The sequence below is a fragment of the Acinetobacter terrae genome (genome assembly GCF_013004375.1).
Classification (GTDB): Bacteria; Pseudomonadota; Gammaproteobacteria; order Pseudomonadales; family Moraxellaceae; genus Acinetobacter; species Acinetobacter terrae.
The window spans coordinates 1-115,343 of record NZ_JABERI010000007.1; the positions used below are offsets into that span (position 1 = coordinate 1).

The 115,343-nt window shown below is 39.4% G+C and carries 109 protein-coding genes and 4 tRNA genes (1 of these 113 running past the window's edge); 68 read left to right on the top strand and 45 right to left on the bottom strand.

Annotated elements, in window-relative coordinates; genetic code table 11:
* Together HLH14_RS03795 and crp are read right to left on the bottom strand one after the other, a co-directional pair.
* A partial coding sequence (locus HLH14_RS03795) for an aldo/keto reductase (protein ID WP_171532722.1) occupies positions 1–215 on the bottom strand: 215 nt, incomplete at its 3' end.
* A gap of 195 nt (positions 216–410) precedes the next feature.
* Entirely contained in the window at positions 411–1,118 is a 708-nt protein-coding gene (crp, locus tag HLH14_RS03800; protein ID WP_067723281.1) for a cAMP-activated global transcriptional regulator CRP, read from the bottom strand.
* Positions 1,119–1,264: 146 nt separating this feature from the next.
* Here crp and HLH14_RS03805 point away from each other — a divergent pair, with 146 nt between their 5' ends.
* The 7 genes from HLH14_RS03805 (at position 1,265) to HLH14_RS03835 (ending at position 10,533) form a co-directional block, all read left to right on the top strand.
* The gene (locus HLH14_RS03805; RefSeq protein WP_067723283.1) at positions 1,265–1,687 is read left to right on the top strand and encodes an OsmC family protein; all 423 of its coding nucleotides are present in this window, start codon (positions 1,265–1,267) and stop codon (positions 1,685–1,687) included.
* 496 nt (positions 1,688–2,183) lie between these two features.
* Entirely contained in the window at positions 2,184–4,766 is a 2,583-nt protein-coding gene (clpB, locus tag HLH14_RS03810) for an ATP-dependent chaperone ClpB (protein ID WP_067723285.1), read from the top strand.
* Between the two features lie 218 nt (positions 4,767–4,984).
* Entirely contained in the window at positions 4,985–5,812 is an 828-nt protein-coding gene (locus tag HLH14_RS03815) for a hypothetical protein (protein ID WP_067723287.1), read from the top strand.
* A gap of 2 nt (positions 5,813–5,814) precedes the next feature.
* A complete protein-coding gene (locus HLH14_RS03820; protein WP_067723289.1) occupies positions 5,815–7,359 on the top strand; it encodes a GH3 family acyl-acid amido synthetase in 1,545 nt (514 codons plus the stop codon).
* 20 nt (positions 7,360–7,379) lie between these two features.
* Complete coding sequence (locus tag HLH14_RS03825; RefSeq protein ID WP_067723291.1) at positions 7,380–8,549, top strand: GNAT family N-acetyltransferase; 1,170 nt, start codon at positions 7,380–7,382, stop codon at positions 8,547–8,549.
* Between the two features lie 124 nt (positions 8,550–8,673).
* Positions 8,674–9,951, top strand: a complete 1,278-nt coding sequence (locus HLH14_RS03830; protein ID WP_171532723.1) for a DUF945 family protein — start codon at positions 8,674–8,676, stop codon at positions 9,949–9,951.
* Positions 9,952–10,086: 135 nt separating this feature from the next.
* Positions 10,087–10,533 (top strand): hypothetical protein, encoded by a 447-nt coding sequence (locus HLH14_RS03835; RefSeq protein WP_067723295.1) that lies wholly within the window; start codon positions 10,087–10,089, stop codon positions 10,531–10,533.
* A gap of 41 nt (positions 10,534–10,574) precedes the next feature.
* Here the strand turns inward: HLH14_RS03835 and rlmKL are convergent, their stop codons facing one another.
* Entirely contained in the window at positions 10,575–12,779 is a 2,205-nt protein-coding gene (gene rlmKL / locus HLH14_RS03840) for a bifunctional 23S rRNA (guanine(2069)-N(7))-methyltransferase RlmK/23S rRNA (guanine(2445)-N(2))-methyltransferase RlmL (protein WP_067723298.1), read from the bottom strand.
* Positions 12,780–13,011: 232 nt separating this feature from the next.
* On the opposite strand from rlmKL, the gene HLH14_RS03845 reads away from it, so the two are divergent.
* The 6 genes from HLH14_RS03845 (at position 13,012) to HLH14_RS03870 (ending at position 19,170) form a co-directional block, all read left to right on the top strand.
* On the top strand, positions 13,012–13,356 hold the full coding sequence (locus tag HLH14_RS03845; protein ID WP_067723300.1) for a hypothetical protein: 345 nt from the start codon (positions 13,012–13,014) through the stop codon (positions 13,354–13,356).
* A gap of 232 nt (positions 13,357–13,588) precedes the next feature.
* A complete protein-coding gene (locus HLH14_RS03850) occupies positions 13,589–14,605 on the top strand; it encodes an aspartate carbamoyltransferase catalytic subunit (protein WP_067723302.1) in 1,017 nt (338 codons plus the stop codon).
* Positions 14,606–14,614: 9 nt separating this feature from the next.
* Positions 14,615–15,850, top strand: coding sequence for a dihydroorotase (locus HLH14_RS03855; RefSeq protein WP_067723304.1), 1,236 nt, complete (start codon positions 14,615–14,617; stop codon positions 15,848–15,850).
* A gap of 163 nt (positions 15,851–16,013) precedes the next feature.
* Positions 16,014–17,498 carry an OmpA family protein gene (locus HLH14_RS03860; protein WP_067723306.1) on the top strand — a complete coding sequence of 495 codons (1,485 nt, stop codon included), beginning with the start codon at positions 16,014–16,016 and terminating at the stop codon, positions 17,496–17,498.
* A gap of 163 nt (positions 17,499–17,661) precedes the next feature.
* On the top strand, positions 17,662–18,459 hold the full coding sequence (locus tag HLH14_RS03865; RefSeq protein WP_067723440.1) for a Rossmann-like and DUF2520 domain-containing protein: 798 nt from the start codon (positions 17,662–17,664) through the stop codon (positions 18,457–18,459).
* A gap of 36 nt (positions 18,460–18,495) precedes the next feature.
* Entirely contained in the window at positions 18,496–19,170 is a 675-nt protein-coding gene (locus tag HLH14_RS03870) for a class I SAM-dependent methyltransferase (RefSeq protein WP_067723308.1), read from the top strand.
* A 52-nt stretch (positions 19,171–19,222) separates the two neighbouring features.
* On the opposite strand, the gene trmB is transcribed toward HLH14_RS03870, so the two are convergent.
* The 3 genes from trmB to HLH14_RS03885 all read right to left on the bottom strand — a co-directional run bounded on the left by trmB (position 19,223) and on the right by HLH14_RS03885 (position 22,135).
* A complete protein-coding gene (trmB, locus tag HLH14_RS03875) occupies positions 19,223–19,939 on the bottom strand; it encodes a tRNA (guanosine(46)-N7)-methyltransferase TrmB (protein ID WP_067723310.1) in 717 nt (238 codons plus the stop codon).
* Between the two features lie 225 nt (positions 19,940–20,164).
* Positions 20,165–20,593, bottom strand: coding sequence for an EamA family transporter (locus HLH14_RS03880; RefSeq protein ID WP_067723312.1), 429 nt, complete (start codon positions 20,591–20,593; stop codon positions 20,165–20,167).
* A gap of 93 nt (positions 20,594–20,686) precedes the next feature.
* On the bottom strand, positions 20,687–22,135 hold the full coding sequence (locus HLH14_RS03885) for a SulP family inorganic anion transporter (protein WP_067723442.1): 1,449 nt from the start codon (positions 22,133–22,135) through the stop codon (positions 20,687–20,689).
* Positions 22,136–22,354: 219 nt separating this feature from the next.
* Between HLH14_RS03885 and HLH14_RS03890 the strand changes: the two genes are divergently transcribed.
* The 3 genes from HLH14_RS03890 to HLH14_RS03900 all read left to right on the top strand — a co-directional run bounded on the left by HLH14_RS03890 (position 22,355) and on the right by HLH14_RS03900 (position 24,083).
* Complete coding sequence (locus tag HLH14_RS03890; RefSeq protein ID WP_067723314.1) at positions 22,355–22,966, top strand: glutathione binding-like protein; 612 nt, start codon at positions 22,355–22,357, stop codon at positions 22,964–22,966.
* Between the two features lie 188 nt (positions 22,967–23,154).
* Positions 23,155–23,736: an NAD(P)H-dependent oxidoreductase gene (locus HLH14_RS03895; RefSeq protein WP_067723316.1), complete on the top strand. Its 582-nt coding sequence runs from the start codon at positions 23,155–23,157 to the stop codon at positions 23,734–23,736.
* A gap of 26 nt (positions 23,737–23,762) precedes the next feature.
* A complete protein-coding gene (locus HLH14_RS03900; protein WP_067723317.1) occupies positions 23,763–24,083 on the top strand; it encodes a putative quinol monooxygenase in 321 nt (106 codons plus the stop codon).
* A gap of 60 nt (positions 24,084–24,143) precedes the next feature.
* Here the strand turns inward: HLH14_RS03900 and HLH14_RS03905 are convergent, their stop codons facing one another.
* From HLH14_RS03905 to HLH14_RS03925, 5 genes are all read right to left on the bottom strand, one after another.
* Complete coding sequence (locus HLH14_RS03905) at positions 24,144–24,929, bottom strand: thiazole synthase (RefSeq protein WP_067723319.1); 786 nt, start codon at positions 24,927–24,929, stop codon at positions 24,144–24,146.
* Positions 24,930–24,941: 12 nt separating this feature from the next.
* A complete protein-coding gene (gene thiS / locus HLH14_RS03910; protein WP_067723444.1) occupies positions 24,942–25,139 on the bottom strand; it encodes a sulfur carrier protein ThiS in 198 nt (65 codons plus the stop codon).
* 25 nt (positions 25,140–25,164) lie between these two features.
* A complete protein-coding gene (locus tag HLH14_RS03915; protein ID WP_067723321.1) occupies positions 25,165–25,530 on the bottom strand; it encodes a DUF423 domain-containing protein in 366 nt (121 codons plus the stop codon).
* A 147-nt stretch (positions 25,531–25,677) separates the two neighbouring features.
* The gene (gene rpoH, locus HLH14_RS03920; protein ID WP_067723323.1) at positions 25,678–26,547 is read right to left on the bottom strand and encodes an RNA polymerase sigma factor RpoH; all 870 of its coding nucleotides are present in this window, start codon (positions 26,545–26,547) and stop codon (positions 25,678–25,680) included.
* A 136-nt stretch (positions 26,548–26,683) separates the two neighbouring features.
* Entirely contained in the window at positions 26,684–26,917 is a 234-nt protein-coding gene (locus tag HLH14_RS03925) for a sulfurtransferase TusA family protein (RefSeq protein WP_067723325.1), read from the bottom strand.
* Between the two features lie 382 nt (positions 26,918–27,299).
* Between HLH14_RS03925 and HLH14_RS03930 the strand changes: the two genes are divergently transcribed.
* Both HLH14_RS03930 and rhlB read left to right on the top strand, forming a co-directional pair.
* Positions 27,300–27,512 (top strand): cold-shock protein, encoded by a 213-nt coding sequence (locus HLH14_RS03930; protein WP_004648643.1) that lies wholly within the window; start codon positions 27,300–27,302, stop codon positions 27,510–27,512.
* A gap of 98 nt (positions 27,513–27,610) precedes the next feature.
* Complete coding sequence (rhlB, locus tag HLH14_RS03935; protein WP_067723327.1) at positions 27,611–28,762, top strand: ATP-dependent RNA helicase RhlB; 1,152 nt, start codon at positions 27,611–27,613, stop codon at positions 28,760–28,762.
* Between the two features lie 115 nt (positions 28,763–28,877).
* Here rhlB and HLH14_RS03940 read toward each other — a convergent pair whose 3' ends face one another.
* Positions 28,878–29,258, bottom strand: coding sequence for a hypothetical protein (locus tag HLH14_RS03940; RefSeq protein WP_171532724.1), 381 nt, complete (start codon positions 29,256–29,258; stop codon positions 28,878–28,880).
* Between the two features lie 227 nt (positions 29,259–29,485).
* On the opposite strand from HLH14_RS03940, the gene HLH14_RS03945 reads away from it, so the two are divergent.
* The 14 genes from HLH14_RS03945 to HLH14_RS04010 all read left to right on the top strand — a co-directional run bounded on the left by HLH14_RS03945 (position 29,486) and on the right by HLH14_RS04010 (position 42,729).
* Positions 29,486–30,061 carry a nitroreductase family protein gene (locus HLH14_RS03945; RefSeq protein ID WP_171532725.1) on the top strand — a complete coding sequence of 192 codons (576 nt, stop codon included), beginning with the start codon at positions 29,486–29,488 and terminating at the stop codon, positions 30,059–30,061.
* 48 nt (positions 30,062–30,109) lie between these two features.
* Positions 30,110–31,183 carry an NAD(P)H-dependent glycerol-3-phosphate dehydrogenase gene (locus HLH14_RS03950; RefSeq protein WP_171532726.1) on the top strand — a complete coding sequence of 358 codons (1,074 nt, stop codon included), beginning with the start codon at positions 30,110–30,112 and terminating at the stop codon, positions 31,181–31,183.
* Positions 31,184–31,261: 78 nt separating this feature from the next.
* Positions 31,262–31,717: a phosphohistidine phosphatase SixA gene (gene sixA / locus HLH14_RS03955; RefSeq protein ID WP_086194364.1), complete on the top strand. Its 456-nt coding sequence runs from the start codon at positions 31,262–31,264 to the stop codon at positions 31,715–31,717.
* 30 nt (positions 31,718–31,747) lie between these two features.
* Positions 31,748–32,887, top strand: a complete 1,140-nt coding sequence (gene gspL, locus HLH14_RS03960) for a type II secretion system protein GspL (RefSeq protein ID WP_171532727.1) — start codon at positions 31,748–31,750, stop codon at positions 32,885–32,887.
* Positions 32,887–33,366 (top strand): type II secretion system protein GspM, encoded by a 480-nt coding sequence (gene gspM, locus HLH14_RS03965; RefSeq protein ID WP_067723339.1) that lies wholly within the window; start codon positions 32,887–32,889, stop codon positions 33,364–33,366. Before gspL ends, gspM begins: the two co-directional genes overlap by 1 nt.
* Positions 33,367–33,456: 90 nt before the next feature.
* The gene (locus HLH14_RS03970; protein WP_067723341.1) at positions 33,457–34,467 is read left to right on the top strand and encodes a quinone-dependent dihydroorotate dehydrogenase; all 1,011 of its coding nucleotides are present in this window, start codon (positions 33,457–33,459) and stop codon (positions 34,465–34,467) included.
* Positions 34,464–35,051, top strand: a complete 588-nt coding sequence (locus HLH14_RS03975) for a CvpA family protein (RefSeq protein WP_067723343.1) — start codon at positions 34,464–34,466, stop codon at positions 35,049–35,051. The genes HLH14_RS03970 and HLH14_RS03975 overlap by 4 nt, the downstream gene beginning before the upstream one ends.
* A gap of 24 nt (positions 35,052–35,075) precedes the next feature.
* Positions 35,076–36,614, top strand: a complete 1,539-nt coding sequence (gene purF, locus HLH14_RS03980; protein WP_067723345.1) for an amidophosphoribosyltransferase — start codon at positions 35,076–35,078, stop codon at positions 36,612–36,614.
* Between the two features lie 130 nt (positions 36,615–36,744).
* Positions 36,745–38,595 (top strand): M48 family metalloprotease, encoded by a 1,851-nt coding sequence (locus HLH14_RS03985; protein WP_378321313.1) that lies wholly within the window; start codon positions 36,745–36,747, stop codon positions 38,593–38,595.
* A gap of 115 nt (positions 38,596–38,710) precedes the next feature.
* A complete protein-coding gene (locus tag HLH14_RS03990) occupies positions 38,711–39,379 on the top strand; it encodes a hypothetical protein (RefSeq protein WP_067723349.1) in 669 nt (222 codons plus the stop codon).
* A complete protein-coding gene (locus tag HLH14_RS03995; protein WP_067723351.1) occupies positions 39,376–40,344 on the top strand; it encodes a 2-hydroxyacid dehydrogenase in 969 nt (322 codons plus the stop codon). The genes HLH14_RS03990 and HLH14_RS03995 overlap by 4 nt, the downstream gene beginning before the upstream one ends.
* Positions 40,345–40,429: 85 nt before the next feature.
* Positions 40,430–41,869, top strand: a complete 1,440-nt coding sequence (locus tag HLH14_RS04000; RefSeq protein ID WP_067723353.1) for a M48 family metalloprotease — start codon at positions 40,430–40,432, stop codon at positions 41,867–41,869.
* Positions 41,870–41,916: 47 nt separating this feature from the next.
* The gene (locus HLH14_RS04005) at positions 41,917–42,285 is read left to right on the top strand and encodes a GFA family protein (protein WP_067723355.1); all 369 of its coding nucleotides are present in this window, start codon (positions 41,917–41,919) and stop codon (positions 42,283–42,285) included.
* Positions 42,286–42,366: 81 nt separating this feature from the next.
* Positions 42,367–42,729 (top strand): hypothetical protein, encoded by a 363-nt coding sequence (locus HLH14_RS04010; RefSeq protein ID WP_067723357.1) that lies wholly within the window; start codon positions 42,367–42,369, stop codon positions 42,727–42,729.
* A 73-nt stretch (positions 42,730–42,802) separates the two neighbouring features.
* Here the strand turns inward: HLH14_RS04010 and HLH14_RS04015 are convergent, their stop codons facing one another.
* Together HLH14_RS04015 and rpsU are read right to left on the bottom strand one after the other, a co-directional pair.
* On the bottom strand, positions 42,803–43,249 hold the full coding sequence (locus HLH14_RS04015) for a GatB/YqeY domain-containing protein (RefSeq protein ID WP_067723359.1): 447 nt from the start codon (positions 43,247–43,249) through the stop codon (positions 42,803–42,805).
* A 34-nt stretch (positions 43,250–43,283) separates the two neighbouring features.
* Entirely contained in the window at positions 43,284–43,499 is a 216-nt protein-coding gene (gene rpsU / locus HLH14_RS04020; protein WP_001136722.1) for a 30S ribosomal protein S21, read from the bottom strand.
* Positions 43,500–43,644: 145 nt separating this feature from the next.
* Here rpsU and tsaD point away from each other — a divergent pair, with 145 nt between their 5' ends.
* Positions 43,645–44,661, top strand: coding sequence for a tRNA (adenosine(37)-N6)-threonylcarbamoyltransferase complex transferase subunit TsaD (gene tsaD / locus HLH14_RS04025; RefSeq protein WP_067723361.1), 1,017 nt, complete (start codon positions 43,645–43,647; stop codon positions 44,659–44,661).
* A 346-nt stretch (positions 44,662–45,007) separates the two neighbouring features.
* Here the strand turns inward: tsaD and HLH14_RS04030 are convergent, their stop codons facing one another.
* Positions 45,008–45,574 carry a DUF4385 domain-containing protein gene (locus HLH14_RS04030; RefSeq protein WP_067723363.1) on the bottom strand — a complete coding sequence of 189 codons (567 nt, stop codon included), beginning with the start codon at positions 45,572–45,574 and terminating at the stop codon, positions 45,008–45,010.
* Between the two features lie 314 nt (positions 45,575–45,888).
* On the bottom strand, positions 45,889–46,761 hold the full coding sequence (locus tag HLH14_RS04035; RefSeq protein WP_067723365.1) for an ATP-binding protein: 873 nt from the start codon (positions 46,759–46,761) through the stop codon (positions 45,889–45,891).
* Positions 46,762–46,948: 187 nt separating this feature from the next.
* On the opposite strand from HLH14_RS04035, the gene HLH14_RS04040 reads away from it, so the two are divergent.
* The 5 genes from HLH14_RS04040 (at position 46,949) to HLH14_RS04060 (ending at position 49,700) form a co-directional block, all read left to right on the top strand.
* Positions 46,949–48,460, top strand: a complete 1,512-nt coding sequence (locus HLH14_RS04040; RefSeq protein WP_067723367.1) for a DUF3336 domain-containing protein — start codon at positions 46,949–46,951, stop codon at positions 48,458–48,460.
* Complete coding sequence (locus HLH14_RS04045; protein WP_228139714.1) at positions 48,450–49,277, top strand: protein kinase domain-containing protein; 828 nt, start codon at positions 48,450–48,452, stop codon at positions 49,275–49,277. Before HLH14_RS04040 ends, HLH14_RS04045 begins: the two co-directional genes overlap by 11 nt.
* Positions 49,278–49,384: 107 nt before the next feature.
* Positions 49,385–49,469, top strand: a tRNA-Leu gene (locus HLH14_RS04050).
* 33 nt (positions 49,470–49,502) lie between these two features.
* Positions 49,503–49,576 (top strand) — tRNA-Trp (locus HLH14_RS04055).
* 39 nt (positions 49,577–49,615) lie between these two features.
* A tRNA-Leu gene (locus HLH14_RS04060) sits at positions 49,616–49,700 on the top strand.
* Positions 49,701–49,870: 170 nt separating this feature from the next.
* Here HLH14_RS04060 and HLH14_RS04065 read toward each other — a convergent pair.
* Positions 49,871–50,074, bottom strand: a complete 204-nt coding sequence (locus HLH14_RS04065; protein WP_067723371.1) for a hypothetical protein — start codon at positions 50,072–50,074, stop codon at positions 49,871–49,873.
* 492 nt (positions 50,075–50,566) lie between these two features.
* On the opposite strand from HLH14_RS04065, the gene HLH14_RS04070 reads away from it, so the two are divergent.
* Positions 50,567–50,839 carry a hypothetical protein gene (locus tag HLH14_RS04070; protein ID WP_067723373.1) on the top strand — a complete coding sequence of 91 codons (273 nt, stop codon included), beginning with the start codon at positions 50,567–50,569 and terminating at the stop codon, positions 50,837–50,839.
* A gap of 21 nt (positions 50,840–50,860) precedes the next feature.
* Here the strand turns inward: HLH14_RS04070 and gloB are convergent, their stop codons facing one another.
* Positions 50,861–51,592: a hydroxyacylglutathione hydrolase gene (gene gloB, locus HLH14_RS04075; RefSeq protein WP_067723374.1), complete on the bottom strand. Its 732-nt coding sequence runs from the start codon at positions 51,590–51,592 to the stop codon at positions 50,861–50,863.
* A gap of 221 nt (positions 51,593–51,813) precedes the next feature.
* On the opposite strand from gloB, the gene HLH14_RS04080 reads away from it, so the two are divergent.
* Both HLH14_RS04080 and HLH14_RS04085 read left to right on the top strand, forming a co-directional pair.
* On the top strand, positions 51,814–52,635 hold the full coding sequence (locus tag HLH14_RS04080; protein WP_067723376.1) for a PhzF family phenazine biosynthesis protein: 822 nt from the start codon (positions 51,814–51,816) through the stop codon (positions 52,633–52,635).
* Between the two features lie 138 nt (positions 52,636–52,773).
* Complete coding sequence (locus HLH14_RS04085; protein WP_067723378.1) at positions 52,774–55,545, top strand: M16 family metallopeptidase; 2,772 nt, start codon at positions 52,774–52,776, stop codon at positions 55,543–55,545.
* Between the two features lie 130 nt (positions 55,546–55,675).
* Here the strand turns inward: HLH14_RS04085 and HLH14_RS04090 are convergent, their stop codons facing one another.
* Positions 55,676–56,740 carry an amidohydrolase family protein gene (locus HLH14_RS04090; protein WP_067723380.1) on the bottom strand — a complete coding sequence of 355 codons (1,065 nt, stop codon included), beginning with the start codon at positions 56,738–56,740 and terminating at the stop codon, positions 55,676–55,678.
* Between the two features lie 124 nt (positions 56,741–56,864).
* Positions 56,865–57,260, bottom strand: coding sequence for a DUF3144 domain-containing protein (locus HLH14_RS04095; RefSeq protein WP_067723382.1), 396 nt, complete (start codon positions 57,258–57,260; stop codon positions 56,865–56,867).
* 109 nt (positions 57,261–57,369) lie between these two features.
* On the opposite strand from HLH14_RS04095, the gene HLH14_RS04100 reads away from it, so the two are divergent.
* Complete coding sequence (locus tag HLH14_RS04100) at positions 57,370–58,002, top strand: hypothetical protein (RefSeq protein WP_067723384.1); 633 nt, start codon at positions 57,370–57,372, stop codon at positions 58,000–58,002.
* A 34-nt stretch (positions 58,003–58,036) separates the two neighbouring features.
* Here HLH14_RS04100 and HLH14_RS04105 read toward each other — a convergent pair whose 3' ends face one another.
* Together HLH14_RS04105 and HLH14_RS04110 are read right to left on the bottom strand one after the other, a co-directional pair.
* Positions 58,037–59,497: a CYTH and CHAD domain-containing protein gene (locus HLH14_RS04105; protein ID WP_171532728.1), complete on the bottom strand. Its 1,461-nt coding sequence runs from the start codon at positions 59,495–59,497 to the stop codon at positions 58,037–58,039.
* Between the two features lie 166 nt (positions 59,498–59,663).
* On the bottom strand, positions 59,664–61,124 hold the full coding sequence (locus HLH14_RS04110; RefSeq protein WP_067723388.1) for a CYTH domain-containing protein: 1,461 nt from the start codon (positions 61,122–61,124) through the stop codon (positions 59,664–59,666).
* Between the two features lie 271 nt (positions 61,125–61,395).
* Here HLH14_RS04110 and HLH14_RS04115 point away from each other — a divergent pair, with 271 nt between their 5' ends.
* From HLH14_RS04115 to HLH14_RS04160, 10 genes are all read left to right on the top strand, one after another.
* Positions 61,396–61,779 (top strand): Mpo1-like protein, encoded by a 384-nt coding sequence (locus HLH14_RS04115; RefSeq protein ID WP_067723390.1) that lies wholly within the window; start codon positions 61,396–61,398, stop codon positions 61,777–61,779.
* A gap of 588 nt (positions 61,780–62,367) precedes the next feature.
* Positions 62,368–62,988 carry a thiamine phosphate synthase gene (gene thiE, locus HLH14_RS04120; protein WP_067723392.1) on the top strand — a complete coding sequence of 207 codons (621 nt, stop codon included), beginning with the start codon at positions 62,368–62,370 and terminating at the stop codon, positions 62,986–62,988.
* A gap of 39 nt (positions 62,989–63,027) precedes the next feature.
* On the top strand, positions 63,028–64,329 hold the full coding sequence (hemL, locus tag HLH14_RS04125; RefSeq protein WP_171532729.1) for a glutamate-1-semialdehyde 2,1-aminomutase: 1,302 nt from the start codon (positions 63,028–63,030) through the stop codon (positions 64,327–64,329).
* Positions 64,330–64,406: 77 nt separating this feature from the next.
* On the top strand, positions 64,407–64,823 hold the full coding sequence (locus HLH14_RS04130; RefSeq protein WP_171532730.1) for a GlcG/HbpS family heme-binding protein: 417 nt from the start codon (positions 64,407–64,409) through the stop codon (positions 64,821–64,823).
* Positions 64,824–65,000: 177 nt separating this feature from the next.
* Positions 65,001–65,993 (top strand): DUF4238 domain-containing protein, encoded by a 993-nt coding sequence (locus tag HLH14_RS04135; protein ID WP_171532731.1) that lies wholly within the window; start codon positions 65,001–65,003, stop codon positions 65,991–65,993.
* A 142-nt stretch (positions 65,994–66,135) separates the two neighbouring features.
* Positions 66,136–66,846, top strand: coding sequence for a phosphopantetheine-binding protein (locus HLH14_RS04140; protein WP_171532732.1), 711 nt, complete (start codon positions 66,136–66,138; stop codon positions 66,844–66,846).
* Positions 66,847–66,975: 129 nt separating this feature from the next.
* Positions 66,976–67,620 carry an RluA family pseudouridine synthase gene (locus HLH14_RS04145; RefSeq protein ID WP_131271220.1) on the top strand — a complete coding sequence of 215 codons (645 nt, stop codon included), beginning with the start codon at positions 66,976–66,978 and terminating at the stop codon, positions 67,618–67,620.
* A gap of 144 nt (positions 67,621–67,764) precedes the next feature.
* Positions 67,765–70,602, top strand: coding sequence for an RNA polymerase-associated protein RapA (rapA, locus tag HLH14_RS04150; RefSeq protein ID WP_171532733.1), 2,838 nt, complete (start codon positions 67,765–67,767; stop codon positions 70,600–70,602).
* Between the two features lie 255 nt (positions 70,603–70,857).
* Positions 70,858–71,124 carry a PAAR domain-containing protein gene (locus HLH14_RS04155; RefSeq protein ID WP_171532734.1) on the top strand — a complete coding sequence of 89 codons (267 nt, stop codon included), beginning with the start codon at positions 70,858–70,860 and terminating at the stop codon, positions 71,122–71,124.
* A gap of 159 nt (positions 71,125–71,283) precedes the next feature.
* Positions 71,284–72,111, top strand: a complete 828-nt coding sequence (locus HLH14_RS04160) for an alpha/beta fold hydrolase (protein ID WP_171532735.1) — start codon at positions 71,284–71,286, stop codon at positions 72,109–72,111.
* Between the two features lie 52 nt (positions 72,112–72,163).
* On the opposite strand, the gene fabR is transcribed toward HLH14_RS04160, so the two are convergent.
* Complete coding sequence (gene fabR / locus HLH14_RS04165) at positions 72,164–72,859, bottom strand: HTH-type transcriptional repressor FabR (RefSeq protein ID WP_143222492.1); 696 nt, start codon at positions 72,857–72,859, stop codon at positions 72,164–72,166.
* A gap of 139 nt (positions 72,860–72,998) precedes the next feature.
* Here fabR and HLH14_RS04170 point away from each other — a divergent pair, with 139 nt between their 5' ends.
* From HLH14_RS04170 to HLH14_RS04200, 7 genes are all read left to right on the top strand, one after another.
* The gene (locus HLH14_RS04170) at positions 72,999–74,066 is read left to right on the top strand and encodes a ferredoxin reductase (protein WP_171532736.1); all 1,068 of its coding nucleotides are present in this window, start codon (positions 72,999–73,001) and stop codon (positions 74,064–74,066) included.
* Positions 74,067–74,080: 14 nt separating this feature from the next.
* Positions 74,081–75,175: a fatty acid desaturase family protein gene (locus HLH14_RS04175; protein WP_067723414.1), complete on the top strand. Its 1,095-nt coding sequence runs from the start codon at positions 74,081–74,083 to the stop codon at positions 75,173–75,175.
* A 555-nt stretch (positions 75,176–75,730) separates the two neighbouring features.
* A complete protein-coding gene (locus HLH14_RS15925; protein ID WP_131270719.1) occupies positions 75,731–76,192 on the top strand; it encodes a type IV pilin protein in 462 nt (153 codons plus the stop codon).
* Entirely contained in the window at positions 76,186–76,620 is a 435-nt protein-coding gene (locus HLH14_RS04185) for a prepilin-type N-terminal cleavage/methylation domain-containing protein (protein WP_131270720.1), read from the top strand. The genes HLH14_RS15925 and HLH14_RS04185 overlap by 7 nt, the downstream gene beginning before the upstream one ends.
* Positions 76,601–77,038 carry a PulJ/GspJ family protein gene (locus tag HLH14_RS04190; RefSeq protein ID WP_171532737.1) on the top strand — a complete coding sequence of 146 codons (438 nt, stop codon included), beginning with the start codon at positions 76,601–76,603 and terminating at the stop codon, positions 77,036–77,038. Before HLH14_RS04185 ends, HLH14_RS04190 begins: the two co-directional genes overlap by 20 nt.
* Positions 77,039–77,052: 14 nt before the next feature.
* Positions 77,053–77,730, top strand: a complete 678-nt coding sequence (locus HLH14_RS04195) for a hypothetical protein (RefSeq protein ID WP_131270722.1) — start codon at positions 77,053–77,055, stop codon at positions 77,728–77,730.
* 12 nt (positions 77,731–77,742) lie between these two features.
* Positions 77,743–79,215: a hypothetical protein gene (locus tag HLH14_RS04200; RefSeq protein WP_171532738.1), complete on the top strand. Its 1,473-nt coding sequence runs from the start codon at positions 77,743–77,745 to the stop codon at positions 79,213–79,215.
* Positions 79,216–79,276: 61 nt separating this feature from the next.
* Here HLH14_RS04200 and HLH14_RS04205 read toward each other — a convergent pair whose 3' ends face one another.
* Complete coding sequence (locus HLH14_RS04205; RefSeq protein ID WP_131270725.1) at positions 79,277–79,924, bottom strand: HAD-IB family hydrolase; 648 nt, start codon at positions 79,922–79,924, stop codon at positions 79,277–79,279.
* Positions 79,891–81,099 carry a DUF1615 family protein gene (locus HLH14_RS04210; RefSeq protein WP_067723430.1) on the bottom strand — a complete coding sequence of 403 codons (1,209 nt, stop codon included), beginning with the start codon at positions 81,097–81,099 and terminating at the stop codon, positions 79,891–79,893. The genes HLH14_RS04205 and HLH14_RS04210 overlap by 34 nt, the downstream gene beginning before the upstream one ends.
* Positions 81,100–81,181: 82 nt before the next feature.
* On the opposite strand from HLH14_RS04210, the gene dusB reads away from it, so the two are divergent.
* On the top strand, positions 81,182–82,207 hold the full coding sequence (gene dusB, locus HLH14_RS04215; protein ID WP_067723432.1) for a tRNA dihydrouridine synthase DusB: 1,026 nt from the start codon (positions 81,182–81,184) through the stop codon (positions 82,205–82,207).
* A gap of 84 nt (positions 82,208–82,291) precedes the next feature.
* Here the strand turns inward: dusB and HLH14_RS04220 are convergent, their stop codons facing one another.
* On the bottom strand, positions 82,292–83,335 hold the full coding sequence (locus HLH14_RS04220) for an NAD(P)H-dependent flavin oxidoreductase (RefSeq protein WP_067723434.1): 1,044 nt from the start codon (positions 83,333–83,335) through the stop codon (positions 82,292–82,294).
* A gap of 194 nt (positions 83,336–83,529) precedes the next feature.
* Between HLH14_RS04220 and HLH14_RS04225 the strand changes: the two genes are divergently transcribed.
* A complete protein-coding gene (locus tag HLH14_RS04225; protein WP_378321282.1) occupies positions 83,530–84,051 on the top strand; it encodes a hypothetical protein in 522 nt (173 codons plus the stop codon).
* Positions 84,052–84,118: 67 nt separating this feature from the next.
* Here HLH14_RS04225 and HLH14_RS04230 read toward each other — a convergent pair whose 3' ends face one another.
* The 6 genes from HLH14_RS04230 to HLH14_RS04255 form a co-directional block, all read right to left on the bottom strand.
* Positions 84,119–85,330 (bottom strand): YeeE/YedE family protein, encoded by a 1,212-nt coding sequence (locus HLH14_RS04230; protein ID WP_067723436.1) that lies wholly within the window; start codon positions 85,328–85,330, stop codon positions 84,119–84,121.
* Between the two features lie 651 nt (positions 85,331–85,981).
* Positions 85,982–86,326 carry a hypothetical protein gene (locus HLH14_RS04235; RefSeq protein WP_067723448.1) on the bottom strand — a complete coding sequence of 115 codons (345 nt, stop codon included), beginning with the start codon at positions 86,324–86,326 and terminating at the stop codon, positions 85,982–85,984.
* 202 nt (positions 86,327–86,528) lie between these two features.
* Positions 86,529–88,094, bottom strand: a complete 1,566-nt coding sequence (gene ahpF, locus HLH14_RS04240; RefSeq protein WP_171532739.1) for an alkyl hydroperoxide reductase subunit F — start codon at positions 88,092–88,094, stop codon at positions 86,529–86,531.
* Positions 88,095–88,319: 225 nt separating this feature from the next.
* Positions 88,320–89,240: a hypothetical protein gene (locus tag HLH14_RS04245; RefSeq protein ID WP_171532740.1), complete on the bottom strand. Its 921-nt coding sequence runs from the start codon at positions 89,238–89,240 to the stop codon at positions 88,320–88,322.
* A gap of 42 nt (positions 89,241–89,282) precedes the next feature.
* Complete coding sequence (locus HLH14_RS04250; RefSeq protein ID WP_131272257.1) at positions 89,283–90,416, bottom strand: toxic anion resistance protein; 1,134 nt, start codon at positions 90,414–90,416, stop codon at positions 89,283–89,285.
* A 19-nt stretch (positions 90,417–90,435) separates the two neighbouring features.
* Positions 90,436–91,224: a tellurium resistance protein gene (locus HLH14_RS04255; RefSeq protein ID WP_067725266.1), complete on the bottom strand. Its 789-nt coding sequence runs from the start codon at positions 91,222–91,224 to the stop codon at positions 90,436–90,438.
* Between the two features lie 610 nt (positions 91,225–91,834).
* On the opposite strand from HLH14_RS04255, the gene HLH14_RS04260 reads away from it, so the two are divergent.
* Positions 91,835–93,085, top strand: a complete 1,251-nt coding sequence (locus HLH14_RS04260) for a YncE family protein (RefSeq protein WP_131272256.1) — start codon at positions 91,835–91,837, stop codon at positions 93,083–93,085.
* 96 nt (positions 93,086–93,181) lie between these two features.
* On the top strand, positions 93,182–93,652 hold the full coding sequence (locus tag HLH14_RS04265) for a hypothetical protein (RefSeq protein WP_067725243.1): 471 nt from the start codon (positions 93,182–93,184) through the stop codon (positions 93,650–93,652).
* A 172-nt stretch (positions 93,653–93,824) separates the two neighbouring features.
* On the opposite strand, the gene HLH14_RS04270 is transcribed toward HLH14_RS04265, so the two are convergent.
* From HLH14_RS04270 to efp, 7 genes are all read right to left on the bottom strand, one after another.
* Positions 93,825–93,901: transfer RNA gene (locus tag HLH14_RS04270), tRNA-Val, on the bottom strand.
* Positions 93,902–93,932: 31 nt separating this feature from the next.
* Entirely contained in the window at positions 93,933–95,945 is a 2,013-nt protein-coding gene (locus HLH14_RS04275) for a transglutaminase TgpA family protein (protein ID WP_067725133.1), read from the bottom strand.
* 3 nt (positions 95,946–95,948) lie between these two features.
* Positions 95,949–96,854: a DUF58 domain-containing protein gene (locus tag HLH14_RS04280; RefSeq protein ID WP_067725131.1), complete on the bottom strand. Its 906-nt coding sequence runs from the start codon at positions 96,852–96,854 to the stop codon at positions 95,949–95,951.
* 12 nt (positions 96,855–96,866) lie between these two features.
* Complete coding sequence (locus HLH14_RS04285) at positions 96,867–97,772, bottom strand: AAA family ATPase (RefSeq protein ID WP_214645713.1); 906 nt, start codon at positions 97,770–97,772, stop codon at positions 96,867–96,869.
* 154 nt (positions 97,773–97,926) lie between these two features.
* Positions 97,927–98,229, bottom strand: a complete 303-nt coding sequence (locus HLH14_RS04290; RefSeq protein WP_067725129.1) for a YbdD/YjiX family protein — start codon at positions 98,227–98,229, stop codon at positions 97,927–97,929.
* Positions 98,226–100,319: a carbon starvation CstA family protein gene (locus HLH14_RS04295; protein WP_067725127.1), complete on the bottom strand. Its 2,094-nt coding sequence runs from the start codon at positions 100,317–100,319 to the stop codon at positions 98,226–98,228. Before HLH14_RS04295 ends, HLH14_RS04290 begins: the two co-directional genes overlap by 4 nt.
* A 172-nt stretch (positions 100,320–100,491) precedes the next feature.
* Complete coding sequence (efp, locus tag HLH14_RS04300) at positions 100,492–101,061, bottom strand: elongation factor P (protein ID WP_067725125.1); 570 nt, start codon at positions 101,059–101,061, stop codon at positions 100,492–100,494.
* A gap of 70 nt (positions 101,062–101,131) precedes the next feature.
* On the opposite strand from efp, the gene epmB reads away from it, so the two are divergent.
* Genes epmB through HLH14_RS04315 form a run of 3 tightly spaced genes read left to right on the top strand, consistent with a single transcriptional unit; the run spans position 101,132 to position 106,007 of the window.
* Positions 101,132–102,148 (top strand): EF-P beta-lysylation protein EpmB, encoded by a 1,017-nt coding sequence (gene epmB / locus HLH14_RS04305; protein ID WP_067725117.1) that lies wholly within the window; start codon positions 101,132–101,134, stop codon positions 102,146–102,148.
* A 14-nt stretch (positions 102,149–102,162) separates the two neighbouring features.
* On the top strand, positions 102,163–103,908 hold the full coding sequence (locus HLH14_RS04310; RefSeq protein WP_067725115.1) for a GTPase: 1,746 nt from the start codon (positions 102,163–102,165) through the stop codon (positions 103,906–103,908).
* On the top strand, positions 103,890–106,007 hold the full coding sequence (locus HLH14_RS04315; protein WP_067725113.1) for an EAL domain-containing protein: 2,118 nt from the start codon (positions 103,890–103,892) through the stop codon (positions 106,005–106,007). The genes HLH14_RS04310 and HLH14_RS04315 overlap by 19 nt, the downstream gene beginning before the upstream one ends.
* Positions 106,008–106,093: 86 nt before the next feature.
* On the opposite strand, the gene rpmE is transcribed toward HLH14_RS04315, so the two are convergent.
* The 4 genes from rpmE to HLH14_RS04335 all read right to left on the bottom strand — a co-directional run bounded on the left by rpmE (position 106,094) and on the right by HLH14_RS04335 (position 110,237).
* Complete coding sequence (gene rpmE / locus HLH14_RS04320) at positions 106,094–106,324, bottom strand: 50S ribosomal protein L31 (protein ID WP_067725111.1); 231 nt, start codon at positions 106,322–106,324, stop codon at positions 106,094–106,096.
* Positions 106,325–106,526: 202 nt separating this feature from the next.
* Complete coding sequence (locus HLH14_RS04325) at positions 106,527–107,525, bottom strand: bile acid:sodium symporter family protein (protein WP_067725109.1); 999 nt, start codon at positions 107,523–107,525, stop codon at positions 106,527–106,529.
* A 148-nt stretch (positions 107,526–107,673) separates the two neighbouring features.
* Positions 107,674–108,075, bottom strand: a complete 402-nt coding sequence (gene gloA / locus HLH14_RS04330) for a lactoylglutathione lyase (RefSeq protein ID WP_067725107.1) — start codon at positions 108,073–108,075, stop codon at positions 107,674–107,676.
* An 11-nt stretch (positions 108,076–108,086) separates the two neighbouring features.
* Positions 108,087–110,237 (bottom strand): AmpG family muropeptide MFS transporter, encoded by a 2,151-nt coding sequence (locus HLH14_RS04335; RefSeq protein ID WP_067725105.1) that lies wholly within the window; start codon positions 110,235–110,237, stop codon positions 108,087–108,089.
* A 205-nt stretch (positions 110,238–110,442) separates the two neighbouring features.
* On the opposite strand from HLH14_RS04335, the gene HLH14_RS04340 reads away from it, so the two are divergent.
* On the top strand, positions 110,443–113,058 hold the full coding sequence (locus HLH14_RS04340; RefSeq protein ID WP_214645714.1) for a Lon protease family protein: 2,616 nt from the start codon (positions 110,443–110,445) through the stop codon (positions 113,056–113,058).
* Positions 113,059–113,140: 82 nt separating this feature from the next.
* On the opposite strand, the gene grxD is transcribed toward HLH14_RS04340, so the two are convergent.
* Entirely contained in the window at positions 113,141–113,482 is a 342-nt protein-coding gene (gene grxD / locus HLH14_RS04345) for a Grx4 family monothiol glutaredoxin (protein WP_067725102.1), read from the bottom strand.
* A 162-nt stretch (positions 113,483–113,644) separates the two neighbouring features.
* Here grxD and HLH14_RS04350 point away from each other — a divergent pair, with 162 nt between their 5' ends.
* Positions 113,645–114,856, top strand: coding sequence for an aspartate aminotransferase family protein (locus HLH14_RS04350; RefSeq protein ID WP_171532741.1), 1,212 nt, complete (start codon positions 113,645–113,647; stop codon positions 114,854–114,856).
* Between the two features lie 62 nt (positions 114,857–114,918).
* On the opposite strand, the gene HLH14_RS04355 is transcribed toward HLH14_RS04350, so the two are convergent.
* Positions 114,919–115,343: the 3' portion of a LysR family transcriptional regulator gene (locus HLH14_RS04355; protein WP_086194490.1), read on the bottom strand. The gene runs 505 nt beyond the window's last position; the window shows 425 of its 930 coding nt (coding positions 506–930); its start codon lies beyond the right edge, outside the window; the stop codon is at positions 114,919–114,921.

The following is a 115,343-nucleotide window of genomic DNA, read 5'->3' on the forward strand; positions in this document are numbered from 1 at the left end:
AAAAAAACAAGGATGGTTTCGGTTGCACCTTGAGTTTCAGACTTCGGTGGCACGGGATACATTTCAGCCGTGTCCCAGAAAAACAGACCTTGATCTAAAGCATATTCAAGTTGTTGAAAAGCCTCTGCTTGCGTATTTTGTTCACCAAAAGTCATGGTGCCTAAACAAATTTCAGGCACCAGAATTCCTGTATTGGCTAAAGGTTTGAGTTGCATAGCGCTTAGTCCTTGAATTTTTATCATGAAATTTTAAAATAGCCCATAAGGCTAACCGATTTTTTTCTCAAGATGAAATCATGAATAGTTTTAAAGTTGTCATAAAATTTACAAAAGGAGGTGAGTAAAAATTTATGCATAAAAAAAAGCAAACCCTAAGATTTGCTTTTATCATGAGTGCTAAAGAATAAAAACTTATTCTGCGTCTGCAATCTCATCTACAGCTGCATTTGCATCTTCAGTTGAAACATCAAAAATAAGAATGGCTTTACCATCTGTTTCGATCATGCCTTGTTCTTCAAGCGTTTTTAAAACGCGACCCACCATTTCACGAGAACAACCGACGATACGGCCAATTTCTTGACGCGTGATACGGATTTGTCGGCCATTTGGTAAAATCATGGCTTCTGGTTGAGAAGAAAGGTCGATTAAGCAACGCGCAATACGACCAGATACATCAATAAATGCCAGGTCAGTCACTTTTCGTGTTGTATTTTTTAAGCGACGAACAAGTTGAGCAAATACAGCATAGCTAAGATCTGGATACTGCTTACTTAGCTCGTGGAAGTTATCATAGGTAATTTCAGCAATTTCACAGACATCACGTGTACGGACTTCCGCAGTACGTTGTGGATTTGCTTCAAAGAGACCCATTTCCCCAAAAAAATCTCCCGCATTCAAATACGCAACCACAATTTCACGGTCATCATCTTCACGTAAAATAATGGATACTGAACCTTTTAAAATTAAATAAAGTGATTTTGATTCAGTGCCTGCGTCGATAATTGCAGTACGTTTTGGATAGCGATTAATATATGCACGTTTTAATAATGCTTTGACTGACTCTGGTAATTGACCAGGAGAAAGTGCATCGGTGCTAAGTTGTGAAAAGCTTGCAGTCATGCTAACGGTTCCGAATATGGATAAGTAATAGATCGCACAGACCTAAAATGAACTTGTCACATAGAAGAGATGAAATTCCTTATCAACTCAATTTATGTTAGTGTACAGGTACTTCGTAAATTTATAGCTTTTTTCAGGTAGTTGCAATGCAAACAAGCGTACATTGGCTAGAGAATGTTGCTTTTGAAGCAAAATCAGAAAGTGGTCACCACATTGTCATGGATGGTGCTGAGGCCTATGGTGGTGAAAACCGTGGTCCACGTCCCATGGAGCTGATATTAATGGGACTTGGTGGCTGTGCTTCCTTTGATATTGTGACTATTTTAAAGAAATCACGCCAAGATGTGACCAGTGTAACATGTCAGTTAAAAGCGGATCGTGCTGATACGATTCCTGCTGTGTTTACCAAAATTCATTTACACTTTGTCGTGACGGGTAAAGCTGTGAAAGAAAAACAGGTGGCTAAAGCTGTTGAACTTTCTGCTGAAAAATACTGTTCAGCAAGCAAAATGTTATCCGATGGTGGTGTTGAAATTACCCACGATTTTGAAATTATTGAAGCTGTGTAATAAAAAAATTAATGGCAATTCACTTGGAATTGCCATTTTTCATGAACAATAAAACTTAAAATGATTCTATAAAATATAATCAGTACAATCTTAATGCAAAATTTTAAAAACCGATTTCATCACTTCCTGCTTTATTCAAATTCAATTTCCCAACTTAAACTAAAATCAAAACTTTGATCAATCAAATCAAATTCGTATATAAACTAAAAGCAAATATATATAGTTTTAAAATTTCACAGCCACATATGCTGAATAATCCATTATGTTAACCAAACATCATTATGAAATATATTTTGAATAGTATTTTATACACAAGATACTAAATTTAGCTTGAAAAAAGCCAAAGACATACCCATATTAGAATTAAGCTTTATGTTTTATTTTCGTTTCTTTAGTCTTTGAAATTTAAAATATTTTTTTTAAAAAATGTGTTGAAAAATATCAAAGCATTCCCATCTATTATCCAAATACAAAATTTGTTGTGAGGAAAATAAGAATGCGTTTTGAAAAATTTACAAATCGCTTGCAGCAAGCTTTATCAGATGCTCAATCTTTAGCAATGGGTAAAGACAATACCTCTATCGAAGGTATTCACATTTTATCGGTGCTCTTGCAGGAGCCTGCCAACATCAGCTTGTTACAACAAGCCGGGGCAAATCTACGAGATCTTCAGACTAAGCTACAACAAGCATTGAATGATGCAGCGACCATTGCCAATCCCACTGGAGATATTAATCTTAATCCTGAAGCGGTACGTGCTTTAAATTTGGCAGACAGCTATGCACAAAAAGCCGGGGATGAATTTTTATCCACCGATTGGGTATTGCTCGCTTTAGCGGAAACCGGTGCAACCAAAACTTTACTGAATAATGTAGGCGTGACATCTGCAGGCTTACGCAAAGCAATTGAAAATATTCGAGGTGGTGAAAAAGTCATGAGTAATACCCATGAAGATCAACGTGATTCACTCAATAAATACACCATTGATTTAACAGAACGTGCCATGTCAGGCAAACTGGATCCCGTGATTGGGCGTGATGAAGAAATTCGTCGCACCATTCAAGTTCTGTCACGTCGTACCAAAAATAATCCAGTACTGATTGGTGAACCAGGGGTAGGTAAAACTGCGATTGTAGAAGGTTTGGCACAACGGATTGTCAATGGAGAAGTGCCAGAAGGCCTAAAAAGTAAACGCGTTTTATCTTTAGACTTGGGTTCATTGCTGGCAGGTGCAAAATATCGTGGCGAATTTGAAGAGCGCTTAAAAGCAGTGCTTAAAGATCTGGCCAAACATGAAGGCGAAATCATTCTCTTTATTGATGAATTGCATACCCTTGTCGGTGCCGGTAAGGGTGAGGGTGCCATGGACGCAGGCAATATGCTGAAACCTGCATTGGCACGTGGTGAACTGCATTGCGTAGGTGCAACAACTCTAGATGAATATCGTCAATTCATCGAAAAAGATGCTGCCTTGGAACGCCGTTTCCAAAAAGTCTTGGTGGATGAACCGAGTGTTGAAGATACCATTGCGATTCTTCGTGGTTTGAAAGAGAAATATGCGACGCATCATGGTGTACAGATTTTAGATTCGGCCATTATTGCTGCTGCCAAAATGTCGCATCGTTATATTACCGATCGTCAATTACCGGATAAAGCCATTGATTTGATTGATGAAGCTGCTTCTCGTATCAAAATGGAAATTGACTCAAAACCTGAGCCACTTGACCGTTTAGACCGTCGTCTCATCCAGTTGAAAATGCAACTGGAAGCAGTGAAACAAGATGCCGATTCAGTCAGTAAAGCTGAAGTGACGCACTTGGAAAAACAAATCGAAGAAGTGCAGCGTGAATATAGCGATTTGGAAGAACAATGGATCGCTGAGAAAAGATTGGTTGAAGGTACAAGTCAGGCACAAGTGGAATTGGATAAAGCGCGTACTGCTTTTGAAAAAGCACAACGTGAAGGGGACTTGGCAGAAGCCAGCCGTTTGCAATATGGGGTGATTCCTGAATTACAAAAACGACTGGAAACTGAAGAAGTTGCTGAAGAAAGCAATGAAGAGCCAAAACTCATCCGTACCAAAGTGACTGAGAATGAAATTGCGGAAGTGGTCAGTGCGGCAACCGGTATTCCTGTGGCGAAAATGCTGCAAGGCGAACGTGAAAAACTGCTGCATATGGAAGATTTCTTACATAACCGTGTAGTTGGACAAGATGAAGCGGTGGTTGCCGTATCCAATGCAGTACGTCGTTCACGCGCAGGCTTATCTGATCCGAATCGTCCAAGTGGTTCATTCTTGTTCTTAGGTCCAACAGGTGTGGGTAAAACTGAATTGACTAAAGCCTTGGCAAACTTCTTGTTCGACAGTGACGATGCTATGGTTCGTATCGACATGAGTGAATTCATGGAGAAACATTCTGTCAGTCGTTTGGTAGGTGCACCTCCAGGATATGTGGGTTATGAAGAAGGCGGCGTATTAACCGAAGCTGTGCGTCGTAAACCTTATAGTGTGGTGTTGTTTGATGAAGTGGAAAAGGCACATCCAGATGTGTTTAACATCTTGCTGCAAGTTCTTGATGATGGACGTTTAACTGACTCTCAAGGGCGTGTGGTCGATTTTAAAAACACCGTTATAGTCATGACCTCTAACTTGGGTTCACAAGATGTACGCGAATTAGGTGACAATGCAACCGATGATGAAGTCCGTGCAGTGGTGATGAGTGCTGTTTCTCAACACTTCCGTCCAGAATTCATTAACCGTATTGATGAGTTGGTGGTGTTCCATTCACTGAAAAAAGCACAAATTCGTGGTATTGCAGATATTCAGTTGAATCGTTTACGTTCACGTTTAAGTGAAAAAGACATGCGTCTTTCTGTGGATGATACTGCCTTTGATCAATTGATTGATGCTGGTTTTGACCCTGTGTACGGTGCGCGACCATTGAAACGTGCAATTCAACAGCAAGTTGAAAATTCATTGGCTCAAAAAATCTTGAGCGGGGATTTTCTACCAGGTGATACGATTTTGATTAAAGCTGAAAATGGTCATCTTGAGTTTGAAAAAATGAAATTAAATTAATCACTTGATTAAATTAAAAGATAAAAAAACCCAGCCTCGGCTGGGTTTTTAATTTGTACGTTTGTCGTATTTATGGTTTAGATACGTAAAGCTAATTGCAATTTATCAATTCATAGTTCTACTATTGCATCTGAATCTACAACTTGGATGTGTAGATCAAGGCTTTATAAAAAAACAAAAAAATGCTCGCTGGATAGCAAGCGAAAGGGATAAAAACTATGATGGAATTTAAGCTTTTACGGCAATTGAGAAAGGAGCCGTATAGTCAGTATAAACATACCGGTAATGTGACAATACAAGAAATCAAGCGTATGTATGATATTTACCAAAAATATTATGCCAATACCCGTTATGAAATTTTTGAACGTGATTTTTTAGAAAAAACTGGTGTTTTCTTTATTATCGAACCTAAAAACAAACAAATCGTCGGCTTCTCCACGGTGATGGAGCGTGACTTCGTGGTCAATGGTAAAGCTCGCCATGCCTTTTTTAGCGGTGACACGATTATTGAGCAAGCTTATTGGGGGAATCGGGCTTTAACGCGTGCCATGTACCGTTATATTGTCAGCTTTAAAATGCGTTATCCACTGACGCCCGTATACTGGATCCTGATTTCTAAAGGCTTTAAAACCTATTTGTTGCTGGCAAATAATTACTATAGTTATTATCCGCACTATGGTGAAAAAAATTCGCATTTACAAGATTATGTCGATTCCTATTGCCGACAATATTTTGCTGAATATTATGATAAATCCTCTGGCCTACTGAATTTCGGTGAAGATTATCAGCCTTTAAAAGCAGATGTCGCACCGATTACCAAAGAATTGCGCGAGAAAAATACCAAGATTGCATTCTTTGAAGATAAAAATCCGACATGGGTAGAAGGGACAGAATTGCCATGTATCGGTGAATTACGTTGGAGTGATTTATATCGCTTTATTAGCCGCTTTATGACCAAAAATATGAGTGTTGGTAAAGTGGAAAGCCAAATGCAACAAAAGCGTCCATTACATATTGCTTCGGATTCTGATTCTAAGGTGGCGTAACTATGGGATTGCTGCTGTCAGCTTCACATCAAATACTGGAATTCGCCTGCCGAAAAGCATTTCAACGTTATCGGCAGCAAGCGAATGATTTAGAAGGGGTGCAACGTCAAAAGTTGGATCTGTTCTTAAAGCAGCATACTTCGCAAAGTCTGAGTTATGAACAGTTTGTAGAAAAATATCCACTCACCCATTATAGCCATTGGAAAGAAAAAATTGAACAGTCTCGCCAAAGTGGCAAAAACTGTTTAGGATCAGGGAAAATTATTCGCTTTCAACCCACCAGTGGTTCAAGTGAAGCACTGAAATTTATTCCCTATACGCCAAGTTTTTTAAATGAGTTAGATGAAGCTATTGGTTTATGGCTGACTAATTTATATCGTGAACATCCACAATTAAAAAATTCAACCCATTATTGGTCGGTGTCATGGTTGCCGGAAAGCCAACGTAAACTTTTAGAAAACAGTAATCTCAATGATGACAGTGCATTACTGAATGTTTCAAAACGTGTTTTAAGTAAAATTACTCAATCTGTCCCACCCGATATTGCCCTGGCTGAATCAGCAGAAGATGCGATGTTTGCGACCGCCGTGTTTTTGGTTGCAGATAAAAATCTAGGCATGATTTCAGTGTGGAGTCCGACTTTTGCACTGCAATTATTGGACGTGATTGAACAGAATCAAAATGAAATTGTGAAAGTGCTGAGAACGGGGCAGTGGAAACGTCACAGTCTGGATTATTTAAAAGCACCACAATCTTCAGAGCAAAGTTATAAATTACAACGTTTAGATTTAAAAGACCCAACTGCATGGAAAAACCTTTGGTCTAAATTGACATTGATTTCCAGTTGGGATACAGCAAGTGCTGAACGCTGGGCCAAAAATTTACAAGATCGTGTAGCGAATGTTGCTTTTGAGGGAAAAGGCTTATGGGCAACGGAAGGCGTAGTCACGATTCCTTTCAATAATCGTTATCCGCTCAGTTATCAGTCACACTTTTACGAATTTTTGAATTTAGAAAGTGGTCAAACCGTACCTTCATGGGGGCTTAAAGCAGGTGATATTGTGAGTCCTGTTATTACTACAGGTTCTGGATTGATTAGGTATGTGATTGATGATGAACTTGAAGTGACTGGTTTTTATGAGAAAGTCCCATGCTTTTTGTTTTTAGGGAGAAAAATGACGGTCGATTTGGTGGGGGAAAAAATTGATCAAATAACCGCACAAAAAGTATTAGCGACATTCCAGCATGAGGATTATGTTCCGGTAAGTTTGTTAGGGATTGAGTTTTGTGAGATTAAAAAGCCTCACTATATTTTATTAAGTGAAGGTGATTTATCGAAGCAACCTTCAGCAGCAGAATTAGATGAATTGTTAAAAGAAAATTTTCATTATGAATTGGCACGAAATTTAGGTCAGTTAGATGAACCTGAGGTGAAGCATGTAGATGATGCTTGGCATTACTATAAAACCTTAGCAATGCATAATGGAATGATCGAAGGGAATATTAAACCTGAACCTTTGAAAAAAATGAAAACAAAAATAATTTAAGTATATTTGAGTAAAACTATATGAGCTTAAACGTATTGTATGCACAAGATGACAATGATAACCAAATTTATCGATCGAAAAATGAACCGAATTTTCTGGTGCGTTCCGCCACTGCAGCAGATGATGAACAACTGGTGCAATTGATTGCGGAAACCATGCCAAGCAATGGTATGACTTGGGCTTTTGAGCGTTATCCAAGTTATCTCAGTGCCAGTCATGCCCAGTATAATCGTCCAGATATCAAGTTGGTGGTACTGGAAGAAAATCCGGCACAAGTAGTGGGTATGATGAATCTAGGTTGGCGCTATTGTTTTATCAATCGTCAAGCAGACCTATTACGTTATGTTGCGGATTTGCGCATGCATCCGATGCACCGCGGTAATAAAGTCCTACGTCTACTGATGGACTATGTCTATGACGAAATTCCATTGGATACTATTTTTGAAAGTGTGGTTTTAGAAGATAACACCGTCGCATGCAATATTTTGCACAATGAGCGTAAAGGCTTTCCCAAACCGTTTCATTATGACGATATTCGTACCTTTACGGTGTCACAAGCGAAAAAACCAGCACAATTTAAACAATATCGTTTTCAGCAAATGAATGCGAGCCATATAAGCGAAGCCAATACATTTATCTTGACGATGAAACAGCATTATAATTTTTTACCGAATTATGATTTTTCAGGTTTGGCGGAATCCAATCATCCCTTTTGGTTGGGCATGAACATCAATGATTTTTATCTCATGTATGACCAGAATAATCAAATTGTCGGTTTGTATGGTTTGTGGAATCAAAAATCTTTTAAACAAACCCGTGTTGTCGATTACTCTTTGCCCTTAAAAGTCATTAAGCCTTTTTATAATCTCTATGCTGGCATTCGAGGTGTTTTGTCGTTACCGAAAAAAAATGATGCCTTTGAATATTTGATGATTCATAGTGCTTTATGTCATCCCGAGCAACAAGAGGTTTTTGCCAGTCTGATTTTCCATGCTAAGCAACAGACTAAATTGCGTCGTAAACAAGCCTTTTGTATTACCTTGGCAAATAATGATCCACGTATTCATTGGATGAGCAATACTACGTCTCATGTGATTCAAGCCAAGCATTATTTCCATAGTTTTAAAGGTAATCCCTATACCACCTTTGATCGTAATAAAATTAGTTATTTTGAAGTGGGACGTATTTAATTAGTATTTGGTATGACCCAATCATGCAATGTGATTGGGAGTAGACAGTTGTTTGAAAAAATTATATTAATTTTCATTTTTAACTTATACTTGGTTGCAAAATAAGCAAGAAATGAGACATGGGATGTCAAAAATAATATGGGGTTTAGGTGGTTTTGTTGTATTGGCAACGGCTGCTATTGGGGGAAATTTGTATGCAGATAAAAGTTTAAATTCATATTATCAGCAAAATCAAAAAACCAATTTGGTTTCGATTCAATATAAAAATTTTAATATGGGAGCAATGCAGGGTTCTGCAGACTGGACCGCTCAATTGTCATTTGATCCGTGTAAACCTAAAGATGTTTTGATTCTCACAGGCACGGATGAAATTAAACGCAGTTGGAATGGTTATCATATTGAATCGAAAATTAATTTACAGCAAGGCAATGAAGTTTTTCAAAAAATACTCAAACAGCCTTTAACTGCTCAAACCAGGATCGATTGGTTAGGTGTGGTGCATTCATCATTAACGACACCAGTTTTTGAGAAAAATGATGCGGATATACAAACCCGAATTGATTCAATGACGTTTAAAATGGATGCAAAATCAAAAGGGAATCAATTAGAGATACTTAATGCGAAACTTCAAATACCCAATATGACCGTTAGCGATAAATTGGGTCATGTACAGATGCAAGAAGTAGAGTTTGAAACGACCCAAGGCTTAAATTCTACCTTTGATAAAGGGAAAACCCAATTGAATATTGCTTCGATTAAACGTACCGATCGAGATGTACAGCAATTTGGCAGTGGTGAATTTAAAGATTTTGTTTTGGTTATGAATACGGGTATTGATAAACAAACAGTAAATTTTGATACTCAACTGAATATTAAAGAAGTGGTCATGCATAAAATCCCGACTTTTCAAAAGTTGCAAATGAACTTTAATCTGAAAGCACTGAATAAGCAAAAAGTGCAGGATTTTTTTGATTTGCTGGAAAAAAATAGTGAAGTCTGTGTAGCTAAAGAAGAGTTGTCTCAAGAATTGGCTAATAGTCTTTTATCCATTGTGAATGAAGGTTTTACTTTTGAATCGCAAAATAATCAGATTAATTTGGGTGAAGGGTATGCTAAAGCAAGCTTGAGTGGCAAGGTGATGCCCGGTCATCAATCTTCATTTGCTAGCTTGGTTAAAATGGCACCCAGTTTAGTCGAGTATCAGGCGAATGTTGAATATGATAAACAAATCATGAAAACCCTGATGAGTAATTATTTACAGCAAGGCGGTAAAACACTGTCTGATCAAGAACTTGAACAAATGCTTAATGGCATGCAGCAAGCAATGCAAGCCAAACGAGATGGTGATGTGTTAAAGATAGGAATCGAATATAAATATGGCGAAAAGAAATTTTTAAATTAAGACCTGAGCTTAAAAAAGGCTGCCAGATGTGCAGTCTTTTTTAATTGCAAAATATCGGGAAATACCGAAAGCACATTGTTGTTATATATAAAAATTGCTAGCGTTCATGATGAATAATAAAAAGGAAACTCCATCATGAAGATGAATAATAAAAAAAGCTTTTATCGACAGTCTCGAAAAAAATTAGTTGCAATGAATATGCTGCTAATAATAAGTCCATGGTGTTATGCAGAAGTTCCTCTAACAGATCAAAAATTGTCAGAACAAACGAGTGATTCCAAACATCTTGATGCTGAGAGTATTCAGCGTGCTCAAAATAGTATGGCGCAACCGATTGAGCAGCAGAAAAAAGAAAGTAAAGCGTTAAGTGATCAGAACAATCAGGGGATTCAAAAGCAGAATATTGACGAAACGGCATTATCCGATTATCAGATGCAGAAGAAAAAGGCGGCTGAACAATTGATGTTGAATGAAAGGCAAGCCAGTACTGATTCAAACATTCGCTTCTTTGACACAGTGAACCAATCGGATAATTTGCGAATGAATTATTACGATGGTATTAGCATTGAGATGAAACGATAAATCGTTTCATCTCAATTTGTATTATTTAAAGCAAAGCATCATTAAATTGGATGATGTTTAATTTTCCATGCTTTATGGATTCTGGTATTGCGTTTGAAGTCTGGGCCAATGGTTTCACTGGTAATTTCTTGCACATCAAACATGGCTTGAACTTCTTCATCCATTTCGAAACCACGATAGTTATTCGAGAAGTACAAGGTGCCTTCGGTGGTTAAACGGTTCATGGCACGTTTAAGCAATGAATTGTGGTCACGTTGTACGTCAAAAGTACCGTAGAATTTTTTCGAATTTGAGAATGTTGGTGGGTCAATGAAGATCAGATCATATTGTTCATGACCTTCTTTTAACCATTCAAAACAGTCACTAGAGAAGAACTGATGCTGTTCATCCGCATGATCAACCGTCAAACCATTGAGTACAAAGTTTTCTTTAGACCAATTTAAATAGGTATTGGATAAATCGACACTTGTTGTACTTGCTGCACCACCTAAAGCTGCATGTAAACTTGCAGTAGAGGTATAGCTGTACAAGTTCAAGAAGTGTTTTCCTTTTGCTTCAGCCGCAATGCGTAAACGCATTTGACGATGATCGAGGAACAAACCAGTATCGAGATAGTCAGTTAAATTGACTAAAATTTTAGCTTTGCCTTCTTGCACGATAAAGCGTTTAGAAGCCGTACTTTGTTTTTCGTACTGAGTTTTACCTTCCTGACGGGCACGGGTCTTGATAAAGATCGCATCACGACCTAAACCGGTCACGGCACGAATAGAAGCTAAAGCAAGATTAAAGCGTTTTTTTGCTTTTTCAGGATCAATGGTTTTTGGTGGCGCATATTCTTGGACATGCAGACGATCACCATACAAATCCACCGCGACATTAAAGTCAGGTAAATCTGCATCGTATAAACGTAAGCAATAGATATTTTCTTTAACCGCCCATTTTTTCAAGGCTTGAATATTCTTTTGCAAACGGTTGGTAAAGTCCTCAGCACCTTCAATCGGCTCAAACTGTTGCGGTTGCCAAGTCGCCAGGAATGGCTGGCTCACAGCTACTGGTTTGATGGTACCGAAACGTACATAAATAGGAAGTTTACCATTCATCAAACGCAGAATTTGCGGATCGTTGAACGCAAGTACATCGGCTTGTTCAACTTGTGCAGCAATTACTGCAGCATATTGATTCGGGAAGTTCTTTTGTAAAAGAGCTGACAAGCCTAAGTACAAGGCACGGTTTGACGCTTTTTCACCTAAACGCTCACCATAGGGTGGGTTGGTGACGATAAATGAAGTTTTTCCTTCAGCTTGGAAATCAGGCCAATCTGCAAGGGTACGTTCTTCAATCTTGATTTGATCAAGTATTGATTCAAAGCCAGCAGCAATAATATTTTGCTTGGTCGCTTTCACAGCTTCCCAGTCGGCATCATACGCATAGAATTGAGGGAGCTGTTTTTCTAATCCTGCTTGATGGCGTTCAGCTGCTTCAGCTTTAATCGACATCCATAAATCATGGTCATGACCATTCCAGCCATTAAAACCAAAACGACGGACTAAACCAGGTGCACGATCGGTGAGCATCATCAGTGATTCAATGATGAATGTCCCTGAACCACACATTGGATCTAAAATAATGTCTGGATTGCGTTCGATTAATTTGGCTTTTTGCAGAATTGCGGCTGCAAGGTTTTCTTTAATCGGGGCATCGGTCATGAAATGACGATAGCCGCGTTTATGTAAAGAATCACCTGATAAATCCAGGCAATAAGTATGCTGAGTTTTACCAGCAAGCACATATAAGGTAATTTCAGGTTGTTTAATGTCGATGCTTGGGCGTTTGCCTACAGCTTCCATAAAGGAATCGACCACACCATCTTTCACACGTAAAGTCGCAAATTGACTATTTACTTTAATGTCGCGCTCGACGTGTAAACGAATGGCAAATGTACTTTGTGTTGCAAAAACAAGTGACCAGTCAAAGTTCATTGCACCTTCGTACAATTCTTCAGCCACATCACGTGCATCATGAGTGAACTCTAATTCATGCGTATGAATAGGGGTGAGAACACGAGAGGCTAAACGTGACCACATACAAATACGGTATGCATTTTCTAGCGTGCCTTGGAAAACTAAACGTCCTGGAAAGCGTTCAATGTTTTGAACACCTAAACCTTCCAATTCTTCTTGGAGTAAGGTTTCAAGCCCATCTGCACAGGTGACCCAGTATGTAGAAAGACGTAGTTTCGAATTCATGCAAATTTCCAAAAGCAGCTAAGCAATCTACTATTTTAACGTATTTTAGTCCTGAAAAGTTTTTAAATTGTGGCTAACCCTAGGCTTGATATGGAAATATTTGATTTTTATCTATTAAGCTTGCATAACTGGTATGTATTTTGCTGACAGAATGCCTTTCATTGGTTATCAGTCATGTGATTTTGACTATAACCGCTGTTTTAAGATTTTTGATTTGATGAGAGGGTATTGAATGAAAGACACAATGCAGACTGGGTTTGTGAGCAATTCTGAATCTTTTTCTATCGCGACATTGATTTATGCTCGATTAAGACGTGTAACAGGACGAGTGATTGATGTCATGTATTTGGTGCAAAACCAAGCTTACGCCCAATATGTGATTGATCTGGCTTTATCTGCGAATGATTTCGAGTTGCAGCGACAAGCTGAGCGCCTACGTTCCTTAATGGTGTTCGATGCTGAACCTAATCAAATTAAGATTAAGGAAGAAATAGCAGAAACATATGAAACCGAAGTAACCGAAGAAGAAATTTATAGAGCTCAAGTGTCACATCACTATATTGGTGCATTGCGTTAATTTTTTAGGCTCTAAATACTGCTTTGATTTAGAGCCTGATTTTAATAAATTACCCATAAATTGAACCTCATCAATAAAGTATCGGGCCAGATAAATTGGTAAAACTAATCACTTACTTTTAATTAATAAATTTACATGACACGTAAATAGTCACTGAATGCTGAAAACTTCAACTGCCAACCACAGGGGAATATCTGTATAATAGTTCAACTTAACTGAACGGGAATCTCTCATGCACTTGGCGGCATTGCATACTCCGAGCCAGATTCAACTCAATCAACAGGGTAATCTCAAACATTTCTTGACCATTGACGGTCTTTCTAAAGAAACCCTGACCAAAATTCTTGATACAGCCAATTCCTTTTTTAATGATCAAAACCAGCTGATAACGACGCCTCTATTAGAAGGTCGTACGGTCATGAATTTGTTCTTTGAAAACTCGACACGTACGCGTACCACTTTTGAAGCAGCGGCAAAACGCTTGTCAGCCAATGTGCTGAATATCGATATTGCACGCTCAAGTACATCAAAAGGTGAAACATTACGAGATACTTTGTGGAATCTTGAAGCGATGGCGGCGGATATTTTCGTGGTTCGTCATTCAACTTCAGGTGCGGCACATTTTATTGCACAAACCGTTTGCCCGCATGTTGCGATTATTAACGCAGGTGATGGTCGCCATGCGCATCCGACTCAAGCAATGCTGGATATGTTGACCATCCGCCGTGAAACTAAAAAGCCATTCGAAGCTTTAAGTGTGGCCATTATTGGTGATATTAAACATTCACGTGTGGCACGTTCAGATGTAGCCGCATTGCAAACTTTAGGCTGTAAAGACATTCGTGTGATTGCACCGAATACTTTGCTGCCTTATGGCTTTGAAGAGTATGGCGAAGATGTTCGTCTGTTTAATAACATGGAAGCCGGGATTAAAGATTGCGACGTGATTATTACCTTACGTATTCAAAATGAACGGATTGATTCTCCAGCACTCGCTTCACAAGCTGAATTCTACAAAATGTACGGTTTGAACAAAGAACGTTTGGCGATGGCGAAACCTGATTGCATCGTGATGCATCCGGGACCAATGAACCGTGGCGTAGAAATTGATTCCAGTATTGCTGATGGTCCGCAAGCGGTTATCTTGCATCAGGTAACCAATGGTATTGCTGTGCGTATGGCGGTACTGGCACTGTCTATGCAAGGTCAGTTGCAAGAAAAAGGTTTAATTGAAGCGATTGCGGGATAAGGTAAAGTCATGAGTATTGTAAAAATTGAAAATGTCCGTGTCTTAGACCCAATCAAAAAAACGGATCGCGTACAAACAGTATTTATCGAAAACGGCAAACTGGTTGCGGCAACAGATCAAGTAACTGAAAGCATTGATGGTCAAGGTCAATGGTTAATGCCAACCATGGTCGATTTGTGTGCACGTTTACGTGAGCCGGGTCAGCAACAACACGGTACTTTAAAATCTGAAGGAAAGGCTGCGCGTGAAAATGGCATTTTGCATGTCTTTACGCCGCCAGATTCAAAACCCATCGTACAAGACAATGGTGCGCTGATTCATGGCCTGGTTGAAAAAGCCATGCTGGATGGCGGCATTTATCTACAAGTGATTGGTGCACAAACTCAGGGCTTGCAAGGCAAACAACCTGCAAATATGGCGGGCTTGAAAAAAGGCGGTTGTACTGCTGTTTCGAATGCCAATGCACCGTTTGCTGATGATGATGTGGTCATTCGTACCCTTGAATATGCAGCTGGCTTAGGTATGACAGTCGTGTTCTATGCAGAAGAACATCAAATCGCCAAAGATGGCTGTGCACATGAAGGCTTTATTGCCTCACGTCAAGGCTTGCCGATGATTCCAGCATTGGCTGAAACCGTTGCGATTGCCAAATATTTGCTCATGATTGAAGCAACTAAAGTGCGTGCACATTTCGGATTGTTATCTTGTGGTGCCTCTGTTGAATTGATCAAAATTGCAAAAGACAAAGGCCTGCCTGTTACTGCTGATGTTGCGATGCATCAATTGCATTTAACTGAAAGCTTAACTGATGGTTTTAACTCTTTGGCACATGTACGCCCACCATTACGCGCTGAAAAAGATAAGCAATTATTACGTCAAGGCATAAAAGACGGTGTGATTGATGCGATTTGTACCCATCATGAACCGCTTAGCAGTTCTGCAAAATTAGCCCCATTTGCCGAAACACAACCGGGTATGACGGCTTTTGATACCTATGTTGCGTTTGGTATTCAACTCATCAATGAAGGACTATTTGAGCCTTTAGAGTGGGTTGAAAAAGTGACCCTTGCCCCTGCAAAAGTGGCGAATATGGTCGATCGCTGGACTGAAGAATCTGGTTGGGCATTGGTTGATCCTAAACTTGAATGGATGGTCTCAAAAGAGTCAATTCTTTCACAGGGTAAAAATACGCCGCTCATTAATCAAAAAGTGGTAGGTAAAGTGGTTCAAACTTTTGTAGCTTAATTGATTTAATATTTTTTTATAATTTATAAAAGTCAGCTTCGGCTGGCTTTTTTTATTGCTAAAAAATAATAGTATTCAAATAATACAATTAATTACACTGTCTAAAAAATGAGCATATAAACTAAAAATGCACGTAATAAAACGAGAATAAGAGGAATAATGGATGAATACTAATTTGATTGATTTACTCAAGCAGAAAGTATCTGTGATTGTCCTTGAGGGTGAAACGGAATATCTCAGCGAAAAGAGTCAGGCATTAAGCAGTTTTTTTCCTATCCTCCTGTCACTTTTTAAATCTAAGCCAGAACTTATTGAAAATTTACAGCGTCAATTAAATCCGAGATTGACTGATATCTTTGCCACACATCCCGATTTAAAGCAGGAATTTTTAGAACAGGTTTCTGGAACAGTCCCGACCGGTGCAATTGAATCTACTTTAAATCGCTCAATTTCGCCCACACTTGGCTTTTTAGAAACAGAAGCCGGTTCTTCTGAACCAAGTGCGATTGCACATTTTATTGAAACACATTGGCCAGCAGTGTCGAGTGCTTTGCCACATTGGGCTACAGCACTTTTAAGCGCTTTGGGTGTGGGTATTGCATCTGGGCGCACTTTGCACCAAGCTCCCGAAGCTGAACCGTATAGAGCAGTTGAGGAAAAAAAGAAATCGAAATTTCTCTTACCGCTGATTGCTTTCATTGTTTTAGCTGCACTGCTGGCTTTAATGTTTAAAGCCTGCTCAGATAAAAAACAAACTGAGCCAGCAAGCGGTGTGCCTGCACAGACTGCAACCAGTGAGCCAGCAAAATTGCAACTCAATACCGGTTCGACAGGGGATTTAACAACCTGTCAGGTATATTCTGGCAATGCGAGTTATACCGATATTCTGCAAAAAGAAATCAAACAAATTTTTAATCACAACAACGGTTGTGGTGTAGAAACGAATGCAAGCTACCATACCGAATTTATTGATCAAGATGCCATTCCAAGTGTATTGAAACTGGTCAAAGGTGTTCCAAATGCCTCATTAACTTGGATGGGTGATCAACTTTCTATTCAAACAGCTAATCCTGCTGATGCAGAGCAATTGGCAGCTAAAATTCGGCCACTTGTTAAAAATATGACAGTGATGACGCAAGCAACTACTGCTGCTTCTGTACCTACTGATAGCACTACTGCAATAAGTACAGGTAATACAAATGCAGAAAAAGCCTTGGCGGAAATTAACCCAGATAATATTCGTGCATTAGATATTGCAACAGCATTAAACATGCAAATTATCAATTTTGATACCGCAAGTACCACTATTCCTGATGCCAATAAATCGATTTTAGATCAAGCAGCTGCACTGATTAAGCGGGCATCACACGTGCATTTAACGGTTAAGGGTCATACTGATGCAACGGGTAATGCTGCAGCAAATAAAGCATTATCGCAAAAACGAGCACAAGCCGTTGTAGATTATCTGGTGAAACAAGGTGTTGATCCTGCACAGTTGCAAGCTGTCGGTTATGGTTCGGAACAGCCTGTTGCGGATAATGCAACGCCTGAAGGTCAGTTTAAAAATCGCCGTATTGAGTTTGAAGTGTTAAATACCGATACGGGTGTGGTTCGTGATGTTGATGAGCAAGGCGTTAACAAACAGTAGATGTATAGTTTTAATAGCTTACATAATTTTCATAACAAAATCCCTGTATGACATAGGGATTTTTTTATAAGATTTCTTTTAAATGCTCATTAAACAAAAGGACGAATTGATTCGTCCTTTTTTTATTGGCATGCTGTGGTTAATTGTAAAACGTGAAAATATTATGCGTATTAGTTTTATTGGGGCGGGACGGGTTGCGCATCATCTTGCCTATGCCTTAAGCCAGCATCATCAAATTATTCAAATTTATAGTCGTACTTTAGCGCATGCACAGACTTTAGCTGCACAAGTTGGTGCAACGGCAACGGTGAATATCTCCGAAATAAATCCTGAAATTGATTTGGTGGTGATTGCAGTAAGTGATCAAGCGATTGCATCAGTGATTGCCGAAGTTCATCAACAATTACCTGATGTTTTGATTATCCATACCTCGGGTAGTACGGATCTTGAAGTCTTGGCAAAAGTTCATGCACGTGCAGGTGTATTTTATCCTTTACAAACGTTTAGCTTGGATCGGGAAATTACATGGTCAGATACGCCATTATTTGTAGAGGCCAAGTCTGAAGATGATCTGGTTTTATTAACAGAGCTTGCCAATCAGTTAAGTAAATGCGTTTATCAATACACATCGGCACAGCGTTTAAGCCTGCATTTGGCTGCGGTGTTTGCCTGTAATTTTAGCAATTATTGTTATGACATGGCGAAGCAGATTGTCGATGCACAGCAGGTCGATTTTTCATTGCTTTATCCACTAATTTTAGAAACAGCCCGTAAAGCCGTTCAGCATGATCCTGAACAGATGCAGACTGGACCTGCGATGCGGGGTGATCAAAATATCTTGAATATGCATCAACAGATGTTACAAGATGCTCAGCGAGAAGATTTAAAAAAAGTGTATAACTTGATGAGTCAACAGATTTTGCAATCGCATCATCCTAAAGAGTCACTTAAACTGAAATAAATAAATTTAAGCAATGTATTGTAAAAGGAGGCGCGTATGGCAAAGGATTTTAATAGCCAGTATGTTGTTGATGGCTATGATGAGCATATTCGGAAATTAATTCCCGGCTATGATGTTGTACACCAGCAAATCAAAGCTTTATTGCAAACCTATGCCGATGAATATGCACATGTATTGATTGTGGGGTGTGGTACAGGCTATGAGTTGGGCTATCTATTACGATCTTTTCCTGACTGGACGTTTACTGCAACAGAGTTGTCGGAAACCATGCTGGAGAAAGCCAAACACCATATCCATTCCTTAAATGCATCGCATCGGGTGGAGTTTGTGTTGGGAGATGTAGACCAGTTAAAAACAGGTCAAACATACGATGCGGCGCTTTCTATTCTGGTCACGCATTTTGTGAATTATTCAGATAAGCCCAAGTTCTTTAAAGCGATTTATTCACGTTTAAAACATCAAGGACTATTCATTACTTTTGATTTGACCCGAATCAAGTCAGATCAGGAACTGGAAATACTGAAACATGTATGTGAGGCAAACGGCTTAACGACTTCGCAATCTGCGGCAATGATTGATCGTTTAGATGATGATTTCTATCCGCTTTCGGAGCAGGAAACATTTGAACAATTGAAGTTGAGTGGATTCGATTCTGTAGAGCGCTTTACTCAAATTTTATCGTACCAAGGTTTTATGGCACTCAAAGCTTAAGAATGAAAATGGCCCATACAACGATGAGCCATTTCTAAGGTATCAGTTAAAGTTATTTAATTTTCTTGAACAGGAAGTCATTAATTTCATGACCTTCCTCAATCCCGCGACGTTCAAACTTGGTTTGTGGACGCCAGTCAGGACGAGGATAGCTATTGCCTTTACCTGCCATATTTTCAAGATTTGGACGGTTATCTAAAACATCCAGCATCCATTCAGCATACGGTACCCAATCTGTAGCGGAATGGAATGTACCACCCATCTCCAGTTTTTGCTCAACCAATGGCATACGGTCATGCGATACAAAACGACGTTTGAAATGACGTTTCTTTTGCCAAGGATCAGGGAAATAAAGCTGTACTGCATTAATGCTGTTGTCTGGCATTTCACGAAGCACTTGAATGGCATCGGCATCCAGTAAACGTAGGTTGGTTAAACCAGCCATACCTGCTTCATATACACATTGTGCGATACCGGGAACATGCACTTCGATACCGACATAGTTGCGTTCAGGATTGGCTTTTGCCATAAGCACCAGTGAGCGGCCCATACCAAAACCAATTTCAACAGTTAAAGGGCGTTCTGGATGTTCAAAGTGTTGACGTAAATCACCCACCGGATATTCCAAAATTAGGTGACCATATTGTTCAAGCGCAGTACGTTGAGAGGTATTCAGCGGAGATGAACGACGCATAAAAGTGACAATTTCGCGATGTTCATTCAAGTTGTCCAGCTCGACGACTTGCGGGTCTAATTGATCGTTCGACATAACTTTGGCAAATGTAAAAAATTCGAATGCGGTATTTTAAGTCCTGTGCCTAACAAGTCAAACTTTTTCATTTTTAAGATGCGACAAAGACAGGAGGGTAATGCAGTTATTACATCATTATTTGCTGTAAGGGCGGTTGAGGCCTAAGAAATAACTGGATTGAGTGATGAGTATTTATTGTTTTATAAAAATATTGGCTTAGAAGATATTGCAGAGCGATCTAGATTATTTTAATGCAATGGTAAGCACGCCAAGAGCGATGAGGATAATCCCTAAGTATTCTTGAAGACTTGGTCGTTCACCTAAAAAAAGAACAGCAAATAGGGTGACTAAAACCACACTGAGTTTATCAATCGGTGCCACTTGTGATGCTTGACCGAGTTGTAGCGCTCGAAAATAACACAGCCATGATGCACCGGTCGCTAAAGCCGACAAAGTTAAAAATAACCATGTTTTGCCGGAAAGTAACAAGGGATTCTGCCATTTACCTAATCCCCAAACCATTAAACTTAATACACATACAATAATCACGGTGCGAATTAATGTGGCCAAGTCAGAATCGACCTGTCGCAAACCTACTTTAGCAAATATGGCGGTTAAGGCCGCGAAGCAGGCAGATAATATCGCCCACATAAACCAGTGATTCGTATTCATAGTATTGCCTATAATTTTTTTAGTTTTGAGCTACTAGCGTATTGGTATTTATAACGCTAGCAGCGATGATCTCACTGTTATTTTAATCAAAAGTTAAAGCGGATTATAGCGATCAATTAAAGTGCTGCTCGCCTCATTTAATCCAATAATTTCGACTTCAATATTTTGATCTTTAAATTTCTGCACTACATTGTTCAGCATGTTGACCGAAGTAATATCCCAGATATGTGCATGGGTGAGATCAATCTCAACCTTGGAGATATTTTCTTTAAAGTCAAAAAACTGGAAAAATTTGTCTGAACTGCTAAAGAAAATTTGTCCTGAAATTAAATATTTGCGCGTATGGGAGTTTAAAAGAGTAGAGCTGACTTTTACTTCACTTTCGAGCTTGTTGACTAAAAATAAAGCCGAAAGTAACACACCGACAAAGACACCCAGTGCAAGGTTATGTGTTGCTAAAACAATAATGACAACAGCCAGCATCACGATATTACTTTGCTTAGGATGTTTTTTGAAATTACGCACCGAATCCCAGTTAAAGGTCGTAAAAGACACCATAATCATAATGGCAACCAAAGCAGCCATAGGAATGTAGGCCAGCCAGTCTTTCAGAAAGACGACCAAACACAGTAAAAATACACCTGCAACCAAAGTTGATAAACGCGTACGTGCACCTGAAGATACGTTAATAATGGATTGACCAATCATGGCACAACCAGCCATGCCGCCCATAAAACCACTGACGATATTGGCAAGACCTTGACCACGGCATTCTTGATGTCGATCACCTTCAGTTCCCGTAACTTCATTAATCACCGTGGTGGTCATCATGGTTTCTAATAAACCGACTGTAGCTAAAGTAATGGAGTAGGGAAAAATAATGGCTAAAGTTTCTAAGTTCAGTGGAATTTCAGGAATTAAGAAAATGGGTAAAGTGTCTGGAAACTGCCCCAAATCACTGACGGTACGCATATCTCCACCAAGTAGTATGGCTAAAAGACTAAGAACCACAATGCAAATTAAAGGTGAGGGAATCGCTTTACCAATTTTAGGTAGATGAGGAAACAGATAAATAATCGCCAGACCAATTGCCATAAATAAATAGCCTAAGCCATTCATCTTGCCCATTTCAGGAAGCTGAGCCACAAAAATTAAAATCGCTAATGCATTTAAAAAACCATAGACCACGGACTGCGATACAAAACGCATTAATTTGGCGACTTTAAAATAGCCTGCAATTACTTGAATAATACCGGTCAAAATCGTTGCTGCGAGTAAATACTGCAAGCCATGGTCTTTGACTAAAGTAATCATCAGCAAAGCCATGGCACCTGTGGCAGCAGAAATCATGGCAGTGCGGCCGCCAAAGAAAGCAATGGTGACGGCTATACAAAATGACGCATATAGACCGACTTGCGGATCGACACCTGCAATAGCTGAAAAGGCAATTGACTCGGGGATGAGGGCTAAACCCACGACCAAGCCTGCTAATACATCGGTGCGGATATTGGAAAACCATTCTTCTTTTTTAAGGCTAATCACAACGTTAATTTTCATCAAACTTTAAAGCTGGGTATGTTAAAACAGTTTTATAGAAAAAAGCACAGCAGATTGACTTGATAAATACTGCATTTTGGACAATATTCTAAAGGTAAAGGTTTTTTACGCATTGATGCTTTTTTGCAATTTACAGGTACGATCACTTGAAAGTTTGTTAGAAGAGATTTAAAACAGTTAATAGTTAAATAACAAGGATCAGATATGAAGCTTTATTACGCCCCTGGCGCGTGTTCACTAGCATCACATATTATTTTAAATGAAATTAATGTCGATTTTGATTTAGAGCGTGTAAATTTAAAAACCCATAAAACAGAAAAAGGTGCTGATTATTACGCAATTAATCCCAAGGGCTATGTTCCAGCTTTAGAAATTAATCCAGGCTTGATTCTGACTGAAAATGTGGCAATTTTACCGTTTCTTGCACAACATGATCCCAAACAAGATTTAATTCCGCCATCAGGTTTAGGGCGTGCCAAAGTTCTTGAATGGCTGGGTTACTTGAACTCTGAATTACATGATGCTTATGCGGTATTTTTCGGTACATCATTGTCGGATGAAGCGAAAGAAAAAGCTTATGCAGAAATTGACCGTCTACTTGCCTATATTGAAAAAGCCATTGCTGAGTCTGATAACGATTATTTAGTTGATGATAATTTTGGTCCGGCGGATGCCTATTTATTTGTGTTAACAAATTGGTCGAATGGTATTGGGCATGACCTAGCGCCGTATACCAATATTATTGCCTTGCGTAATAAAGTGGCAGAACGCCAATCCGTACAAATCGCCATGCGTGATGAAGGCTTAATTCCTTAATTTTTTGTATTGATCTGAATAAGCACCTGATGGTGCTTTTTCTTTGCTTTTAAAATGGTTCGATTTTGAATGATCTCATAATTCTATTGTTGATTTTTTATCAATAATATTTTGCAAATTTATGAATTTTTAGCAATAAAATATTTGAGTATATTGGCCACTGAAAACAAATCATCAAAGGCGAATGAATGAGTAATATCCTGATTGTGAATGGTGCCAAGCAATTTGCACACTCGAATGGCGAGTTAAATGATACGTTGACCGAGTTAGCAAATACTGTGCTTGGCGAACTGGGTCATAGCGTTAAAATTTCTCGTGCAGATAGCGACTATGAAATTCAGGAAGAAATTCAAAAATATGTATGGGCGGATGTCATTATTTATCAAATGCCGGGCTGGTGGATGGGTGCACCTTGGACAGTAAAAAAATATATTGATGATATTTTTACAGAAGGGCATGGAACTTTATATGCTAGTGATGGTCGATCACGTTCGGATGTCTCGAAAAAATACGGTTCAGGTGGTCTCATTCACGATAAAAAGTATATGTTATCGTTAACTTGGAATGCACCCATAGAAGCTTTTAATGATGCTGATCAATTTTTTCATGGCGTCGGGGTTGACGGTGTATATCTGCCATTCCATAAAGCCAATCAATTTTTAGGTATGAAAAGTTTAGACACCTTCATCGTGAATGATGTGATAAAAATGCCCAATGTAGCTCAATATGAACACAAATATCGTCAGCATCTGATGGATGTTTTTGCCTAATAGATGAATTGTTTGAGGGGTAAACTATGCTGGTTGTTATTGCAGATATTCAGCTTCGCTCAGGTGCCCAACATCGTGAAAACGTGTTGAACGCATTTAGAAAAATAACACCTATTGTTTTGCAAGAAGATGGGTGTTACGGCTATGAGTTATTGGTAGATCATGAATCAGGGATGGATTATCAGACAAAAACACCTGATTCAATTACGATGTTGGAACATTGGGAAAGTATTGAACATTTGAATGCTCATTTACAGACACCGCATATGCAAGCGTATAAGCAACACGTTAAAGATGATGTGCTTGATGTCAAAATCCGGATTATGCAAAAGGGTTTAAGTATTTAAGTACATTCTTTGAATATAAAAAAGGCGATATTGATCGCCTTTTTTATTATTGAATTGAGATTACTTAAAGAAATAGCCTGTTTCAGGTGAACTTGCATTTGCCATACGTTTACGTGGCATGCGACCAGCTAAAAACGCTTCGCGACCCGCTTCAACCGCTTTTTTCATCGCAGAAGCCATTAAGATGGGATTTTGCGCAGCAGCAATCGCGGTATTCATGAGTACGCCGTCGCAACCCAATTCCATTGCAATAGCAGCATCACTCGCTGTACCCACACCAGCATCTACCAATACAGGAACTTTGGCATTTTCCTTAATAATAGAAATGGTGTGCGGATTTAAAATACCCAACCCTGAACCAATCAGGCTGCCTAAAGGCATAATCGCAACACAGCCCATGCTCTCTAACTCTTGAGCCACGATCGGGTCATCCGAGGTGTAGACCATGATTTCAAAGCCATCGTCAATTAAGGTGCGAGCAGCTTTTAAAGTTTCGGTGATATTCGGGTAAAGTGTTTTTTCATCACCCAATACTTCCAGTTTAACAAGGTTGTGACCATCCAGAAGTTCACGTGCAAGCATACAGGTACGAATCGCACTGTTGGCATCAAAACAACCTGCTGTATTGGGCAGAATTGTGTACTTTTCAGGTGGTACAACAGAAAGTAAATTCGGCTGGTCAGGATGCTGCCCAATGTTCACACGGCGAATTGCAACCGTCACAATTTCTGCACCGCTGGCTTGAATGGCTAAATCAGTTTCAGTTAAATCTTTATATTTACCTGTACCGACCAATAAGCGTGAATTAAATGTACGAGAACCAATTATAAGCGGGGTATCTTCCATGGGAGCTCCGAATTAGCCGCCACCGACGGCATGAATAATTTCGATATGATCTTCAGCGCAAATAAGGGTTTGTGCCAATTTGCTTTTGGAAATGATCATTTCATTCTGTTCAACAGCAAAGCGTTTGCCTTCCAAGGCTAATTCTTGAATCAATTCTAATAAATTAGTACATGAGGTATTTTGCGATTCGCCATTTAAATAAATATGCATAGTCATTTCTCCCTGTTCCTTAACTTTATTTTGCATATTTCAATGCATTCCAAGCCAGTACCAGCCAACCTGCAATCATTAAAGCCCCGCCAATCGGTGTGATGGCCCCTAATACACGAGGTAAACCTAAGGCCATCACATACAATGAGCCACAGAAAAATAAAATACCGACTTGAATCAGGATAAAACTGGCTTTAATAGGCAGTTGGGGAATAACTTTGCTTAGAATGGCGAGCGCCAAAAGTCCAAGAGCATGATAGAAAAAATAGTCAGTTGCTGTGTGCCACCAAGCCAATTGAGCTTCGCTTGCCTGTGCTTTTAAGCCATGCGCGCCAAATGCACCTAGCATGACCGCAAATGCCAAGTTAAGGGCTGAAATTGCAATCCACATAAGCAATGATCACCTGAGTAAATTTGCGCTTAACTTAGCATATATTAGCGTTTATACGAAAGGCAAAAAGCAACAATACAAATGTCTAAATATAAAAAAAGGGCACGCAGCCCTTTCTTTAAAAACGAATAAAATGAGTCCAATAGCTTAGTTAGAAGACATTGCGACTTTAATTTTTTCCATTGCATTTTTTTCGAGCTGACGAATACGTTCCGCAGACACATTATATTCAGCCGCCAATTCATGCAGCGTTGATTTTTCATCATCTAGCCAACGGCGCTGCAAAATGTTACGCGAACGATCATCAAGCTGATCCATTGCACTATGTAGTGCAGAAGTACTTTGTTGCTCGTAGTCTTCTTCTTCAGCTAAACGTGCTGGATCGTAACGATTGTCTTCTAAATATAAAGCCGGTGCGACATGAGTTGAACCTTCATCATCGTCATCACCCTGAGCTTCAAATGCTGCATCATAGGCTGTTAAACGACCTTCCATTTCCAAGACTTGTTCTGGTGTTACATTTAAGTCATTGGCAATCGATTTTGCTTCTTCGAGTGTCAGCTTCTTACTCGATTTTTTTAAGCTACGTAAGTTAAAGAAGAGTTTACGTTGCGCTTTGGTGGTCGCAATTTTGACAATACGCCAGTTACGAATCACATATTCATGAATTTCAGCTTTAATCCAATGCACGGCAAAAGAGACCAAACGTACACCCATATTCGGGTCAAAACGTTTAACCGCTTTCATTAAGCCCAGGTTGCCTTCTTGAATCAGGTCGCCCTGTGGCAAACCATAGCCTGCATAACTACGTGCAATATGGACAACAAAACGCAAATGAGACATGACCAGCATTTTTGCGGCGTCTAAATCTTGGTCGTAATAATACCGTTCGGCCAACTCTTTTTCTTGTTCAGCCGTTAAAATAGGAATCTGATTGACAGTACTGATATAAGCACCGAGATTTACCCCTGGCGCCGATAATGACAGGGGCATCAATTGATTGCTGCTGTCACTCATGTGTTCTCCTTCAGAATGGATGACATAACCACTTAAATTTTATCTTAATCCAATATTTTCCTGAAATAAGGAATATTGGGTAGAGAAATGTAATTTTTTATGCAAATTTGAAAAGTTCTAGTTTAATTGAAAATAATTAAGATTCAATTAAGTAGTGATATTCAGTATCAGTTATTTTTGTCATAGTGCATTTCAATTGATGCATTTGGCAATAACGGGTTACATCTTGCTGACTATGTGGATCTGACGATTTTAATAAAAATAGATGATCTGATTTATTCTTGATCGCTCGCTTAAGCATCAATAATGGCATGGGGCAGGGTTTGCCCATCGCATCTATGATAATCGCTGGATTGGCTAGATCATTCATCTCATTAAATTTCTGAAAAAACGTTCTGAAATGTTAGCAAATTTGGTGCCAAAGCTAAATGAAATTATATAATCTCAACATAAAAAGTACTGATATAAAATAGATAAATAATTAGTAAAATAAAACTCGATCAAAAGGGAAATTATTCAAAAAAAACAGTATGAATTGTTATAAACCCATGGTAAGCTCGTCGCGTATTCAGATTAATGACACAGTTAAATTTGTCTTAAACTTGAATATTGAAATGGATGTAACCGGGATTTTGTTAATAGTAATACAGAATGATTACAAGCTTAGAAATAATAAATATTTTTAAACCTTGTTTACTCTGCTGTTTGCAACACCGGGTGGTCCTTCTATTAAATACAATGAGGATTAACTTATGACAGCTCGTGAACAAGGCGTAGTTAAATGGTTCAACGACACTAAAGGCTTCGGCTTTATTCAACGTAACGGCGGCGATGACGTATTCGTTCATTTCCGCGCTATCCAAGGTGACGGTCACCGTTCACTTCGTGACGGCCAACGTGTTGAATTCAGCGTAGTTAAAGGTCAAAAAGGCTTCCAAGCTGAAGAAGTACAACCTTTAGACTAATCGCCTGATTATTCATGAGAACGCCCCAATGTAATTTGGGGCGTTTTTGTTTATAATAGGCTACAATTTTCCTGATTATTAAGTTAGAGCGCATTTATATGTCATCTGGTTTTGAAACCTTAAATTTACATCCGAAACTTAAACAAGCTATTGATGCCTTAGGTTTCAAAGAAATGACACCGATTCAGGAAAAGGTTTTGAAATTCACTTTGGCTGGACATGATGCCATTGGTCGTGCCCAGACAGGTACCGGGAAAACAGCCGCTTTCCTTGTCAGTGTGATTAATGATTTGCTTAATAATCCGATTAAAGAACAACGTTTTCGTGGTGAAGCACGTGCCTTAATTCTTGCTCCAACACGTGAGTTGGCTTTACAAATTGAAAGTGATGCTAAAGATTTAACCAAATTTACCGATTTGCATGTGGTTACCTTGTTGGGTGGTGTTGATTTTGATAAACAAAAAGCACAACTTGATAAACAGTTTGTCGATATTATTGTGGCGACACCGGGTCGCTTAATTGATTTTGTTGAACAAAAAGAAGTTTGGCTGGATCAAATCGAATTTTTAGTGATTGATGAAGCAGACCGTTTACTTGATATGGGCTTTATTCCGTCGGTAAAACGAATTGTGCGTTATTCACCGCGTAAAGAACAGCGTCAAACGCTCATGTTCTCTGCAACCTTTAGTTATGATGTTTTAAACTTGGCACAACAATGGTTATTCGAACCTGTTACTGTTGAAATTGAGCCAGAAAAGAAAACCAATGCAGATGTTGAACAACGTGTTTACATGGTTGCAAAAACAGATAAATATAAATTGTTGCAAGAAATTTTACGCGATGAACCGATTGAAAAAGTCATGATTTTTGCCAATCGTCGTGATCAGGTGCGTAAACTTTATGATCATTTAAAAAGAGATGGTTATAAGGTCGTGATGTTGTCAGGTGAAATTGCACAAGACAAGCGTACCAAAATGCTCGATCAATTTAAAAGTGGCCAGCATAATATTATGATTGCAACCGATGTTGCCGGTCGTGGTATTCATGTGGATGGCGTTTCACATGTTATAAACTTTACTTTACCTGAACAATCAGATGATTATGTACACCGTATCGGTCGTACCGGTCGCGCAGGCGCACAAGGTGTCAGTATTAGTTTCTTGTCTGAAGATGATGCGTTCTATCTTCCAGAAATTGAAAAAGCCATTGGTCAAAAACTACCGTTAACCCGTATGGAAGGTTATTGTTAATTTTGGTATTAAATAAAATGTAAAAGAAAAGCCGCTTATTTAAAGCGGCTTTTCTTTGTATGCTCAAAACATCATATTTTATTGATGTAATCACATAAAATTATCATTCCGGTATTTAGTTAGCTCGGCAAGTAAATGTTAGAACTGTTTGGTAGTCTTCATCACGAGCGAGACTGCCACTTTTTCCTGTCAAAGTACCTAGAACGCTGGTTGCAGCCTGAATCATTTGTCCAGTTTTTTCATCCACAACGCCTTTTAAAGCACCATTGTATTCAGTTTTTTCATCAATCACGACTGGGGTGGCCTTTTTGCCGCAAGTATTGTTGGCAGCGGTAATGGCATTGTTTTTAGAAATGAGATTGGTTTTACCTACGCCGGTCACTTCATACTGGTTATTTTGTTTTTGAATGGCTAATGATGTGGTTGGGTTGGATGTACATGCAGTTAAGGCAAGAGCAACGGCAACTGTGGAAGAGAGTGCAAAAACTTTATTCATCTTTTTCCCCTGATTCGTTTTAAAAAGAATAAAAAGCATTTGAGCATAACTTTTTGGATGCTTTTTGAAAGACTTGTATGAAATATGCAGTTTTATATGGTCCCTCTGTGACTGCCTCATATCTAAGGCTAGAATTGAGTGAAGGGCGTTGCCTAATTGCTCTAGAGTATCTGAATAAGAATATGCTAATCTTAATGAAATATTTTAGTACACAGATATAGAAGTTAATGACTGATTCAGCGGTAGATATGGTTCATTTTAATATTCATCAACGTCAGTCGATTGGCCATTTAATCGAGCCTGCGCCAAATGTAGAACAGTTGGAAAAAGCCTTTCAAGCTGCATTGACTGCGCCAGACCATCATCGTTTAAAGCCGACCCGTTTTGTGGTGATTTCAGCGGATCAACGTGAAGCTTTTGGTGAATTATTGTCTAAAGCTTTGGCGGATTTGGGGGAAACAGATCAGACTCAGTTAGACCGTGTTAAAAACCATCCATTTCGTGCACCACTTTTGGTTTTGGCATTAACGAAATTTCAGCCACATCCGAAAGTTCCCAATTTTGAACAAACCTTAAGTACCGGTGCGGCAATACAAAATTTCTTATTGTCGTTACAAGTGCAGGGTTTTTCAAGCATGTGGCGAAGCGGTGTTGTGATTGAGTCGAATCTGTTTAAACAGGCTTTAGGCCTGGCAGAGGATGATTTAATTTCTGGAATTATTTATATTGGAACGGCAGCAAAAGCCATTCCCGCACGTGCAGAAATAAATACACAAGATTATGTGAGTTATTGGAATAAATAACTTTATTGAATACTGGGTCATAAAATACTGAGTCGAGATATAAAAAGAATGTCAGAGTTGAATTTTTCAGATCTTGTTGAACCTGTTTCAGTTGATCAAAAAACGGCGTTACGCGTAACAGTTTTAGGTGGTGGTAGTTTCGGTACTGCAATGGCAAATACAGCAGTGCGTAATGGTTGCGATACCATGATCTGGATTCGTGATGACATTGCCGCAGCAGAAATTAATCAAACCCATGTCAATAAACGTTATCTACCCGATTTTACTTTAGAGTCTGGTTTGAAAGCGGTAACCGATTTAGAAACGGCTATTTGTAACCGCGACATTATTTTAGTGGCGATTCCAAGCCATTCTTTTCGTGATGTGCTGAAACAAATTAAACCATTCATTACTTCACAGGCAGTCATCTCTTTAACCAAAGGGATTGAAGCAAAAACTTTTAGTTTTATGAGCGATATTATTCGTGAAGAGTTACCTGAAGTACCTTATGGGGTACTTTCTGGACCGAATTTAGCTAAAGAAATTATGGCAGGTCAACCTGCTGGTACTGTGATTGCAAGTGAGTCTGAACTGGTCCGTTATGCCGTACAACAAGCCTTACACAGTGCATTATTCCGTGTGTTTGCCAGTGATGATGTGCATGGTGTGGAACTTGGTGGTGCTTTAAAAAATATCTATGCTGTTGCAATGGGTATGGCGGCCGCTTATAAAGTCGGTGAAAATACCAAAAGCATGATCTTGACTCGTGCACTGGCAGAAATGAGCCGTTTTGCGGTGAAACTGGGTGCAAATCCATTGACGTTCCTGGGGTTGTCAGGAGTGGGGGATTTATTTGCGACCTGTAGTAGTCCGCTGAGCCGGAACTATCAAGTTGGTTTTGCTTTGGGTTCTGGTAAGAGCTTAGAACAGGCAACCAAAGAATTGGGTCAAACGGCAGAAGGGATCAATACCATTATTCAGGTACGCAGCCGTTCAGAAGAATTAGATGTGTATATGCCAATTACCAGTGCTTTATATGATGTAATTTTTGAAGGCGCACCGCCTTTAAGCATTGCACTTTCACTGATGAAAAATGGGCATCGTAGTGATGTGGAGTTCGTTTTACCTCACCATGAAGTATAGTTTTTCAAATAATGGAATAAATGAGCTCTGTCATAAAGTTGGGTTATAATTGCTGCATATTTAGAATAAGGAAATTTTATGCAACTCACTTTAGTCCGTCATGGTGAAGCCTCTCCTGCGGTCAATGGAAATGATGACAAACGTCCATTAACCAAGCGAGGGCATAAGCAGGCGCAACAAACCGCAGAATATTTAAAGGACATGATTAAACCCGATGTATTTGTGGTGAGCCCTTTATTGCGTGCACAAGAGACTTTGGCGCATCTGCAACATTATTTTCATGATGTACCTGTGCTGGTATGTAATAAGATTAAACCTGAAGATGATGCGAAATCAGCAGTTGAATGGTTGTCCCAGTTGCCTTATGAATCGATTGTTGTGGTGTGTCATATGAATGTGGTGGCGCATATTTCATCATTATTGACATCCGAGTCGTTCCATCCGTATGCTCTGGCTGAAGCGCGCATATATGAGCAAGCAGTCATTGCTGCCGGATTATCAACACAGTTAAAAAGTTTTATTCCAAACACATAAAATATTAATTAAAACGGCAGAAAAACATTAATGTTGTATTTATGGATGCCTGAAGCCAATGGGGTTTGGCAATGGTCGACTGGAGAGAGCTGGTATCCAGTCTCTAGTCTCGAGCATTTGATTCAAGAGACTCAAGCCCATCATAGGGAAGAAGCCATCGTGTTTTTTCCAAGCCGTGATGCGCAAATGCTGCAACAGACTTTAGCCAAATCACAATATAAAAAATTGGGTGTGGACGGGGTTAAATATCTATTAGAGGAATTTGTTGTTTTACCCATTGATTCAATGAAGGTATTGCATCATTTTCAAAATCCAGATCAGTTGGTTATTTTGGGTGTGGCAAATAGCACAGTGGAAATGCTACAAAATGCCTTGAGCTTGATTCCGGTCAAAGTCATTTCCCTATTGCCTGATTTTCTGATTTTACCCATTCCTGAAGCAGCGCAAACTGTCATTGCCAATGTATCAGGACGTTTGCTGGTACGTGAAAATGAATTTATGGGGAATTCGGTTGATGATTTAGCCTTATTTTTAGATTATCAGCCGCAAGGGCAACGTTATAAAGTTAGTAATTTTACTGCTGAACAAATGCAAAGCCTTGAAGCAATGGTCACGCATGAGCAGATTGAATCTTTTCATTATCAATTTCCTGTCTTAAAAAAAGCGAAAAATCATCCTTTTAATATCCTGCCGAAAGCGAAAAACAGCACCGGTGTAACTGGGTATTGGAAAGCATGTGCTGCCGTGTTGGTCGCTGCTTTAATGGTTCAGTTTAGCTATGATGCGACACGCTGGTATAAGTATAGAAAAGTGGCAGATCAGACTGCGGTGCAAGCGATCGATCAATATAAATACTGGTTTGGGCAAAGTAGCCGTGTCACTGAGCAGAATTTAAAAAGTCAGTTTGAAAGTCATGTGCGTTTGAATAAAAGTGCCAATACTCAAGCCTTGCAGCTACTCAGTCGTGTAGGTCCAGTTTTAATGCAAAATCAAATTGTGGCGAATCGTATCAACTACAATGCTTCAGTTTTAAATATGGAATTGAAAGCCAATTCTGCTGCGGCATTGCAAACTCTAACGCAACAACTGAATCAGCAAGGGTTTAAAGTTGAATTAGGCAATATTCAGCCGAATGGCACCGGTGCACTTGGATTGGTGAAAATACAATAATGAAAACATCAGAAAAACTGCAAAGCTCGATTGATCAATCGATAGAGAGAATCGCGGATTATTTGGATCGGTTGTCTGTGCGTGAACGCTATATGGTGATTTTTACCACCATTTTTGTTCTGGTTGCGGCGATTGGCTCGGCACTTTGGTTTATGCATGCAGCGGCCAATAAACAGCAAAATCGGGTCAATGATTTAAAAGACATGATGGTCTGGATGCAAAGTAATGCCGTGACCATGAAACCTGCCGATGATTTGCAGTTAACTGCGGCAGATAAAGTACAACGTGTTGCTCAGCAACAAGGACTATCGGTTGCATCACAGCAAGCAGGTGAACAAATTCAAATTGTGGCAGTGCATGAAAATTACGCCATTTTGGCAAATTTTTTAACCCAATTGGCTCAGATGGGACTAAGTCTTGAGAAAATAGAGTTAATTTCTGAGGCAGGTCAGATTAAATTAACAGCGACAGTGCAATAATGGGTAAAAATAAAGATCTGCTAAGCATGGTGTTTTTCATGGGCTATGCCTATAATATGGCGACTTAAAAAGCAGTAGACTTTTACAGATATGTTGTATTCTCTTGCCCGCCCTTTGTTGTTTTCTTTAGCACCAGAGCGTGCACATGAGCTGACACTATCGTTATTGAAATCAGCTCATCGCATGGGCATGATGCGTCAAAGCATTGCCTCTAAACCAGTGACTTGTATGGGGATTCAATTTCCCAATCCAGTGGGTTTAGCTGCCGGCCTAGACAAAAATGGCGCTTATATTGATGCCCTGGCTGGACTGGGGTTCGGTTTTATTGAAATTGGAACCATTACACCGCGTCCACAAGCGGGCAATCCGCATCCTCGTTTATTCCGTTTACCTGAAGCCAAAGCCATTATTAACCGTATGGGTTTTAATAATGACGGGGTAGACAAACTCATTGAAAATGTGAAAGCTGCAAAATTCAAAGGCATCTTGGGGATTAATATTGGTAAAAATGCCGATACTCCGGTTGAAAATGCAGTCGATGATTATCTGATTTGTCTTGAAAAAGTCTATAACTACGCTTCTTATGTGACTGTCAATATTTCATCACCGAATACCAAAAATTTGCGTAGCCTGCAAAGCGGTGATGCGCTGACAGAATTGTTGGAAACATTAAGAAAGCGTCAGCTTGAACTGGCTGAAGAACATCAGCATTATGTACCTTTGGTGCTTAAAGTCGCTCCAGATTTAACCCCTGAAGATATCGAATTTATTGCAAAGCAATTGATCCAGTTTAAAATTGATGGTTTGATTGTGACCAATACCACTTTGTCACGTGAAGGCGTGGAAAATCTCAAGTATGGTAATGAAGCGGGTGGCTTGTCTGGTGCGCCAGTCTTTGAAAAAAGTACCGCTTGTCTTGCAGCATTTTCAAAAGCATTGAAAGGTCAAATTCCATTGATTGGTGTCGGCGGTATTTTGTCAGGTGAGCAGGCAGTTGCAAAACAAGCTGCTGGTGCAAGCCTTGTACAAATTTATAGTGGCCTCATCTATACAGGTCCAACACTGGTTAAAGATTGTGTTGATGCGCTAAATACACCATGAATACATTGGATATCTTCATACTGATTATTTTGCTCATTGGAGGGCTAAACGGTTTGCGACAAGGATTGGTTTCAGCCTTTGCGAACTTGGTAGGATGGATTTTTGCACTGATCGTAGGTGCAAAATACGCAACCATTCTGGCACCTTCGATGGTCTCACTCAGTGGAGACCCAGTAGTACAAAAAATTGCAGCTTTTGCATTTATTGTATTGGTCATGGTGGTGTTAACCTGGGTTATTACTGCATTCCTCAACAAGATATTAAAGAGTCTAAAACTTGGCCCCCTCAACAGATTGGCAGGCGGTGCTTTTGGCTCTTTAAAGGGCTTAATGATTGTACTTATTACCATGCAGGGCATCGGTCCTTGGGTGGAAAGTTCTCCGCACTGGAAACAGTCTAAATTTGTACAACTCCTGATCCCTTATGCACCATGGGCCGCTGAGCTTTCTAAAGAAGCCGCACATGGAGCGCTCAATCATATCAAGTCCGATGAAGGTGCGCCGGCATCTTCCGACTCATCGTCTGATAAAACGCAGAAGCATGCAGCGCGTACAGATGAATCAACAAATAATCCTTTTTATTAATCCTAGCTTGTTTGCGAGGTTGCTATGTGTGGAGTAGTTGGTATAGCTGGTAAATCACCTGTTAACCAAATGTTGTTTGATGCATTAACGATGTTACAGCATCGTGGTCAGGATGCAGCCGGAATAGTAACTTGTCATGAAGGGCGTTTGTTCCTGCGTAAAGACAACGGTATGGTACGAGACGTCTTTCATACGCGTCACATGCGTGCACTGCTAGGTAATTACGGTATTGGTCATGTGCGTTACCCAACTGCAGGTTCTTCAAGCAGTGCGGAAGCACAGCCGTTTTATGTGAATTCGCCTTATGGTATTACCTTGGCGCACAACGGTAACTTGACCAACGCTGAAGAAATTCATGATGATTTGTTTAAAACAGATCTTCGTCATATGAATACCGATTCAGATTCAGAAGTGCTTCTAAACGTTTTTGCGCATGAAATGCAAAAAAGTGGCAAGCTGAATCCAACTGCAGAAGATGTTTTTCAGGTGGTTTCACGGGTACATGAGCGTTGTAAAGGTGCTTATGGCGTTGTAGCAATGATTACTGGACATGGTTTGGTTGGCTTCCGTGATCCAAACGGTATTCGTCCACTGATTTATGGTTCGCGTGAAACTGAAAAAGGCATGGAATATATTATTGCTTCTGAATCAGTGGCAATTACTGCTTTAGGTTTTAAAGTTGAACGTGATATTGAGCCGGGTGAAGCAATCTTCATTACTTCTGAAGGTGAAATGTTTACCAAGCAATGTGCGGAAAATCCTGAATATCGTCCTTGTATCTTTGAATATGTGTATTTTGCACGTCCAGATGCAATCATTGATGGCATTTCAGTTTATAAAGCACGTTTGAAGATGGGCGAAAAACTCGCGTATAAAATTTCACGTGAGTGGGGTGAAGAACACGATATTGATGTGGTGATTCCAATTCCAGATACATCGCGTACTTCCGCTTTGGAACTTGCCAATATTTTGGGCGTTAAATTCCGCGAAGGCTTTATGAAGAACCGTTATATCGGACGTACCTTCATTATGCCGGGTCAGCAACAACGTGAAAAATCAGTTCGTCAAAAATTGAACCCGGTTGAACTTGAGTTTAAAGGCAAGAATGTTTTACTGGTTGATGACTCGATTGTTCGTGGTACGACCTGTAACGAGATTATTCAAATGGCACGTGATGCCGGTGCGAAGAAAGTATTCTTTGCTTCAGCTGCACCGATGGTGAAATATCCAAACGTGTACGGTATTGATATGCCTGCAAAAGACGAGCTGATTGCATCTGGTCGTAGTGTGGAAGAAATTCGTGAAATTATTGGTGCCGACCGTTTGATTTTCCAGGATTTGGAAGATTTAAAAGGTGCTGTTCGTACCAGTAAAGTACCTGCACTACAAGAATTTGATTGCTCAGTTTTTGATGGTGTGTATGTGGCGGGCGGAATTGATGCAGCTTATCTAGATGAGCTTGAGCGCAAACGCAATGATTCTGCAAAAAAAGCCGTCGGTGGTTATATTGATGTGAATATTGATGCTGCATCGGTTGATCTTACTGGAGTGAAAGAAGAATAAAATTCTTTTTAATTCTATGAAAAGCGGGAATTTCCCGCTTTTTTAATTTATGATGTTTAAACAAAGTATAAGGTAATAAAGGATCTTCACATTGAAGAGTGCGGGTTATTCTTTTATTCAAAACAAAAATATGGTTTGGTCTGCAAGTGTTTGTATGCTTGCTGTATTACTCACACTATTCTTTTTAAATACGATCACTGGCTTGTGGGTATTTTATTTTGATCATAGCCAGTCTATTTTTTGGCATGTTTTGAGTCCTTATTTAATCGTGCTGCTGCTTGGCGTGATGGCTATTTCAGTTTTGTATGAGTTTTATGTGTTTCGTTCCGGTGGCCATTCGCTGGCAAAACAGTTGGGTGCGCGTCGCTTAAGCCTAATAGAAAGTATTCCTGAAGAAAGTCTTGCGCTCAAAATCACTGAACAATTGGCAGATACCTTTTTAATTGATACCCCTGCAGTCTATGTACTTCCCAATGAAGTGGGTGTAAATGCACTCACAGCAGGTTTTTATCCGCGTGATATTGTGATTATTCTGACTTGGGGTGCATTACAAAATTTAGATGAATTAGAGCTTTATGGTTTATTAAGCCATGAATTTAATAAGATTTTATCTGGTGAAACGGCAGAAAATACCCGTCTAAAAATCCTTTACAGCAGTCTGACCACTTTTAGCCAGTGGGGCGGTAAAATTGCCAAACAGGGCTTTACCAAGCATGGTCAAGCGCGTACGCATAAATTTGCGACTTCTTTTGTTGCAATGGGTGGTGTGATCTGGTTGGTGGGAAGCTTGGGTATTTTGATTACCCGATTTATTAAATATATTTCATTGGGTGGACGGACATTTAAAAATGATCAAAAAACCAGACGCCTGATTCAAAATGATGCCAATGTGCAAACGCTATTAAGAATCAATGTGCATCATTCAGGTTCGCAAATTTATAGTGAATATGCGGAATCCATTTCTCATATGTGCTTTGCCAATTCTTTAAGTCCGCAAAACTGGATGAATATTCATCCAAGTATTGAGCAACGTATTTATGAGCTGAACCCAGGGTTGGTGCAGGATTTACAGCTTGAAAATTTAAAAAAATTACGTAATCAACCGTTATTTAGTTTGTTCCGGTCACTGGATGAAGTGAATAGTGAAATATATTCACCGTTGAGTTCACCACAACCGCTTCCGCTGTTACGTTTATCACCGATTAGTTTTGCAATTAATGATGCGATTAAACCTTTAAATCCAGAAATTCGAAATAATATGCGGCGTCCTGAATTAATACAGCGGGCATTGCAGACGGCAACCGGTTCGCGAGAAGTGATGGTGTCTATTTTAATGATTCGGCAGTATCGTGAATTTATTCCTGCAGATGCGGAAGTGAGTCGGGCCATTGTTGATTCATTACTCAATTTAGACGGTCGGGTTCATATTTCTATTTTTCGTGAAGCTTGCAAAAATATTGGGGCAATGCCTGCCACCATTGCGCGGCAGTTTTTAATGAAATTGGCGCGAATTATTCAAGAAGATGGTGAAATCGGGCTGCTGGATGCCTTGCTGCTTGAATATGTGAAATTTGAATTGAATCTTCTTCCATTACATACACCGACTTCATTGGACGAAGTTAAACCGCATATTGTGCGTCTGATTGATGCCTTGTTGCATGTGCAGCAAATTAATAGCCTGAATCAACTGGATGTACGCGAAAAGATTCTCAAGCGTGTATTAACCGCAAAAGAATTGGAGATGTATACTGAAATCTCGGATGAACCGATTGATTTGGCAGAAATCTTAAATGATATCGCGGGCTTGCTACTGCGTGATCGTTTAAGTATTTTGGGTATTGCCGAACTGTGCTTGTGGAATGACCGTATTATTACCCAGGATGAGCTGGATGTTCTGGAATTGCTGTATTGGCGTTTTGGTTTTGAAACAGATGAAATTATTGAACAAATGCAGAAAAAAAATAGTTTGATGATTGTATAAACAAGCTGCGATAAAATTATAGATGAGTGATGATTAAACTAATCTTTAATAAAAGATCAGCAAAAGACAAGTAATCTCGTTAGAATACCAAGCATTCAATGGGTGATGAAAAAAGATGATAGGGCATCAGCGTGACATACTGGCAACATTAGGAATCGATATCTGGGTTCCTAAGGTTGCTTCGTGTCAAAAAATGCCATCTTCATCCATTTGGCGAGATCAAGCTGCACCTGAATATCTGACTGAAATTGTGGTGGCGAAAGCTCAATCACCTATAGTGCTAGAGCCAAAGGCTGAACAGCTCAAAACGTTTGATCGACCAAAACAGTTACCAACGCCCACATTGGTTGTCAAAGAAGTTCAAGCTGAAGTTCTGCCTCAAGTTGTTGAGGAACGACCTGCGCTACACATCGCAGCTTTTCAATTGCAGGCTTTTGGTTTGCCACATTGTGTCATCGTGATTGATGCTACTGAACTGAGCGCTGAACAACAGCAACTGTGGAATAATATTCAACAAGCCCTTCAAGCCGAATATTATGAATTACAGTGGCCATTTCCTTTGGTTAATTTCCAGGATGGTCGCGGTGCAGAAAGTTATGTGCAAGGCTTTATAGATGCCATTAGCGCAGATAAAAATATTATTTTTTTAGGGAAATTTCCTTATTTTAATCATTCAAAAAGTATTCATTTAGCTGGTCTGCAAGAGATGTTGGATCAGCCATTATTAAAAAAACGTTTATGGCAATTTATGCAAAAAACTAAGCAGAACATGGATGCTACATGAAGAAGAAAGTTGTTGTTTTTAGTCAGTTAGATCAAGACATACTTCAGTGTTTACAAGCTCAATATCAGGTTGAAGTTATTAATCCAAAATTGGGTGAGGTTAATGAGCAGATCCGTGAACAGGTCAAAGATGCAGATGGTATGATTGGGGCAGGGCGTCTACTCAATGAGAGTAATTTGGCGACAGCACAGCAACTTAAGATTATTTCCAGTGTCAGCGTGGGTTATGACAACTATGATCTTGCTTATTTAAATCAGAAAAAAATCTGGTTATCTAACACGCCTCATGTGCTCACAGAAACCACTGCCGATTTAGCTTTTACGCTATTGATGAGTGCTGCGCGTAAAGTTCCTTATTTGGATCAATGGACCAAGCAAGGTCAATGGAAGCGTACAGCAGCTGAAGCCCAATTTGGACGCGATGTTTTTGCTAAAACCTTGGGCATTATTGGTCTGGGTAATATTGGTGCTGCTGTGGCACGTCGTGGCTTTCATGGCTTTAATATGAATATTCTTTATCATAATCGTCGTGAAAAATTAGAATTGGCACAGTCTTTAAATGCACGATATTGTGGTCTGGATGAATTATTACAACAGTCAGATTTTGTTGTGGTTGCTGTCGATTTAAATACAGAATCTAAAGCGTTGATCGGTCCGCATGAGTTTGATCAAATGCAGCCGCATGCGGTGTTTGTGAATATTGCACGTGGTTCCGTGGTGGATGAACAGGCACTCATTGACACCTTAAAAGCGGGCAAGATTTTTGCTGCCGGGTTGGATGTCTATGCCAAAGAGCCTTTACAGGAATCCGAACTTTTTAGCTTGGATAATGTCGTGACTTTACCCCATGTCGGTTCAGCGACTGCAGAAACCCGTAAAAAAATGGCTGAACTGGCTTATCGTAATTTGGTTGATGCACTGGAAGGACGAACACCAGCTTATGTGGTGAATGCTTCATTTTCTTAAATTTGATAACACTTCATTGCAAATCCCTCAAATTTTCAATGTTATAGTCTGATAAATTGAAAAAAAGCAGTTTGAGAATATAACATTGAAACGGTTTCTATTGGCTTGCAGTATTGGTTTGGTCTCAATTATGGGGCCGACGCACAGTGCTAATGTGAATTCAACGTCCCAGTTTAATGTTCCTGAAATCGGCAGCGGAGTCGGTTTAATTGACCAACAAAAAGAAAAAATGATTGGCGAAAAAGTATTCCGTGAAGTTCAAAAACAAATGCCTGTGTTGCAAAATCCATGGTTGGAAGATCAATTAGGCAGTGTATTTTCCCATATTTTAAGTCAAACCCAGCTTGGGCAGCCTATAGGCCTGGTCATTATCAATGATCCTCAAATCAACGCTTTTGCCGTTCCTGGCGGGCTATTTGCCATTAATACAGGGATGGTGATTTCTGCTCGCAATATGGATGAAGTGGCTGGGGTAATGGCGCATGAAGTTGCACATGTGTCACAACGTCATTACAGTCGCTCACAAGAAGCTTTTAAGGGCCAGGGCTTGTTGACTTTAGCAGGGCTTTTGGTGGGTGCTTTGATTGCTTCGCAAGCGGATGGTGATGTCGGTACCGCAGTGATGTTGGGTTCGCAAGCTGCATTAATGGATAAGCAGCTGAATTACAGCCGTAACCAGGAACGTGAAGCTGACCGGATTGGCATGCAATATATGTATAGCGCTGGTTATAGTCCGCAAAGTATGGCGGATTTTTTTGAAGTGATGGATCGATCAACCAGTAAGGTCAGTTTCTTGCCGGACTTTTGGTTAACACATCCACTCAGTACAGAGCGGATGAGTGAAGCGCGTTTACGCGCAAATCAGTTCCCTCGAGTCAAATCAAGTTTGCATGATGAAGATTTTGAAATACTGAAATGGTACAGTCGGGTAATTTCTAATCAGACCACCGAACAGCAATTACAGATTTTAGCCAATCGTAAAAATTTTGCAGGGCAGTTGGCTCTATCCGCTTTTTATCTAAAACAAGGTGACTATGTTCTAGCTCAGCAAGTTTTAGATCAGGCAAAGGCACAGCAGCGCTTAAATAATTTGTTGGTGTTAATCCAAACCGATATTTATTTGGGGCAAAACAAAACCGATGAAGCATATAAAGCGATTCAGTCTGCTGCACGAATTATGCCTGAAAATCGAGCTTTAGCTTTTAAGCTGGCGGAAGTATATATTCGCCAAAAAGAACCTGCACAAGCATTAAATCTCGTTCAGCGTTTTTCCAATAAGAATCCTCGTGATATTCAGGCCTGGCGCTTGATGCAGCAAGCTGCAAATATCGACCAGCAATCCCCAATTAGAACAGTAAATGTATTGCGTTATCGTGCGGAAGTGGAATATTGGTCGGGCTGGGAAGAAAATGCAATTAAGTCCTTATTGCATGCACAGCGCTTGGTCAAAAATAATGAGCTGTTGTCTGCAAAACTAAAAATGCGCATTAATGAAATGCAAAAAGAGCGCCAGCTAAGAATCTAATTGCAGATGATGATTTTGCAATGATAATAAAAAATAAGGAGTTGAGCATGATAGAAGGTCAATGCTTATGTGGAATAGTGAAGTATCGTTATCATGGTGAAATTGAAAAAACCATCATATGTTACTGCAAAGACTGTCAAATGGCTCAAGGTTCAATCTTTGGCTGGAACAGTCCTTTGCAGAAATCCAAATTTGAAATTAGCAGTGGAATTAAATTTCTAAAAGAATATTTTCATAGCCCAAATAAGGCACGTGTTTTTTGTCAGGAATGCGGTAGTCCAATTTATTCATATCGGGTAGATTCGCCTGAAATTATTCGTTTACGCTTAGGGACGGTAACTTCGGGTGAATTGCCGGCACCTTCAGAACAAGCCTATACTCAATACAAGCCATATTTTTTGCATATTGATGAATAAAATCTACATCTAGAAACTTGAAGTATATGATAATCTTAGGCTGGATTTGTATTTCTAACGATGAACAATATTGATTGAATTATGAAAAAAATATTATTTTCTTGTTTTTTAATGGGCTGTGCGACATCAAATATTGCCTTTGCAAGTGTTGAGCAATATGTAACATCAGTGGAAAAAATTTCGGAACAATATAAGCAGGAAACCAGAATTTTTTTTAACAGCTTGGATGCTCAGCAAACCAGTTTTACCCCACAACAGCAAGTTCAATTCTGTGGAATCGTGAGTAATTATGTGGAGCAGTTGTATCAAGCGGCAGATCGAAACAGGGATGCTTTAGACCGTCAATTTAGACAGATGACCAAGCAGGATGTGATTCATCAAGTGATATTGTCAAAAGAAATGCTGATTTTGAAAAAATATAATGTTCAGTGTGATCTGAAATAAGAAGGGAATACGCCTGAACTGTCTTTGAATAAAGGCAGTTCAACGTTAAAGAAAGAATGATATAGAAGTGGGGTTATGCAAGTTTAGCTTTAATTTTAGCTGAAACTTGTGCAGGATCGGCGCGCCCGGCTATGAGCGGACGCAGAGAATTCATCACCTTACCCATATCTTTCATGCTAGTAGCTTCTTGAGCAGAAATAGTCTGCTCAATGATAGAATCAAGCTCTTCCTCAGTCATAGCTGCTGGTAGAAATTGAGATAAAATCTCAAGTTCGGCTTGTTCCTTACTAGCTAAGTCTTGTCGATTAGCGCCTTCAAAGGCTTTAATCGAATCTTTACGTTGTTTGATTTGCTTTTCAATGACCGCAAGAACTTGAACATCGTCAAGCTCTTTGCGCTCATCGATTTCGATTTGCTTAATTGCCGCCTGAAGACCACGAATTACCGTTAACTTCGACATTTCTTTGGCACGCATAGTTGCTTTCAAAACGTCCGTTATTTGGTTTTTTAAAGTAGTCATTTATCTTGTCCAGGCAGTCAATCACAAATTAATCTTAGTAAAGGCGAGTAGTACGTACAGACTCACGCGCCAATTTCTTTTGGTAGCGTTTAACTGCAGCAGCTTTTTTACGTTTACGTTCTTGAGTTGGTTTTTCGTAGAATTCGCGTTTACGAACGTCAGCTAAAACACCAGCTTTTTCGCATGAACGTTTGAAACGACGGATGGCTACGTCTACTGGTTCGCCTTCTTTCAATTTAACTTGTGGCATGAAGAATCCTCATAAGTTATGGATAAGATCTATGGCACGATTGCCTTAGATCACAAGTGAAGGACAGTATTTTACTCATTTACATCTCATATCACAAGTCTATAATAGCTTTAGCAATATTTAGATACGGGTAAAAGGCAGTTTAATGATCGTTCTTGGCTTAGAAACTTCTTGTGATGAAACTGGGTTAGCACTCTATGACAGTGAAGTCGGCTTGATAGGACAGGTGTTATATAGTCAGATTAAACTGCATGCAGAATATGGTGGTGTTGTTCCGGAACTGGCTTCACGTGACCATGTAAGAAAATTAATTCCTTTAATTAATCAGTTGCTTGAACAAAGTAATATCAAAAAATCACAAATTGATGCTATTGCATATACGCGTGGTCCAGGTCTGATGGGCGCATTAATGACGGGCGCATTATTCGGTCGAACCCTGGCATTTGCACTCAATAAACCGGCAATTGGTGTACATCATATGGAAGGTCATATGCTTGCGCCTTTATTATCTGCAACACCACCCGAGTTTCCGTTTGTCGCTTTATTGGTCTCTGGCGGACATACACAGCTCATGGCAGCGCATGGTATTGGTCAATATGAATTGCTGGGCGAATCGATTGATGATGCGGCGGGTGAGGCTTTTGACAAAGTTGCAAAAATGATGGGCTTGGCCTATCCAGGTGGACCAAATATTTCAAAATTGGCACTGCAAGGTAGCGCAACAGCGTTTGATTTGCCACGTCCAATGTTGCATCAAGGTCTGGACTTTTCCTTCAGTGGTTTGAAAACTGCGGTTTCAATTCAATTGAAAAAAGTTGAAGGCCAAAACCGTGAAGCTGATATTGCGGCATCTTTCCAAGAAGCATTGGTGGATACCTTGGTGAAAAAATCGGTTAAAGCACTCAAGCAAACAGGTTTAAAACGTCTGGTGATTGCGGGTGGGGTGAGTGCCAACAAACGTTTACGTGAACGTCTGGAAGCAGATTTAGCCAAAATTCAAGCGCAAGTTTATTATGCAGAACCTGCGCTATGTACCGATAACGGTGCAATGATTGCATTTGCAGGTTATCAACGTTTAAAAGCAGGACAGCATGATGGATTGTCGGTGACAACGACACCACGTTGGCCGATGACGGAATTAACCAATCCTTCAGAAGCTTAAGTTTTGATTATTTAAAAAGAGGCGTAATGCCTCTTTTTTTATCGGGCTTGTTTCAGCATTTATGGCTTTAAATAGTTGATTGTTATCTTGAATATATCTTTTGAATTTTTCCAATGTCTGGTATTTCAGCTTGGTGATGGCTGCATTGCTACTTCTATCAGATAGATAGGCTTCTTTGTTGATTAAATCATAAAAGTGAAACAAGCCTGTACTTGAATTTGTAGAACAAGGCCATGAAACGCTACACGTTGAAAAATGATTTGAGACAAAGAAAAAGAGCAATTTCTAAATTTGAAATTGCTCTTTTAGGGTTAACGATCATTGATAGTTCAATGACAGCGTTCAATTAATCCTGACGGATCAACTCGTTGAATTGTTCTTTAAGCTCAATGTATTTTGGATTTAATTTTGCTTGATCGCTCTTATCTTTAAAGATTTTCGCAACAGCAGCTTTGACCTGATCTTCAGTGCTACGTGGCTGTTTTTCAGTTGTAACAGCATCATTGAGTGCTACTTTAACCTTAGGTGTAACGCCTTTGTTTTTTCGGCCAGTTTTATGGGTACCTTTTTTATGATGTGCATAACGACGCGCACGAGTATAGCCCATCAGCAAAAACTTTCTTGCCATGTCTGCACCAACAAAATCATTTTTCTCTAAATAATCTAGAAATAATGCAAAAATTTTCGCGCTACTTTCAGTGGCTTGAGCTTCATCTTCAAATTGCCACAACGGCAAAATTTCAGATTTATACGGTTCAACCAATAAAACACCTTCTTCACCACGACCAATGCGATATAACTCTGGACGCTTTCTAAAATTAATCTTTTCAAAGTCGAGTGAAAAGTCAAAGCTGCGTGAAAATGGTTTGGCGTCAGGCTTAGGCGTTAATGAATCTTGTTCGTTATTGGTCATTGAGGAGATTCCTTAAAATGTGTGAGTCCACTGAATAATCAACAATATTCGTGACTCTCAAGAAGTTTTGCCGAGTTTGAAGCATTTTGCTGGACTTTGATATGTCAAAATTGCAATGGACATCACAACAGTTGTTTATATCGTCCAAATAAAATGATTCAAGTCTTTTGGGAAAAAGATCTGAAAGAGTAAATAATCCAGATTCTTTTTTAAACGGTAATGACCGAGATAAAGATCTAAAACCATCTTGATGTGAAGTTTAGATCTTTATTTCAGTATTCACAAAAGATTGAAAATGGCTAAATGATGGAAAATTAAAACGATGCCAATTTTTGCGACCCAATCCAATGTTTAGAGAACTGATACGCTGCACGCCCTGAGCGCTGCCCACGTGCCTGACACCAACGCAACGCTTCGGCACGTGTAAACTCATCCATCGGCATATTGGCTTTTGCTAGATAATGCTCAACGATTTCTAAATACAAATTCTGATCCATTGGATAAAATGACAACCACATCCCGAAACGATCAGAAAGTGAAATTTTTTCTTCAATCGCTTCTTGCGGGTGGAGCTCTGTATATTGCGGCACATCCACGCGCGTTACAGGCGTATTTTCATGCATGAATTCAGGTAATAAATGACGACGGTTACTGGTAGCGTAAATAATAAAATTACTTGAACCTGACTGTAATGAACCATCTAAAACACTTTTTAAACTACGATAGTTTTCATCTTCAGCGTTAAAAGCTAAATCATCACAATAGACAATAAATTTTTCCGGACGGTTTTCAATAAGCTTCTGGATTAGGGGCAGGTCAGACAAATCATCACGTTCAATTTCAATTAAACGTAAACCTTCAGCTTCATATTGACTGAGCAGGGCGCGGACAATAGAAGATTTACCCGTACCACGTGAACCCGTAAGCAAAACATCATTGGCAGGTAAGCCTTTCAGGAATTGCAGTGTATTTTGAATCACTTTTTCTTTTTGTCTTTCAATCCCTTTTAGATCATCCAAATACATTTTTTTGGGCTGTTGAATGGCTTTTAATTGTTTGTCTTGCCATTTATAAGCAGATGCTGAAAAGTCGGTTTCTTGTTTCAGTTCTGGTAAATTTTGCTGTAGTTGTTGGAGTACAGTAGAAAGTGCTTGTAATATATGATCAGGTAAATCAATTGTTGCCATGATTGTTCAGCTTATACGGGTAAAAGTAAAAGGGCGGTTTTACTGAAGAACTGTATATCAATTAGTCGTGATTTGCTAATGGAATAGGCATTTTTGCAATGATAATCCGCTGGGTTTTCTGTCAATGTTATGCGTGATACCCTATCATGAATAGCAAATAAAAAATGACAGTGTTTGAGGGATAGATATGTTATTTAAAGATTTCACACAAGATATTAATCCACATCAGGCGTATCGCATAAAAAAATTAAAGCGCCAACTTGAAACAGCTGAAACATATGAAGAATGGAAAAGCATCGCACTTGAATTAGATGAAGAATCAGGTGCTCAAGAATGGAAATATGATAACTGTTCACCTTATTTTGATGCTGAAATTATTTCCGAGCGATTAAGCCGGTTAAAACGCTACCGTTTTCAAAAACGTACCGAAGATCTCATGTACATATTACGTGAAGGTTTAAGTTATGATATTGCCAATATTGCAAATCCGATGTTATTTACTGCCACATATGTGGGGACAAAAAAAATCATAGAAGATTATGTGGAAGAAGTCAGTGAAAGCCTTGCTTACATTGCTTCAGATAGTTGTACTGGTTTATGTCGGGCTGAAAAAATTGAATTTTTTGAGCATTGTAAAAAAGCATATGGGCAACCTGCCATCATGTTTTCAGGTGGTGCGACGTTGGGGCTGTTTCATACAGGCGTGTGTAAGGCATTGCTTGAACAGGATTTAATGCCCAAGGTGATATCTGGTTCGAGCGCGGGTGCAATTATGACCGCAATGTTGGGAACTTCAAAACCGTCAGATATTTCAGGACTTCTAAATGGTGAAAATTTCTTTAGTGAAGCTTTTCATTTTCGTAAATTTGGCGAAATTATAAAAGGCAACGGTGGTTTTGCCGATGTGATCTACCTAAAGAAATTCTTGGTTGAGAATTTGGGTAATGTGACCTTTGAAGAAGCGTTTAAAATCTCTGGTTTGCATATTAATGTGGCGGTTGCCCCTTATGATGCTTCACAAGAAGCCCGGATTTTGAATGCCTATACTTCGCCAGATTTGCTGGTTTGGAGTGCAGTATTGGCATCCTGTGCTGTGCCTATTTTATTTCCACCGGTTAAACTCACCAGTAAACGTCAAAATGGTCAACTAACACCTTATATGGCAAATACGCGTTGGGTGGATGGCAGTGTACGCAGTGATTTCCCTCAAGAGAAAATGGCAAGACTGTATAATTTAAACTACACCATCGCCAGTCAGGTTAATCCTCATATTGTGCCGTTTATGCAAAGTGATGCAGAACGCCACCGTCGAGATCTGTTGAGTTGGCCAGAACGGATTATTCGTCGTCAGGGAAAGGTGATTAGTAAAGGAATTATGGACTTTGCCCGAGGGCGGGTCGGAAAAATTCCACCAGTACGACGATTGCTCGATCATGGTTTTGGTGTGATTGATCAAGGTTATTATGGCGATGTAAATATTGTCGGTGATTATAGTTTGCGACACTATAGTTATATGTTTCAGAACCCGCGACCATATTTGTTTAAATTGTTACAACGAGAGGGTGAGCGCGCGACTTGGCCTAGAATATCCTCGATTGAAACACATGCCCGCGTAGGTAAAACCATTCAACATTGTTTGGAACTTTTAAATTATCAAAATGATCCCGCGCAAAAAAAAGCAGAATTTATTGCAGTTTAATGATGAAGATATTCATCACTTTAATTTGATTCAAAAGACCAAGCCTAAAAGTTTAACTTTTGGGCGTTCTTTATATACCTTTGAACATCAGCAGCAGCACTACTGGCTAAAAATACAAGCACTCAATATAAATCAAAGTTATGAAGCTGGATTTTTAAATGAATTGGCTTTTTATCAGCAATTTGTAGATCAACCCAATTCTTCCAATAACCCGCCTGATTTTTTATTACCTTTTCAAATGATTGCTCACTTAAAAAGTGGAGAAGGGCAACAGGAATCGGGAAAACCTGCCTTGATTTTGAGTCATGCTGAATCACTATTAGGCGATTGTTCTGGTATGTCGCTGAATGAGATTAAAAAGACGCTGTTAAAAGTACTTGATGTCGTTGATCAATTGCATCAACTTGGCTGGATTCATGCGGATTTAAAGCGAGAGCATTTTGTTGAATACCAGCAACGCGTGTGCTTGATTGATTTTGAACAGGTACAAAAAATCAATTCACCCACGAAATTGCAAAATTTGACTGCAACTCCACGCTATATGGCACCTGAACTTTTTCATACAGCAGAAAAAACCGTACAAACCGATATTTATGCCTTAGGGATTATTTTTTATGAATGGCTCACCGGGCAGCGTTTAACAGCAGAAAATTATCAAGATTGGGCATATTTACATTGCCAATGGTTAAGTATTGAACTTCCAGAACATTTCGCACCTTTAAAAAACCTTTTATCTGGCATGTTGGCGAAGCAAAAAGGACGAAGATTTACCAGTATTTACACTATAAAACAGTGCTTACTCACTGAAAATGCTTAAGAAAAATACAAAAAAACTGTTTTTGTTTTTTATTTAAACAAACAAGTGGATTTTTCATAAAAAGGTCTTGTCATCAGGAATCGATCTCTATAATATACACAGCCATTGGGGACGTGGCGAAATTGGTAGACGCACTGGATTTAGGTTCCAGCGCCGCAAGGTGTGAGAGTTCGAGTCTCTCCGTCCCCACCAATTATTATCAAACTTGTTTGGTAGTAAGGCTATAGAGGATTGGTGTAATGGTAGCATGACGGTCTCCAAAACCGTTCGTCAAGGTTCGAGTCCTTGATCCTCTGCCAAGTTTTAAAAAAAATCTAACATTATGTTAGTACCCTGATGGGGACGTGGCGAAATTGGTAGACGCACTGGATTTAGGTTCCAGCGCCGCAAGGTGTGAGAGTTCGAGTCTCTCCGTCCCCACCATCAAGATATTGAAGCAAGGTATATACCTTGCTTTTTTATTGCCTAAAAAAAAAGTGAAAGATAAAATAAAAAAGCCCAAAAGAGGGCTTTAAAGATTGTTTTGAAAAGATGTTTTGAAAAATATATTTTGAATAAGTTATTTTTATCTCGATTCAAACGTGAAATATATTTTAAGCTTTTAAGTGATCTTCAAACTCTTCACCGAGTTGCATTGCCAGTGAATTACCAGCCAAATCACAGGTGACCAAACCATATTCTTTTTTAAAGCTAAAAGTAAATCCACGATTGTCGGTTAATGTTTTTACCGAATAGCCTAGTTTTTCTAACCAAATACGAAATGCAATTAAATTTTTTGCCTTAACAACTTTCTTCACGAGTGAACTCCTTGTGTATATGGGTACATTGCAGTATTAAATTAATAATAGGGATGCAGAATTTTTTTTAAAGGGTGGCTTTGTGTGGTTTTTTATAAAATAAATAATTTGTATTTTATATCAGCAATAATTGAATAAATAATAGCTAAAATTGCAGATAAAATTTACTCGTATATTGAAATGAATATTTAGATATCTGTTTGATTTTTATTTATTTTAATTGAATTTTTTAGGGTGTTTGGAGATGGAAATATTTATACACAATTTTCAATGTAGCTTAAATGTTTCTATATTTGAGCTGTTTTTGGGGATTGTTTAGAAATACCGACCTGAAGTGGGAAATTATTATCATTTTATAAGCGACTAAGGATGAGTCAAAAAAATCGCAGTGCTTCTGATATTAAAAAAAGATAAACTGTATTGCACCCATGCGGGGGAATTTTTGAATTCTGACGGGTGTGTGATGCTTATTAAGATGATGATTAGATTGAAATGACGACAGAAACCATTGAACAAAATGTATTGAATCAAATTCAAAATATGCAGCAACAAGATTTAATTCCTGTTGCTGCCATGTTAGGACATGAAGATTGGCTGATCTTTGCTGAACAATCAAAAGTGTCTTATACGCCTTTTGGCAGTGCTCGACGTTATCAGCCTGCTTTAGGTGGTTTGCTATTGGTTAGTGTTGATGAAATGAATATGACCCGTGTGGTGACTCAAATTGAGCTGGATGCTTATGCTGAAACGCATCAGCTTTTATAAAGCTTCCATATTCGCTCCATATTAAAAATTATCTTTTAACTCTCGTAGGCGTTGGAATTCATCAACGCTTTCAACTCTTAAAAATGGATTGGTATCTAACTCTAACTCAATGGTACTCGGTAGTGTGCATTGACCGAGCATACGTTGTGCTTCGACTTTTTCGAAACGCTGTTGAATCGCCAGATTGTCTGGTTCTGCCTGTAGTGCAAATTTTGCATTTGAAAGGGTGTATTCGTGTGTGCAATACACTTTAGTTCGTGCAGGTAAAGCGGCTAAGCGATTAAGCGAATGATACATTTGCTCATATGTGCCTTCAAAAACTCGCCCACAGCCCATCGCAAAAAGCGTGTCACCGCAAAAAAGAACATCTAAAGCATCAATAAAATAGACGATATGTCCAAGTGTATGCCCAGGAACGGCAATAATCTCAACATCTAAATCATGGAAAGTAATATGGGCTTCGTGTTGCAGGGGATGGCTAATAAAAGGAACTTTAGTTAATTCTTCACGTGGACCATAAACAGGAATATTGTGATTGAGTAAAAGGGCAGGTACGCCCCCGGTATGATCTTTATGCCAATGGGTCAGCCAGATCTGACTCAGCTTTAAATTGTATTCTGTACAGTATGCTTCTACCAAATGTGCTTCGGTGGGATCAATTGCGACTACTTCCTTACTCGGTGTATGTTCTAACAACCAAATATAGTTTTGTAATTGATTTTTGACATCAATCATATGAATTTGAAAAGTCATGAGATATGCGATTAATAAGATAGATATGAATAAGCTATCGTTAAAGTCGATTTTTTTCTAGTGCAAGAGCGCAAATCTATACGGATGCTTAATTTTAAATAAAGTCGTGAGTATCTGGATTTTGTCAAAAAGTGATCTATAGAAAATATTTTTAAAATCTTTTTTCCTATTCAAGTTTTTCAATCGCTAAAATGGTTACAAATAAAATGGGATAAATTGATATGAAAATGTATCAGGTGGATGCGTTCACCAATCAGCTGTTTAAGGGCAATCCTGCAGCGGTGATTGTGACCGAGCAATGGTTAGATGAAACATTGATGCAGAATCTTGCTTTGGAAAATAATTTGTCTGAAACGGCTTTTGTAAAAATCATTGATGCAGAAAATTATGAAATCCGCTGGTTTACGCCGACCACAGAAGTGGACTTTTGTGGACATGCGACTTTAGCCAGCAGTTTTGTGCTGTTTAAAGATTTCACATCTGCAAAAGTCATTCAATTTCATGTGAAAAATCTGGGAATTTTTGTGGTCACTCAAGAGGCTGATGGCAAAATCAAAATGAATTTTCCTATTCGCCGTGCAGAGAAAATTGAGACTTATCCTGAAATTTTAACTCAAGCTTTAACCAAGCCCTTCAAAAATGTCTATTTGAATAGCCAAGCCTATATTGTGGAATATGAAAACCCTCAAGATGTTATTGATGAAACTCCAAATTTGGAATTACTTAAACAGTTGGGGCGAATTCGTACGGCAATTACAGCACAAGGGACATGTGTGGATTTAGCCTTAACTGCACAAGCTGAGCAATATGATTGTGTTTCGCGTTATTTTGCACCGGCCAATGGTATTGATGAAGATCCGGTAACGGGTTCAATTCATACCGCCATTGCGCCACTGTGGGCTGAAAAGCTAGGTAAAAGTGAAATTCTGGCTTATCAGGCATCAAAACGTGGCGGGGAATTGCATTGTGTTATGCTTGAAAATGAACGTATTGAAATTTCAGGTTATGCAAAATTATATATGCAAGCGGAATTGTATCTATAAAATGTGTAAAAAAATTTGCTACAAAGCCGTTGAAATAAACGGCTCTTTTTTCAAAAAACTACTACTAAAAATGAAATGCATTTTCTAAGATGGGGTGGGTTATAAAAATTCATATTGTTGAATAAAATTGGAATAATTATGTTAATGCGGTTTAAACAACTTACCATCTCTTTATTATTTGTCGGCATTAGTGCAACCGCTTGGTCACAACCTGTTTTAGTAAAATCTCAACAGAAGATTGAGGAATATAAATTAGATAATGGTTTGCGTGTGCTACTTGCGCAAAATGACAAAGAAAATAAAGTGTTTATGAACACGGTTTATCTCACCGGTTCATTAAATGATCCGCAAGGTAAAGGTGGTCTGGCGCATTTATTAGAACATTTGGCATTTAAAGGGACACAGAATATTAAAGGTGAAGAGTTTCAGCGCCGTCTGGATCAATACACCTTAATGACCAATGCCAGTACCGATTATTACTCAACTAAATATACCAACATTATTCGTCCAGAACAGAATGCACTTAATGAAGTAATTTATCTTGAAGCGGAGCGGATGGATAAACTGGTGCTGCAAGAAAAGTTTGTACCTTCTGAAATTTCGATTGTGAAACGTGAACGTGAAGTTCGGATGGATCAACCTTTTTCCGTCATGATGGATCAAATGTGGAAGTCGGCTTATGGCAATCGATATCTGGGACGTCTGCCGATTGGCGACTTAAACGAATTACAATCCATTAAAATGGATGAATTGAATAAATTTTACCGTACCTGGTATGCGCCGAATAATGCCGTGATGGTGATTTCAGGTAAATTTGATAAAGCTGAAGTGTTAAAACAGATTGATAAAAGCTTTAGTCCAATTGCGGCGCGCCAAGTTCCCGCACAAACTAAAGTTCCAGTACTTGATTCAGCCAAAATTCAGAACAGGAATTTTCTGGTACAAAAGGGTAGTGATCTGGCCAAATTCAATATTTATCTGAATGGCAAGAATGAAAAGATCAAATCTGCACTCGCCTTAGCACCGTATTTATATACCATGCAGCCAAGTGGACATCTTTACCAAAGTGTGGTCGAAACAGGGGTAAGTACCGGGGTTCAATCCACCACGTGGTTAGATCAGGACTTTAATTTGGTTTTCATGGGCGCTGTTTATGCCCCAAATCATGATGCAAAAAAAGTCCAATCGGAATTGGTTTCAGGGGTTGAAAAGAACAAGCCATTCAATGAAACTGAGCTGAATCGGGTAAAAAATCTGATTCAGAATCAGGCAGACAACATCCAGAGTAATGCCGCAGCTTTAGGTGGGCGTTTGAGTGATTATTATGTTTCTTATCAAGGGAATTGGTCACAATATTTTACTGATCTGGATAATGTAAAAAAACTGAAACTTAATGAGGTCAATCAAACTTTAACCCAGTTTTTAGTCCCCGAACATCGTATTTCAGGGGATATCAAACCGACACCCGAAGATCAGAAAAAAGCATTAGAGCAAAAACAGGCCTCTGAACAAGCTAAAACGCTTGATCAAAATGAGATTAAAGAAGAGCCTTTAAAAGATAGTAGCGTCTATAAACAAGAGGTTGCCGAATATGTCAAAACCTCGAAACAGTATTTAGTCGATACTGAAAAAAAAATTCAACGCGGAACATTGAAGAATGGAATTAAATACGCGTTGTATCCAACATCGACACGTGATGACAAAACCTATGCCACTATTTCTGTCGATTTTGGTACGGAAAAATCCTTATTTAATAAGGGTGAAGTACTCGATTTGATGGCGTATTTATTATTACGTGGATCTGATCAATATAGCTTGCAAGATATTGCTGATAAATCAATTGAAGCGGGTGGTGGCGCCACTGCAACTGCATCAGCCAATAGTATTACTATTCAGATTGTGGCGAAAAAAGAAAAGTTTGATGATTATTTTAAATTTATGATGCAGGTTTTGAAAAAGCCGAAGTTTGAACAATCACAATTTGATTTGATTAAATCGCAAACTTTATCTGCATTGGATCGTCCTTATACCGAGCCAGAAACTGTTGCTGCGCTGACCATGACCCGTTTGTTAGAGACCTATCAACCGGGTGATTTGCGTTACCATTTTGAGCCGGATCTTGCCAAGCAACAAATTAAAGCGGCAACGGTTGAGCAAGTGAAGAAGTTGTATCAGGATTTCTTTGTCAGCAACCATGCACAAATCGCGATTACCGGTGATTATCAAGCCAAACCGATGCTCAACTTAGTACAAAAAGAATTTGCGAGTTGGAAAGCACAGTTGCCATATCAACGTCTAAGCTCCGATTATAAAGCGTATCAGGCACAGAAAATTCATGCTTTGTCCGAACAGCGTGAGTTCGGCAGTTATCAATCTATTTTGACTTTCCCAGCTGGTGCAAATCATCCAGATGCTACAGCGTTAATCGTATTCAGCTATATTTTAGGGGATTCACAACTCTCTTCACGTTTAGCGCAAGAATTACGTGAAAAAAATGCACTGGTTTATGGTTTTGGCAGTGAGGTTGAACTAGATGACTGGGTTGATTCAGGTGCCTTAACCATTGAAGCCAATTACACGGCAGGTAAATCGGCACAAGTTTCACAAGGCGTGCGTAAAGTCTTAAATGACTTGCTGACGAATGGTGTGACCGAGCAAGAACTGGAAGCAGCCAAAGCCAATATTTTGAAAAAACGGGTCACTACTTTGGAAGATGAGCGCAATATTCATCAAATGTTAACGCCACAATTAGAACGTAATCGTGATTTATTGTTCCGTGAGAAACGTGATCAGGCGCTCGCAAAATTGACCAAAGCCGATGTGGATGCAGTGATCAAGAAATACATGAAGCTGGATCAACTGGTTGAAGTCATGGCTGATCAGTATGGGAAACCACAAAACAAGTCATAATGCTTAATCCTCTCCTTTATGTATTAGTGCCTTTTATCTTAAAAGGGGGCACTAAAACCTCTCCTTTTTAGAAAGGTAAAAAGCTCTTCGTAAAGGGATGAGTTTTAGATTAGGGAGAGATTGCATAAAACTATAAGTGATAAAACTGCTTCGCATTGTGATGAAAGACTTGTTCTAATGCATTCGGGTCATAGGCTACAACTGCATCGCTAAAGGCATCAATAATATTCACCAATGATGAGCTGACGCGATCCATCGGGAAGTTGGAAGCAAACATCACCCGATATGTACCAAAACAGTTGAGTACATGGCTAATTAGTGGCATGGCTAAATCATACACTTCCTGTTTGCTGGCGAGTCGATCTTGCTTATGGAATTGATGACCTAAGACAGGCATCAACAAACCTGACATCTTGGTGTAGACATTTGGGCAGGTAGCCAGTTCAGCCATATCTTCTCGCCAGCGAATGAGAATGTTTTCCCGGGCGATTTTTGTCATTCCTGTCAGTGTTCCGACTTGACCAAAAAGCCCTGCAGGTGTTCCAAAATGATCCAGCACAATCGAGGTTTCAGGGAATTGTTTGGCTAAGGCAATCACATCACTGAGTTGAGTTGAATAGACCCAGGCATCAAAAGTTAAATTGGATTGTGCCAAGGCTTCGAAGCCTTTGAGAAACTTTTTATTCAAATATAAATGCGGCTCATCTGCCCAGGCATGAATGTTTTTGTCTTCATGCACTGCTGCCATTTTACGAATGCCTTTAAAACGCGGTGAGGCTTTTTGGTGTAGCTGTAAAATCTTTTTAAAATTACTGTCTCGTGGATCTGCTGTTGCAACAATACCGCCCAGTTTTACCGTCCCTAGGTCAAAGGGCAGAGATTCAATGAATTTTGTTTCACCTATCACACCTTTGCCTTTATTTTTATGCCAGTTGGCTTCTACATGTACCACTTGTTCGACCTGATAATGCCCAATATCTTGCATATAATTTTCAGGTAAATAAGGAGCGGTAATATGATTGGTGAGTCCGACCGTTTCAATGAGATCATCCGATTTCACCAGACGAACGAATTTATCGAGCAAGTAAGGATGCTTGCCCAGTAATTTAACTGCCAAAGCCGCTGCATGGGGCGTGTTATAGGGATCCCATTGGTGAATATGCGCATCAATAATTGCAAAATCCAGTTGTCGCATGGGGTTATCCTTAATTCGGCAGCTCTCTGTTATAACCATACTGCAAAGTGGCGTGGCTTTGAATGACCTTTTATCCAAAAGTAGCGGCGTAAAAAAAAGCCCTTACGGGCTTTTCATTACATGATCAGTGTTTATGATCATGGTCAGGCTTATTGGCATGAAATTCTTCGTTATGACGGAAGCGAAGATAGTTTTCAAACTGTTCGCAGTATTCGTCATAGTTGTCTTCAAGCATCATCTGGAACTGCTGCATGATGTATGACATGACTTGGTCTTTAGCATCACGCATTTCATTGCCATCTTTAAAGTTATTGGCTGCCACCCAGGTATTAAAACGGGCAGTACCAAACAACATTGCAGCGCTTACTTGACCGCGCATTTCAGCGGGTTTCACTTGTGAACCTTTTTCAACACGACAAAAGTCATTTGCTTGTTTGATAAATTCATCAGCACGTTCAAAAAAAGCAGCATTTAACGCTTCTTCTTCGGTTACATCTGTTGCTTCAATCTTTTGAACCATGAACTTTTCCTGCAAAAACGATCTAATGGCATATTATAGGCAAAGCCTTGCAGAAACTAAACCTTTGGATTAATCTAAAAATAGCCTAAGTATAAAAATGGATAATCCAATGCAAGATGCCATTGCAGTACAAAGTTTAAAAAGTGACATTGCCTTACTGCGTCAAAACATTTGGCCACCGGCAAATTTGGCCAATGTTGAAGGATTGCCGATTTATTATGGCTCAAAGTCAGAAGTCGAAGAATATTACCGACAATGGACAGGCTTGATTGAAAGGGCTCAAGATCTGTTTCAACCCTTTATGGAAGATGAAACACTCGATGCGGTTCATTTACCTAGTCATTTGAATTTGCCGTTGTTTTATTTTCATGTGGATCGAATCCGGATTAATAAAACTCGTGCCAAAGAGTCGAAAACCTTTCGCGGTATTGCCAGCCTGATCGAGAAATGCGGGCAATTTGAACCTGAACAAATTCAAGCCATGAGACTCTGGTTAGACAGTGATGATACTGCTGCCTTGGTTGCACACCGTGAATTTGTTGATTTGCGTACCTATGTGTTTCAGCATGGGCAAAGTGAATATACGCGTACACGGTTTTATGTGAATGGCATTGTGTTAAGCACCGAGTCGCATTTTGAATTGGTCGATGCCCGAGATAAGCCTCGCAAACAGCGTAATGACAGTTATAGCGATCCACTGGCGGATAACAATACCTGGAAAATCTTTGGCAAATATCGCTAAGCAAATATGATATCGGAAATTTAAATTTCCAGTGTTACCAGAAAGTATCGGTTTTAGAATAAGTGTCTAAATGTTCTTGCGCTTGTTGCAGAATATATTTCTTCTCATTCGCAATCCAGCCCAATATAAACCACACTTTTTGTTTGCGTTTAACCAAGTCTTGAAACATGACTTCAGCTACATTTAAATCATTAAATTGACCTAAGCTTTCTTGAGCAGGTTTTAAATCTTTCAAGTAATTCTTTACCTCTTTGCCCGGATAGAGTGAAGCAATAAACTCGATGCAATAACGTAAGCGTTTGACCCGTTTACGAGTGCGATGCTGGGATGAAATATCCAGCTCCAGAAATTGATCGGCATCTTTGCAAATTTGTTGATGCAATTTCTGAAGTTTTTTTGCGATATCTTTTTTTAATCCAGATTTTTTCTGGTCTTTACTGGGCTGATGTACAAATTGCAGTAAAGCCAAGATTAAGTTGATCGAGTCTAAAGAACGCAAAGACTCCTCAATAGGAATGCTGTTTTCTTCAGGGGCATCCGGAAGTTGTACAAAAGGCGCACCTGCCTGTTGCAGCTGAGGTAAAAGTCCTTCACTTAAAGCATCGCGGTCTCGGGTTGAACCGAGCTCACGAAACAGGGTGGTGAGTTGTTCTTGCCAATCAGGATCGACATCTGTTGACCAATCGCCGAAAACACGTAAGGCACTTCTTAAACGACGAATTGCGACGCGAGTTTGGTGAACATGCTCGCTATTATACTGTTCAGCTGCAATAGCTGTCGCATTCGGCAAAAGGTGTTGCAAGGCATTATTGACGATCTGTTTTAATGCACTATCTGTTGAATCTTTTTGATTTAGTTGTAATGGCGTTGCAAATTGAGTGGGAAAAATTTCTAAATTTTGTGCCAGTAAATCTCCGCGTTGAGCTTTGCTTCTAACATCTAGCCATAAATGATATTGTTTAACCCAAGGCTGAATAAATTTGATTAGGTCTTTGATAGATCCTTGTTTTAGCTCAAATTCAATCTCATAAATCGCTTGTGTTTGATTGTCATGACGGATTTCACCGCGATCTAGACTGACTTCAATTTCGGCACGATTATAATGAACCACATACACCAGACGTTCTACTTCTGTTTCAAATTGCTTGATTAAATTTTTGGCCTGTTTGCCTAATACCTGTTGCAGCAATTTTTTTGCCTGAGAATTGGATTGATAAACCTCAAGATCTAAAGCAGGATGATCTAATTCACCTAAATCATGTTCTAATTCAAAACGTTCTAAATGATGACCGCTTGGAGCTTTTAAAGTTTGTATCCAGTGCGTGTCTTCAAGGCGTTGACGCAATGAAATTTTTTGCTCGGCTAGGTGCCGTTCTGGCGTATCGTAGTATTTTGCATATAAAGAAATCGGGCGAGCGTTCTTGGACAAAAATAATTGATAGATGTGTTTTTGTTGCGACAGCGGGATCTGAAATTTTAATTCTACTTCGAGCATGTCAAAACTCCTGGCGCTTTATCATTTCTGTTGTTATGACACTAATTGTAAGCCAGTTGTATAAAAAGAGCAGTGTGCGCTTGTAAAGAAATAAAGCGTATGCCTGAGATATAATGGAGATCATTAAAATATCGTGCAATACGCTTTGATTTAACTGTTTTATTTATTACTTAATAAATTTACGACTCACTAAAAATTGTTCTGTCGCTTCAAGTAAATTTTGTGCATAAACTTCCTGTTTCGCCGTCAGCCAACCCAAAACGAACCAGTCACTGGCTTCAAGCTCAGTTTGCTGAATATAATCCGCAGAGGATGCTAAAATTTGATATTCGCTTGCTGCAAGTTGCGCATCATTCAAAGCTTTGCTGTATTTCTGCAAATTTTTGACATCATAAATAGAGGTCAAAATAGGAAAACTAAATTTCAATTCATGAATCTTGGTGGCTAATTTATCCAGGCTCTCAAAGTCAGCAATGTCGGCACTGTTTAAACTGTCCTGCAATTGCTTGTATTGATTCTGCAAAGTATTTTGCGCAAACCATCTTAAGTCGTGAGATTGAGTTTTTTCTTCAGTGTCTAAACTAAACATCAACAATTCTAAATAGTGATGTACATTTTGAGTTGAGCGAACCAGGTTGGACAACTTTTCTTTGGCATATAAAATATCTTTGGTCAAGTTTGATGCGGTATTGGGGTTTTGTAAAAATGCACCCAAAGTCGTCTGCATATGTTCTAAATGCTGTAAATGATCAAACTGCTGTTTAAATGCTCCCAGTTGCATGGCCCATTTGTCTGAAACGGCCTCATTCCAATCTTTAAATAGCGAGAGCGTCAAATTTAAATGATCTAGGGCAATTTGCGCTTGTTGAATATGTTCCTTTTCAGAAACCACTGCTGAAATGGCGGCAATATTAGGCAACAAATGCTGTAACTGTTGGGCAATCAGGAGGCGTAAATTTTTATTGGCTGGATCTTTTTTGCTTAAAGTAAATTCTTTGGCTGATTTTGCCGGACTGACTTTTTGAGTCGTCGCCAAAAGATTGCCAATTTCAGCTTTACTGCGCACATCAAGCCAAAGTTGGTATTTTTTCACCCATTCAAAGCTGAATGCCAAAAGTGATTGTACCGAACCGGACTTTAATTCAAATTCTACTTCATGCACTTCACGCTGCGCAGTTTCGTTCCGTACTTCACCGATATCTAAACTCACTTCAATGTCTGTCTCTTCGAATTGAATCACACGAAAGGTACGTTGAATATCTGTCTCAAATTGTAATTTAAGTTGCTCTTGTGAGTCACCTAAAGCATTTTTTAAGAGTTGCTGCGCTTCCGTATCTTGCTCATAAATACTTAAATCAAGTTGTGGGGGTTGTTCAAGTTCACCGAGGTCATAATTATGCTCAAAGCGGTGTAAATGGCTTTTTCCCGCAGCTTTTAAGGTTTGAATCCAGCGTGTACCTTCCAGCCGTTGGCGTAGGGCAACACCATGTTGGGAAAGCAGACGCTCTTCAGTGTCATAATATTTTGCTTTAAGTTGAATAATTTCTGATTTTTTAGGATCTAACGCTTTCAGTAAAGCATTACGTCTTGCTTCAGGAATTTGAAATTTTAATTCAACTTCGACCATGATCTTTCATCCTAATTTTTGATGCTATTTCAGAAATGAAACGCGTCATCTTTACGGTACAAATGCGTTATGAAATCTATTCTTTTATAGCGCTGGAATTGTATTCTTGATTTTAAGTCCCCGATTGTAACGAAAATGATTTTTCATGTAAGACTTGACGAAGCAATTCTTAAGTAATTGCTTTTGAAATGAACAAAAAGTAATAGCAAACTAAGCTTTTATTTGTGCAAAATATACGCTAACGTAAATAAAAATAATCGGGATGATGACAATGAATGGAATTGTAAAGCTAAAATTTGAACACAACCCAGAACCCGAACTTCAGCTTCCGATTCAAAACTATCATGAATTTTATCGGTTTTATTTGACCGAGCACCGCAATATCACCAGTCGCCGTTTGCATGTGTTTGGAAGTAGCGTCGGTGTGTATTTCTTTACTCAGGCCATTCGCCAAAGAAAACCCAAATATTTGGCTTATGGTTTATTGTCTGGCTATGCCTGTGCATGGGTAGGTCATTTTATGTTTGAGAAAAATAAGCCAGCCAGTTTTAAACAACCCCTGTATAGCTTTATTTCGGACTGGCGTATGTTATCTGACGTGTTACGTGGAAATCTGAGTTTAAATGATCGTTCACTGGATAAAATTCCAAGTTAATGAATGATGCATTTTTTGCGAATAACAGTTGCTGTATCAAAAACCAAGTTTTACTTTAAGATAAAATAATACAGAATTTTTAATAACTAAGGCTTGTAAAAATAGAGTGAATATTCTATTAATGGTTTTGTGCTTATTTAATTCATTTTTCGGATTGAATAAACAAAGTAATCTTAAAGTTTTCCAAGCCTAGAGCGACCTTTCTCTGGGCTTTTTTTATGGATTTATTTAAGTTGAATTTGATCGTGAATTGAAAAAGAGAGTGACTCTCTAATCCTTCGTTCGCTTCCCCAAGCGCGTTTTATAACAAAGAATTAGAAAGTCAGATTGTAGCTCCAAGTTTTATTTTTATATTGTAGTTGTTGTTTATTGTTATTCTGTAGACTGATTAAATCGTTTAATTCACACATGATCTATCACTGAAAATAGGTATTTTTTCACTTAATGGTAAAAAATATGAGAACTGTGACTATTTTCTAATTTTTTTAAAATTTATCGGTAACAATCCATTTGTATTTGCTTGAGATGAGCTGAATCTTGCTCTTGATATGCATATAATAAGACAGTTCTAGTTTTGGCAGCTTTTTTATGCGCGGTTTATATTTAATTACCAATGATGATCCTTTAGAGCTTTTATTGGCGAAGTTGGAAGGTGCAATGGCCAATGGTGGCATTGCGGTCTTGCAATATCGTCGTAAAAAAATCGCCAAAGAAGATCAAATTTACGAAATCGAGTATATGAAAGCCATGTGTGCTGAATACCGTGTGCCTTTTGTCATTAACGATGATCTTGAAATGGCGGTCAAATATGGTGTAGGTGTGCATTTAGGGCAGAATGATGGCTCTATTGTCGATGCTGTTGCGCGTTTGCCTCAAGGTGTGTTGATTGGTCGTAGCTGTAATAACTCACTTGAGCTGGCTGAACAGGCGATTGCAGATGGCGCAAATTATGTGGCATTTGGTGCGATTTATGCCACCGACAGCAAACCTGAAGCAGGTAACATTGGCTTGGAAAGCTTAAAACTTGCCAAAGAAAAACTCAACGTACCCCTCTGTGCGATTGGCGGTTTAACGGTTGAAAATTCCAACGAAGTCATTGAATCAGGTGCAGATTATTGCGCAGTGATTAGTGATATATTGGGACTGCCTATGCATGCCATTCCTGAACGTTTAGATGAATGGTCTGCGCTTTTTCAAGCTACAGCATAAAATATTTTTGATAGATTTAATTTTTAGTCGAGTGCCTTCATGAGCTTATCTCCAAAGCAAGAACAATTGTTCAAACAAGCCAGTAAACATATTCCGGGTGGGGTGAATTCACCTGTACGTGCTTTTAATGGGGTGGGTGGTACGCCTGTATTTATTGAAAAAGCCAAAGGCGCGTATTTGTTCGATGTCGATGGTAAACGCTATGTCGATTATGTCGGTTCATGGGGGCCGATGATTTTAGGACATGCGCATCCAGCAATTATTAAAGCCGTTCAAGATGCTGCTGTAGATGGTTTAAGCTTTGGCGCGCCAACAGTTCATGAAACCACACTGGCTGATATTATTTGTGAAATTATGCCGTCAATTGAGTTGGTGCGTATGACCAACTCAGGTACGGAAGCGACCATGACCGCGATTCGTCTGGCACGTGGTTATACCGGTCGTGACAAGATTGTAAAATTTGAAGGCTGTTACCACGGTCACTCAGACTCGCTTTTAGTCAAAGCAGGTTCAGGTATGTTGACCAGTGGTGAAGGTGAAGCGACTTCTGCGGGTGTGCCTGCTGATTTTGCCAAGCATACACTTACGCTTCCATACAATGACATTGCTACCCTGAAAGAATGCTTTGCCAAGTTTGGTTCTGAAATTGCAGGCGTGATCGTTGAACCTGTTGCAGGTAATATGAATCTGGTCAAACCGATTGATGGCTTCCTGCAAGCGATTCGTGATGTTTGTGATGAACATGGTTCGGTATTCATCATTGATGAAGTGATGACGGGATTCCGTGTCGGTCTTGGTGGCGCGCAAGCACATTATGGCGTAACACCTGATTTAACTACGTTAGGTAAAATCATCGGTGCAGGTCTGCCGGTGGGTGCCTTTGGTGGTAAACGTGAAGTGATGGAATGCATCGCGCCACTGGGTAAAGTGTATCAAGCAGGGACGTTGTCAGGTAACCCACTTGCCATGCGTGCCGGAATCGAGATGTTCAAACATCTACGTGCTGAAGGTTTTTATGAAAAATTAACCGCACAATTAGAAAAATTGCTTGCCGGTTTACAAGCTGCTGCGGATGAAGCAGGAATTCCATTCAAGACTCAACAAGTGGGCGGTATGTTCGGTTTGTATTTTACGGATCAAGAAGACATTACTAGCTTCGATTCAATGTTGAAATGTGATGTTGCTGCTTTCCGTAAGTTCTTCCATGGCATGTTAGACCGTGGTGTGAACCTTGCACCATCTGCATTTGAAGCAGGCTTTATCTCAAGTGCACATTCTGATGAAGATATTGCCTACACCATTCAAGCAGCTAAAGAAACCTTTGCAGAAATGAAAGCTTAAGCTTTTCAATTTTACATAGTATTAAGCCCGAATTCGTTCGGGCTTTTTTATACAGTTTTTGAAAATGGAAAAGACGGATGCAAACCAAACATTATTTAACTTTGACTGATGCAGAGTTTTTATTAAATCACGCACATCAATATGCGATCGAAAAGCAATTCAATGTCAGTATCGCCGTCGTAGATGAAACCGGAACTTTGTTAGCGATGAAGCGTATGGATGGAGCTTCTCCAATGACTGCAAATTTGGCAATCGAAAAAGCCAAATGTTCTGCAATGAGTCGTCGTCCATCCAAGTTGTTTGAAGATATTATCAAAGGCGGCCAAATGGGTTTTCTGACTATGGACAGTTTTTCTGGCATGCTGGAAGGTGGTGAGCCAATTTTGTATCAAGGGCAACTGGTTGGGGCAATGGGTGTGTCAGGCGTGAAATCCTTTGAAGATGCGGAGATTGCACAGCAGGCGATTGAGAAGTTTTTGGCACAAGTTGACTAAAATTTTGAGTGACGTTGGAATTCCTAACTATATTTAATAAGGTCACGGAAAGTTATATGAAATTTAAGTATGGAACGTGAAAAATCATAAATAAGGCATTTCAGTGCGCTGAACACTGGAGTGCCTTTTATTAGGATATTAATTATAAAATTTTTTTTAAAATGGTACTAAAATAAAATGGAATTAACGCCTAAGCAATTAGAATTAAAAAGAGAAAATCACTATGTATGGGCTAATTATTTAAAAAATTGGTCCTTTGATAACTCTAATGTATGGTATACAACAAAAAAACTTAAAATTGCTCATGATAGCGTCAAAGCAATTGCTAAAGAAAAAGACCTATATAGATTTCAGTACATTACAAGACAGCATTTAGATTTAATTTTGTTTTTCTCAAAACAATCACCTGAAGAACTACAGAAGCATCATAAACTTTATCTAGATCCATTCTTACAATTACAAGCAGCAGAATCCCTATATATAAAATCAGGCAAAAGAGATGAGAAGGTTCTAGCTCATATTGAAGCGTTTAAGAGCAATACAATAGAAAATCTTCATACGGCACATGAAAAAGGTGTTGATGCTGTCCTAAAAAGCTTACAAAGATACGATTTAACAGTTTTAGACAATATTCAAAGTATGTGTAAATTTATGAGCTATTGGGGACATCAGATTGCTAGAACGAAACCATTCAGAGATAAAATCTTAGCCAGTCAAACAAACCAAGAATTACAGAAAATTTATAAAGAATCTTGGTGGTTCATTAGTTATATTCTTGGTATGAACTTAGGGAAAAGTTTTTTCGAAACACGGAAAATTGATACACATTGTTTATTAATCAATGAGACAGATGAGGATTTTATAACTTCAAATCATCCAATTATTAACATACATGAAGCACTAAATGAAAATGATATGGCAGTTCCATCTGATGAGGAAGCTGACTTTTTTTATGCGATTTCTCCAAAATTGGGATACATGATTAATAGATCTGACCGTTTTAAAAATGGCGTAAATCACGTATCACTAGATTTTGTTAAGGAAGTTAATAGAAAATTAGCTTTTAATGCAGATCAATACATTATTGGTACTAATGAAATTCAATTGAAAATTTATAGGAAATTTGTTGGTAAAAGATTGAGCGTTATTAAAGAGATAAAAACTAATTAAGTCGATAATAACTAAAATTTATTCCTATTTAATATAATGGTTGTTATATGGAATATTTAAGATGATTTCCAATCTATTTAAACTAAATTTTTAAAACTCATCTAAGCTAAAATATCTAGCAAACGTCGCTCTAGAGTCTCCCATGCTGTACCTAATGCCCAAAAAAATCCAACTCGCTCCATCCCAAGCCAAATGGCAGCTTGCTGCTGCAAATTCAGTATTGGTACTTGTCGGATTGCAAAATTTGCGGATGCAGGCAGGAATTCAAAACACTGACTTGATGGTAAATCTAATCCAGATTAGCAATAAAGCCAAAGCATTAGGCATTCCAATCGTTGATTTGTACGGTGATGATTTGATGCAGGGCATGCAACAACTCGGTGAATATGCATCATCGAATCCACAAATGATCTTTGCAGGACAGGTGAGTCCGATGTTCAAGCAAATCTTGCCGCATTTGCAAAGTGTGACTGAACAGATCTGTGTAGCTGATGATGCAATTTTATTGCCGAATCAAGATCAGCATATTCAATGGATTGATAACATTTCGGCACAAGGTTTGCATCACATGAATAGCTATAGTTTGGCTCGATTATGGGATTTAAGTGCACCGTCAAATTATGTGCTTTCAACAAAGGGGATCATGCTCGCCGTTGCAGAGCAGCTGAACATGGATGCACTTGAAATTGACCCTTATGTCAATTTGCAACAATACGGTTTGGATTCTGTAGCGATTGTCAGTTTGGTCGGGGTATGGCGTGCACATGGTGCAAATATCACGTATGAAGATGTTATGGCGCATTCGTCATTGCATGAATTAGTCAGCTTTATATTGCAATCAGTACATTCATAACGCGAGATTGAAATAATTTTTGAGCAAAATCGGAAAATCCGTCGCCAATTGTAGTATTGCGCATTGTAATTCTGCGCCAAGCTTTCTATCATTGCCGGCTTGTTTTCGCGATCAGCCTGGGATTGAACATTGAGTAATTTTCTAACCGAACACCTGATACATCGTGACGAAGATTTTATGGTGATTCATAAACCTGCAGGTGTACTCACCGTTCCTGGTAAAACTGAAGATTTACAAGATTGCGTGATCAACCGATTATTAAAAATAGAACCGAAAACTTTACTGATTCATCGTCTGGATCGTGATACTTCAGGTATCCTGGTTTTTGGTCTGACCAAATGGGGACAAAAAACCATTTCCCGTCAGTTTCAGGAACGCCAAACCGAGAAAACTTATCAGGCAGTCGTTGCCGGACATCTTGAAGGCGAAGGTACGGTAGATGTCCCAGTGATTTACGATCCTGAACATCCACCTTTACATATTGCCGCTCCAGATCACAACAAGCCTGCACTCACGCATTGGCAAGCCATCGAACATTTTGAAATTCAAGGGCAGGCGGTGACGCGTGTCAAACTTACTCCCATTACAGGTCGTTCACATCAGCTTCGTGTACATATGCAGTATCTCGGTCATCCGATTGTCGGTGATACCTTATATGCAACACCAGAGCAGCAACAGTTGATTCCTCGACTGTGCTTGCATGCTGAACACTTGAGTTTTTACCATCCTCAAACAGAGGAACGTGTGGAGTTTTATTATCCTGTTCCTTTTTAAGGTAAAAACTTTTTAATCGTCATCGATTTTGCGCACTTTTTAGTGGGCTTTATGTCAAAATATATTGCTTAAAGACCTGTTTTCTTGCTCAAATACTAAACAGGTTTTGAGTTTAAAAATAAGTCTCCTCATTTTTAGATAAAGGTGGAAAAATTGCATCAGTTTGCTATTGGTCAGCGTTGGTTATCAGATACAGAAACAGAGCTTGGATTAGGGGTTCTCATTGATGTAGATGAACGATCGGTTAGCATCTTATTCCCGAAGAGTGATGAAACACGTGTTTACGCACGTAACAATGCACCTTTATCGCGTATTGTTTTTAACATTAAAGATGAATTGCAGGATCAGGAAGGCACCAAGTGGCTGGTTGAGTCTTTTGAAGACCGTCATGGCGTGGTGCGTTATAATGTAATCCGTACCCTGGAAGATGGTACTGAAGAACGTAAAGCTTTAAATGAAACCCGTGTGGGTGCACATATTCAGCTTTCTAAGCCACTTGACCGATTGCTTGCCAGTCAAGTGGACTATAAAGAATGGTATGACCTTCGTATTGAAGCTTTGATGATGCAAGCCAATATGAAATCTAGTCCATTACGAGGCATGGTAGGTGCGCGTGTTGGCTTGATTCCACATCAGCTTTATATTGCACATGAAGTTGGTCAGCGTTTTGCGCCGCGTGTTTTACTAGCCGATGAAGTTGGCTTGGGTAAAACCATTGAAGCAGGCTTGATTATTCATCAGCAGCTCAAAACCGGTCGTTCAGAACGTATTCTGATTTTAGTTCCAGATTCACTGCAATATCAGTGGATGATTGAGATGCGTCGCCGTTTCAATCTGCAGTTCTCTTTATTTGATTTGACCCGTACAGCGTCAATTAAAGAACACGATCCAGATTTAAACCCATTCCTGACTGAGCAATGCATTATTGCCAGTGTGGATTTAATGGTCGATCATGATGATTTACGTGAACAGGCTTTAGAAGCAGGTTTCGATCTTCTTGTTGTCGATGAAGCACATCACTTGATGTGGAGCGAAGAAGAAGGTGGTAACGACCGTTACGATCTGGTTGAAGAACTTGCTGAAAAAACTCCGGGTGTGTTATTGCTTACAGCAACACCAGAACAACTGGGTGTAGAAAGCCATTTTGCACGGTTACGTTTGCTTGATCCGCAGCGTTTTAGCTCACTCGACCGTTTCTTGGATGAAGAAGAGCAATATCATCACACGGCAAAAATTGCTGAAGTGTTGATGTCGGATCTGCCTTTGGAACAAGGGCATTTGGCTGCAATTGAAGGCTTGTTGGGTCATAGCATTCAGGATGAACCGGAACAACGTTTCCGTGCCATTCACGAATTGTTAGACCGTCATGGTACAGGTCGTATTTTATTCCGTAATACCCGTGAAGCGATTCAAGGTTTCCCGGGTCGTGACTGTCAGCCTGCTGCTTTACCCGCACCTGCAAATTGGTCGAAAGACGGCAAGTTACGTGAACAAATGTGGCCTGAAGAAGCACAGCTTGATGGCGCCTGGATGGAACATGATCCACGTGTGATGTGGCTGATGGAAATGCTGCGTACCCAGCTCAAACACAAAAAAGTGTTACTGATCGCGCGTAGTGGTCCAGTGGTTGAAGCTTTGGAAAGTGTGCTTCGTTTACATGCAGGCATTCGTACTGCCATGTTTCATGAAGGCATGAGCCTGCTTGAACGTGACCAGGCTGCGGCTTATTTCGCTGAAGATTCTTACGGTGCACAAATCTTACTCTGTTCTGAAATTGGTTCAGAGGGACGTAACTTCCAGTTTGCCTCTGACTTGATCCTGTTTGATTTACCAGCAAACCCAGATATTTTAGAACAACGTATTGGTCGTTTAGACCGTATTGGTCAAGAAAACCGTATTCAAATTCATGTACCTTATTTAGCCAGTACAGCGCAAGAGCGTATGTTCCGTTGGTATAACGAAGGTTTAAATATCTTCAGCAATATTTCACCCACTGCCCAAACACTACAAGAAAACTTCATTGCTAAATTAAAAGACTGTTTATTGTCTGATTTGGGTCAACAGTTTGAAGATTTGCTTGAAGAAGTGAGTGTTCAGCGTGAAGCTTTGGAAGCTGAATTGCAGGAAGGTCGTGACCGCTTGCTTGAATACAATTCATGTCGTCCAATCGTGGCGCAAGAAATTGTTCAAGCACTTGAAGACTATGATGACAACACTACGTTGCCAATGTTTATGAAGCGCTTCATGGCATCGACAAACATCGATTTTGATGAGCAAAGCAATGGTACGGTGATCATCAAGCCAACCGACCAAATGCAGGTTCAAGGTTTATCTCTTGATGAAGAAGGTATGACAGCAACCTTCTATCGTGACCAAGCACAAGTTCGTGAAGATGCTCAATATTTAACATTGGAACATCCATTCACTGAAAGTGTGATGGAAATGATTAATACCCAGTCATTTGGTAGTACCAATGTTGCACTGTTAAAATCGAATGCACTTAAACAGGGTTCTCTGCTGTTAGAAGTGTGGTTTAAAGTGGATGTCATTGCACCGAAAGCATTGAACCTGCCTTCAAGCTTGCCGCAGCAGTTGATTCGCGTATTGCTCAGTGAAACCGGTCAGGACTTATCTGCCAAGATTGATCCAAGTATCTTAAAACCGTATTTGCATCATTTAGATAGCAATAGCTGCCGTCAGGTGGTGAAAGCCCGCCGTGATGTGATCGAGCAACGTTATACACAAGCTCTTGATATTGCTAAGACTGCATTGCCGAACTTCAAGCAACAAGCCAAAGAAGTGTATGGCAATAAATGGCAATATGAAATTGACCGTTTAAGCTACCTGAAGCAATTTAATCCAAGTATTCGTGAAGATGAAATTGCACGCTTGCAAAAATTTCAATCAGAAGGCATTAGCTTGCTTGATGGTTTATCTGTAACACCAGAAGCGATTCAGGTGTTGGTTGTGGTTAAACCATAATTTCGAAACTTGTTTAAAAAGCACCTTCGGGTGCTTTTTTATTGTTTTGTTTTCAGCGCAAGGCACAGCTAGGGACTAGAGTATTTTTTAACGCTACATCGTTATGAACTACTCATTTAGAATGACTGAATTTCGTATTTCATGGCTAGTATCACCTAAAAAATACTCATAGTCGCAAACATAGATGAATTGTCAACAGACCCTCATCTCATGTTAAAATGGCGCATAAATTTTATAAATCAAATTAGAATAATGATGGCTAAATCTTTAGTGACCATGGGTTCTTCAACCTCACATGGCGGCATTCTCTCAGAATGCGAAAATACATTTATCATTAACGGAATTGCAGTACATCTGCATGGTATGAAACATTACTGTCCAAAATGCCAAGCTGTGGTGTCTGCAATTGCAGTAGATCAATCAACCGTAGTGCAAGGACGAGGAGTCGTGCTTGCCGGAGATAAAACGACGTGTGGCGCAACTTTTTTAGGTAATCAAACTTTAGTTTTTTCCAAAAAATAATCACAATCGAGTTGAAAAATATTTTTATAATGATTTTTCATAGTAAAGAAAGACTGACTTAGAAGTCAGCTTATCCTCGATTTAGTGATGTGAATCAGGCAAGCTTTTCCTTAAGCTATCTGCACGTGAATAGGTTTAATCAGGGAAGAGCAGAGCGATATGAAGGATTTATCATTTAAAAAGACCGCAATTCATTTTACCCATGCCAATGGAATTCCTGCGCCAAGTTATCAAAAGTTTTTCACTTGCTTTGAAGATGAATTTGATTTGAGGTCCATTCCGATGATTGGAATGAATCCGCAATATCCCATTACGCATGACTGGCGTTATTTAGTCGATCAAATTATTGATGATATTGAACAGAAATTTCATGGAAGAAAGGTCATAGGTCTGGGGCATTCTTTTGGTTCATTACTCACGCTCATGAGTGCCTATAAGCGCCCTGATTTATTTTCACAATTGGTGATTATGGATCCACCTTTTGTGATTGGTGCAAAGTCACCAATGTTTGAAATTGCAAAAAAATTAAAACTCAAGGCAATCGATCAATTGACCCCGGCAGGCATTACCTTGAAACGAAAAGATCACTGGGAAAACCATGAGCAAGCCTATGCTTCAATGCGGCATAACCCGTTATTTAAACATTTTGATGAAAGCTGTTTTCAGGATTTTTTAGCCTGTGGTTTGCAACAAGATATTCAACGGGGAGGCTTAACTTTGGCAGTGCCTAAAAGGGTTGAAGCCAAAATTTTTAGAACTGTACCTGCATGGTGGTGGCGTACGCCGAGGAAAGCACCGGCTGTACCTGTACATTTAATTAGTGCGCAGAACAGTCCATTTTACAAGCAAGGTTTTCCGCAAGGGATGCAAAAGACCTATCAAATTAATTATAGTTTAATGCAAGGCGGGCATATGTTCCCATTGGAACAGCCTGAAAAAACCGCTGAACTGGTTAAATATATTATTGCTCAACAGAAAAGCATTTAAAGATAGAGTAAGGATTCAATATGTAAGGATTGAATCCTTAAATATTTGAGCATTAGCGAATTTTCGCTTCATCCAAATGACGTGCACCTTCTAAAAGCATGCGAATCATAATCATGGTTTGTTCTGCAATTTCTTTGCGTTCAATCATAGGCATATCAATCACTGTCGCACCCATATTAAACACCAATTGGGTAATCGCTTTTGCAACAATGTCAGGATGAAACAATTTACTATGATTCAGACGTTCTAAGCGAATGAGATCTTCTTGCAGTTCTTGCTGAAAATAATTTAATTGACGCTCTACTGCTAATTTGTATGAAGCAGAACCGGTATAGGCTTCACGAAGTAATAAGCTTAAATTTCCTTCATCGGCATCTAACTGCTCAATAAAAATTTCAACTGAACTGCGAATAATACTGTTTTGTTTGGAGGCTTTTAAGCGTGCCTGATGCAAAATCTGACGCAATACATGACCAGCGCGATCAATCAATTCAATTGCCAGTTCATCTATATCTTTGAAATGTCTGTAAAAACTGTTCGGAGCAATACCTGCTTCACGAGCAACTTCACGCAGGCTTAAGGATGCAATACTTTTTTGAGGACCAATTAAATTGAGTGCGGCTTGAAACAGTTCTTCTTTGGTAATTGTTGCTTTTCGACCGACTGTGCGGACGATAACTGGCTCATGAGCAAGACTTTGTGCAGCAATTGTGGCATCAACATTTTTTTTGATTGAAGACTGATTCATATTTTTCAAAGGATTAGAGACACCAAAACATTATAGCCGTTGCTTGCTCACTTGGGAAATGAATAGAAACAATACGAATATATATACAAATATATATACATGTGTATAATAATTAAAATTCAATCGCGTGGTGCTTACTATGCATGTGTTAGAAAAAATGAAATCTCCCTTAAGTTCACTTGCTGAAACTGTTATTGATCAGCATGCAGCAAACTTTTGGCTGCAAAAATTTAATCCGCTTTGGTCATTTAACCAAGCCTTGGGGAAAATTGTTCAAAAAGAAAATTCTGCTCAAAATATGGTGAGTCTAACCATTCAGTTCAATCGTCATTTTGAGGTTGGGCAAGCAGGGCAGCATCATCCGATTTTTGTGGAAGTCGACGGTATTCGCTATGAACGCAGCTATAGTTTGACTCAACTTGATTCTCAACATGTCTTGTTGACAGTTAAAAAAGTTGATCAAGGTAAAGTCAGCTCTTGGTTGGTTGAACAGTCACAAGTCGGTGATATCCTTGAATTTGGACACCCTTATGGCGATATGCTGTTACCAGAACAGGCTCAAGCGATGCTATTGCTTGCTGCGGGTAGTGGTATTACTCCAATGTTGAGTTTACTCAAAGCACTCTCTAAAACAGATCGCATGGCCCAAGCACCGATCCAGTTGTTGTACTGGGTGAAAGAATATGCAGATGTGGCTTTTAAGGCACGTTTTGAAAAGCTCGCAGAACAATATCCAAATTTTTCATTTCAAGTTTTTTATACTCAAGAAGCCGATGCTGGCGAACGTTTAAACCAAGCTCATGCTGCATTGCTGGAAAACATTGAAAATAGCGTGGTATATGCGTGTGGTCCATCTGGTTTTGTCGCACAGGCTGAACAGTTATTTGCACATGCGCAAAGTTTTAAAAGTGAAGCTTTCAGCATGACACCTGTAGAAACTTCCGAGACTGGCTTTGTCAATGTGACTTTATTGAAATCGAAAAAAGTGCTCGCTATTCCAAAAGGTCAGTCGATTTTAGTCAGCCTTGAACAGCAGAATATAAAACCCACCCATGGTTGTCGTATGGGGATCTGTAATAAATGTGTCTGCAATAAAGTTGAAGGTTCAACAAAGAATTTAGTGAATGGCGGACAAAATTCAGAACCTGGTAATTTATTAAAAATTTGTGTCAATTCAGCACAGTCTGATCTTGTTATTGATTTATAAGTGAGTCAAATATCATGAATATGCCCGTAAAAATAGAATATTTTAAAAATCCTAAAAATGGTGAACTCACTCAATCCCAGTTAGATGGATTGGCACGTGAGTTAGACGCCATTAAACAAGAAGTGTTAGATGATATTGGGGAAAAAGACGCGAAATATATTCGTCGTGTTTATTCAACGATTCGTTATGCTTCTATTGCTGGACGTGCCTGTTTATTTGCAGGTTGGTTCCCACCAGCATGGGTTTTAGGAACCGGTTTACTCGGTTTTGCCAAAATTATGGAAAACATGGAGCTGGGTCATAATGTCATGCATGGTCAATATGACTGGATGAATGATCCGAAATTCAATGGTCCAACTTACGAATGGGATATTGTCGGTACAGCGGATAACTGGCGTCAAACCCATAACTATAAACATCATACCTATACCAATATTAAAGGTATGGATGATGATATCGGTTATGGATTGCTTCGCCTGTTCCCTGAACAGCGTTGGAAACCCGGCTATCTTTTACAACCGATTTATGCGATTCCATTTTGCTTGTTGTTCCAATGGGGCGTAGCAATTCAGAACCTTGAACTAGGTAAAGTATTGTTTGGTCGTAAAACCAAAGAACAAGCTAAAAAAGAATGGCAGCCAATGCAACGCAAAATCACTAAACAATTGTTTAAAGATTATGTGTTCTTCCCATTAATTGCCGGTCCAGCAGCATTGCCTGTTTTAGCGGGTAACTTGGTGGCGAACGGTATGCGTAATATTTGGACCTTCAGTATTATTTTCTGTGGTCACTTCACTAAAGATGTTGAAGTCTTCCCGAAAACAGTACTTGAAAATGAAAGTCGTGGTCACTGGTACATGCGTCAGATTCGTGGTTCATCGAATTTAACCGGTTCAGAAGCCTTTCATATTTTGACTGGTCATTTAAGTCATCAGATTGAACATCATTTATATCCAGATGTTCCGGCACGTCGCTATCGTAAAATGGCGCCAAAAGTACAAGCTGTTTGTGAAAAGTATGGCTTGAACTACAACAATGCAAGCCTGATCAAACAGTATGGCAGCGTGATTAAACGTATTGCAAAATATGCTTTTCCATTTAAGAAATAAGTTTATCTAAAGATTTTGATACGCTGTTTTTCAGGAGTGATTGTGGGATAACAATCACTCCTGAAATTTTTATAAGATAGAATAAAAATTATAGGTCATTAATTTAGTATTAAAAGTTGAATGAATTTGTTAATAAATTAACTTTGCAAATTGTTTAGCTTTTGTTAATTTTTTTATGAATATTTTTGCATAAAAATCTTCTTTTTGAGCACTTTTGCCTATTGTCAAAAAGTAAAAATATATGACTGTAATTATACTCCCTAGGGGTATGTTCAATAAAGCAACATCTATTAATTGGTAAAAAAAATTAAATAGATAAGTCTATAAATAGTCATGCTTATAAAGCATTTGATTTTATTGTTTTATTTGTTATTTATTTGCTTAAATTAAAGTATATTAAGGTTTTGTGAATAATTAAATGCAAATAATAATGATTATTAAAATACGAATTAATTGATTAATGATTAAAAAGAATGATCATTTTTACAAACTATAATAAAAGCGGGATGTGTTAATTTTTGTATATAAATATGCCATTTGGTATAGGAAAGAAAAATGCACAAAAAACCGTCTTTAATAGCTCATAAATTTGAATCTGGTTTTACTCTCATAGAGCTGATGGTTACAGTGGTAATTATCGCCATTCTTGCAGCAATCGCGATGCCTATGTATTCAAATTACATCACTAAAGCGAAGGCGCGTAATGCTGGGGCAGATCTGGTTGCATTAAGCCTGGTTTTAGAAAGTCTGTATCAACGTAATTTAACTTATACAGCTCCTACTCCTAATCCTACAACCACGACTGCACAAACTCAAACCCATGCTTCAGCTTGGCAGCCGGCCGAACTTGAAACTTTTGACTACACCATGGAAGTCAAAGATATAGATTCAAAAAAGGGATATGTACTTACCGCCACAGGTAAAGGTCGTAATGTAGGGTGTACTTTAACTTTAAATAGTAAAAATCAACGTGGTGTGCCTGCGACATCAGGCTGTGGTGGATTAACGTCATGGTAAGTCAACGTGGAGTGACCCTCATCGAGTTGATGGTTGCTATTGCTTTGCTTGCAATATTGGCATTGGCGATCTTTCCGCTTGGAAGAGCTTGGGTAGCAAATCAACAAATTACTAAAACTGAAAAACTATTTTTAGAAGCATATGCACGCGCTAAAAATGAAGCATTGCGTAATCCGAACGCTGTGAAAGGTGATGTAAAAACTGCAAGTTTAGAAGTAACCACTACCGCTGTAAATGTAAAAGATAGTAATGGTGTGGGTATTTGGAGCATAGATATTGCCCCCACTGTTACCGTAACACTTTCAACTGGATGTACTACGGGTCATCAGAAAGTAGAGCTCAATAATAATGCACATTTACTTACCGGAAGCTGCACCTTTTATACTGTAGCAGCAAGTGGAGGTACAGATGCAACAGGTACTTTATAAAAATTCTGCTCTGTATAAACAGCAGCAAGGTGCGACCTTGATAGAAGTACTGGTCTCTATGGTGTTGATGGCAATTATTGGCTTGGGTGCAGCCTATATTTCTGGACGTACAGCGGTAATGCATCGTGATCAAAATATTCATTTGCATACAGTAAACCAGATGCGACAGCAGTTAGAAAATTCAGCTGAGTGTGCTGGTAAAAACGCTGGAACACATACAGTACAGATCCAGGTTGCTGGTACAGATGTTAATTTAAATTGTGTTGTAAGCGAAGGGGCTTATACCGTTGTTGCAAGAGACTCTACTGGTACAGGGGTTGCTTCCTCGACATCAGGTGGAATCAAAGTAAATGCTGCAACATTAGCGGTTAAAGAAGAAGATACTTTTGTACCTGTCAAAGTGCAAATGTCGCCGTGAAAAGGAGAGGGAAAATGGATAACCTAAAATTTTCACAGCGAGGTATTTCGTTAATTGAAATCCTGATCGCATTGGCGCTTTCAATCATTATTATTTTAGCAATGCTACGGGCATTTGTTACTACTGGTAAAGTGACAACAGAAGCTTCTCTCGGCGCAAAAGTTGATAGTCATATTATGTTGGGTTTAATCGCAACTGACCGAATTTTACAAGGTTTAGGTTATGGCTTAACTAACCCGACTGTCGCAGATTTTAAAGTATTAAATGCAGATGGAGATGCTGTTGCATTGGGCCAAGCTGGTAAATTTTTAGTGTGGAAAATATCAAATACTCACTGTCAGGCTTTGCAAAGTCATACAAATGGGTTGTATCTATATGGGAAAACTGATGTGGGTTATACATGTTCTGGTTTGACTAAACCAGCAGATACGATCTCCAAAGAGCCTTTAATCCAGATTGATCATACTGCTTTAAATGACTCAGGGATTGCCAATACCACCAATAAAATTGGTAGTATTGATATAAAAGTAGAACAAATCACTGGAGGATGTAGCCCTTTTGGTATTAAAAGTGATTTAAGCATGGCTTTGGGTAAGTATCAGGTGATTTTGCTGGCAAATACTTATGCTGCGAGTACAGATAGCTCAGCACGTACAATTCAGAACATAACATGTCTGTTTAACTTTAAATAAGGGGAATAAGCCATGCATTACTCTACAAAAAATAAAAAAAATCTGAATAAGTCTATTCCTTTTGTCAAACAGGCAGGTATTTCTTCACTTCTATTTATTTTATTAGTTGGCTTGTCTTTAACTGTACTGACTGTAGGTTATATGTCGTCAATGCGTAACTTACAATCGAGTGCGACTACTGCGCATGCGCAGACTCAGGCGCAAATGAAAGCGATGATGGGGTATCATGCATTGAGTAAGTTTTTGTTGAATCAACCTCAAGGATATTTAGATAAAATTACCGCAGGTGACATTAGTGAAGGTACTACAATTACAAGTAGTTATGTAAAATCTATTTCATGTCCAGCATCAACAATTCCTGGTGAAGTACATTATTGTTTTGATATTACAGGTAAAAGTGGTGGGGCTTCGGCAATTATTAGTGCCATGTATGCATATCAGAAAGAAGTTCAGCAAAGTACTGTTGCCGGCACTATTTTTGCTGGTGGTTTGGTGGTGGGGGGGAATGCAAATTTTGTAGGTGAGACGGGTGAGAATGTCACAATTTTTGTAGGTGGTGAAAATGCTGGTAAGGTCGTTGATACTTCTGGTGCAGAAGTTACTTTAGAACGAATTACAGTGCAAGCTTATACGAATCCAATTGAGGTTGCAGATGCTAGAACTTTAAAAAATTATGCAAATTACCTTTTCACTAAAAACAATGCTGGATCAATAGAATGTTATAAAAATAATCTGCATATTACAGGAGGAACAGTAATTACAACACCAATACAAATTACATGTCCAACAGGAGTATCTATTGATAATAAAGGAGTATGGTCATTTAATTCATCGACAACCAATTTGCCAGGGATCATGTGGTTTGAAGGGAATGTTCTCATTCAATTGCAAAAGACTCCAAATGATATGGTCAATACTGTTTTAGCGACAGGTTCAGTCACAACAGACTTAGGTACAGGAAATATAGCCGGTACTTATAATGCTTATGCACCTTTACATTATTTATTAATGGCTAGTGATAGTAATATTAAGACACGTTTGGATAAGGTTTGCCCAGCTGAAAATTATCCTGTTCAGTATTGTCAACCTTATGATGCGACACAGCGAAGTTTAATTACAAGTGTGACATATTTTAAAAACAATAAAGATAAATTTTTAAAAAATACCAATCTATTTCCAGCAAATTTATCGAATATTTTATTTTTAACAGACACTGAATTTGCAATTGATGCTGCTAATGATACAACGCTTAATTTGTATGGCAACATAGTTGGTACTAAAGGAGCAGGTGGTACAGGTAAGGCATCTGGAAAAATTACAGGTACTGGTGATATTAATATTAAAGGGAACTTGGTTGTTACAGGTGATTTGACAACAGAGGTACAAGGTAATATGACAGTTACTTTAGGCAAAAGTAATACTGATGGTAATAATATTCCTGTATTAATCTATTCGACCAAATCAAAATCCATCCGCTACATGTAAGCTTTCAAAATCTAAAAACCCACAATTAATTGTGGGTTTTTATTGCCTTTAATTTAAACGATTAAGCCAACTTTTTACAGTTAATAATTTCAGGCAAAGAATTATCTACCCCCACCATATAGGCATGATCAGCAAGCGCAAGCATTTCATTATCTTCTATACTATTGCCATAGGCATAAGTTACAGAATAATGATCTAAAGAATACTTTTCTAAAATTCGTAGTTTTTTTTGTTCTGAGCTACAGTCTGGAGTTGTGTATTGTCCAGTATAAGTATTATTTACTTGTTCAGTCTGAGTACAAATTAAATCAATATTTAATAGCTCACAGACATGCTTGAGATAGACATCGACCGATGCTGAAACCAGTACAACTTCATCGCCTAAAGCTTGATGCTGTTTAAGTTGTTTCAGTAAAGGCGGATTTAATTGAGATATTAAATTTGCTGCATATTCCTGCGCAATTTGCTCTAACTCTAAAACATTGGCATTGCTAAACATTGCACGAAATAATTTAGAGCGCATGGCATGCGCAGGGTAGGCATTTAAATAATAGGCTTGAATCCAAGGGAGGATTTTAATGCCTTGTTTGACGATATGTCGTTTGGATAAAGCATAGAAGATAAACCCCGTGAAACTGTCTTTTTTACACAGGGTTCCATCAAAATCAAAGAGCGCTAAATTTTTATTCTTTTTGCTCGTTGCATACATGATTGATATCTTCCATTTACGCGTGTTGCAAACCAGTTGGTATTATATTCGCGGCTTAGTTTAGGACCAGAAATGACCACTTCAGGCATAATCGCATAAATAGGATCTTTGCCGGTTTTCTCATGATAGAGTTTGGTTACAGCACGATAGGTGGCTGTATCTTCAAAACTTTTATCTTTTTCTTTTTTTAAGTCGGCACGAATTTGTCGAGGTGTGACTAAGATATTGTTGGCTGCAAAAACACTAATCAGTTCACGTTCAGACTGGCTGCCGGCAGAACGGATTGAACCCTCTTTAGTATAAAGCAATAAGTCGCCATCCAAGTCTAGCTCAGCTGCTGTTAAATCATTCAGCATGCTTTGAAAGGCGGCGTTGCGACTTGAATACATGCCAGAGTTATAATCTGCAAAACGATAAATCGCTTTATCATAATCGGTAGGGTACATCATTAAACGGTGAATGCCGTAATACAAACCACCATATTGGCTATATAAGTCGGTGCGTAGTTCGGCAATATTGCCGCCTTGACGTTTGTGTTCTTTGGCATAACCAATATGAACTTGCATTGAGCCCAATGTGGTAATTGGATTTAATTTTTCACCAATGTCTTGTCCAACCAATTTTGCTGCACCCGTTAATGCGCTGACATGATAATGTTTTGACATATAGGCAAAAATTTCACGATATAACTCATCCAATTCACGTTCAGTTTTTACCCGACGCATTTGGCTTAAATAGTTATCTTCAGGGCTAGGCTGGTTTTTTAAGACTTCTTGGAAATAGCCTGCCATTGTTCCGCCCAGACCATCACCCAATTTGCTTTTAAATTTTTCATCCAAACGGTCTTGAACTTCTTTAACTGCCTTGACACCTAAGCCTGGAACTTGTGGATCAGCGACAAAGTTAGATTCTTGATCTACGACAGCCACAATACTGCAAATATTCTCCTTGGTTTGGGGAATATCGAGCTGGTCTGTAATACTGTAAATATCTTTGGCCCATGAGCTTCGTTCATTGACACGCGGTGGGATCAGACGCTTGATTTGATCTTCTTCTAGAGTCAGTTCGTTATTTTTTGACCACCAAGAATTATCTCCACATGCCACTAAACTAAGAGACAAAGCCAGAATACTCAAGGATTTAACATGAGATGACATAAAAAGAGTTTTTTTCATAATGATGAAAACATATTCCAAAAGGATGAGCCAATACAGCAGATGCAGTATACTATGCCGGTCGAAAAAGTGATGAATTTATATGTATATTGGTCCATATCAGCTGTCAAATAATTTAATTGTTGCTCCCATGGCAGGTGTTACGGATCGTCCATTTCGGACGTTGTGTAAATATTTTGGTGCGGGGCATGCCGTCAGTGAAATGATGACCTCAGATCAAACTTTACGAATGAGTAAGAAAAGTTTGTACCGTGCCAATTTTGATGGTGAAATCGCACCTATATCTGCACAGATTGCAGGTTCAGACCCGCTCGAGCTTGCTGAAGCAGCACGCTATCAAGTCGCCAATGGCGCACAGATTGTTGATATCAACATGGGCTGTCCTGCCAAAAAAGTCTGCAATAAATTAGCTGGTTCCGCATTATTAAAAGATGAAGATCTGGTGGCACGTATTTTAGATGCTGTCGTGGCTGCTGTGGATGTGCCGGTGACCTTAAAAACTCGTTTAGGTTATTTAAATGGTCATGAAAATATTATGCGCGTGGCAAAACGTGCCGAAGAAGCGGGTATAGCTGCATTGGCATTGCATGGTCGAACCCGTGAAGACATGTATCTGAATACTGCACGCTATAGTTTAATTAAAGACGTCAAACAGATGTTGAATATTCCTGTGATTGCCAATGGCGATATCGACAGTCCTGAAAAAGCCAAATATGTACTCGATTATACGGGTGCTGATGCCGTGATGATTGGGCGTGCTGCACAAGGAAGACCGTGGATCTTTCGTGAAATTTCCCACTATTTAGCAACAGGTAAACACTTGGCTGCACCGAATATTCAAGAAGTTAAAGATGTGCTGTTAGGGCATTTATCTGAACTGTATGACTTCTATGGTGAATATTCAGGGTGTCGGATTTCGCGTAAACATATTGCCTGGTATACCAAAGGTTTACGTTCAAGCAACGAGTTCCGTCAGAATATGTATAAAGTAGAAAGTACGGCTCAACAGTTCGATGTGGTTGAAGACTATTTCAATCAGTTACTCGCTCAAGGTGAAATTATGAGTGATGTGCAAGTTGAACAGGTCAATCTACTTGAAACCAAATAATGATCGAATAATGTAGTTTGAATAAAGATTTGAATAAAAACCTCTCAGTTGAGAGGTTTTTTGTGGCTGATATGATTTAAATGATTAGGCTTGGCTCATTTCTAGAACCAGTTGGTTAATTAGATCCGCAGCTTCTATTTCTCGAATCTGAGCGACATTGGTTCCTGCCCAAAATGCACCAAAACCATAATCGCCTTGCGCTGTTGCCGCTACATTGAGTTGTTTTCCCAAGTCATAGCAATATGGATAGGTCGCAACAGGAGGGCGCTCAGGACGATCTACTTGGGTATGCCAGTGATTAATCAAGCCCCGCGCAGGACGGCCAGAAATACTTGCGCTAATTTGAGTAATCGGTTTGCTAAACAGTGCTTTTCGATACGCTGTATTGGCATTTGAGCTTTTACATTGCACAAATGCAGTCCCAAGTTGAACTGCTGCGGCACCCAATTTAAATAAAAGTTGAGCCTGCTGTCCATTCATAATGCCGCCAGCAGCAACAATGGGTAAGCTGCAATACTGTTTTAGCAATTGAATCAAATCGGACGTTTTAACAGCACTGTCAAAGGTTTCGTTAAAAATACCGCGATGTCCACCCGCTTCAATGCCTTGAGCAATAATGACATCAATTCCAGCCGCTTCAATTTCAAGTGCTTCAGCCAGATTGGTCGCTGAAACCATGGTGATAATACCCGCTTGTTTTAAAGCCTGAATTTGATGCGGATGTGGAATACCAAAGTGGAAACTGACCGCTTTAGGTCGTGTTTCTAAGACTAAATTTAAATAGTCATCATGATCTAAAAAGCTGGGATAAATACATTTTAATTCTGTTGGCGGAACAGCATGATACTTTTCAAATTGAGGTGCTAGATATTGAATCCATTGCTTTGCAAGCTCGTGGTCGAGTTCTAAACTTTGATGGCAAAAGAAATTTACCTGAAAAGGTTGGTGGGTCAGTGCTTGAGTTTCTAAAATCTGCTGGCGTGCCGCTTCAACAGAACTTGCACCCAAACCGAGTGAGCCTAAGCCGCCTTGATTAGAGACTTCAGCAGCCAATTTTGGGGTGGAAATACCTGCCATAGGGGCCAGGAAAATAGGATGTCTAATATCAAGTTGTTCTAATAAAGTCATATTTAGCTCCTGCTGATTTATATTACTTTGCCCAAGCCCTGAAAATTAAGCAAATAATATTCGTTATTTCCTGAGGAAATGAAATGACATTTTTTTGCTTGCTTACCTTCATGGCGCCCTATAAATGAAAAGTCAATCTAGAGGGATATTTCAGGCATAATGTGGTGTTATATGATGTGACTATTGGGCAAGTTATGATGAAGCCGTTCATTTTTGCGACTTTAATTTCAAGTTTATTATTTTCAGCATGTTCAAGCTCTGAACAGCATAAAACACAGATTGATCCGCAGCAATACAAAGTTCAGGATGTCGCAAGTTTGCAACTGCGTTTTGAGACTTTAAATCAACAGTTATCTAAAAATTATCAGGCATTTAAAAAAACCAATAATATTGCCTTTTCAGATCAGTCCGTACTGGATGTCAATCAACTCAAGACATTAGATCAGAATGCAGTGAGCCGAACGTCTTTAAAACCCGTCAAACAAGCCTATTGTGACATGATGAACGGGTATTTTGCGGAGATGTATCATTTGGGCAATCAAAACCTGAATTTAATCGGGCAAGTCCAATTACCTAATATGCAAGCTGAAGACTTGACTAAAAGTTTTGCAAATGCAGATCAGTTTTATGACTTTATTTTAAATCGCTATACCACATACCGTCAGGCACAAGAAATAATGGGCTATGGTTGTAATTTGAAAGCCGCTTTAAACTAAATTTTAAAAATAGAATGTATAAAAAAGCCCATCACGTGATGGGCTTTTTAATTTCAGTATTTTAGAATTAACAACCGGTTAATTTTTCAGGTTGTGGGCGTTCGTCGGAGAAGAAAATTGGACGAAGTTTGACGCCAATGCTGTTACCGATAAAGGCGAAAATTAGCCATAACCAGCCATGTAAACTACCTGATGCAATACCACTGAAGTAAGCGCCGATGTTACAGCCATATGCCAAACGTGCACCGTAGCCTAATAATAAACCGCCAACAACAGCAGCAATCAGTGAGCGCTTTGGAATATTGAAGTTTGGAGCGAATTTACCTGCCAGACTGGCTGCCAATAATGCACCCAGCATAATCCCGAAGTTCATCATTGAGGTAATATCGAACCATAATGATTCAGACAGCGCTTTGGCATTACCGGGTTGTTGCCAATACGCCCAAGAGGCAACATCCACACCCATAAAACTCGCAGATTTTGCAGCCCAAACGGCAAGTGCGGAAGTGACACCCCAAGGACGACCGGCTAAAGCCAACGTTGCAAAGTTAAGCAAGGTGAGGATGATCCCACCCCAAACTAAAGGCCATGGACCACGTAAGAATCGTTTTAAACCTTGAGTTTGCGCTTGAGGTTCAACTTCAAGTGAACCATGACGTTTTTTCTCAAAATAAATCGTTGCAAATGCAATCGCAGCAAATAGTATAAAACTGACGATTAGGGCAGGGATAACACCTAAGCTTGAAACTATTGAAATAGGTGCAAGATGAGGCAGGTTAAACCACCAATCCAAATGCGTGGTTGCAATTAAAGAGCCGAGGCAGAAGAAAATCAGCGTTACGATCATACGTGCGCTGCCGCCGCCTACCGTGTAGAGCGTACCGGAAGCACAGCCACCGCCTAATTGCATGCCTATACCAAAGATAAAAGCACCAATCATCACCGACATGGAAACAGGGCTGACATTACCTTTGACAGGATTACCAAATAGCTCACCTGCACCTAAAGCAGGGAAGAATAGCAATACAGCAAGACCCAGCATGATCATTTGCGCACGCAAGCCACGACCACGACGTTCTTTAATAAAGACACGCCAGCTGGAGGTAAAACCAAATGAGGCATGATAAAGCGTCATGCCCAAGGCACCGCCAATCAGGAATAATAAGGCTTGATTCAGCCCAACAACTTGATAGGCACCAAGTGTACCAATCAACAATAGAAAAAGAGCAACCCAAATCGACAGATTCGATCGATTGGATTTTGCAGCAATAACAGACATGGGAGAATAAAAATAACTAAATGAATCGGGGTATTTTAGTCGATTCTTCAACTATATATATTATTAAAACTTATAGATTATAAGTATTTTAATTGAGAATAACTGATTTGCTATATTTATAAAATTAATAATTGAGATGCTAAAATGTAGAAACTTTAAATAAAGAACCAAGGGCGCTGACAAATGCCATAGCGAGATTTCCTTATGAGATAACCTGTAAACTGCCTTTTATCATTGAAGTATTAGCGAAATGACTAGACAGTATACTAAGTGCAGTTAGGGATAAAATGCCAACAATATTACAGTTGTTGGCATATATTGTTCTGGACTAATTAAAATCGAGAACATGAGGAAAAGGGCACTCAGTGAAAAAGTCAGGGCAGAAGAACCTGCTGCTTATGAGGGGGATAGGTAGCCATTCCCATGATTAAACTGGTAAGGGAAATAATCCCATCATTTGCACCCCGTACTGCTGCATGAAGCCAACTGGTTCTTTGAGTATAATGTTTTTGGTTATGAAAATAATATGACAGCTAAACATGCACTTAAAAAGTATCGGTACTTCAACCCTATAAAAATGGAAGGGTAAAAGCAAGATTGGTAAAAATAAAAAAGCTCCTGATGAGGAGCTTTTTTATTCAATAAATTAAATTATTGTTGGGCTTTTTCTTTCATATCTGCAGCGCCTTGTTCAACAGCACCGGCAGTTGCTGCAGTGGCTTCTTTAGCGGATTCTTTAGCATCTTTTGCAGCAGCCTCCGTTTTTTTAGCAGCTTCTTCACCTGCAGCATCGATTTTAGCAGTAGCTTCCTCAGTTGCAGCCTTGGTTTTTGCAGCAGCTTCATCAGCAGCTTGTGAAATGTCATGACCTGCCTGATCTGCAGCATTTTCAAGATGTTCGCCAGTTGTTGCACCAGTTTCAGGTGCTTTCTCTTTGTTACAACCAACTAAAGCAACAGTAGCAGCAAGACCTAAAGCAACAAGTAATTTATTCATTTTCATATGTCCTTCTAATTGTTTTACCCATAAAAATGGGATAAAGCGAATATAATCGAAATGTCGTCTAAATAACGATCGAAAATTGTTGATTAAATGTAACGTTTGGTGAAAAAACTCGAGTGAAAAAAAAGGCTTATATCTACGGATAGATATAAGCCTATGTTTATTTTATTCAAATTTAATTGCTTAGATGATGCAATTATTGCCCGTTACGGATAATGTAATCGAATGCAGACAGTGATGCCTTCGCGCCTTCACCGGTGGCAATGATGATCTGCTTGTAAGGCACCGTGGTACAGTCACCGGCAGCAAATACACCTTTCACATTAGTTTCGTTGCGCTCGTTAATCACGATCTCGCCACGGTTTGAAAGTTCAACTTTAGAGGTTTTCAGGAAGTCGGTATTTGGCAACAGACCGATCTGGACAAAGATCCCGGCCAATTCAATGGTATGTTCAACATCGGTAGCACGGTCCTTGTATTTCAGCGCTGTCACCTGTGAACCGTCACCGACCACTTCTGTGGAAAGCGCATTCATGATCACGGTGGTATTCGGCAAGCTGTTGAGCTTGTCCTGCAGCACCTGATCGGCACGAAGTTTGGTATCAAATTCCACCAGAGTCACATGCTCGACAATCCCGGCAAGGTCAATCGCCGCTTCCACACCCGAGTTACCGCCACCAATCACCGCAACACGTTTGCCTTTGAACAATGGACCGTCACAGTGCGGGCAGTACGCCACACCACGGGTTTTGTATTCCTGCTCACCCGGAACGTTCATTTCTCTCCAGCGTGCACCGGTAGAAAGGATGATGGTTTTTGATTCCAGCTTGGCACCGTTTTCCAGCGTTACTTCAACCAGACCGTTGGCGGTTTCATCCGCCCCTTTAATCGCCGCGACTTTTTGCAGGTTCATGATGTCGACATCATAAGCGCGCACATGCGCTTCCATTTCAGCGGCAAATTTCGGACCTTGGGTCTTTTGCACCGAAGTGTAGTTTTCAATGTCCATGGTATCCATCACCTGACCACCAAAGCGTTCAGCAACAATCCCGGTTTGAATGCCTTTACGTGCCGCGTAGATTGCCGCGGTATTACCTGCAGGTCCGCCACCAATCACCAGAACATCAAAGGCGCCTTTGGCATTGAGTTTTTCCGCATCCTTGGCAGATGAACCAGAATCCAGTTTGGCCACGATTTCTTCCAGAGTCATACGGCCCTGACCAATGTGTTCGCCATTCTGGAACAGCATCGGCACCGCCATGATTTTGCGCTGTTCCACTTCATCCTGGAAAAAAGCCCCGTCAATCATGGTCGCAGTCGCGCCCGGATTATTAATCGCAATCAGGTTCAGGGCTTGCACCACGTCCGGACAGTTATGGCAGCTGAGCGATACGAATACGTCAAAGTCAGAGGTCAAATTCAAGCCCTTGATTTGTGCCAGCACTTCATCCGAGACTTTCGGTGCATAACCCGACACTTGCAGCAAGGCCAGGATCAAAGAGGTAAATTCATGTCCCATCGGCAGACCGGCAAAGTTCACACGAGGCTGTTCACCGACTTTGGCAATCCCGAAGCTGGGAGTACGTTTGTTAGTGCCATCAAAACGGGCGGTTACCAGATCCGACAACGCAGCAACTTCGGTCACCAGCTCCTTGATTTTGTCCGATTTGTCGGAAGCATCTAAAGAGGCTACCAATTCAATCGGGCTTTCCAGACGTTCCAGTAAGGTTTTAAGTTGCGCTGAAGTGTTTTGGTCTAACATGGCTAAGGTCTCCAGGGGAGTAAATGCTTATTGAATAAGGCTATAGTAGGGTAAATGAATAAATAGGTAAAACAGTTTGTTTTTATTATTAAGATCGGATTATTAAATCAACAAACATTTATCTTATCTAAACCCTGCTTCATTTCAAAACTTAAAAAAATTCGAATGAAAGAACGACCAACAAAAATAAAAAAAGCCCATAATAGGGCTTTTGAATTGCTTTATTTAAGGTGTAATGCGCTGTTCAACCCTTAACACGCGCCCTTTTAAATGCTGCGATAAGAAAAATAGAATCAAGCTTAAAATTGCAGATAAAATAAGCATTGCAATAATAAAGATATTCACCAAATCGCTCATCTGTTCTGCTTGATCCACTTGCTTCGAGACACTTGCCGCCATCGGGGTTAAGTTCTTTCCATAAAGTTGATGCTGCATGGTCCATAATTGTTCGGGCTTGAAACCATATTCAATAAAGTGAGGATCTGTTTTTTCCGCTTTAACCAAAGCCAGAACCTGAGGGATGGCCGCATCTTTATCCACAGGCTTATGCAACAACGCGGCTTGTGCGAGTAAATAAGCCCTCACTGGCTCATCTAAATCAGTCTGCTGTAAATACTGGGCCAATTCACTTTGCTGAATATTTTTATCGTATTGAATTGCTTCGCTATAAGCATTATTTGCATCATCATTTAAATCGTATTGCAGAAAGGTTAAGCCCGACCACAACACAATAAAGGCAACCAGCCATCCGACAAATTTCAAAATAAAAGACTGAAAACGCGTATAGAAGAAGCGTATTTTCTTTAAAAAATGAATGACAAAAAATGCCCCGACAAAAGACACAAACAGCTTCAGAATCAGCCAGCCAAACCATGACAACAGATTGATAAAATAATCGGTGTGCTGGCCGAGTTCAGCAAGATTTTCATCTACACTCATTGGCATATGCAGTTGTTTCAATTCGGTGGTAATACCAAAAAAACTATAGACAAAATCATGTTGTAGAAATAATGCCACCACTGATGCAAGGAAAACGGTGCTGCTGGTGAGGCACAATAAGGTCAGATTGCGTTGGCGCTTTTTCAGCGCCACAACACCAGATTCAATCTGTTGCGGATTCACAGCATATTCATCTAAGGGAGGCAAACGGTTTCTCCTAAAGTGCAGGCAATGAACTTAAGCGTATTCTTAAGATTTATTCACTCCACTGTTACTTGATTCTATAACCAAATGATTCAAATTTTCTTGCAAAGCACGTAAGCGCGTGGTGGCTTCAGCACGTTTTTGCATGCCTTCTTTTTGCACCTGAATCACATCATTAACAGTCTTAATAAGGGTGTTTTGCACATGTTCAAGCGTTTCAATATCAATCACTGAACGTTGATTAGCTTTGGCGGTATCGACCGAGTTTTGATGTAACAAGTCTGCATTACGGCGTAACAGATCATTGGTTGCATCATCAATACTATTGGCAAGTTGCACACTATTTTTCTGTTCATTTAAGGAAATAGCCAAACTGATTTGGTTTTTCCAAGCCGGTAAAGTGATGTTTTTAATCGCATAAAACTTATCCACCAACATCAAGTTATTGGATTGGATAATCCGAATCATCGGCAAGGTTTGCATGGCTGATTGCTGTAAAACCTGTAAATCACTGACCCGCTTTTCCAGATTATTGGCCAAATGATTCAGGTCATAAACCTTTTGCACCGATGCCTGATCTTGAGTTTGGCTGGTTAAAGTTGCGATTTCCTGCTGGATTTCCTGTTCTTTCAATTTCCCGGCAGCAATATAAATGCCCAGTTGTTTATATTCATCCTGCACACCATGGAACATTTTATCCAGGGTATCAACGCGACTTTTAAGACCCGATTGTGAAGTTTCAATTTCTTTAACCAAAACATCAATTTGTTCTTTGGTGCTATTAAAATGCTGATCAAAGTTCTGCTTGGCACCCTTCATTTTACTGATCAAACCACCGAAAAAACCTGAACTTTTTTTCTTGTTTAAAATGCTGCTGGTATTCAACTGCTGTGCAACTTGAACCACCTGATTTAACTTTTGACCTGTAGCATCCAGATCTTTATTTTGCACAAGATTCAACAGTTCATCGGTATAGGTCGATGTTTTTGTCGCAATATTTTTACCATATTCAGCGACTGCGTTATGACTCATTGCAGCCAATTCTTTGCGTGCATTCATCACTTCATTAAAGTCTGAAGCCTGCAAACCAATTTCCTGTAAATTCAGTTGCTGAAATTTTTGCTGAACCACATCTGTGCTTACTTCAGCGGGTAAATCTTTATGCTCAAAATCGGTCATGGCTCACCTGGTATCATTATTAATCTATTGGTTTCTGTAGTGATTTTCTTAAAGTTTTGATCAGATTCTCTCGGCTATTATCCAACTTTTCCAGCTCACTTGTCGAATTGCTTTGATTGCTTTGTTTAACATGATATTGCCATGCCGGAATCAAGACCTGCTGTGCCTCTTTAAAACGATCTAGCAAGGTAAAAGAAAGTTGTTGAGATAACTGCATTTGTGTAATTGCAATATCATTACTGGCCTGTAAAGTTTGTAATGTATTAATTTTTTTCGATAATCTCTCCGCAAAATTATCCAAAGGATGCTGATTCTTGACAAAATTTGGGTATTCCACTAAAAACTCTTGTGCAGCCCGAATGTATTTTGCCATTTGCTCACGATGCCCAAGCAACTGCTGAAAACGAGCTTGCGACTTTTGAATCTCGATTTGCAATTTTTGACTTAAATGATTGGCTCGATTGAGCAATTGATCCAGATTTTTATAATATTCAACCTGCCCTGATCCATATTCCAGGTCAATCCCCAACCACTTTTGCAAAGCATTAAATTTACGTGTTTTTAAATATTTTTTTGAATCAGCCAAGGATTGAATCAGCTGTTCTATCGTTGAACTGAGTTGCTGGGTAAGATGTGGATCTACCCCGTTTAATAACACCGACTGAGCTTGAATAATTTGATCAGCATAATGATTCAGACGATATTGATCATTCAGCAAAGGAACTAAATCATTACGCTGAATGGAGAGAAGTTCAGCCCGATTTACTTCAATTTCAGCCAAAGGAACAAGAACATCTATCTGTGACATCATCTTAGAAACTCAATAAAATCATTTTTATACTACGGCTTTCATACAAAATATCATGTAGTGTTTTGCAATTTCTAGAACATATTTATATTAAATTGGATAAAGATTTAAACAAGTTTTTAAAACAATTCATTTTTACGAATTTACAAAGTACCTCTATTTATAGAGATGAGTCCCATCTTTTGTATAATTTCATGAAATGCTTGTAAGGTTAATATCTCAATTGCTTGATCACTCAGGTGAATAATTTTGTAAGTCTCTACAGGCTACAATACATGTAATGACAAATTTCTGAAGAAAAATTTAGTTTTGTCATTCCTTTTTTGCTAACAAAAGTTTTTTAATTATATCGGCAACTTTTTAATGATAAAAAATTATAAATAAAATAAACAATTTTAACCACTTAGAAAGTTAACCATGAAATTTATTCATCAAATCATCTGCTTTACTCAAAATATAACAATGATCTTTTTGCGTGATGGTCGGGTAATTATGGTCAATTGTTGATCAATTCTTTATTCTATTGTTCTGCTAATACAGGAGTATTAGACAGCAATGAAAATTTGAATAAAAAAATTGCTTTCATGGACCTGAACTGGACAATAATGATATGACAAACAAAAAATTATTTTTTAAATGGACGTCGAATGCTTTGCTTGCAGCTACAGCATTCACATCGCTCGCGATTCATGCCGCTACACCGACGACGCCTGTTCCGCCAAATAGTCAGCAAGTTTTTTTTGTTGGCAATAACTGGGATGGAACAGTGACGGTGATTCGTCCATCGGGTGATTTTGGTAAAATCGGTGTTATCAACATGATTCCTGATCGCAAAGAGCGTTTGAAGGAAATCCACCTCAATCCAATTAAACTGATTGCCTATACTTATATTCAGTCCACCGCTGGGGAAGGTAATGATCAGCTGGTAGATGATATGTACTCAACCCCAGACGGCAAGTCAGTGGTGGCATCTCGCCCAAGTTTTGCAGATGTGGTATCTATCAATATTGCTACGGGCAAGATCAACTGGCGTACCCCTGTTGAGGGTTTTCGTGCCGATCATATGGCCGTTTCTCCTGATGGTCAGCGCTTAGCTGTCTCAGCGTCTTCGGGTAACGTCGTTCATGTTCTGGACATCAACACAGGTAAGGAATTAGGACGCTTTGCAACAGGCGACAAACCGCATGAAAACATCTTCTTTGATGGTGGCTCAAAAATTTTGAATTCAGCTATTGGGAATGTAGAGACCGCTATGGATGCATCATGGCAAGATTTCACCAAGGGTAAACGGTTTATCACCATTGCTGATGCGAATACGTTTAAAGTGCTCAAGAAAATTGATTTCCGCCCTGCATTAGATGCGGTAGGTCGTAAGGATTTATCCAATGCAGTGCGTCCGATTGTGTTTAGTAATGATGAAAGTAAAATTTATGCACAGGTTTCGTTTTTTAACGGCTTGATCGAGTATGACCTGAACCAGAATAAAATTACTCGCATTGGTCAACTACCAGGCAGCTCAACAATTCCGTCTGACCGGACAAAATATGTAAATGACTCTCGTCATCATGGACTATCCATCAGTGCCGATGGTGAGAAATTGTGTGTGGCAGGTACCATGGATGACTATGCAACCATTGTCGACCGTTCAACCTTAAAAGCTGGGAAACTGATAGCGGCAGGCAAGCCATATTGGGCAACCCAAAGTCCTGATGGGAAAAGCTGCGTGATTTCAGAGAGTGAGACTGATGTGGTCACCGTAATTGATTTTGCCACAGGTGAAAAGGTTCTGAGTGTGCCAGTAGGCAATCATCCACAGCGTGTTCGTATCGGTTATGCACCGGCTGGCTGGTCAACGAAGTAATGAACCGTTAATAAGCTGATAATTGATGAATTGAACAGACCTGACTCTGGATTGGGTCTGTTTTTTAATTTAAACAAAATTAACAGGTTTGGTAGCATGGCTTACACTATACGACTTGGCATTATGATGGGATTAATGGTTACTTTGTTGCTCATAGGAACCATCTATGTCTTCAAACCTTCAGCTATGTCTCAGTCAGATGCGGTTAAGCCAAGAGTTGTTAATGCCCAAACTCATACTTCTTTAGAGAAGAAAAAAGAACTTATAAAGCAAGATCAAGCAAGATCAACGCCATCATCACATCAAATAGAATTGATTCAGCAACGTGACCGACTTTATCAGGATTTCGAAGCAATTAGTCATTCATTGAGTGTGGGACAGCAACCTGATTTTCGTCAGGTCAGTGATTTATTAGAAAAGCAAAAACAGCTTGTAAAAGCAGGTGGGCTTTCAGCGAACGATGGAATTTCATATTGCCAATTTTTAAGACAAATTTTACCGGCTATGGATCAGCAGATTAATCAACATATTCTACAACTAGAGCAACTTAAGCGTAAAACTTCATAAAATGAATCCTGGATTTCTATTGTATGGCAAAGTAATAATAAAATTTAATTGTGAATGCCTGTCAGGATTTAATTTAATCTTATATATTTTTAATTGAAACCTATAGGCAATAAAAAAGGGCTTTAAGCTACTGTTTTCGCTTAAAACCCTTATAACATAACGTTTGGAATATTGGTAGGTATAAGCAGACTCGAACTGCTGACCTCTACGATGTCAACGTAGCGCTCTAACCAACTGAGCTATACACCTAAGTGCTGTGAATAATATTCATTTTTATTTTTTAAAACAAGTGCTTTCTTTTATTTTTTAAAGTATATGCACAAGTTTTAAGCATTCCTTTAAATTGCTTTATTTTTTGATCATTTTGCCCCATAGAAAATCGTTGCTGCTGATAATGTTCTGCTGTTTGGATAAATATCCTTTGTTCATCCTCTTCAATCCCTTCGGCTAAACGATGCATCCAGGTAAAAAAAGTTTCTGCAGGCTGCTTGCGTAATGGCTCATCCAATTGCTTAGAGAACTGCTGAATCATACGCTCATATGCAGAACCGTACTGTCTATCACGATAATAAATCCAGGCAAAATAAATAATTACTACCAATAAAATGCTTGAGAGTAATATTATGGTACTGGCGTAAGCAGTTTTCAGACCTAGTTTCGATAACCAGCTTTGCTGCTTTTCAGCATCATAGCCGACGACTTTGCTTTGCCACTGATAACTTGCATAATCACTCCAGATTCGCATATTTTTCATCATTGAAAATTGACGATACTTCCACTTCTGCTCTTTATTTCCCAAGATACTTCGATCATTGTCAATATAGTTCTGCATTCCCCCATCTATGCGTTGTGGAGCAATGATTGCTGTTGGATCAATACGTTGCCATTTTCCATTTAATTGTACTTCTGTCCACGCATGAGCATCGAGTTGACGAACTTCCCAACTTGCTCGGTCGAGTGCAAGTTGTCCCCCTTGATAACCGATGACAATACGTGCAGGAATCCCCACATAACGCATCAACATGGCAAAACTCGAAGCATAATGCTCACAAAACCCCTGTCGTGATTGAAACAAGAATTCGTCGATACGATTTTCACCTAATAAACCCGGCGTTAAGGTATATACAAAACCATTCCTCTTATACCACTGCAAAATATTATGCACATATTGATCTGGCAATTGCCCACTTTGCTGAAATATTTCCAAAGCGAATTGACGTGATTGTTCATCGAGTTGCTCTGGAATTTGGGTATTTATTTTTTCCAGTAAATTTGGCGTGGATAATCCCTGCCCTTGAATCTGGGCATCGCCCAACCATTGCAAAGTAATAGGCTGATTCCGCACAATTTGACGGACAGGTGTAATACTCCAATCCTGCTTTAATTGGTATTGAGGGTCTTTTGGAATGGATTTTTCCAGTCCCATTATCCACATGACGCGCGAATCTGCAGCTAAATATTGATAATCAAAACCCTGTTTTGCTTTTCTCGAAATCGTATTATTGAAGACGGGCTGTTGATTCATAAAACTACTGGTCCAGGTTCTGCCATCATATTGGTCCAGCACCATTGCCCGCCAATACAGCTCATTGCGGGAAGGCAGCTTATCCATATTGCCAATAATGCGAAAAGCCAAACTGCTGGATTGCGACAATTCAGCAATATCACCGGGTGACATGCTGTCACTCATACCTGTGACACTTTTTTGCACGGGAATAGGGATATGCCAAAGTGGCGGCAACCGTGGAAAAAAGATAAACAGCAAGATAAAAAAAGGCAAAGCCAAAACCAGAAATTTACCCACATGCTTGGCATCTGTTTTTAATGCCGATGATTGATTCTGTGCCTGTTTAAATTCACTGGTTTGTAAACGATAAAGCCCGATCAGGCAACTGAATAAGCACAGCAGAATCACAATCGCCATCCAGATGGATTGGCTATATAAAAATGAACTCGCCCCAACAAACAATGCAAAATTAAATAAGATAATCACATCTCGTTTATTCTTAGTTTCCAGAGCTTTTGCAAATAAAAAAGTGGATAAGACAGCTACCCCAGCTTCAATCCCAATAAAACTCTGATATCTGAAATAAATGGTCATTAAGGCCAGAATTACCAAGGCAAAGATCCAAATTTTAGATACTGCTTTTGCCTCATCTTTAAAGTTAAAAAATAAATACAGAAGAATCAGGGCAAAAATTGCACTTAACAGAACAGGATTAAAAAATACTTGTGCAATCAGTGATAATAACAAGGTGATTAAAATTGATGTTCTAACGTCAGCATGAATCATAATTTAAGCCTGCGCCAAAAGTTTTTTCGCCTGAAGCAACTGGTTTGCACCAACGCCTATGGCTAATTCAGCTTGAGGTAAAACTACCGCATAGCTACATTGCAGTTGCTCACATTGCTCAATCAGCCCCATCATTAAACTCAGTTTTTCTTCATGCTCGGCACTTGGCATATTTGCATAATGGATTTTCACACTCGGTTGATCATTATGCTGCTCAAAGACTTTGATATATAAACCTTGCCCACGTGCAGCCTGCTTCCAGGATACGGCTTGCAAGCTATCCCCCAATTTGAAATTACGCAGTTCACGAAACTCATCCATATCAGGTTCAAAACTTTGCTGATGCTGTTTATTTTCCGCATTATAAAATGCGGCTTTGGGTGCAACCCATGAATATTCCGTTAAATAAAAATAGGTCCAGGCACGAACTAGTCCAAACGGATAAACAGCATAAATCTGCACAGTTGGATAATGAAACTTGCCGCGTTTATCGGTAAAAAAAGACAGGGTGATTTTTTGCTTGAGTTCAGCGATGGAGACTTTTTCTAAATGCTGATCGGTTTTAATCCATAAATAACGCAACTGCGTTTGTAGCTGCTGAAAATGTAATTGCAAATCAAGATTATCCCCCACTTGCCCGATCTCGTTCACTGATATTTCAACACTTAGCTCATGTAATTGTTTAAAAGTCACATAAAAACTAATACATAAAATGGCACTGATCAGAAAGCAAAAACCCAAAATCAGGTTATTGGCATAATTGATCCCGGCAATAAATGTAATCAAGATCAATACCACATACAGATAGCCCTGTTGATAGATAAAAATCAGAATGTCTTTTTGCGATAGCTGTTTTATTTTTTCAAATTGAAAGCGTTTCGCTAACCATTTTTGCCAAGGCTTGCTCAATTTGATCTTCCTTTAGCTAATATTCACTTGCTGCATCAACTGCAAGGTTTCTGCTTCACTCAATCCAATCCGATGAGAAACTACGGCAACAAAAACGGCTTGAACATCATCCGGGGTTACATAGCTCCGCTGTTCAATAAAGGCATGGGCTTGGGCTGCTTTTTTCAAAGCCAATAGACCGCGAGTGGATAAACCATGCCGACTTTTACGGGTCTCAGTAGCCAAATCCAGAAGATAGTCCAGCACGACATCGGCAATATGAACTTGCGTGACCAATTGTTGCATAGCTAAAATTTCTTGCTCGTTAAAAACGTGCTCTAGCGTTGCAATTAAGGCATAACGGGAGTTTTGTTGTAATAACAGTTTTTCTGCTGAACGTGAGGGATAGCCAAGTGATAAACGCATCAGGAACCGGTCAAGTTGTGATTCCGGTAAACTATAAGTGCCACTTTGAAAGAGCGGGTTCTGCGTCGCAATGACCCAAAAAGGTTGCGGCAACTCATAACGAACTCCATCTACCGTGACCAAACCTTCTTCCATTGCTTCCAGCAACGCACTCTGGGTTTTTGGGCTACAACGGTTAATTTCATCTGCCAGTAATATTTGGGTAAAGATTGGACCTTGCTTGAACTCAAACTGATGTTCTTTTTGGTTAAACATATTCACGCCAATCACGTCACTGGCAAGCATGTCATTAGTAAATTGAATGCGCTGAAATTTCAGCCCTGCAATATGAGATAAGGCACTGGATAGGGTTGTTTTACCTAACCCGGGTAAATCTTCAAACAACACATGGCCGCCGGCTAATAAACTACTTAAAGCCAGTTTGGTCTGATTTTCTTTATCTAAAATGATACTATTGATTTGATTCAAGAATGCCTGAATTTTGACAGCATACGATTCAACTCGATCATTCAGTTGTTGTTGCTCATGTGTGAGTTCTTGTTTTTGAACCTTATTTGTACCCCAAATCACAGCTTATTTCCCAATAAAAAACGGTGCATGATTAACATACACCGTTTTGTCATTTTTCCAAACAAATCAAAAGATTTCTGACAAATGCCTGCTTAGATTAACAAGGGCATTTTTTCATCCCCCCCCCTGCGCTTGGATAACGTGCATCCACACAGTGACGGTAAAATGTTTTGGCATCCATTGCGACCAAGTCTGGATGATTCCTTTTCATATGCTCGAGATAAGTCTGATAATCAGGTACACCCACCATCAAGCGAAAGCTTTGCTGTAGACGTTGCCAAATCATCTGAATGGTTTTAATACCATTCAACATCAAAAACTTTTTCGGCTGCGCAAGCACTGTAAATTTAATGATTTTACCCAAAGCCAGTTTTTGGCGAATTTGATCTTTTAGACTCATTTCACCTCTCCCGCCGGGACTTCGTCACTATAAATGGCTTCTGACTCATGCGTGCTTGGATTAGGATCTGCCAATGCACGACGAATCACACCAATGGCAGCAAACAACATCACAACCGCCACAATCATAAAGAAACCGCACAGAATTGCATTGATTTGATTTGAGAATACAATCGTTTGCATTTCAGCAACGTCTTTGGCTGGTTTTAAAATTTCATTACGCGCAATTGCATCAGAAAAACGGTTGGCTTGTGCCAGGAAACCAATTTTTGGATTTTCATGGAAGATTTTTTGCCAACCTGCTGTCATACAGGTAATAAATAAGAAAATGGTTGGAAAAATAGTGATCCAAACATATTTCTCTTTCTTCATTTTGAACAAGATGACAGTACCTAAAATCAATGCCATTGCAGCAAGCATTTGGTTACCAATACCAAATAGCGGCCATAAGCTGTTAATCCCACCGAGTGGGTCAATCACACCTTGATAGACAAAGAACCCCCAGCCTGCAACAGCCACGGCGGTTCCAACCAGGTTACCAAAGAAATTGTGCGATTGTTTCAACGCAGGGATCACGATACCGACAGTATCCTGAACCATGAAACGGCAAGCACGTGTACCCGCATCTACCGCAGTTAAAATGAATAAGGCTTCAAACAGAATCGCGAAGTGATACCAGAACGCCATCATGGAACGGTTGTTAAAAATTTCCGTAATAATGTGAGCCATACCAATCGCAAATGTTGGTGCACCACCGGTACGCGAAAGAATCGTGCTTTCACCCACTTCTTGCGCAAGCAAGGTTAATGCTTCCGGAGTCACCACAAAGCCTAAAGTACGCACCGCTTCAGCAGCACTTTCAACAGTTGTACCTAATACGGCAGCGGGTGCATTAATGGCGAAATAGACCCCTGGCTCAAGAATGGTGGCACAAATCATCGCCATGACAGCAACGAAAGATTCCATCAACATCCCACCATAACCAATTACACGAATATCGACTTCATTTTCAATGAGTTTCGGTGTCGTTCCTGAAGAAACCAAGGCATGGAAGCCAGAAATTGCACCACAGGCAATGGTAATGAATAAGAATGGGAACATTGAGCCTGCAAATACAGGACCAGTACCATCAATGAAATGCGTTACCGCAGGCATCTTCAGTTCAGGTAATGCCACCATAATTCCGACTGCAAGACCGGCAATGACACCAATCTTCAAGAAGGTAGAAAGGTAGTCACGTGGCGCAAGCAGCAACCAAACCGGCAAGACTGAAGCAACAAAACCGTAAACAATTAAACACCAAGTCAGTTGCGTACCAGAAAGTGTAAAGATCGGTCCCCAATAAGGATCAGCTGCGACATTTCCACCATAAACAATCGCCAGCATCATCAGCACAAAACCAATGATTGAAACTTCGGCAATTTTCCCTGGACGGAGATAACGCATATATACGCCCATGAACAATGCAATTGGAATGGTTGCAGCAATACTGAACACACCCCATGGACTGTTGGTCAAGGCTTTCACGACTACCAATGCAAGTACTGCAAGGATGATGATCATGACGCCTAATGCACCCAGCATCACAATCACACCAGCAAAAGAACCTAGCTCTTGCTTCGCCATTTCACCGAGTGAACGGCCGTCACGACGGGTAGAAATAAAGAGAACTAAAAAGTCTTGAACAGCACCCGCGAGCACCACACCCACCAATAGCCAAATGGTACCCGGTAAATAACCCATTTGTGCCGCAAGAATAGGTCCTACTAATGGACCTGCACCTGCAATGGCGGCAAAGTGGTGACCAAACAGAACATATTTATTGGTTGGAACATAATCCAGACCATCAGCTAAACGATGCGCTGGTGTTAAGCGTCTTGCATTGAGTTCAAAAACTTTATTGGCAATAAATAAACTATAGAAGCGATAAGCGATGCTATATACACAGATGGCAGCTAAAACGAGCCAGACTGCATTAACATGCTCACCTCTGCTAATTGCGAGTATCCCGAATGACACTGCACCTAAAATCGCGACTAGAAGCCACACTATTTTTGAAGTTATGGTTAACTTCGGTTCAATCGTTTCCATGTAAATCCCTCATATCTAATGCATAAATCAGCGATCATTTTTATTGTTCGGTATACAGCTGTTTCTTCCTTTGCGACTCTACTCCTCATGACTTACTTTTCATCTAATACTTTGGCATAAAAAAAGGGATGATTTGAATCATCCCTTTCGATAATAGTCTATTTTAAAACCATTATGCACGTTCTAAATAGTCACCAGTACGGGTATCTACACGAACGCTTTCTTCTTGCTGTACGAATAATGGTACACGTACTACAGCACCCGTTTCGAGTTTGGCAGGCTTACCGCCACCGCCCGAAGTATCACCACGTACGCCTGGATCAGTTTCAACGATTTTCAATACAACGAAGTTTGGTGCACTTACTGACAATGGAACACCATTGAAAAGCATAATTGTACATTTTTCGTTTGAATCGTCTTTCAACCATTTGGCAGCATCGCCCATCGCAGTTTTGTCAGCTGTGATTTGTTCGAAGCTTTCTGGATCCATAAAGTTCCAAAGTTCGCCATCGTTATAAAGGTAATCCATTTCAACTTCAACAATGTCAGCACCCTCAAGTGTTTCATTGGATTTGAATGTTTTTTCTAAAACTTTACCAGTTTTAAGATTACGCAATTTTACGCGGTTGAATGCTTGACCTTTACCAGGTTTTACATATTCATTTTCCATGATTGAACATGGGTTACCATCAAGCATAACCTTTAGGCCTTGCTTAAAGTCATTTGTAGAATAATTGGCCATGAAAGGCTCACTCCAAACTTACTAACTTAAATCTATTAATGCTAGACTAGCATTATTTTTTACATGTGGCATGATAAACTATTTATATCAAGAGCAAAACTGGCAATCTCAACTCAGTGACCTGATTACTGATCCTTTAGAGTTACTTGCAACCCTTCAGCTCTCGCCTGATCAATTATTATCAGGGGCAATCCTTGCTTCTGAACAGTTTAAATTGCGTGTTCCACGTGCATTTGTCGGAAAAATGAACGTTGGCGATCCTCTAGATCCTCTTCTATTACAAGTCTTACCGCATCATTTAGAACTTGAAGATCATCCTGGTTATGTCACCGACCCTTTGGGTGAAGAACAAGCCAACCAACAACCAGGTGTATTACATAAATACAAATCGCGCTTTTTACTCACCCTAACTGGTGCTTGTGCGGTGCATTGTCGTTATTGTTTTCGTCGTCATTTTCCTTATCAAGAAAACCTGCCAAAAAATGAAGACTGGCTTAATATTAAAAGCTATATCGAAAGCCAACCCGATATTAATGAAGTCATTTTTAGTGGTGGAGACCCGCTTACGCTATCCAATCGAAAATTAAAACTCTGGATCGATCGCTTAGAATCGCTACCGCAAATTAAATTTTTGAGAATTCATTCACGAGTTCCTATCGTAATCCCCAACCGTGTCGATGAAGAGCTGGTTTCTCTATTAAAAAACAGTAGGCTACGAATTATTCTAGTGGTACACTCAAATCATGCGGCTGAGCTTGATGATTTTACTTGCGCTAAACTTTCACTATTGGTTCAACAACAAATCACCGTACTCAATCAGGCAGTTTTATTAAATGGGGTCAATAATTCTGCGCAGGTTTTAGTGGATTTAAGTTACCGCTTGTTTGATGCAGGCGTGATGCCATACTATTTACATGTGTTAGATAAAGTAAAAGGTGCGCATCATTTTGACTTGAGTCCTGAGCAGATTAATCTTATATATAAAGATGTTTTAGAGAACCTTCCTGGATATTTGGTTCCTAAACTCGTTAGGGAAATAGCGGGCGAAAAAAATAAAACACCGCTTTTTGGGGTTTCAACTTTTTGAGTTAAATAATAACGATGCTTATGAGTACTTCAGATATCTTCCAGACGCCAACAGAATTAAAGTTGGAACAACTGAGCTTTTGTCCATCTAATGCAAAAGGGCTACAAGAATGGGTGTCTAATTTATCCATTCTGCAACTCGGAAATTCTTCAAAAGAACTTTTCAATGCGTTACTGGAAATATCAGAACTTAAATGCCCAGAAATGCTGCGTTTTGATTTAATTCAAATCTTGCACCCAACGATTGATAATGTATTGATCAGCCTGGAAAAGCATTTTTTCAACCAAAGTCTTATTACAAGCGATCGTAGTGATCAAATCATTGAATTGGCTATGCTTTTGCGGAGTCATTTCGCCAAAATTTATATCGACATTTCAAAACGCTGTAACACCCAATTAAGTCTGCAAAAGTTTTCTATCTTTGCCTTTAATCAAAAGAAAAGTTTACAGACTGCCAGAATTGTTTCGACTTATTACGCATTACAGCAACTCGCGTTACTACTTTACCAACAACATTTGTTGTATAGCACACCATTATTTGGTCAATGGCTGGTCGCGCATCAATTGCTTGAATGTGCGATTAATAATAATTTTTATCAAACCAATATTAATCAAATTTTAGATACGCAGCATCAATTACAAACGATTGCTAATGCTTATTCACAGCTCATTTTATTGGATATTTTCAATACTCATCAAATTCGCCCATCAGAAATGCAAGGCTTATATTTATGTAGTTTTGACTGGGCAAAATTGGTTCACATTTTACCTAAAGAAACTACGCTTTCTCGCTATATTGTTGATACCAATAAAGATCATCCACCGGTTTTCAATGTCAATCAATCCAGTTTATATAAACCGACTATCTATATTTCAACGCAACATTTATTAGATCATCTGTCGGAGACCCAAACTAAAAAGGCGGGTTATTTGTCGCGTAATGAAAAGTTATTCCTGACACCAGCATTACACTTTCATATTCATAACCTGCTTACCACCAATATTGAACGTCGCCATGAGCGCTACGAATATTCAGCGCAATTGCAGATCTGTTTTAGTCTTTCTGTGGCGCACTTTTACTTATCTAAAGGTAAAAACTTTCACGAAACTTTGGATTTAGAAAATAATTATCAGTTCCAAAATGAAAGTAGCTTTATCAATTCCATGAATTCCAATATTCCTGCTGAAATCAACACAGCTAAAGTTTTGGATCGGGAAGCAAAACAAATCTATCCGGCTGATGTGCTGGATATCAGTGTCAATGGTTACCGGATTAAATGGACAGGTGCTACACCCTCAAATTTAAAAACCGGGGAATTTATTTTAATTCAGGAAAATACTCATAGCCCTTGGCGTGGCGGTGTGGTTCGCTGGATTAAACAGTCGACAGAAAAAAGTTTGGAACTCGGGCTTGAAGTATTGGCTCAAGATTTATTCCCCTGCTCAGTCATGGTGAAAACTGAGCGTAACAGCAGTAACTACCAACCGGCTCTTATCGTTCAAACTTCTCAACTCGATAATGTTTCGACCAGTTTAATTGTATCGGGCTCGCACATGTTTAGAGAAAAACAAACCATTCATTTGCGATTAGGAAAAGAAGAACTCAAAATTTACCTGACCAAAGCACAGCTTATTACTCAAAGTTTTATTCGTTTTGAATTTGAGTTGCTGAATGATCAGCAAGAAAGCCTGATCAACAACTTCATCAACAAACAAATGAATGAAATCAAGAATCACGATTTATGGGAAGCATTGAAGTGAGAAATCCATTATTGTCTAAAAAGTTAAAACGTACCGAGACACGTTTACTCATTATCGATGATAATCAAATACGTTTTAACCAGATTCGTGAGCTTTTAACGTCGAGTGGGCATGTTGTACAGGCAACATTGCTGGATGATTTACAAACTTTTGAAAAACAATTACATCAAAATTGGGATCTGGTCATTTTTGGCCGTGCCTACGACTTAAAATACGAACAAGCCTTAAGTTTAATCCAATTATCAAAACAACCGAACTTACCGATTATCCTTCTAAAACCAGAGGATTATCAGGCAGAGCAATATGCAGGTTATATCCGTAAAGGCATTTATGACATTTTAAATCTGGACTATCCAGATCGTTTTTATCTTGGCCTTCTCCGTGCACTTTTATTCAGTCGTTTAATGCTTACTCAACAACATTTAATGGACGAGTTAGAATCTGCACAAACGCATGCACAATCTTTAGTACATGATAGCAACAAGGCGGTTGCGCTTATTCAAGAAGGCATTCATATTCAGGCTAATCCTGAATATTTACAACTGTTTGGGATTAAAAATGAAGACGATATCGTAGGTCTTCCTTTGCTTGATCTGTTACAACCGAAAGATTTAAACGACTTCAAGTTACGCTTTAAAAAAATTACTCAAGGTCAGTTTGATTTAGGTCGATTAGAAATCGCTACCTTAAATGACCATCTTTCTATTCCGAATCCGCTTAAAATCGAATTTTTACCCGCTACGGATGAAGATGCATTACAAATTACTATTGATATCGAAACTTCAGAAGCGAGTAATGCAGCATCCGGAACAGCTGATAAGAATGTACAGAAACCAAATACATATCAGTTAATTAACCGAACTATTACTAAACAGCCTTCTGATATTAATGCATTAGTACTCTTCTCTTTAGCCTCTTGTCCTGAAACTATTTTCGAAGGTAACTGGGTCACTTCAAAAAACTATTTCAGTGAAATAGAAGCATTTTTAAAAGAACAAACCCATGTTCCCTTATTTAAAGTTTCACCCGGTATTTTTGCTGCTTTATTCCAGGCAGAATCTAAAGCAAAATTAGAATCCAAGCTTATTGGTTTAAGCTCACTCACCAAGCCGCAATTGTTGACCGTGAATCAATCGAGTTACCCACTTAATTTAAGAATTGGTTATGTGATCTTAGATAGTGAAATTCGTGACGAAAGCCATTTTGAACAATTTATTACTTCAGCTTACAACACGGCTTTACCACAAAATGCACCGACTGCAGGGCTTGAGTTAGAAACGCATTTAGATATCCCAACGATGGAAATTCGCCCTAAAGAAATTAAGCCGTTAAATTCTTTGCCTGAATCTTCATTAATCAGGGCTTTGGAAAAAAGCTTAGAGCGCGGAGAGATTCATCTTAAATATCAACAACTTTATGATAAGCAAGATACTAATCTATATACTTATGAAGTCACCAGTGGCTTTATTTTTGAAAATACCTGGAAAGATTTATCCAGCTTGAGAGAATTGGCAGAAGATCCTGAATTATCGATTAAACTGGATCGCTGGATATTAGTTGAATCATGTAAACAATTACATAATTTTATTACGCAATATCCTGAAGCAAAATTGATTGTGAATTTGAATAAAGAAATATTATTTCACGATCGAACATTCCCTGAATTTATTTCTAAACTGATCACGATTGTACGCAGTAAATTAACACATCCGCTGATTTTACAATTTTCAGAAGAAGACCTTACCCAGAATATTTCAGATGCACAAAAGCATATTACTCAACTCCATCAGTTTGGCGCTAAAATCTCCTTAAGAGACTTTGGTAATACCATTTACAGTGAATCTGCTTTACGTCAACTAGATGTCAACTGCTTAACATTACACCGCTCACTGACTCAAATGTTAAATACAGAACAATCTACTGAGGAATTACAGGAAAAAATTAAAACTTTCCATGAAATTAAACCCGTTGAAATCATGCTGCGTGAATTAAATGATATGACGCTCTTTGCCAATGCCTGGAATGTGGATGCACGCTTTATTCAAGGTGATTATTTCCAGAAAAAACTGGATCACCTAATTGATGTACAAGACCAATGAGTCTTGTACACATTTTCTTGCTGCGAAATACATAAATTTCAGGCATAAAAAACGGGCATACTGCCCGTTTTTTACATTTGACGATATTAGTCAGGACGTTTGATAGAACGTGACATACCTGCAAAACGTTGTTTGAACTTGTCGATACGACCACCTTGGTCAACATTCTTCTGTTTACCAGTATAGAATGGGTGGCAAGCTGAACATACGTCAAGGTAAAGAGTTTCTTTACCAATTGCTGAACGAGTTTCGATTACGTTACCACATGAACAAGTAGCAACTAATGTTTCATATTTTGGGTGAATATCGGCGCGCATCGTCGATTACTCCTAAGTTAAGAAAGGCTTATGCTGTCATCGCAATTGATCACTCTCATGATTCATGAGGAAAAAAGCTTCTTCAAAAAAAGCGAGACCAACACCATAACAGACCATTCTTTTGGCCCACCGAGACGGATACCGCCAGGGCTAAGCACAACAAGTGGGCGCAATTATACGGCAAAAAATACCAGATAGCGAATTATTCTTTTAACTCATCCACAGCTTTAAATTCATCCACAGGGTGCTTCGACCAATAATTGGCAATCACACCACATACCATAAGCTGAATTTGGTGAAAAATCATAATCGGTAAAATAATCATGCCTAAAGGCTGTCCGATAAATAGGATTTGTGCCATCGGCACACCACTGGCTAAAGTTTTTTTAGAACTGCAAAAAAACATTGCAATTTGATCTTCCCGATTAAAACCCATCCATTTCGGAATGTATAAAGCCAGCAGCATGATGAGGGTTAAAAACACTGAACAAGCCAGAGTCAAAACCAACAACGTTTCCCAACTCACCACTTCCCACAGTCCCGCAACGACTGCCCCGCTAAAAGCACCATAGACCACCATCAAAATAGTGCCCTGATCGAATGCTTTAACGATACCCGGTAATTTCAACATGTAAGGATAAACATAAGGACGTAATATCTGCCCCAATATAAATGGCACCAGCAACAATAAGGTAATTTGAACAATCGAAGATGTAGGGTCAAAGCCATGTTTTGACTGACCTAAAATAAAAAAACTGACCAATACTGGGGTAATAAACATCCCAATTATATTGGAAAATGAAGCACTACATACAGCACTGGCCACATTGCCTTTTGCAACCGAGGTAAAAGCAATAGAAGATTGTACTGTCGATGGCAAGAAGCACATGAACAAAAAGCCCCAGTACAACTCCTGCCCCAAAACAGGCAATAAAAGCGGCTTTGCCAACAGACCTAAAAGCGGAAAGAGGGCAAATGTAAAAGCAAACACCACCAGATGAAATTTCCAATGCATGATGCCTTGAACGACTGCTTCTCTGGACAGTTTTGTGCCATGTAAAAAGAATAAAATCGCAATTGCGCCAGAAGTAATCACCCCAAAGATATTTGCAGCAAGACCTGATACTGGGACTATCGTTGCCAAGATCACCATGACAATCAGCAAAATAGTAAAGCGGTCCAATGCCAACAATTTTAACATTGCTACGTCCTGTATTTATTGAAAAATATAAAAAAGCCCAATAAGTGAATTTACCTGATGGTAAAGTTTCATCTTACTGGGCTGAATAAATAAAGCCAGCTTTTCAACGCAATGTTGAATATTTAGTTTATCTATACCGCATTATTCATTAATTATTGCGTGCATCTTTATCTTGCTGAATCAGCTCGATTTTATAACCGTCTGGATCTTCAACAAAAGCGATGACTGTTACGCCGCCTTTCATTGGACCCGCTTCACGCACCACTTTACCACCACGTGCCTTAATTTCTTCACAGGCTTTATAAGCATCATCTACCGCAATGGCGATGTGACCATAAGCATTGCCCAACTCATAACTTGCAGTATCCCAGTTATGCGTCAGTTCTAAAACTGTATGATTTTCTTCATCGCCATAACCCACAAAGGCTAAAGTAAAACGACCTTCTTCATAATCACGTTTACGAAGCAAAGTCATACCGAGCACTTCAGTATAGAACTTTAAAGATTGTTCCAAATTGCCTACACGTAACATGGTATGCAGCATGCGCATATGATTCATCCTTATTGAGTCTTTGTATCTTGATGTTCACGTAATAACTTCGCCACCCACACCACTAAAATTAAAATTGGAATACCAATCAGTGTGGTCATGAGGAAGAAATTCGGATAACCAATATTGCTGACTATAGTACCCGAATAACCGCCTAAAATCTTGGGGGTTAAAGTCATGAGCGAGCTAAAAATCGCGTATTGCACTGCGGTAAATGACACACTGGTCAAGCTCGACAAGAAAGCAATAAACGCAGCGCCCGCTAAACCTGATGCCAAATTATCCACAATAATGGCGAAATATAACCAAAGAGAACTATAAGGTTTAATCACCTTGCCTGTAATTTCAACTTCGTCAGTGGATTGGGCATTTACGACGGGTAAAGGCTGAACATCAACATCTAAATCTTTAGCGGTGCTCAAATTCATATTGGCAGTATAGCGACGTTGAGCCGTTGACAAGACTTGATTATTTTCAACAACTTCAGCAACAAGGTTCTTAGATGTTGAATTGATTAAAACCTTTGCCGGAATTGCCGCACTAAAAATGCCTATTTTATCGAGATTTGCATCAAAAGTTTGACCATCTAAACTTAAGACAATTTTTTGAGATTCAGATAAAGGTTGCCCAAAATACTGCCCACGAATCACCAAACTGTTATTTTTCTCATATAAAGCAATGGTATTGTCACTGGTCACAGGCAATATCTGCATGCTGGATTGTTTTGCATCCTGCTTTAAATACGGCAATGTCGTAACTGCGGTATCTTGAGAACCGTCCTGATATTGGGCAGCAACTTGCAGTTCATCTGCTTGTGCCAAAACCTGACTGGGTACTTTGAGTTTCCAGTATCCCACTTCATCGGACTGAACTTTATAATTCTGCTGCCCAACTGTGACATTAACATCATTGATTTGCTGTCCTGATTTCACCAAGCCAACGAATATCAAATTGGTTGAACTGGCCAATACTGCACCAACAAACATTAACTTCATAATGTTCATGCGCTGTGCCAGCAAACCGCCTAAGAAACCACCAACCAAGCTAAAAATCACCCCATAAATTTTCACCGCTTCGGCAATTTGCTCTTTGGTGAAATTCAGATCTTGATAGAACACATTGGAAATGACACCGGCAATAATGTCGGAAATACGGTAAAAACCAATTAACAGCAACAACACTAAGGCCAGTTTCACGCCATAGCGTTTAAAGAAATCTGCAATCGGATTGACCCAGGTTTCAAATGCCATTTGCTTATTTACGGCACCCATTTTCACCAGCAATGTACCGACCAATACGGCAACAGCGGCAGAGCCAATAAAACGTAAAGCTTCAAAGCAAAACAGCAAGAAAGAATCTGAAATTTCAAATTGTGATTTAACTGCTTCAGTTAAAGTACCCGAGAAAATGTAGCTCAGTACAAAACTGATCACTGCTACAAAGAACACCGCGACCAAACGGTAGTAATCTGTACGTTTATAATCCTTATAGATCCGATTCACTTGCGGTTCACGAATGACCAACGTTGTGATAATCCCCACCACCATCACTGCAGCCATGGCTAAATAAGTGATTTTCCATGCACTATAAATATAGTTGCCTTTCGCTGTACCCAATGAGGCCGCTAAAAATAATGCTCCTGCACCCGCCACAATCATCCCGATGCGATAACCGGCATTATAAGTCGAAGCCAGAACGGTCTGCATTTGTGTTTCAGCCAGTTCAATACGATAAGCATCAATGACAATATCTTGGGTAGCCGCAGAAAAGCCCAGTAACACTGCACCCACCGCCATTTGGTACAAATAACTTTGCCCTAATGCAGGGTTTGAAAATGCCATAATACAAATGGCACAGATAATCAGCACTTGAGCAATCAGCAACCATGCCCGACGACGACCGAGTATTTTTGTCAGTACCGGAACCGGTAACTCATCGATTAACGGTGCCCAAACAAACTTGAAGGAATAGCCTAATGCTGCCCAGCTAAAAAAAGTCACTGCACTTTTATCAATTCCGGCCTCTCCAAGCCATAAAGACAGGCTTGAAAAAATCAGTAATATCGGAATACCTGCGGAGAAACCCAAAAACAGCATAATAAGGGCACGGCGATCAAGAAATGCCGTAAAGGCCGATTTCCATCCAGTAGATTGTGTTGTCATTGATTTATTATGTTCTGCAAAAACTCAATGTCGCTATTCAAACGCGTAATGCGATAGGTTTCAACAATATTTACGAAATGATTATTTTATTTTATCGATTAAAGCATCATGTCCGCTTGAATTTTTCAAACAAACCTGTATACCTTTAAATCTCTACCGCAATATTTCGTTTTGGATTTTCACAGTGACCCAAAGACTCGAGCAAATGAACTCTTCTTTATCCGCCAATATTATCAGCACCATTGAACAACCGAGCCAAAACATTTTAACTTCAGCATTTGAACAACCAGAAATACAAAGCACTTTAGAAAAAACCAAACTGAAATCTGAACAACTGACGCATATTCCTAATTACGATAAAATTCCTGCGTCAACACGTCGACTGAAACCTCTGAATAATTTCCTGGGGCAAGATCGCGCGCGTGCCTCTGTAGAAGCAGGTATTGCTTTACCTTATTCAGGCTATAACATTTTTGCTGTGGGTACGGCGGGCCTCGGCAAACGCACCATGATCAAGCGTTTATTGCAACAACACGCCAAAACCATGCCGACACCAAACGACTGGGTCTATGTCAATAATTTCAAATTGCCGCGTCAACCGATTGCGCTAGAGCTTCCATCGGGTCAAGCAGCTAAGTTTCAAACGCTGTTGCATCAAACTTGGCAAACCATCTTAAAGCAATTAGAACGCCGTTTTACCGCAGAAATTTATCACAATCGAATTGAGCTTATTCGCCAGCAAATCGGGGATGAGCAACAGCAAGCGTTAATTGAACTCACCAAAGAAGGTGAAGCGCTGGATTTGAAACTAATTACACGTCATGAAGAACATTGTTTTGTTCCGGTTCATTTCATTGATGATTCCCCTCAAGAAATGACCTCAGAGGAAATTAATGCGCTAAACAGTAAAGAACGTGCTGAAATTTCAACCAACATGCGTTACATGGACAAAAAACTGGAACGCTTAGGCTTGCATTTAGGCGATTTGGAAGATGATGCACGCGACAAAGTGCAAAGCTTAAATCGTGATATTGCAAAACAAGTGGTGATGCCGCGTATTGAGCAAATCCTGAATAAATTTGGTGAAGTCGAAGGCTTAAAAGACTATCTCAAATATTATGCCGAAGACATTATTAACAATGTCGAAATCGTGCTTGAACAAGAAGAAGATGACTTTACTCCAGGTCTGTTCAGTCGTGTGCCTGCGCGTTATCAAGCCAATATCATTGTGTCATATAAGCCGAATTCTGGCGCACCGGTGATTTTTGAAGACTTCCCAACACATTACAATTTATTGGGTCATGTCGAACAGCTGACTCAAAATGGCACCATCACCACAGACTTCACCCTGATTCGCCCAGGCACGTTACATAAAGCCAATGGCGGCTTTTTAATGCTCGAAGCGGAGCAACTGCTCGAACAGCCTTATGCATGGCAAGGTTTAAAACGCGCCTTAAAATCAGGGCAACTGAAATTATCTTCACTGGAACACATGCTGACTTTAACAGGCAGCATTTCGATTGAACCTCAAGCTATTCCATTGAATTTAAAAGTAGTTTTACTTGCAGAACCTGAAGTTTATTATGAAATACTAGAAGTTGAACCAGAACTGGGTAGTGTATTTAAAATTCGCGCTGACTTTACCGATACATTACAACGTAATGACAGTAATGAGCAGGCGTATATGCAGCTGATTGCCGATTATGTGCAAGCAGACAAATTACTACCTTTTGACCGTTCTGCTTTAGCTGCATTACTGACCGATTCAAGTCGTCAAGCTGAAGACCAAAGTTCATTGTCATTACATGCTTTGACTTTGGGTGATTTGATTCGCGAAGCACATCATCATGCTGAGAAATCGGGTGACAAAATCGTTAGCGATAAACATATCAATACCGCACTCGACCATCGTAAGTACCGCCTCGGTTATTTACGTGAATTGTATTGGGAAGATTTATCTCGTGGCACACAGCTCATTGAAACCAAAGGTCATCGTTTAGGACAGATCAATGCCCTCTCTGTGATTCAGTATGCAGATGTTGAATTTGGTTTGCCTTCACGTTTAACTGCTTCAGTTTATCAAGGTGGCGGTGATATTCTGGATATTGAGCGTAGTGTAGAACTCGGTGGTTCATTACATGCCAAAGGTGTGTTATTGATGTCGAGTTTCTTAAAGGCGCATTTTGGTCGTGAACAGATTCTGCATTTCTCTGCTGCCCTCGCCTTTGAACAAAGCTATGGTCAGGTGGATGGTGACAGTGCAACCGTAGCTGAACTTTCTGCATTATTGTCTGCGATTAGCCAACTGCCGATTGACCAGTCTTGGGCAATCACCGGTTCAATGAATCAGCTCGGTCAAGTACAACCGATTGGCGGTGTAAATGCAAAAATTGAAGGCTTCTTCGATGCTTGTAAATTACAAGGCTTAACCGGCAAACAAGGTGTGATTATTCCACGCCAAAACATGCAACATTTGATGTTGCGACACGATGTCATTGAAGCGGTTGAAAAAGGTCAATTTCATATTCATGCCATTCAAACCATCGACCAGGCTTTAGAAATTCTCATGGCTCGCCCTGTCGGCACTCTAAATAAGAAAGGTCGCTATAGCAAAAATTCAATTTATGCTGCTGTTATGGAGCAACTTGAATATTGGCAAGCCATCGAAGATGGTGCAGCGTTTGAGGAAGAGACCAAGAAAAAGAAAAAAAAGAAAAAAAAGTCCAAGAAAAAGCTGAAAGAAGAAGCGGAAAAACAACCTGTTCCTGCTGATGTAGTCGAATCTAAAAACGCCGAAAAGAATAAGGCAGAAGTAGAGTAATCTGCTTCTTTAAAAATCCTTAATTAAAAACAAGCATTAAAAAAGCGCCACAAGGCGCTTTTTTAATCACTTCACAACTGAATTAAGCTTCAGGTGCTGGGCTGTGCTGTTCTACCAAAGATTTTAATTCACCTTTTTGGAACATATCAAGCATGATGTCGCTGCCACCAATTAATTCGCCATTGATCCACAATTGTGGAAATGTAGGCCAATTTGCAATTTGCGGTAAAGTTGCGCGAATGTCTTGGTTTTCCAAAATGTTTACATAAGCAAATGGACGACCAATTTGACTGAGTGCTTCTACCGCACGTGCAGAGAAACCACATTGTGGGAATTGCGGCGTACCTTTCATATAAAGAAGTACTGCATGTTTAGCAATTTGGTCACGAATTAACGCTTCAGTGTCGCGTGCTTGTTCAGTCATTGATAAATCCTCAACTAATCTGCCTCGCATTATACCCAAAACTTAACAAAACAGTATGACTAAAGCAATATTTCCATTTTTATTTCCATTTGGGCTTTTATTCTGTAGCAGTTTTTGCTTATATAAACTTTTATTTTCCCACCTAACAGATAAGAGTTAGTCATGAATAACATTACCCTTGCTCCGGTGCAATCTGATCAACCTTCACACTTGATGCCAGTATTTGGCCGTCAGCCGATCAGCTTTGTTCGCGGTCGAGGTTCTTATCTTTATACAGAAGATGGCACTGAATATTTTGATGCACTTACAGGTATTGCTGTATGTGGTCTAGGTCATGCTCATCCTGTTATTGCTGAAGCCATTGCTGATCAAGCGGCAACCCTCATTCACACCAGCAACTTGTTTGAAGTGCCTTGGCAAACTGCTGCAGCACAAAAACTTGCTGAAGTTTCAGGCATGGAAGAAATTTTCTTCTCGAACAGTGGTGCAGAATCCAATGAAGGTGCAATTAAAATTGCGCGCAAATTTGGATCAATGCAAGGTATTGCCAGTCCAAAAATCATTGTTGCGGATCGTTCTTTCCATGGTCGTACCATGGCGACCCTTGCTGCAACCGGCAACAAAAAAGTTCAAGAAGGTTTTGGGCCACTGGTTGAAGGTTTTATTCGCGTACCTTTTGGTGATATTGAAGCCATTGAAGAAGCAGCAATTAACCACCCGGACATCGTGGCTATTTTTGTTGAACCGATTCAAGGTGAAGGCGGTGTAAATACCGCACCTCAAGGTTTTAGCTACCTTGAAGAAATTCGTCACATCTGTAATCAACATAACTGGTTGATGATGCTTGATGAAGTTCAAACCGGTAATGGTCGTACCGGTAAATACTTTGCTTACCAGCATACCAACATTGTTCCAGATGTTTTAACCACTGCAAAAGGTTTGGGTAACGGCTTCCCAATTGGTGCCGTGATGACTCAAGGTCGCGGTGTAGGTGTACTGACTGCTGGCAGCCATGGTTCAACATATAGCGGTACAGCATTGGGTTCACGTGTTGTTTATACTGTGATTGATCTTATTCAGAAAGAAAATCTGGTTGAAAATGCTGCGAAAATGGGCAGCTATATCGTTGATCAACTGGCTCAACAGCTGAGCGAGCAAAACGTGACAGTCCGTGGATTCGGTCTAATGATTGGTATTGAATTACCGAAAGAATGTGGTGAACTGGTGAATATTGCCCGTGATGAATATCATTTGATTATTAACGTGACTGCAGGTTCTGTTGTTCGCCTACTTCCTACTTTAAACATTACTCAAGAACAAGCCGATCAATTGATTTCTCGTCTTGTAAAAATGATTAAAGCCTTTTTAGCTTAATCCTTTAATCGTTCAAAAACGAAAAGCCGCTGATAGCGGCTTTTTTTCATACTCATCGGCTTTTATGAAGCTTCTTGATAAATTCTGCCACCGGGTAATTGGCAGAAATATTGTTTTAGTGCCTCTAAACAACGATGAATTTTCATCGGCTGTTGTTCATGTTTTGAAATAATGGCATACAAGGTAAAACTTGGTAACTTCCACTCCGGTAAAACCTCAACCAAAGCGCCATTTACTAAATCTTTTTGTGCATCTAAATATAAAATTCGAGCGATCCCATGTCCTTGCTGACATAATGCTTTGGCAACCAAGACATTATTTGAGGTCAATCTCGAACGCATCTCTAAACTAATGTCTTCATTTGTCACACCATGCTGGAATGACAAATATTGATAATTTTTGATCACATTCATTGGAATTAAATCATGATGCTTTAAATCCTCAGGACGTGAAATAGGTGTCGACTGATTCAAATAACTCGGTGAAG

What these genes read in the sequence shown, in the direction of transcription:
- HLH14_RS04140 (WP_171532732.1), top strand. Translation starts at nt 66,136, where the DNA reads ATGCTGTACCTAATGCCCAAAAAAATCCAACTCGCTCCATCCCAAGCC.
- rhlB (WP_067723327.1), top strand. Translation starts at nt 27,611, where the DNA reads ATGTCATCTGGTTTTGAAACCTTAAATTTACATCCGAAACTTAAACAA.
- HLH14_RS04235 (WP_067723448.1), bottom strand. Translation starts at nt 86,326, where the DNA reads ATGAATAAATTACTTGTTGCTTTAGGTCTTGCTGCTACTGTTGCTTTA.
- gspM (WP_067723339.1), top strand. Translation starts at nt 32,887, where the DNA reads ATGAAAACATCAGAAAAACTGCAAAGCTCGATTGATCAATCGATAGAG.
- HLH14_RS04155 (WP_171532734.1), top strand. Translation starts at nt 70,858, where the DNA reads ATGGCTAAATCTTTAGTGACCATGGGTTCTTCAACCTCACATGGCGGC.
- HLH14_RS04225 (WP_378321282.1), top strand. Translation starts at nt 83,530, where the DNA reads ATGATGAAGCCGTTCATTTTTGCGACTTTAATTTCAAGTTTATTATTT.
- HLH14_RS03815 (WP_067723287.1), top strand. Translation starts at nt 4,985, where the DNA reads ATGATGGAATTTAAGCTTTTACGGCAATTGAGAAAGGAGCCGTATAGT.
- HLH14_RS04195 (WP_131270722.1), top strand. Translation starts at nt 77,053, where the DNA reads ATGGATAACCTAAAATTTTCACAGCGAGGTATTTCGTTAATTGAAATC.
- HLH14_RS04090 (WP_067723380.1), bottom strand. Translation starts at nt 56,740, where the DNA reads ATGCGACAACTGGATTTTGCAATTATTGATGCGCATATTCACCAATGG.
- HLH14_RS03870 (WP_067723308.1), top strand. Translation starts at nt 18,496, where the DNA reads ATGGCAAAGGATTTTAATAGCCAGTATGTTGTTGATGGCTATGATGAG.
- HLH14_RS03925 (WP_067723325.1), bottom strand. Translation starts at nt 26,917, where the DNA reads ATGAATGATCTAGCCAATCCAGCGATTATCATAGATGCGATGGGCAAA.
- HLH14_RS03970 (WP_067723341.1), top strand. Translation starts at nt 33,457, where the DNA reads ATGTTGTATTCTCTTGCCCGCCCTTTGTTGTTTTCTTTAGCACCAGAG.
- HLH14_RS04255 (WP_067725266.1), bottom strand. Translation starts at nt 91,224, where the DNA reads ATGTCACAGATAGATGTTCTTGTTCCTTTGGCTGAAATTGAAGTAAAT.
- HLH14_RS04085 (WP_067723378.1), top strand. Translation starts at nt 52,774, where the DNA reads ATGTTAATGCGGTTTAAACAACTTACCATCTCTTTATTATTTGTCGGC.
- HLH14_RS04130 (WP_171532730.1), top strand. Translation starts at nt 64,407, where the DNA reads ATGCAAACCAAACATTATTTAACTTTGACTGATGCAGAGTTTTTATTA.
- HLH14_RS04105 (WP_171532728.1), bottom strand. Translation starts at nt 59,497, where the DNA reads ATGCTCGAAGTAGAATTAAAATTTCAGATCCCGCTGTCGCAACAAAAA.
- HLH14_RS04310 (WP_067725115.1), top strand. Translation starts at nt 102,163, where the DNA reads ATGCTTATGAGTACTTCAGATATCTTCCAGACGCCAACAGAATTAAAG.
- HLH14_RS04080 (WP_067723376.1), top strand. Translation starts at nt 51,814, where the DNA reads ATGAAAATGTATCAGGTGGATGCGTTCACCAATCAGCTGTTTAAGGGC.
- HLH14_RS04205 (WP_131270725.1), bottom strand. Translation starts at nt 79,924, where the DNA reads ATGTATGCAACGAGCAAAAAGAATAAAAATTTAGCGCTCTTTGATTTT.
- HLH14_RS04175 (WP_067723414.1), top strand. Translation starts at nt 74,081, where the DNA reads ATGAATATGCCCGTAAAAATAGAATATTTTAAAAATCCTAAAAATGGT.
- HLH14_RS04220 (WP_067723434.1), bottom strand. Translation starts at nt 83,335, where the DNA reads ATGACTTTATTAGAACAACTTGATATTAGACATCCTATTTTCCTGGCC.
- HLH14_RS04160 (WP_171532735.1), top strand. Translation starts at nt 71,284, where the DNA reads ATGAAGGATTTATCATTTAAAAAGACCGCAATTCATTTTACCCATGCC.
- HLH14_RS03940 (WP_171532724.1), bottom strand. Translation starts at nt 29,258, where the DNA reads ATGAATAAAGTTTTTGCACTCTCTTCCACAGTTGCCGTTGCTCTTGCC.
- HLH14_RS03975 (WP_067723343.1), top strand. Translation starts at nt 34,464, where the DNA reads ATGAATACATTGGATATCTTCATACTGATTATTTTGCTCATTGGAGGG.
- HLH14_RS04230 (WP_067723436.1), bottom strand. Translation starts at nt 85,330, where the DNA reads ATGTCTGTTATTGCTGCAAAATCCAATCGATCGAATCTGTCGATTTGG.
- ahpF (WP_171532739.1), bottom strand. Translation starts at nt 88,094, where the DNA reads ATGTTAGACCAAAACACTTCAGCGCAACTTAAAACCTTACTGGAACGT.
- HLH14_RS04115 (WP_067723390.1), top strand. Translation starts at nt 61,396, where the DNA reads ATGAATGGAATTGTAAAGCTAAAATTTGAACACAACCCAGAACCCGAA.
- HLH14_RS03830 (WP_171532723.1), top strand. Translation starts at nt 8,674, where the DNA reads ATGTCAAAAATAATATGGGGTTTAGGTGGTTTTGTTGTATTGGCAACG.
- gloA (WP_067725107.1), bottom strand. Translation starts at nt 108,075, where the DNA reads ATGCGCATGCTGCATACCATGTTACGTGTAGGCAATTTGGAACAATCT.
- HLH14_RS03845 (WP_067723300.1), top strand. Translation starts at nt 13,012, where the DNA reads ATGAAAGACACAATGCAGACTGGGTTTGTGAGCAATTCTGAATCTTTT.
- HLH14_RS04005 (WP_067723355.1), top strand. Translation starts at nt 41,917, where the DNA reads ATGATAGAAGGTCAATGCTTATGTGGAATAGTGAAGTATCGTTATCAT.
- HLH14_RS04250 (WP_131272257.1), bottom strand. Translation starts at nt 90,416, where the DNA reads ATGACCGATTTTGAGCATAAAGATTTACCCGCTGAAGTAAGCACAGAT.
- HLH14_RS04030 (WP_067723363.1), bottom strand. Translation starts at nt 45,574, where the DNA reads ATGACCAATAACGAACAAGATTCATTAACGCCTAAGCCTGACGCCAAA.
- thiS (WP_067723444.1), bottom strand. Translation starts at nt 25,139, where the DNA reads ATGCATATTTATTTAAATGGCGAATCGCAAAATACCTCATGTACTAAT.
- HLH14_RS03855 (WP_067723304.1), top strand. Translation starts at nt 14,615, where the DNA reads ATGAGTATTGTAAAAATTGAAAATGTCCGTGTCTTAGACCCAATCAAA.
- HLH14_RS04110 (WP_067723388.1), bottom strand. Translation starts at nt 61,124, where the DNA reads ATGGTCGAAGTTGAATTAAAATTTCAAATTCCTGAAGCAAGACGTAAT.
- HLH14_RS03950 (WP_171532726.1), top strand. Translation starts at nt 30,110, where the DNA reads ATGTCAGAGTTGAATTTTTCAGATCTTGTTGAACCTGTTTCAGTTGAT.
- rpoH (WP_067723323.1), bottom strand. Translation starts at nt 26,547, where the DNA reads ATGAGTGACAGCAGCAATCAATTGATGCCCCTGTCATTATCGGCGCCA.
- HLH14_RS03895 (WP_067723316.1), top strand. Translation starts at nt 23,155, where the DNA reads ATGAGTAATATCCTGATTGTGAATGGTGCCAAGCAATTTGCACACTCG.
- rpsU (WP_001136722.1), bottom strand. Translation starts at nt 43,499, where the DNA reads ATGCCACAAGTTAAATTGAAAGAAGGCGAACCAGTAGACGTAGCCATC.
- HLH14_RS04315 (WP_067725113.1), top strand. Translation starts at nt 103,890, where the DNA reads ATGGGAAGCATTGAAGTGAGAAATCCATTATTGTCTAAAAAGTTAAAA.
- HLH14_RS03995 (WP_067723351.1), top strand. Translation starts at nt 39,376, where the DNA reads ATGAAGAAGAAAGTTGTTGTTTTTAGTCAGTTAGATCAAGACATACTT.
- HLH14_RS04200 (WP_171532738.1), top strand. Translation starts at nt 77,743, where the DNA reads ATGCATTACTCTACAAAAAATAAAAAAAATCTGAATAAGTCTATTCCT.
- HLH14_RS03990 (WP_067723349.1), top strand. Translation starts at nt 38,711, where the DNA reads ATGATAGGGCATCAGCGTGACATACTGGCAACATTAGGAATCGATATC.
- HLH14_RS04040 (WP_067723367.1), top strand. Translation starts at nt 46,949, where the DNA reads ATGTTATTTAAAGATTTCACACAAGATATTAATCCACATCAGGCGTAT.
- HLH14_RS04035 (WP_067723365.1), bottom strand. Translation starts at nt 46,761, where the DNA reads ATGGCAACAATTGATTTACCTGATCATATATTACAAGCACTTTCTACT.
- HLH14_RS03880 (WP_067723312.1), bottom strand. Translation starts at nt 20,593, where the DNA reads ATGAATACGAATCACTGGTTTATGTGGGCGATATTATCTGCCTGCTTC.
- HLH14_RS04325 (WP_067725109.1), bottom strand. Translation starts at nt 107,525, where the DNA reads ATGTTAAAATTGTTGGCATTGGACCGCTTTACTATTTTGCTGATTGTC.
- HLH14_RS04185 (WP_131270720.1), top strand. Translation starts at nt 76,186, where the DNA reads ATGGTAAGTCAACGTGGAGTGACCCTCATCGAGTTGATGGTTGCTATT.
- trmB (WP_067723310.1), bottom strand. Translation starts at nt 19,939, where the DNA reads ATGTCGAACGATCAATTAGACCCGCAAGTCGTCGAGCTGGACAACTTG.
- HLH14_RS03930 (WP_004648643.1), top strand. Translation starts at nt 27,300, where the DNA reads ATGACAGCTCGTGAACAAGGCGTAGTTAAATGGTTCAACGACACTAAA.
- HLH14_RS04135 (WP_171532731.1), top strand. Translation starts at nt 65,001, where the DNA reads ATGGAATTAACGCCTAAGCAATTAGAATTAAAAAGAGAAAATCACTAT.
- HLH14_RS03850 (WP_067723302.1), top strand. Translation starts at nt 13,589, where the DNA reads ATGCACTTGGCGGCATTGCATACTCCGAGCCAGATTCAACTCAATCAA.
- HLH14_RS04015 (WP_067723359.1), bottom strand. Translation starts at nt 43,249, where the DNA reads ATGACTACTTTAAAAAACCAAATAACGGACGTTTTGAAAGCAACTATG.
- HLH14_RS04210 (WP_067723430.1), bottom strand. Translation starts at nt 81,099, where the DNA reads ATGAAAAAAACTCTTTTTATGTCATCTCATGTTAAATCCTTGAGTATT.
- thiE (WP_067723392.1), top strand. Translation starts at nt 62,368, where the DNA reads ATGCGCGGTTTATATTTAATTACCAATGATGATCCTTTAGAGCTTTTA.
- HLH14_RS03900 (WP_067723317.1), top strand. Translation starts at nt 23,763, where the DNA reads ATGCTGGTTGTTATTGCAGATATTCAGCTTCGCTCAGGTGCCCAACAT.
- HLH14_RS03860 (WP_067723306.1), top strand. Translation starts at nt 16,014, where the DNA reads ATGAATACTAATTTGATTGATTTACTCAAGCAGAAAGTATCTGTGATT.
- gloB (WP_067723374.1), bottom strand. Translation starts at nt 51,592, where the DNA reads ATGACTTTTCAAATTCATATGATTGATGTCAAAAATCAATTACAAAAC.
- HLH14_RS03825 (WP_067723291.1), top strand. Translation starts at nt 7,380, where the DNA reads ATGAGCTTAAACGTATTGTATGCACAAGATGACAATGATAACCAAATT.
- gspL (WP_171532727.1), top strand. Translation starts at nt 31,748, where the DNA reads ATGTTGTATTTATGGATGCCTGAAGCCAATGGGGTTTGGCAATGGTCG.
- HLH14_RS04170 (WP_171532736.1), top strand. Translation starts at nt 72,999, where the DNA reads ATGCATGTGTTAGAAAAAATGAAATCTCCCTTAAGTTCACTTGCTGAA.
- crp (WP_067723281.1), bottom strand. Translation starts at nt 1,118, where the DNA reads ATGACTGCAAGCTTTTCACAACTTAGCACCGATGCACTTTCTCCTGGT.
- efp (WP_067725125.1), bottom strand. Translation starts at nt 101,061, where the DNA reads ATGGCCAATTATTCTACAAATGACTTTAAGCAAGGCCTAAAGGTTATG.
- HLH14_RS03905 (WP_067723319.1), bottom strand. Translation starts at nt 24,929, where the DNA reads ATGGAAGATACCCCGCTTATAATTGGTTCTCGTACATTTAATTCACGC.
- epmB (WP_067725117.1), top strand. Translation starts at nt 101,132, where the DNA reads ATGATAAACTATTTATATCAAGAGCAAAACTGGCAATCTCAACTCAGT.
- sixA (WP_086194364.1), top strand. Translation starts at nt 31,262, where the DNA reads ATGCAACTCACTTTAGTCCGTCATGGTGAAGCCTCTCCTGCGGTCAAT.
- rlmKL (WP_067723298.1), bottom strand. Translation starts at nt 12,779, where the DNA reads ATGAATTCGAAACTACGTCTTTCTACATACTGGGTCACCTGTGCAGAT.
- HLH14_RS03985 (WP_378321313.1), top strand. Translation starts at nt 36,745, where the DNA reads ATGGTTTGGTCTGCAAGTGTTTGTATGCTTGCTGTATTACTCACACTA.
- HLH14_RS15925 (WP_131270719.1), top strand. Translation starts at nt 75,731, where the DNA reads ATGCACAAAAAACCGTCTTTAATAGCTCATAAATTTGAATCTGGTTTT.
- HLH14_RS04290 (WP_067725129.1), bottom strand. Translation starts at nt 98,229, where the DNA reads ATGAGTCTAAAAGATCAAATTCGCCAAAAACTGGCTTTGGGTAAAATC.
- HLH14_RS04350 (WP_171532741.1), top strand. Translation starts at nt 113,645, where the DNA reads ATGAATAACATTACCCTTGCTCCGGTGCAATCTGATCAACCTTCACAC.
- purF (WP_067723345.1), top strand. Translation starts at nt 35,076, where the DNA reads ATGTGTGGAGTAGTTGGTATAGCTGGTAAATCACCTGTTAACCAAATG.
- HLH14_RS04190 (WP_171532737.1), top strand. Translation starts at nt 76,601, where the DNA reads ATGCAACAGGTACTTTATAAAAATTCTGCTCTGTATAAACAGCAGCAA.
- HLH14_RS04265 (WP_067725243.1), top strand. Translation starts at nt 93,182, where the DNA reads ATGGCTTACACTATACGACTTGGCATTATGATGGGATTAATGGTTACT.
- HLH14_RS04275 (WP_067725133.1), bottom strand. Translation starts at nt 95,945, where the DNA reads ATGATTCATGCTGACGTTAGAACATCAATTTTAATCACCTTGTTATTA.
- HLH14_RS04335 (WP_067725105.1), bottom strand. Translation starts at nt 110,237, where the DNA reads ATGACAACACAATCTACTGGATGGAAATCGGCCTTTACGGCATTTCTT.
- rpmE (WP_067725111.1), bottom strand. Translation starts at nt 106,324, where the DNA reads ATGCGCGCCGATATTCACCCAAAATATGAAACATTAGTTGCTACTTGT.
- HLH14_RS04295 (WP_067725127.1), bottom strand. Translation starts at nt 100,319, where the DNA reads ATGGAAACGATTGAACCGAAGTTAACCATAACTTCAAAAATAGTGTGG.
- HLH14_RS04340 (WP_214645714.1), top strand. Translation starts at nt 110,443, where the DNA reads ATGAACTCTTCTTTATCCGCCAATATTATCAGCACCATTGAACAACCG.
- HLH14_RS03945 (WP_171532725.1), top strand. Translation starts at nt 29,486, where the DNA reads ATGACTGATTCAGCGGTAGATATGGTTCATTTTAATATTCATCAACGT.
- fabR (WP_143222492.1), bottom strand. Translation starts at nt 72,859, where the DNA reads ATGAATCAGTCTTCAATCAAAAAAAATGTTGATGCCACAATTGCTGCA.
- dusB (WP_067723432.1), top strand. Translation starts at nt 81,182, where the DNA reads ATGTATATTGGTCCATATCAGCTGTCAAATAATTTAATTGTTGCTCCC.
- HLH14_RS04070 (WP_067723373.1), top strand. Translation starts at nt 50,567, where the DNA reads ATGACGACAGAAACCATTGAACAAAATGTATTGAATCAAATTCAAAAT.
- HLH14_RS04010 (WP_067723357.1), top strand. Translation starts at nt 42,367, where the DNA reads ATGAAAAAAATATTATTTTCTTGTTTTTTAATGGGCTGTGCGACATCA.
- tsaD (WP_067723361.1), top strand. Translation starts at nt 43,645, where the DNA reads ATGATCGTTCTTGGCTTAGAAACTTCTTGTGATGAAACTGGGTTAGCA.
- HLH14_RS03835 (WP_067723295.1), top strand. Translation starts at nt 10,087, where the DNA reads ATGAAGATGAATAATAAAAAAAGCTTTTATCGACAGTCTCGAAAAAAA.
- hemL (WP_171532729.1), top strand. Translation starts at nt 63,028, where the DNA reads ATGAGCTTATCTCCAAAGCAAGAACAATTGTTCAAACAAGCCAGTAAA.
- HLH14_RS04260 (WP_131272256.1), top strand. Translation starts at nt 91,835, where the DNA reads ATGACAAACAAAAAATTATTTTTTAAATGGACGTCGAATGCTTTGCTT.
- clpB (WP_067723285.1), top strand. Translation starts at nt 2,184, where the DNA reads ATGCGTTTTGAAAAATTTACAAATCGCTTGCAGCAAGCTTTATCAGAT.
- HLH14_RS04100 (WP_067723384.1), top strand. Translation starts at nt 57,370, where the DNA reads ATGCAAGATGCCATTGCAGTACAAAGTTTAAAAAGTGACATTGCCTTA.
- HLH14_RS03805 (WP_067723283.1), top strand. Translation starts at nt 1,265, where the DNA reads ATGCAAACAAGCGTACATTGGCTAGAGAATGTTGCTTTTGAAGCAAAA.
- HLH14_RS03865 (WP_067723440.1), top strand. Translation starts at nt 17,662, where the DNA reads ATGCGTATTAGTTTTATTGGGGCGGGACGGGTTGCGCATCATCTTGCC.
- HLH14_RS03915 (WP_067723321.1), bottom strand. Translation starts at nt 25,530, where the DNA reads ATGTGGATTGCAATTTCAGCCCTTAACTTGGCATTTGCGGTCATGCTA.
- HLH14_RS03820 (WP_067723289.1), top strand. Translation starts at nt 5,815, where the DNA reads ATGGGATTGCTGCTGTCAGCTTCACATCAAATACTGGAATTCGCCTGC.
- HLH14_RS03890 (WP_067723314.1), top strand. Translation starts at nt 22,355, where the DNA reads ATGAAGCTTTATTACGCCCCTGGCGCGTGTTCACTAGCATCACATATT.
- HLH14_RS04095 (WP_067723382.1), bottom strand. Translation starts at nt 57,260, where the DNA reads ATGGTTCAAAAGATTGAAGCAACAGATGTAACCGAAGAAGAAGCGTTA.
- grxD (WP_067725102.1), bottom strand. Translation starts at nt 113,482, where the DNA reads ATGACTGAACAAGCACGCGACACTGAAGCGTTAATTCGTGACCAAATT.